This is a genomic window from Desulfatibacillum aliphaticivorans DSM 15576 (assembly GCF_000429905.1).
Lineage (GTDB): Bacteria > Desulfobacterota > Desulfobacteria > Desulfobacterales > Desulfatibacillaceae > Desulfatibacillum > Desulfatibacillum aliphaticivorans.
Map to the genome: position 1 here is coordinate 84,551 of NZ_KE386982.1, position 115,343 is coordinate 199,893.

95 protein-coding genes, 1 pseudogene and 1 CRISPR repeat array (1 of these 97 cut by a window edge) are annotated in these 115,343 nt (G+C 56.9%); of the genes and pseudogenes, 11 read left to right on the top strand and 85 right to left on the bottom strand.

The genetic code is table 11. From position 1 onward, the window contains the following. Positions 1 to 6: 6 nt before the first annotated feature. Positions 7 to 827: direct repeats of the CRISPR family, unit length 28 nt; unit sequence GAAACACCCCCACGGGCGTGGGGAAGAC. Positions 828 to 871: 44 nt separating this feature from the next. The 29 genes from cas2e to G491_RS0126655 form a co-directional block, all read right to left on the bottom strand. Further along, positions 872 to 1,165 carry a type I-E CRISPR-associated endoribonuclease Cas2e gene (gene cas2e / locus G491_RS0126510; RefSeq protein WP_028316679.1) on the bottom strand — a complete coding sequence of 98 codons (294 nt, stop codon included), beginning with the start codon at positions 1,163 to 1,165 and terminating at the stop codon, positions 872 to 874. Between the two features lies 1 nt (position 1,166). Further along, positions 1,167 to 2,027: a type I-E CRISPR-associated endonuclease Cas1e gene (gene cas1e / locus G491_RS0126515; RefSeq protein WP_028316680.1), complete on the bottom strand. Its 861-nt coding sequence runs from the start codon at positions 2,025 to 2,027 to the stop codon at positions 1,167 to 1,169. Between the two features lie 3 nt (positions 2,028 to 2,030). Next, positions 2,031 to 2,753 carry a type I-E CRISPR-associated protein Cas5/CasD gene (gene cas5e / locus G491_RS0126520; RefSeq protein WP_028316681.1) on the bottom strand — a complete coding sequence of 241 codons (723 nt, stop codon included), beginning with the start codon at positions 2,751 to 2,753 and terminating at the stop codon, positions 2,031 to 2,033. Beyond that, positions 2,746 to 3,897, bottom strand: coding sequence for a type I-E CRISPR-associated protein Cas7/Cse4/CasC (cas7e, locus tag G491_RS0126525; RefSeq protein WP_028316682.1), 1,152 nt, complete (start codon positions 3,895 to 3,897; stop codon positions 2,746 to 2,748). Before cas7e ends, cas5e begins: the two co-directional genes overlap by 8 nt. Positions 3,898 to 3,928: 31 nt before the next feature. Continuing rightward, positions 3,929 to 4,528, bottom strand: a complete 600-nt coding sequence (gene cas6e / locus G491_RS0126530) for a type I-E CRISPR-associated protein Cas6/Cse3/CasE (RefSeq protein WP_028316683.1) — start codon at positions 4,526 to 4,528, stop codon at positions 3,929 to 3,931. Continuing rightward, entirely contained in the window at positions 4,503 to 5,024 is a 522-nt protein-coding gene (gene casB, locus G491_RS0126535; RefSeq protein ID WP_028316684.1) for a type I-E CRISPR-associated protein Cse2/CasB, read from the bottom strand. The genes cas6e and casB overlap by 26 nt, the downstream gene beginning before the upstream one ends. A gap of 51 nt (positions 5,025 to 5,075) precedes the next feature. Next, complete coding sequence (gene casA, locus G491_RS0126540; protein WP_028316685.1) at positions 5,076 to 6,560, bottom strand: type I-E CRISPR-associated protein Cse1/CasA; 1,485 nt, start codon at positions 6,558 to 6,560, stop codon at positions 5,076 to 5,078. A 44-nt stretch (positions 6,561 to 6,604) separates the two neighbouring features. Continuing rightward, the gene (gene cas3, locus G491_RS0126545) at positions 6,605 to 9,166 is read right to left on the bottom strand and encodes a CRISPR-associated helicase Cas3' (RefSeq protein ID WP_051327543.1); all 2,562 of its coding nucleotides are present in this window, start codon (positions 9,164 to 9,166) and stop codon (positions 6,605 to 6,607) included. A gap of 26 nt (positions 9,167 to 9,192) precedes the next feature. Next, positions 9,193 to 10,215: a helix-turn-helix transcriptional regulator gene (locus G491_RS0126550; protein ID WP_028316687.1), complete on the bottom strand. Its 1,023-nt coding sequence runs from the start codon at positions 10,213 to 10,215 to the stop codon at positions 9,193 to 9,195. 339 nt (positions 10,216 to 10,554) lie between these two features. Continuing rightward, positions 10,555 to 20,643, bottom strand: coding sequence for a DEAD/DEAH box helicase family protein (locus G491_RS34720; protein ID WP_051327544.1), 10,089 nt, complete (start codon positions 20,641 to 20,643; stop codon positions 10,555 to 10,557). Positions 20,644 to 20,653: 10 nt separating this feature from the next. Then, on the bottom strand, positions 20,654 to 22,318 hold the full coding sequence (locus G491_RS0126560) for a hypothetical protein (protein ID WP_028316688.1): 1,665 nt from the start codon (positions 22,316 to 22,318) through the stop codon (positions 20,654 to 20,656). Between the two features lie 11 nt (positions 22,319 to 22,329). Next, the gene (locus tag G491_RS0126565; protein WP_157468623.1) at positions 22,330 to 23,508 is read right to left on the bottom strand and encodes a hypothetical protein; all 1,179 of its coding nucleotides are present in this window, start codon (positions 23,506 to 23,508) and stop codon (positions 22,330 to 22,332) included. Continuing rightward, the gene (locus tag G491_RS0126570; protein ID WP_157468625.1) at positions 23,502 to 24,158 is read right to left on the bottom strand and encodes a hypothetical protein; all 657 of its coding nucleotides are present in this window, start codon (positions 24,156 to 24,158) and stop codon (positions 23,502 to 23,504) included. Before G491_RS0126570 ends, G491_RS0126565 begins: the two co-directional genes overlap by 7 nt. Beyond that, the gene (locus G491_RS0126575; RefSeq protein ID WP_028316691.1) at positions 24,159 to 24,590 is read right to left on the bottom strand and encodes a hypothetical protein; all 432 of its coding nucleotides are present in this window, start codon (positions 24,588 to 24,590) and stop codon (positions 24,159 to 24,161) included. Next, positions 24,591 to 24,791: a hypothetical protein gene (locus G491_RS0126580; protein ID WP_028316692.1), complete on the bottom strand. Its 201-nt coding sequence runs from the start codon at positions 24,789 to 24,791 to the stop codon at positions 24,591 to 24,593. It lies immediately after the preceding gene. Between the two features lie 9 nt (positions 24,792 to 24,800). Continuing rightward, positions 24,801 to 28,061 (bottom strand): LamG domain-containing protein, encoded by a 3,261-nt coding sequence (locus tag G491_RS0126585; protein ID WP_028316693.1) that lies wholly within the window; start codon positions 28,059 to 28,061, stop codon positions 24,801 to 24,803. Then, entirely contained in the window at positions 28,036 to 28,653 is a 618-nt protein-coding gene (locus G491_RS0126590) for a hypothetical protein (RefSeq protein WP_028316694.1), read from the bottom strand. Before G491_RS0126590 ends, G491_RS0126585 begins: the two co-directional genes overlap by 26 nt. A 12-nt stretch (positions 28,654 to 28,665) precedes the next feature. Next, entirely contained in the window at positions 28,666 to 29,733 is a 1,068-nt protein-coding gene (locus G491_RS0126595; protein WP_028316695.1) for a Kelch repeat-containing protein, read from the bottom strand. Then, positions 29,730 to 30,662 (bottom strand): hypothetical protein, encoded by a 933-nt coding sequence (locus G491_RS0126600; protein WP_028316696.1) that lies wholly within the window; start codon positions 30,660 to 30,662, stop codon positions 29,730 to 29,732. The genes G491_RS0126595 and G491_RS0126600 overlap by 4 nt, the downstream gene beginning before the upstream one ends. Then, positions 30,652 to 30,789 carry a hypothetical protein gene (locus tag G491_RS35745; protein WP_157468627.1) on the bottom strand — a complete coding sequence of 46 codons (138 nt, stop codon included), beginning with the start codon at positions 30,787 to 30,789 and terminating at the stop codon, positions 30,652 to 30,654. Before G491_RS35745 ends, G491_RS0126600 begins: the two co-directional genes overlap by 11 nt. Next, positions 30,789 to 31,358, bottom strand: coding sequence for a hypothetical protein (locus tag G491_RS0126610; protein WP_028316697.1), 570 nt, complete (start codon positions 31,356 to 31,358; stop codon positions 30,789 to 30,791). Before G491_RS0126610 ends, G491_RS35745 begins: the two co-directional genes overlap by 1 nt. 9 nt (positions 31,359 to 31,367) lie before the next feature. Continuing rightward, positions 31,368 to 31,841 (bottom strand): hypothetical protein, encoded by a 474-nt coding sequence (locus G491_RS0126615; RefSeq protein WP_028316698.1) that lies wholly within the window; start codon positions 31,839 to 31,841, stop codon positions 31,368 to 31,370. A 96-nt stretch (positions 31,842 to 31,937) separates the two neighbouring features. Then, positions 31,938 to 32,399: a hypothetical protein gene (locus tag G491_RS0126620; protein ID WP_028316699.1), complete on the bottom strand. Its 462-nt coding sequence runs from the start codon at positions 32,397 to 32,399 to the stop codon at positions 31,938 to 31,940. Positions 32,400 to 32,478: 79 nt separating this feature from the next. After that, positions 32,479 to 33,441 carry a hypothetical protein gene (locus tag G491_RS0126625; protein WP_157468629.1) on the bottom strand — a complete coding sequence of 321 codons (963 nt, stop codon included), beginning with the start codon at positions 33,439 to 33,441 and terminating at the stop codon, positions 32,479 to 32,481. Between the two features lie 48 nt (positions 33,442 to 33,489). Then, the gene (locus tag G491_RS0126630; RefSeq protein ID WP_028316701.1) at positions 33,490 to 34,461 is read right to left on the bottom strand and encodes a hypothetical protein; all 972 of its coding nucleotides are present in this window, start codon (positions 34,459 to 34,461) and stop codon (positions 33,490 to 33,492) included. Between the two features lie 465 nt (positions 34,462 to 34,926). Beyond that, on the bottom strand, positions 34,927 to 35,262 hold the full coding sequence (locus G491_RS0126635; protein ID WP_028316702.1) for a hypothetical protein: 336 nt from the start codon (positions 35,260 to 35,262) through the stop codon (positions 34,927 to 34,929). Then, positions 35,259 to 37,142 (bottom strand): hypothetical protein, encoded by a 1,884-nt coding sequence (locus G491_RS0126640; RefSeq protein ID WP_028316703.1) that lies wholly within the window; start codon positions 37,140 to 37,142, stop codon positions 35,259 to 35,261. The genes G491_RS0126635 and G491_RS0126640 overlap by 4 nt, the downstream gene beginning before the upstream one ends. Before the next feature lie 264 nt (positions 37,143 to 37,406). Further along, positions 37,407 to 38,882 carry a hypothetical protein gene (locus tag G491_RS0126650; RefSeq protein ID WP_028316705.1) on the bottom strand — a complete coding sequence of 492 codons (1,476 nt, stop codon included), beginning with the start codon at positions 38,880 to 38,882 and terminating at the stop codon, positions 37,407 to 37,409. Next, complete coding sequence (locus G491_RS0126655; RefSeq protein WP_028316706.1) at positions 38,869 to 39,525, bottom strand: hypothetical protein; 657 nt, start codon at positions 39,523 to 39,525, stop codon at positions 38,869 to 38,871. The genes G491_RS0126650 and G491_RS0126655 overlap by 14 nt, the downstream gene beginning before the upstream one ends. 2,107 nt (positions 39,526 to 41,632) lie before the next feature. Here G491_RS0126655 and G491_RS0126670 point away from each other — a divergent pair. Then, positions 41,633 to 42,037: a hypothetical protein gene (locus G491_RS0126670; RefSeq protein WP_028316709.1), complete on the top strand. Its 405-nt coding sequence runs from the start codon at positions 41,633 to 41,635 to the stop codon at positions 42,035 to 42,037. Between the two features lie 343 nt (positions 42,038 to 42,380). Beyond that, the gene (locus G491_RS0126680; RefSeq protein ID WP_028316710.1) at positions 42,381 to 42,863 is read left to right on the top strand and encodes a MerR family transcriptional regulator; all 483 of its coding nucleotides are present in this window, start codon (positions 42,381 to 42,383) and stop codon (positions 42,861 to 42,863) included. Between the two features lie 88 nt (positions 42,864 to 42,951). On the opposite strand, the gene G491_RS32740 is transcribed toward G491_RS0126680, so the two are convergent. From G491_RS32740 to G491_RS0126710, 5 genes are all read right to left on the bottom strand, one after another. Beyond that, complete coding sequence (locus G491_RS32740; protein WP_051327545.1) at positions 42,952 to 43,437, bottom strand: DUF5131 family protein; 486 nt, start codon at positions 43,435 to 43,437, stop codon at positions 42,952 to 42,954. An 18-nt stretch (positions 43,438 to 43,455) separates the two neighbouring features. Further along, the gene (locus G491_RS0126690; protein ID WP_028316711.1) at positions 43,456 to 43,836 is read right to left on the bottom strand and encodes a hypothetical protein; all 381 of its coding nucleotides are present in this window, start codon (positions 43,834 to 43,836) and stop codon (positions 43,456 to 43,458) included. Beyond that, positions 43,829 to 44,221, bottom strand: a complete 393-nt coding sequence (locus G491_RS34725) for a hypothetical protein (RefSeq protein ID WP_051327546.1) — start codon at positions 44,219 to 44,221, stop codon at positions 43,829 to 43,831. The genes G491_RS0126690 and G491_RS34725 overlap by 8 nt, the downstream gene beginning before the upstream one ends. A 12-nt stretch (positions 44,222 to 44,233) precedes the next feature. Next, positions 44,234 to 44,671 (bottom strand): ASCH domain-containing protein, encoded by a 438-nt coding sequence (locus tag G491_RS0126700; protein ID WP_028316712.1) that lies wholly within the window; start codon positions 44,669 to 44,671, stop codon positions 44,234 to 44,236. 140 nt (positions 44,672 to 44,811) lie between these two features. Beyond that, positions 44,812 to 45,411, bottom strand: coding sequence for a hypothetical protein (locus G491_RS0126710; protein ID WP_028316713.1), 600 nt, complete (start codon positions 45,409 to 45,411; stop codon positions 44,812 to 44,814). Positions 45,412 to 45,612: 201 nt separating this feature from the next. Between G491_RS0126710 and G491_RS0126715 the strand changes: the two genes are divergently transcribed. Further along, on the top strand, positions 45,613 to 46,101 hold the full coding sequence (locus G491_RS0126715) for a hypothetical protein (RefSeq protein ID WP_157468631.1): 489 nt from the start codon (positions 45,613 to 45,615) through the stop codon (positions 46,099 to 46,101). 124 nt (positions 46,102 to 46,225) lie between these two features. Here G491_RS0126715 and G491_RS0126720 read toward each other — a convergent pair whose 3' ends face one another. The 12 genes from G491_RS0126720 to G491_RS34730 all read right to left on the bottom strand — a co-directional run bounded on the left by G491_RS0126720 (position 46,226) and on the right by G491_RS34730 (position 61,412). After that, positions 46,226 to 47,407: a thiolase family protein gene (locus tag G491_RS0126720; protein ID WP_028316715.1), complete on the bottom strand. Its 1,182-nt coding sequence runs from the start codon at positions 47,405 to 47,407 to the stop codon at positions 46,226 to 46,228. 701 nt (positions 47,408 to 48,108) lie between these two features. Continuing rightward, the gene (locus G491_RS35145; protein WP_084511712.1) at positions 48,109 to 49,959 is read right to left on the bottom strand and encodes a pentapeptide repeat-containing protein; all 1,851 of its coding nucleotides are present in this window, start codon (positions 49,957 to 49,959) and stop codon (positions 48,109 to 48,111) included. 523 nt (positions 49,960 to 50,482) lie between these two features. Continuing rightward, complete coding sequence (locus G491_RS0126735; protein ID WP_051327547.1) at positions 50,483 to 51,592, bottom strand: hypothetical protein; 1,110 nt, start codon at positions 51,590 to 51,592, stop codon at positions 50,483 to 50,485. A 432-nt stretch (positions 51,593 to 52,024) separates the two neighbouring features. Continuing rightward, positions 52,025 to 52,717 (bottom strand): NUDIX hydrolase, encoded by a 693-nt coding sequence (locus G491_RS0126740; RefSeq protein WP_028316717.1) that lies wholly within the window; start codon positions 52,715 to 52,717, stop codon positions 52,025 to 52,027. Between the two features lie 196 nt (positions 52,718 to 52,913). Continuing rightward, complete coding sequence (locus tag G491_RS0126745) at positions 52,914 to 53,735, bottom strand: cysteine hydrolase family protein (protein WP_028316718.1); 822 nt, start codon at positions 53,733 to 53,735, stop codon at positions 52,914 to 52,916. Between the two features lie 196 nt (positions 53,736 to 53,931). Then, a complete protein-coding gene (locus G491_RS36190) occupies positions 53,932 to 54,357 on the bottom strand; it encodes a hypothetical protein (RefSeq protein WP_211239177.1) in 426 nt (141 codons plus the stop codon). Between the two features lie 172 nt (positions 54,358 to 54,529). Further along, positions 54,530 to 54,679: a hypothetical protein gene (locus tag G491_RS36195; protein ID WP_211239179.1), complete on the bottom strand. Its 150-nt coding sequence runs from the start codon at positions 54,677 to 54,679 to the stop codon at positions 54,530 to 54,532. A gap of 35 nt (positions 54,680 to 54,714) precedes the next feature. Further along, a complete protein-coding gene (locus G491_RS0126765; RefSeq protein ID WP_051327548.1) occupies positions 54,715 to 56,139 on the bottom strand; it encodes a beta/alpha barrel domain-containing protein in 1,425 nt (474 codons plus the stop codon). 131 nt (positions 56,140 to 56,270) lie between these two features. Continuing rightward, the gene (locus tag G491_RS0126770) at positions 56,271 to 58,001 is read right to left on the bottom strand and encodes an FAD-binding oxidoreductase (protein WP_028316722.1); all 1,731 of its coding nucleotides are present in this window, start codon (positions 57,999 to 58,001) and stop codon (positions 56,271 to 56,273) included. A gap of 1 nt (position 58,002) precedes the next feature. Continuing rightward, entirely contained in the window at positions 58,003 to 59,457 is a 1,455-nt protein-coding gene (locus tag G491_RS0126775; protein WP_028316723.1) for an FAD-binding oxidoreductase, read from the bottom strand. 2 nt (positions 59,458 to 59,459) lie between these two features. Then, positions 59,460 to 60,758, bottom strand: coding sequence for a (Fe-S)-binding protein (locus tag G491_RS0126780; RefSeq protein WP_028316724.1), 1,299 nt, complete (start codon positions 60,756 to 60,758; stop codon positions 59,460 to 59,462). 69 nt (positions 60,759 to 60,827) lie between these two features. Next, positions 60,828 to 61,412 (bottom strand): TetR/AcrR family transcriptional regulator, encoded by a 585-nt coding sequence (locus G491_RS34730; RefSeq protein ID WP_028316725.1) that lies wholly within the window; start codon positions 61,410 to 61,412, stop codon positions 60,828 to 60,830. 594 nt (positions 61,413 to 62,006) lie between these two features. Here G491_RS34730 and G491_RS0126790 point away from each other — a divergent pair. After that, positions 62,007 to 64,421, top strand: coding sequence for an acetate--CoA ligase family protein (locus G491_RS0126790; protein ID WP_248635538.1), 2,415 nt, complete (start codon positions 62,007 to 62,009; stop codon positions 64,419 to 64,421). Here G491_RS0126790 and G491_RS0126795 read toward each other — a convergent pair. From G491_RS0126795 to yhbY, 3 genes are all read right to left on the bottom strand, one after another. Beyond that, positions 64,418 to 65,806, bottom strand: a complete 1,389-nt coding sequence (locus tag G491_RS0126795; RefSeq protein WP_028316727.1) for a B12-binding domain-containing radical SAM protein — start codon at positions 65,804 to 65,806, stop codon at positions 64,418 to 64,420. The two genes, G491_RS0126790 and G491_RS0126795, sit on opposite strands and share 4 nt — an antisense overlap. 35 nt (positions 65,807 to 65,841) lie before the next feature. Then, positions 65,842 to 67,953, bottom strand: a complete 2,112-nt coding sequence (locus G491_RS0126800) for a glycosyltransferase family protein (protein ID WP_028316728.1) — start codon at positions 67,951 to 67,953, stop codon at positions 65,842 to 65,844. A 196-nt stretch (positions 67,954 to 68,149) separates the two neighbouring features. After that, the gene (gene yhbY / locus G491_RS0126805; protein ID WP_015949668.1) at positions 68,150 to 68,458 is read right to left on the bottom strand and encodes a ribosome assembly RNA-binding protein YhbY; all 309 of its coding nucleotides are present in this window, start codon (positions 68,456 to 68,458) and stop codon (positions 68,150 to 68,152) included. A gap of 539 nt (positions 68,459 to 68,997) precedes the next feature. Here yhbY and G491_RS32775 point away from each other — a divergent pair. Then, on the top strand, positions 68,998 to 70,887 hold the full coding sequence (locus tag G491_RS32775; RefSeq protein WP_169829530.1) for a methyl-accepting chemotaxis protein: 1,890 nt from the start codon (positions 68,998 to 69,000) through the stop codon (positions 70,885 to 70,887). Positions 70,888 to 71,294: 407 nt separating this feature from the next. Here the strand turns inward: G491_RS32775 and G491_RS0126840 are convergent, their stop codons facing one another. The 8 genes and pseudogenes from G491_RS0126840 to G491_RS0126880 form a co-directional block, all read right to left on the bottom strand. Further along, positions 71,295 to 72,644, bottom strand: coding sequence for a Ni/Fe hydrogenase subunit alpha (locus G491_RS0126840; protein WP_015949671.1), 1,350 nt, complete (start codon positions 72,642 to 72,644; stop codon positions 71,295 to 71,297). Between the two features lie 3 nt (positions 72,645 to 72,647). Beyond that, entirely contained in the window at positions 72,648 to 73,586 is a 939-nt protein-coding gene (locus G491_RS0126845) for an NADH-quinone oxidoreductase subunit B family protein (protein ID WP_028316731.1), read from the bottom strand. A gap of 42 nt (positions 73,587 to 73,628) precedes the next feature. Then, positions 73,629 to 74,747, bottom strand: a complete 1,119-nt coding sequence (locus tag G491_RS0126850) for a Coenzyme F420 hydrogenase/dehydrogenase, beta subunit C-terminal domain (RefSeq protein WP_028316732.1) — start codon at positions 74,745 to 74,747, stop codon at positions 73,629 to 73,631. 131 nt (positions 74,748 to 74,878) lie between these two features. Beyond that, complete coding sequence (locus tag G491_RS32780; RefSeq protein ID WP_015949674.1) at positions 74,879 to 75,307, bottom strand: hydrogenase iron-sulfur subunit; 429 nt, start codon at positions 75,305 to 75,307, stop codon at positions 74,879 to 74,881. Positions 75,308 to 75,356: 49 nt separating this feature from the next. Then, positions 75,357 to 78,422 carry an FAD-dependent oxidoreductase gene (locus tag G491_RS0126860; RefSeq protein WP_157468654.1) on the bottom strand — a complete coding sequence of 1,022 codons (3,066 nt, stop codon included), beginning with the start codon at positions 78,420 to 78,422 and terminating at the stop codon, positions 75,357 to 75,359. A gap of 114 nt (positions 78,423 to 78,536) precedes the next feature. After that, positions 78,537 to 78,680 (bottom strand): annotated as a pseudogene (locus tag G491_RS36475) (helix-turn-helix domain-containing protein); the annotation flags it as partial. Next, the gene (locus G491_RS32785; protein WP_015949676.1) at positions 78,677 to 79,201 is read right to left on the bottom strand and encodes a hydrogenase maturation protease; all 525 of its coding nucleotides are present in this window, start codon (positions 79,199 to 79,201) and stop codon (positions 78,677 to 78,679) included. The gene G491_RS32785 and the pseudogene G491_RS36475, both read right to left, overlap by 4 nt. A 652-nt stretch (positions 79,202 to 79,853) precedes the next feature. Continuing rightward, a complete protein-coding gene (locus tag G491_RS0126880; protein ID WP_028316735.1) occupies positions 79,854 to 81,956 on the bottom strand; it encodes a DEAD/DEAH box helicase in 2,103 nt (700 codons plus the stop codon). Between the two features lie 157 nt (positions 81,957 to 82,113). On the opposite strand from G491_RS0126880, the gene G491_RS0126885 reads away from it, so the two are divergent. Then, on the top strand, positions 82,114 to 82,515 hold the full coding sequence (locus tag G491_RS0126885; protein WP_015949678.1) for an iron-sulfur cluster assembly scaffold protein: 402 nt from the start codon (positions 82,114 to 82,116) through the stop codon (positions 82,513 to 82,515). Positions 82,516 to 82,629: 114 nt separating this feature from the next. On the opposite strand, the gene G491_RS36200 is transcribed toward G491_RS0126885, so the two are convergent. The 3 genes from G491_RS36200 to G491_RS0126905 form a co-directional block, all read right to left on the bottom strand. Further along, on the bottom strand, positions 82,630 to 82,827 hold the full coding sequence (locus tag G491_RS36200; RefSeq protein WP_028316737.1) for a hypothetical protein: 198 nt from the start codon (positions 82,825 to 82,827) through the stop codon (positions 82,630 to 82,632). Between the two features lie 272 nt (positions 82,828 to 83,099). Continuing rightward, positions 83,100 to 83,627 carry an O-acetyl-ADP-ribose deacetylase gene (locus G491_RS0126900; protein WP_028316738.1) on the bottom strand — a complete coding sequence of 176 codons (528 nt, stop codon included), beginning with the start codon at positions 83,625 to 83,627 and terminating at the stop codon, positions 83,100 to 83,102. 394 nt (positions 83,628 to 84,021) lie between these two features. Further along, complete coding sequence (locus G491_RS0126905; RefSeq protein WP_028316739.1) at positions 84,022 to 85,518, bottom strand: metallophosphoesterase family protein; 1,497 nt, start codon at positions 85,516 to 85,518, stop codon at positions 84,022 to 84,024. 383 nt (positions 85,519 to 85,901) lie between these two features. On the opposite strand from G491_RS0126905, the gene G491_RS0126910 reads away from it, so the two are divergent. The 4 genes from G491_RS0126910 (at position 85,902) to G491_RS0126925 (ending at position 90,181) form a co-directional block, all read left to right on the top strand. Then, a complete protein-coding gene (locus G491_RS0126910) occupies positions 85,902 to 87,203 on the top strand; it encodes a citrate synthase (RefSeq protein WP_015949683.1) in 1,302 nt (433 codons plus the stop codon). Between the two features lie 96 nt (positions 87,204 to 87,299). Further along, positions 87,300 to 87,749, top strand: coding sequence for a C-GCAxxG-C-C family protein (locus G491_RS0126915; protein WP_028316740.1), 450 nt, complete (start codon positions 87,300 to 87,302; stop codon positions 87,747 to 87,749). 142 nt (positions 87,750 to 87,891) lie between these two features. Further along, positions 87,892 to 88,977: a 4Fe-4S dicluster-binding protein gene (locus G491_RS0126920; protein WP_028316741.1), complete on the top strand. Its 1,086-nt coding sequence runs from the start codon at positions 87,892 to 87,894 to the stop codon at positions 88,975 to 88,977. A 157-nt stretch (positions 88,978 to 89,134) separates the two neighbouring features. After that, entirely contained in the window at positions 89,135 to 90,181 is a 1,047-nt protein-coding gene (locus tag G491_RS0126925) for a ParM/StbA family protein (protein ID WP_028316742.1), read from the top strand. Between the two features lie 606 nt (positions 90,182 to 90,787). Here G491_RS0126925 and G491_RS0126930 read toward each other — a convergent pair. The 25 genes from G491_RS0126930 to G491_RS0127055 all read right to left on the bottom strand — a co-directional run bounded on the left by G491_RS0126930 (position 90,788) and on the right by G491_RS0127055 (position 114,942). Beyond that, a complete protein-coding gene (locus tag G491_RS0126930) occupies positions 90,788 to 91,468 on the bottom strand; it encodes a TetR/AcrR family transcriptional regulator (protein WP_028316743.1) in 681 nt (226 codons plus the stop codon). 376 nt (positions 91,469 to 91,844) lie between these two features. Then, a complete protein-coding gene (locus G491_RS0126935; protein ID WP_015949688.1) occupies positions 91,845 to 92,240 on the bottom strand; it encodes a phage holin family protein in 396 nt (131 codons plus the stop codon). Between the two features lie 166 nt (positions 92,241 to 92,406). Continuing rightward, on the bottom strand, positions 92,407 to 93,039 hold the full coding sequence (locus G491_RS0126940; RefSeq protein WP_015949689.1) for a DUF3226 domain-containing protein: 633 nt from the start codon (positions 93,037 to 93,039) through the stop codon (positions 92,407 to 92,409). A 1-nt stretch (position 93,040) separates the two neighbouring features. After that, positions 93,041 to 94,168 carry an AAA family ATPase gene (locus tag G491_RS0126945; protein WP_028316745.1) on the bottom strand — a complete coding sequence of 376 codons (1,128 nt, stop codon included), beginning with the start codon at positions 94,166 to 94,168 and terminating at the stop codon, positions 93,041 to 93,043. Between the two features lie 235 nt (positions 94,169 to 94,403). Then, positions 94,404 to 95,537, bottom strand: coding sequence for an iron-containing alcohol dehydrogenase (locus G491_RS32790; RefSeq protein WP_035220378.1), 1,134 nt, complete (start codon positions 95,535 to 95,537; stop codon positions 94,404 to 94,406). Between the two features lie 19 nt (positions 95,538 to 95,556). Then, complete coding sequence (locus G491_RS0126960) at positions 95,557 to 96,765, bottom strand: acetate/propionate family kinase (RefSeq protein ID WP_028316746.1); 1,209 nt, start codon at positions 96,763 to 96,765, stop codon at positions 95,557 to 95,559. A gap of 626 nt (positions 96,766 to 97,391) precedes the next feature. Further along, a complete protein-coding gene (locus tag G491_RS0126965; protein WP_028316747.1) occupies positions 97,392 to 99,587 on the bottom strand; it encodes a butyrate kinase in 2,196 nt (731 codons plus the stop codon). A 12-nt stretch (positions 99,588 to 99,599) separates the two neighbouring features. Further along, positions 99,600 to 100,151: a BMC domain-containing protein gene (locus G491_RS0126970; protein ID WP_028316748.1), complete on the bottom strand. Its 552-nt coding sequence runs from the start codon at positions 100,149 to 100,151 to the stop codon at positions 99,600 to 99,602. Further along, positions 100,144 to 101,490, bottom strand: a complete 1,347-nt coding sequence (locus G491_RS0126975; protein WP_028316749.1) for a 4Fe-4S dicluster domain-containing protein — start codon at positions 101,488 to 101,490, stop codon at positions 100,144 to 100,146. Before G491_RS0126975 ends, G491_RS0126970 begins: the two co-directional genes overlap by 8 nt. 23 nt (positions 101,491 to 101,513) lie before the next feature. Beyond that, positions 101,514 to 102,920: an aldehyde dehydrogenase family protein gene (locus tag G491_RS0126980; protein WP_028316750.1), complete on the bottom strand. Its 1,407-nt coding sequence runs from the start codon at positions 102,918 to 102,920 to the stop codon at positions 101,514 to 101,516. A gap of 76 nt (positions 102,921 to 102,996) precedes the next feature. Then, positions 102,997 to 103,554 (bottom strand): GlcG/HbpS family heme-binding protein, encoded by a 558-nt coding sequence (locus G491_RS32795; RefSeq protein ID WP_084511718.1) that lies wholly within the window; start codon positions 103,552 to 103,554, stop codon positions 102,997 to 102,999. Next, complete coding sequence (locus G491_RS32800; RefSeq protein WP_051327550.1) at positions 103,529 to 104,101, bottom strand: cob(I)yrinic acid a,c-diamide adenosyltransferase; 573 nt, start codon at positions 104,099 to 104,101, stop codon at positions 103,529 to 103,531. The genes G491_RS32795 and G491_RS32800 overlap by 26 nt, the downstream gene beginning before the upstream one ends. A gap of 11 nt (positions 104,102 to 104,112) precedes the next feature. Then, positions 104,113 to 104,382, bottom strand: a complete 270-nt coding sequence (locus G491_RS0126995; protein WP_028316751.1) for a EutN/CcmL family microcompartment protein — start codon at positions 104,380 to 104,382, stop codon at positions 104,113 to 104,115. 27 nt (positions 104,383 to 104,409) lie between these two features. Further along, positions 104,410 to 105,270, bottom strand: a complete 861-nt coding sequence (locus tag G491_RS0127000; RefSeq protein ID WP_028316752.1) for a hypothetical protein — start codon at positions 105,268 to 105,270, stop codon at positions 104,410 to 104,412. Continuing rightward, on the bottom strand, positions 105,263 to 106,126 hold the full coding sequence (gene eutJ / locus G491_RS0127005) for an ethanolamine utilization protein EutJ (RefSeq protein WP_028316753.1): 864 nt from the start codon (positions 106,124 to 106,126) through the stop codon (positions 105,263 to 105,265). Before eutJ ends, G491_RS0127000 begins: the two co-directional genes overlap by 8 nt. Continuing rightward, complete coding sequence (locus tag G491_RS0127010) at positions 106,123 to 106,731, bottom strand: hypothetical protein (protein ID WP_028316754.1); 609 nt, start codon at positions 106,729 to 106,731, stop codon at positions 106,123 to 106,125. Before G491_RS0127010 ends, eutJ begins: the two co-directional genes overlap by 4 nt. A gap of 12 nt (positions 106,732 to 106,743) precedes the next feature. Then, complete coding sequence (locus tag G491_RS36810; protein ID WP_084511719.1) at positions 106,744 to 107,400, bottom strand: BMC domain-containing protein; 657 nt, start codon at positions 107,398 to 107,400, stop codon at positions 106,744 to 106,746. Positions 107,401 to 107,447: 47 nt separating this feature from the next. Continuing rightward, a complete protein-coding gene (locus G491_RS32810; RefSeq protein WP_169829531.1) occupies positions 107,448 to 107,882 on the bottom strand; it encodes a glycerol dehydratase reactivase beta/small subunit family protein in 435 nt (144 codons plus the stop codon). Positions 107,883 to 107,884: 2 nt separating this feature from the next. Then, the gene (locus G491_RS0127025) at positions 107,885 to 109,693 is read right to left on the bottom strand and encodes a diol dehydratase reactivase subunit alpha (protein WP_028316755.1); all 1,809 of its coding nucleotides are present in this window, start codon (positions 109,691 to 109,693) and stop codon (positions 107,885 to 107,887) included. A 34-nt stretch (positions 109,694 to 109,727) separates the two neighbouring features. Beyond that, positions 109,728 to 110,288 carry a diol dehydratase small subunit gene (locus tag G491_RS0127030; RefSeq protein ID WP_051327552.1) on the bottom strand — a complete coding sequence of 187 codons (561 nt, stop codon included), beginning with the start codon at positions 110,286 to 110,288 and terminating at the stop codon, positions 109,728 to 109,730. Between the two features lie 30 nt (positions 110,289 to 110,318). Then, positions 110,319 to 110,963 (bottom strand): propanediol/glycerol family dehydratase medium subunit, encoded by a 645-nt coding sequence (locus tag G491_RS0127035; RefSeq protein WP_028316757.1) that lies wholly within the window; start codon positions 110,961 to 110,963, stop codon positions 110,319 to 110,321. Positions 110,964 to 110,973: 10 nt separating this feature from the next. Next, the gene (locus tag G491_RS0127040) at positions 110,974 to 112,641 is read right to left on the bottom strand and encodes a propanediol/glycerol family dehydratase large subunit (protein ID WP_028316758.1); all 1,668 of its coding nucleotides are present in this window, start codon (positions 112,639 to 112,641) and stop codon (positions 110,974 to 110,976) included. An 18-nt stretch (positions 112,642 to 112,659) separates the two neighbouring features. Then, positions 112,660 to 113,463, bottom strand: a complete 804-nt coding sequence (gene pduB, locus G491_RS0127045; protein ID WP_028316759.1) for a propanediol utilization microcompartment protein PduB — start codon at positions 113,461 to 113,463, stop codon at positions 112,660 to 112,662. A gap of 41 nt (positions 113,464 to 113,504) precedes the next feature. Next, positions 113,505 to 113,798 carry an ethanolamine utilization microcompartment protein EutM gene (gene eutM / locus G491_RS0127050; RefSeq protein ID WP_028316760.1) on the bottom strand — a complete coding sequence of 98 codons (294 nt, stop codon included), beginning with the start codon at positions 113,796 to 113,798 and terminating at the stop codon, positions 113,505 to 113,507. A 262-nt stretch (positions 113,799 to 114,060) separates the two neighbouring features. After that, positions 114,061 to 114,942, bottom strand: coding sequence for a DUF7973 family transport facilitator (locus G491_RS0127055; RefSeq protein WP_028316761.1), 882 nt, complete (start codon positions 114,940 to 114,942; stop codon positions 114,061 to 114,063). 322 nt (positions 114,943 to 115,264) lie between these two features. Between G491_RS0127055 and G491_RS0127060 the strand changes: the two genes are divergently transcribed. After that, positions 115,265 to 115,343, top strand: the beginning of a protein-coding gene (locus tag G491_RS0127060; protein WP_028316762.1) for a response regulator. Its footprint extends 581 nt past the window's final position; only the first 79 of its 660 coding nucleotides appear in the window; its start codon is at positions 115,265 to 115,267; its stop codon lies off the right edge, out of view.

Here is a 115,343-nt window from a genome sequence, read left to right on the forward strand (position 1 = left end):
CATATGGAAACACCCCCACGGGCGTGGGGAAGACTACGATATATTGAAACCGACCAGCAAGGACAAAGAAACACCCCCACGGGCGTGGGGAAGACGGCTGATAAGGTCACGGGCAAAACCAACGATAGGAAACACCCCCACGGGCGTGGGGAAGACCGATACCAGAGGGCAAGCCGCTGGAAAACCATGGAAACACCCCCACGGGCGTGGGGAAGACCGACCCGGCAATGCTCGTGCACACGGCCTGGGAGAAACACCCCCACGGGCGTGGGGAAGACGGTATTTAAAAAGGAAGTAAGCGCCGAGTACAAGAAACACCCCCACGGGCGTGGGGAAGACTGACGCCTATCATCGCGTTCATACTTTCAGCCGGAAACACCCCCACGGGCGTGGGGAAGACTATGGGGTTCCGGTCTCGGAGAAATGGACAACGGAAACACCCCCACGGGCGTGGGGAAGACCGTCTGATGTTGTCACGGACGCTGGGAACTCCAGAAACACCCCCACGGGCGTGGGGAAGACAGTACAATGTCCCGGAAGGCGTGGCGGACCACGGAAACACCCCCACGGGCGTGGGGAAGACTGACAGACCAGCACGGAAAATCGCCTGCGCTTGGAAACACCCCCACGGGCGTGGGGAAGACCCTGTACTTGCTGATGCAGGTTCACCAACACAAGAAACACCCCCACGGGCGTGGGGAAGACGACGCAGCCCGCGCTTTAACCCTGGGCGACACAGAAACACCCCCACGGGCGTGGGGAAGACCTTCGTCCAGATCAACTCCATTGCTCAAGCCGAGAAACACCCCCACGGGCGTGGGGAAGACACCAACATCTTGTCGGCGTTTGTTATCCCAATAACAACATCTTGCTATTTTGCCAAGAGGCCATTTTTCTCCTGCACCAATTGCAGGCCGCTGATTTCCACCAGGGCTCTGGTATGATCGCCCAGCCCGCGGATTTTGTAGCCCGGCGGTTTATTGGAACGCTGGAACAGGATGAGCCCGGATTCCGGCGGGCAGTGGTCCAGCAGGTATTCCACGACTCCGTCCGCCACGGAGTCTTTAACGCCGGAGACGAAAACGTTTGGCCTTGGCTCCACGAACCAGAGTTTCATGCGGCCCCGGACGGCCGGAGGCAGGTGGTTTGCGACGGCGACAAGCATTTTAATCTCCATACAGGACGTGTTGGATGTCCTTGGCGATGCGGTCCAGGAGGTCTATGGCGACGACTCTGGAGCGGAAGGCTTCGGACACGGTGTGTTTATTATATCTTCCTCCCATTTCCAGGGTCAACGCAAAAGCCAGGTCAATGCAGAGGTCCTTTTTGTACAGGTCGGCCAGGTCGTAGATAAAGGGCAACGGGCTTCCTGAGTGGATGAAGCCGATGTGGGGGGAATAGCCCAGGCTGTAAACCGACGAGGTGAGGATGCCGTACAGGGCCGCATTGGCGCTGGTGAGCACCTGGTTGGTGACGTCGCTCATCTCCATCTTGCCCGGCTTGTAGGAGCGGCCTTTCCATCCCACTTTGTATTTTTCGGCCAGGTCCTTGTACAGGGCCCGGACCCGATGGCCTTCCATGCCCATCATTTCCTTGAGGCTTTTCCCGGCGAGATCCTCCTGGGGAAAGCGCATGGCGAACATTCTTCGGGCGACCTCCAGGGACTTTTTTTTGTCGGCGGCCAGGAGCATTTGGGATCGGAGGTTTCTGGAGTCCGAGGTGGGGGACTGGCCCGCGGCGTAAAAAAGCAGGCTGTCCTCCCCCACCCAGCACACGTTGCAATTGGCGGCGGCCAGGACCTTGACCGCCTCGTGGGTGATGCTGGTTCCCGGCCCCAGGAGCAGGGTGTTTATGACGGCGGCGGGAATGCGGACCACGTTATTCTCGCAGTCGATCCATTTCACGCTGCTGTCGTCAATTTCCAGGCGTCCCCGCTCCAGGTAAAGGAAAGGATACTTGTCCTTTACCTGGGGCAGGTTTTCCCGGGTAACCTTGATGAAAAGCCGCTTTTTGGCTTCCTTTGCCATGGCTTAGTTCCTGATGACGGTGACCCGCCGGTCCCGGTATTTTTTCATGGGGCCGAACTGCAAGGGCACGTCGTTAAGGGTGATGGGTTCGCCCGGATGCTCCCCGTCCACCACACGGAAGTCTTCCATGAGTTCTTTTTCCTCCATGAGGGCGGCGGCCCGGTCCATGGCGTCCTTTTGGGAGTCAAAGACGCCCTGGAAGACGAATTCCGTGGGCGCGCAGTTTTTCCGGCCCAGGTAGATGTCCCACACTGGATTCTGCAGGGCCTGGGCGAAGTCCTCGGCCAGGTCGGGCGGGAGATCCAGAACCACGGCGAACCGGGCGTCCTGGAGGTAGTAGCGGTAGGTCAGCTTTGCTCCTCCGCCCACGGCGGGCTTCCCTTCGCTGGTCTTGGGAATGTGCAGCCGCTCCCATGGATCCTTGTCATCATAGGCGCTGCCCACCATGTGAAAATCCCTGAGCAGGGGTTGTCGGGGGATTTTTTCCGGCTGTCCGCCGGAGCGTCCGGGCCGGGTGCGGGCGCAGGAGATGACGGTCTGGCCGTATGGCGCCAGACGGGCCAAAAGCTCCTTTTGCTCCCCGGAGGCGCCCAGGGCGCAAAGGAGCAGGCCCAGGACGCCGGACCGGGTGGGAAAGGGAAGGGTGTCCCGCCGTCCAAACTTGGAGTCCGCCCCCCAGGACTGCAGAGGGGCCTCCAGCCACATAAGCAGGTATCGGCTATTCATGGCCCACCTCTTGGATTGCGTTTTGGATGGACAGGACGAGGTCGTCTATGGACGGCCCGTTATCCTCCCCGAAGGTGAATTCGGCGATTTTGCCGAACAGGGACCCCGCCTGTTGCTCCTTTTTTGCCAGATAGGCGCACAAGGCTTCCTTGCTGGGCTCCAGCAGGCCGCCGTTGCGGGGTTTGACAGCCGTATCAAAGGGGGCTTGCAGGCGCTGCCCCTTACGCACGAAAACCTTGGAGAACTCCCACCAGCAGGCCCCGGACTGGGTTGCCTGCCGGGCGCTTGGCAGGGCCAGGTACAGGGCTTTGACAAAGCCTTCCAAAGCCTGGGGAAGGTGCTGGCCCGCCAGGTTCTCCCACAGCTGGCCCATGTCCAGGCATACGTAGCGGTAATAGGTGGCGGAATTAAACTCCAGGGCGCCCATGTGCGCGGACCCGGGTTCGGTCTGCAGGTCGTCCAGGGCGGTGAAGAACTCCACCTCGTTGGTCACCTTGTGGGTGGAAATGGCGTGGGAAAAAGAAGCGGCGCCCTCCACGTTCAGGGCCGCGGCCTGGGCCACCATGCGGCCGAACAGGGCTATGTCCACGCCGTCCCGGGAGAAATCCGGCTTACCCAGAAGGTTTTGGATTTTCTTTTCCAGTTTGATCTTCTGGATTTTGGCCTCCCCGTTCTTGGTGACCTTTTCCTCCTGGAATTCCGTGCTGAAGTTGTTTTCCTGCAGGGCCAGGGCGATTTTTTTGACTTCCTCCCAGCTGAGAAAAATAAGGGCGTCGCTCTTATCCGAGCCGTTGCCTTCGGAATCGTCGCCGTCATCCTTTTTACCCTTTTTTTCTTTGATGAACACCGACGCCACCTGGGCGGCGCAGGCCTGGGCTTGGTCCGTATCGGCGCCCAGTTCCGCGCAGGCGTCCTCTATCATTTGGTGGATGAGCTTGGTGCGGCTTCCAATGGGCACGCCCAGGTCCTTCATGGTCAAACGGATGTTGCGCTTCCAGCACTGGCTGCTGACCCGGGCCCGGGTGGTTCCGCCCACCACGGCGGTTTTTGGAGCGCCCACGTCGTCCCGGTTCAGACAGGTGACGGGGAAGGATTGGAGGATATGAAATTCCACGCGCAGGTTTTGGTACGGATTCTTTTCCATGATTGCAAGCCTCCTTATTTATATAAAGCGGTTATTGAATGTCTGAAGTCAAAGGAACCAGTTGCAGCAGGCCGAAGCCGAATGCTTTGGCCCTGCCGATGCCCTGGGTGAAGCTCGTTTTAAACGCGCCGGGATCGGTGACGCGTAATTTGCCGATAAAAGTTGCTGTATTATGGGTCCTCATGGTCCCGTCCTTGGCGTAGGCTTCCACGCCCATGCGGCTGACTTGCAGGCTGTGGGGCTCCACTTCAAAGCCAAGACCCGGCGCCTTTTTCAGGAACCATTCATGAAGATTCTCCCGGCCCCGGACCGGGATGAGCTTGCGGGATTTGTTATCTCGCCGGACCGGATTGAGCACCACTTCAAAGCCGTAATAATTCCAATCCAGAAACGCCGCCGGCACTTCCCGGCAGTCAATGGTTCCATAGCTCGGCTGCTCTGGCTCCCGGCGGGACAGAATAAGGATCTTCCTTCCGTTCCAGTCCCCGCCCTTGTCGGCAAAGAGAAAATCCCGGCCCTGGCCGTTGTTCTCCGGAAACAGGTCGTAGACGGCCTTATGAACCCCGTAGACGTCCTTCAGCCCCAGGGCCTTGCAGTCCCCCCGGTCAAGGGTGTACATGGTCGCTATCATCTTGTTCCCTCCTTCCGAAAAAGTCTTCCGCCCAGCGAAGTTTGCGCTTTTCGCCAAACCATAGGAGTTCATCCAGCAGCCGGGCGTAGCACAGGGGCTTTCCTTTGGACCGGATGAGGGCCAGCATGGGGCGCAGCACTCGGCAGGCCTCTTCAGCGTCGTCGCAGGCCAGGAGCCTGCGCAGGCGGGCTCTGGCGGGCTGGGACTCCTTTTTCTCATCATAGCAGGAGGCCAGGGCCCGCCCGATGCCCCAAACCCCGTCCTTTTCCGGCTTGGCCCTGGCAAGGGCCGCAGCTATGGAGGCGAAGGATGCGCGTTCCCAGGGCTTTTCAAGGTCGCACCAGCCCACAAGATGCTCCCAGGACTGGGACTCGGTGGCCGGATTGTCTGCACGGCGCAGGCGGGCTCCGTAGCCGGCGTCCTGAGCCATTCTTTTAATGGCGTAGGACACGAACTCCGTCCCCCTGGTCTTTCTGAGTTGTTCGTCTTTTTCCATTTCATTCCCCCAATTGATTGAAGGTTAATGAGCCGCAAGCCGTGAAGGAGCTCACGGACAGTTTGAATTCCCGTTTTTTAAATACTTGGATAAATTGGGACGGTTGGCGGCCCAGGCTTCCATCTGCCGGGCCGTATCCCTGGGGCAAAACGTGTTAAAGGCTGTTCGGGCGCAATCGGCAAACCGGGGGCGCATACCATGGGCGCCGCCATCGATATCAGAGCCGCAAACATCCACCAGGTCCTGGAAATTACGTTCGGAAAGCTGCCAGAACAAGTTGGACGCCTGCGCCGCCTGTTTTTTCCCGTCAGCCTTTTGGTGCTTGAAATAGGCTAGGGAGGATCCGTATACGGATCTGGCCAGGCCTTCCAGGGCATCCATTTCGCCTTTCAGGGAGGCGAGCCAGGTTTCTCCCAGCCATTGGGAGGAGAGCCTGATTTCGGACTCCACAAAATCGTCGGCGCCGGAGACGTACTGCTCCCCCGCATTGCTACTCACCCTGAGCCCCCCTGACCAAATTTTGAAACTCCCGGGTCCCCCTTTCCTGGCTTTGAGAATACCGCTGCGCAGTTGGGGGCAATCAAAAGATCGAGGGCTGTCCGCCTGAATGAATGAGAGAAGAGATGTCAACTCGCGCCATGGCCTTTTTTCGGGATCAACCCACAGAACCCTGGGCTTCTTGGTGTTGTCCACGGCCATGCTGGGATCAAAGGCGCCGTCCTTGTAGCCGGGATGAAAAATCCCTTCGACGTAATGGAAGTTTTCGTCCGCAAACAATGCGAACCGGCACAGGGGCAGCAGTCTTCCCATATACGCGTTCTTAAAGCTCCGGGCCAAGGAGCAGTCCTCCCCTTCAGGCATTTTCTCCCAGGGCGGAACGCCCAGCCCTTCCGGGAATTGCTCCATGCGAGCGATTTCCTCCAGCGTGAACAGGTTCAACCAGATCGTTTCCTGTAAGGATCCGCCGAACAGAAAATTGTGAAGAAACCCCTGGAAGCCCAGACAAGTACCTGGCTTGGCTGTTTTGGATTTTTCGGAATACGACGGGCTTAAAACGATTTTTGCATCGACCTTTTTGCCGCCCAGGGCGAAGCAGGAAAGAAATACCAATACAAGAGCCTTCTCTGGGTCACTCAGATCCCTGTCCTTTTGGCTTTCAAAAACCTGCGTGGTGTTGCCGGTAGCCACAAAGGGCAGGACAGCGCTGACATTCTGGATGTCGGCCGCCATAATCGCCGGCATTTGCAAAAATGGCCTGTCTCCATAGAGCCAGAAGCAATCCTTATGCTCCTCCAGGTATTCCACGGCCCTGGAGGCCATGCCCGAAGCCCCCATGGCAAGCCATTCGTCCGCGTCCGCCGGGGTGTGGGCGGTCTGGGCGATGGCCAGAAAGAGTTTTGTGAGAGCGATTTTTTCCAGGGGATTCCCGCCCAGGGCCTCCAATGCCGGGTCTGAAAAAACGTCCCGCAGGCTGACAAGCCCCCGGCCCGCAACGGGAATCCATTCCTCTTCCACCAGGTTGAAGCGTTTTTCCATGTGCGCCTCCATGATTATTATGAACATTCTTCCTGTGTTGAAGGTTATTGTTGGATCGCCCTGTATCCCAGGGCGGAGTCGTATTTGAGTACATAGCCCGGAAGGGCTTCCTGCCCGTCCAGACCGGCCAGGACGCCGCTTTCCCTGACCATGGCGGCCCTGAAGGGGCTCTCGTCGTCCTCGCCCAGGTACACGAAGCCCTTGAGGAAATTCATGTTCAGGCCATGGAAATCCGGGGCCAGTTTTTCAGGAACCGTCACGGTGTTCAGTTGGATCCGGGCGGCGGCCCTGCGCCAATAGGCTTTGTCCCGCAGGCGGAGGCCCGGGGAAAGAACCAGGGAAGACCCGTCCGGCAGTTCCAGGCGGGTTCCGTTTTGATCGTGAATTTTGGATTTTATAAGCAGGACGTCCGTGGTTTCGATTTCCGAATACCGGGTTTGGGCCCTGGTCTCGGACTGGGTCTTGCCGCTCCTGGAAAGGCCTGTTCTCGCCAGCCTTGAGAGTTTGTCCTTTACCTTTTCCAGTTCCTGCTTGTAGGCGGCCATGGGGCCTTGGTCGTTCCGATGGGAATACGTGGCCGCCATGAGAGCCCGTATTTTGGCGCCTGTGAGCTTGAATCGAGGCTGGCCCTCCCAGACATCCAGGCTGCGGCACAGGACGTAGGGAGCGTAAACCACGGCGCTTTTGCCCATGCTCTGGCGGTCGGCCTGGGCATCCTCCAGGGAAGGAGCCAGGATCCAGGCTTCGCGGCGGGCGCCTATGGGACGGATAGAATCATTTTCCCGATGCCGCCATAAGCGGCCCAGGCGCTGCAGGATCATGTCCGTAGGACACAGGCGGGAAACCAAAAAGTCGCCGTCAATATCCAGGGACTGCTCAAGCACCTGGGTTCCCACCAGTATGCGGCCCTGTTCCCCGCGCTTTTCCCGGCCGGTCTTTCCGAAAACCCCGGACCAATAGGATTCGTTGGCTTCACGGTCCACTTTGAGAAAGCGGGAGTGGACGAGGCCGGACTCTATGCCGAGGCCGGCAGTCCGGGCGCCCAGGCGCTGAAAGACTTCCCGGGCGCCGTCTACGGTGTTCTCTATCCACAGAACCTGCTGGCCCTGCTGAGCCCGGTCAATGGCTTCCTCGAAGGCCTCTTCATCATCAGGATGTATGCGCGTCAGGATTTCTGGCTCTTCCACTGCAGGCGAGGCAATGGCGTGGGGCGGCCCGCTATTCGGGCGTGCAGTGATCAGGGGATAGGCGTCGTCTCCAGAAGCCGGGGTTTCCCCCGGTGAGTAAACCAACTCCGCCCTGCGAGTTGTATCCAGGGTTGCGCTCAGAATGATGACCGTGCAATGGATTTCCCTGAGCGCCTGGACAAGCCGGTCCAGGATAACGCCGGTGTAGGCGTCGTAACTGTGGACCTCGTCCAGGATGACGCATTTGCCCGCCAAGGCAAAGGTGCGCACGAATCCATGCTTGACGTTCATGGCGGCCATGAGCGCCTGGTCCACGGTGCCCACGGCGAAGGGCGCCAATAATCCACGCTTGCGATAGTCAAACCAGGATTTGCCTGGCTGTCCGTCCTCTCCCATTTCAGTGGCCCCAAGCCACGCCGCGCTGTGGAGAAGCAAGGCTTTTTTATGGGGGCAGTTCTGATCCAGGACGACGTCCAGAAACTTGTTCATTCGCTCATGCATTTTGTCGGAGGTCAACTGGGTGGGCAGGGCGAAATAAACGCCGGTCGCCCTGTTCTCCTCAAGAGCCTTATACGCAGCGAACAGGGCCGCCTCGGTCTTCCCCATGCCCATGGGGGCCTCCAGGACATACACCCCGGGTGAAGAGGCCGCTTGGGCCATTTCGTCCTGGAGCGAGTAAGGGCTGAATTCAAAAATATCCTTGAAGGTCAGCCCGTTTTTAATCCTGGGGCGAATAAACCCGGCGTCGTCAAGGGCATCGGCGGTCATCCGGGAAAGATCCTCGTCGGAAGGAAGGCCCTTGGGAGCATACGGGCAAATGTCCAGGGCTGAGCCGATCCAGTCCGCCACGGTCGTGAGGCCGGACAATACGTCCGCATGAATGTCCGAGACGACTTCGGGCCAGGGGGATTGGAAATACTCCCTTAGCCGATCCACGGTCTTCATCCGTTCCGCCTGCCAGGTCGGGCCTCCGTATATTTCGTCGTCCGGGAAGCCGGGGGATGCCGGGGAAACACCGTGGTGGCGGCCGACGATCTCCGGTATGTAACGACCCAGATTCCGGGCTGCGGCTTGGCTGACAGTGAAATGCCAGCCGATGTTCCTGTCCAAATTTGCGGAGGCCAGCCCACGATATTCGCCAAGGCTATTATAAATTTTATCCTGAAAACCCGGGCTGATTTTCCCGATGTCGTGAATCGCTGCAATCAACTCGCTGCCGCAAGGAAAGAGCTTTTGAACCAGCCATTCCGGCTGTCGCTGCATCCATTCTCGGGTGACCATCCCCACGATTTTGCAGTGCGTGAAGACGTCGACGCCCGGACAGGAAGCCCCACCGGGCGCTGAAACGGTCTTTGCGATGAAGGACGGTGGAAACGGAGGCGGGGGCTTGGGAACGTTATGATTCTTAGGCGGCCGCATGTTTTTTTCCCTCTGAGAAAGTTTGATTAGGAATGTCTTTTGGCTTCTTTCGCATTATCTTCATCCGTCAAAGCATAGGAATACCTCTCCAAGCTGTCCTGCATCTCCCTGACAACCATGTCTCTCAACTGCCCGGGAGCTATTACACATGCCTCCTTGCCCAGGCTCAGGATCCATTGCTTGATTTCATCCAGGCCAGCCACTTCAAAAGCCAGTTCCAATCCGCCGTCCGGGAGTTTTTTCATGCGCTGGCTTTCGTGCCAGATTTTCTCCCCCACCCATCGGGACCATTCTGGACTGATGCGGACCTTCACGGTATGGAGTTCGTCCTGCATGACCTTGAAGCTGCCGCTGGTGTATTCTTCCAGGGAAAAATCTTTCGGAAGGTCGAAAGCGGCGCCTGTAACCTTAAGCATTTTTATGCGGTCCACCACAAAGGTCCGGACTTCGCCCCGCAGGTGGCAAAAACCGATGAGGTAGATGGTTCCATCCAGGAATCGCAGGGCGTAGGGATCCACCTTGCGAAGGCTCTCTTTGGGGCTTCGCAGGGATTGGTAAATCATTTCCACCCGCTCCCGTTTGGGCAGAACTTTGCTAAGCTGGTTCAGGATTTCCCGGTATTTTCCGTATTCCTTGAACGGCCGTATGCCGACGGAAAAGGCGCTTTGGACATTGTCCAGATAAGCCAGGGTTTCCCGGGGAATGGTGGCGCGGACTTTTTTAAAGAGTGACTCCAGGGCGTCGTAATACCAGGTGTCTTTGAAGACTTTAATGAAATCCCCGTAGAGGTATAGGGACATGAGCTCAGTGGTGGTGAAAGGCTGGGGAACCTGAAACTTGTAGTCGTCAATAAAGGCCCATTTGGTCTGGCCCTTGATCTTCTCCGTAAACAACGGAAATCCTGCGGCCTGCAAAGCCTCCAGATCGCGGTATACGGTTCGGCGAGAAGTATTCTCCAGGTCCATGATGTCGCGTACGCTTAGCCCGTTATGGCTGGCTTCAATATGCCTGAGAATCCGCCATTGCCTTGCAAGCTGATCGCCTCTCATTGCACACCTATAAAATGTATTATTAATGTTAAATTTTTCAGTATCATATTTTAAAGGACCTTTTAAGCACCAAAATCATTCTGAGTTTAAGAATATTAATTTCCTGCCATGCGATTCTCGAAAATACAAAATATTCCCGCATAAAATCGCATTTATTGCATTAGCACGAAAAAAGCAATCTGCAAAAGAGATGCATCATGAATGTTCATATCATCCGGCAGTGTCAGATACGGACACACTTTGAAGTTTCTTAAAAAATATTGAGTGAATTGGGATGCAAACAATATAAAGCGGGGTATTGAATGATAATGGCTTGATTTTTTTATTTATTTTAACTTTTTATGTGTGGCTTTTTTTCATCTTCCCCCTAACCTTGCTCCTGGCGCTCTTGATGATCTTCTCCACGGCGGCCGCCTTCGCCTCGTCAGACATGCGATTCCACCTTGCCGTGGCCATAAGCTCGGTAATCCTGCTTCGCGCCAGAGAGGACGATCTTTCCAGATAGTCCAAATACTGCTCCCGGCTCATTTTGTAAGGCACCCCTCCCACGGTGATCCGGCCCGAGGGCGGCCCCAGCCGAAGCATTTCCTTGTCCGCCAGATCCTCCAGGGCCTCGTAAACCTGATCTTCCTTGGACTCCGCTCGCGTCACGGGCATTCTTTCCCTGGGCGCCCAGGCCGTATGGATGGAAGCGCCGGCCGAAAGCATCAGGGCCGATAGTCCGTCCTCTTCCCCGGCGAAATACCGGATCATATACCCCACCTGCACCGGCTGCATGTTCGTTACCTGGTTGACCACGGTCGCAGGCAAACGGTTCCAGAACCCCTTCTTTTCGTCAAACGGGGAGTCCTTCCGGGTTTTTCCGGTGGCGATGAATTCTCCCAGGCCCGTGAACGGACGCTCCGCCCAGTCGGTCCCGGTCATGACGGCCTCTCCGGCGCGGCCCAAGGGGCTGGCCTTGCCCTTGATCAGCCTGGGCGGGTCAATCAGCTTCAGCGGGTCGAAAAAATGCCCTCCGATGGAAAAGGTTTTCCGCCCTTCCGTCTCGATGCCAAGCATTTCGTACAGCCTGGTGATGTCCACCTCGGTCCACCGGAATTTCTTGAACCGCTCGGTTCCCGCCTGTTCCTTCCAGAACTCTTCCGTATCGTCCGGGCCGTTCAAAAGCAGTTGGGCCATGATGGTCGCCAGGGCCACCCGCAGGGCGATCCGGCCCCAAAAGCGCCGGTATATGCTATCCATGCCCTTGGGGCCCGGAATGTCGCCGATGATCCGGTTGATCCATTTGTTCAGTCCTGGGATCATGCCCGTCACCGTGCGGAAGTTGGATTCCGTCCAGTCCGGCGCCAGCAAGGCCATGCGCGAAATATTCTGCAAGGTGGGGTTCCTGCCCATGCGCTTCAAATGCAGGCCGCCGAAGTCCGCGTTGATCAGCCGGGCGACCCGTTCGGCCACGGCGTTTTCGTCCACCCCGCCTTTGATCCCCTGCTTCACATGCCGGTCCTGGGTTTTCTGCAACTCGTGGACGAACTCGATCACAAAAGCCTCCGCCTTCAATCCGGCGAAAAACTTCTTGAACAGGGAATCCGCAAAGCGCTCCCGGGCGTAGCCCATGCCGCCCATCACCTTGGAGGCCTTTTCCAGCCCCAGCTTTCTCAACAATTCCTCGGCCAGGCCCCGTTCGTCCCGGAGCTGACCTTCGCCCCAGTCCTGGATCTCGCCCAGGGTCAGGCCGTTCTTAATCCCCAGGGTGATGAGCGGATGCCGTTCCTCAATCTTCCTAAGCCCCATCTTATAGGCGGACACCGGATTCCAGCCGCCGGTTTTTACGTCGTCGCCGTCCACGGTCTCCGTGGTCTTGCGCCAACCATGCTGCACGCCGAACATCCACGACCTTGCCCCGGCCATGTGATGGAAGAAGGAAGAGAGGAGGATCCACGACTTCAAGGCTTGGTTCAGGCGGGACAAGGCTTTCAGACCTGGCGTATCCCAAAACAACCGGTCCCCGGTGGTCATTTTGTTGATCATCCTGGCCAGTTCCGCCGGGGCGTACAGCCGCCGTTGCTCCCAGGACTCCGCAATATCCTTGGGCGGCCGTCGCTCAATCCTGTCGCACTGCTTTCTCGCCGCAAACTCTTGCGCATCATCCTCGGACAAAAACACCCTGTAGGCCCGGGTGGAGTCCTTGGATTTATAAACCGCAAAGGTTTCGGGAACCCGTTCAATGGGCGAAAAAAAGAACTTCCTGCCGTAATCGCTCACAAACAGGCTCACGGCGCCCTGCGGCCCAATGTCGGACCCCACCTGCCCGGCCCATTCCCAGACGTTAAAGCCAGGCGCGTCAAGCTCCGCATACCCCTTGCGCTTTCGGGTGTCGAACAGCCTGCCGCCTTCCAGATCCCGCAGGTAGTACCCGGACCGGATAAAGTCCTTGTTCGCCAGGATGGATTCCAGCTCGGTCATGTACGAGCCGTAAGAATTGGTCAGCCCTTTCACGCCCAGTTCGTAGCCTTCCATCCACCCGTCCAGGATAGTGTCCAGCTTGCGCCCCATCCTGGCGGTGGTGAAGGTTTGGAACCCGCTGGTTCCCGTTCCGGAAGCCGACACGCTATCCTTGAACTTGTCCTTGAACTTCCAGATCCGCCGCACGTAGTTGTCCCGCCACGATTTCACAACCCCGTTGGCTTCGGCCACGGTGTAGGCCTCCTCGAACAAAGCCCCGATTTCGTCCGCCAGGGCCTTCTGTTCGTCCGTCAAGGCCTCCACCCGATTCAGGAGACCCAACTGTTCCCTTATGGCGATCCTGCCTTCCCGGGAGGTCTCAGGCGCTTTCAGGGCTTTTTCCGCCCAGGCCCGAAACTCCGCAATCTTGTCAGGATGCCCCTGGATGTCACGCCACACCATCATGGCCTGGTCGAGCAAATCCGATTCCCGCGACCGCTTGAGCTTCTTGTCGTAGGCGAAGCCCAGGGCGTGCTTGCGCCGGCTTTTTTCGCCGGCCAGCTCCTGGACCTTCTTTTGCAATTCCTGAACCCGCAACTGAACCTGGTGGACGGCCTGATCCCTTTGCTCAAAGATCCGGTTGGCAAAGCTCCGGTTCTGCTCCATCTCCCAGGTCAAAAACGCCGATCCCGGCTGCTTGACCGCCGCGTACCGCACATGGCCGGTTTTTTCACCTGCAGGAGCAGGCTTGCCCAAAAAGCGATCCCCTTCCAGATCCCGCACCACGCCCCTGGACGTCCTCACAAACAGGTTCGCCAGGCCGTCGATAAAATCCGCGATCTTTTGCAGCACGGACCGGACCGGGGAAGAAAATCGATCAAACTCCCGTTGGCGGAGCTGCTCCGTCACCCACACGGCCCGGTCTTCAGGCCCGCCCACGTCGCCGGAGTTTTCCGATTTCCAGTTTCCGGCTTCCACCTGGCTCCGGATCTCCCGGGAGAGGACGCCCCGGTCTTTGGCGCTCACTAGGCCCACGTCTTCAAGAAAATGAAACTTTTCATGGGCCAGGGTCCACTGGTCTGCAATATCCCTTTGGAGAAGGATCTCAAAATCCTGGTATTGTCCGGCGATCATCTCCCCGGATTCCAGGCTTCGCCCCCGGCCCAGGGTGAAGGCGGCTTCGTCGGCGCTGATATGGTCCACGGCTCGAATGGTCAAGCTGTCCATGCCTGGATACTTCACCCACACCCCGCCGTCCGTCGAGATCCCCGCGTCCGCGCCGGGAAAATGCTTTCGCACCTGATCCAAAGTCACCGGTTCGCCGGGCGCCCGTCCTGTCGCGTATTGGGCGCCTCCGGCGGCTTGTCGCGGCTCTTCCTCCCGATCCGGCCTCCGGACGTGCTTCATGCGGATAAAGTAGCCGCCCTGCTTTTTCCAGGTGTATTTGTCAATCTCCCGGGCCTGTTCCTCGCTCAAATCCTTGGCGATGACCCCGCGCAACTCCTTCCCTTTTCGAGTTACATGCACCACTTCCGGCGCGTCCGTCACATAAGTCTCGCCTTCCACCTCGCCCTCGCCCGCGCTTTCAGGCCTGGCGTCCTGTCTCGGACGGACCCGGTCCGGGATGGTTCCGTTTTCAATGCGCTCGAAAAATTCCTTGATGGTCTTGGCGTCGCTGTAGTCCCTGGACGCCTGGGAGGAAGGCTGCTGGTCTTTGGAAGCCTCCTTGTCGATGATCACAATCCGCGCATTGACCCTGGTTCCGGCTCGCTCAAACGTGACGCTGGGCAGGGTAATCTCCCCGACCACAAACAACCCCTTCGCCTCGTCGGACTCATACCACTTGTCAAACTTCTTGTCCGCGGCGGGCCCCTTGGGGATAATTGCCGCAATGCGGCCGCCGGGGTTCAAATGCCTGGCCGCCTTGGCTATATGGTCCACGGCCGTCTTGCCCCCGGAGCCGAACGGCGGATTCATCACAATGGCGTCGTACTTGTTTATAATATTGAGATCTTCAAACCGGTGCTCCAAAATCCTGCCTTCCGTGACCATGCGCAACCGGGATGAAAGCTCCCGGGAAGGCTCCACTACGGTCACGTTGGCGGATTCCGGAAACCACCGCGCAATGGCGCCGTGGCCGGCGGAGGGCTCCAGGACTCTATCCCCAGGCCGGATGTCCGCCCACTCCACCATTTTCAACCCCAGGGGCTCGGGCGTGGCAAAATAATCCTTCCCTTCCGCCGCCTTGGTGCGGGAAGTCTTTTTCTGGTTGGCGTAGTACATGGAAACAGCCCGGTCCCATTCGGTCAGGGCCGCGTTGGCCGCCGCGTCCTGTTCCTTGCCGCCCGTTCCTTCTCCCTCGAACCCGGCCGCGTACACATCCGAATTTTCAAACCCGTTGATGAAGGCATCCCGCAACGCCCTGGCCTGCTCTCCCAAGGCCAGGTTCTCCGCCGTGGACGTCCTTTGCGCAATGGTGGTGGCAAAGGCAAACCGCTCCCAGTTGGTGCCCGTGTTCAAATACCGGAACATGGCGTTGCTGGCCTGGCCCACGCGGTAGATCCGGCCCTCCTGCTGGATGGCCGTGGTGGGCTGGGTGGGAAGCCCCAGGTTGAACAGCACCCTGGGATGCCTGCCCGTGGTGTCGTGGAGCGAAATGCCTTCCTTGCCGGCGGCCGACTGCACTAAGATCACTTGCGCCTTTCCGTTATCGTCCTGGAAATCAGCCACGGCCTGGCGGCGCTTGGCCTTGGGGACGTCGCCGTTAAAAATGGCCAGCTCGTCGCCGAACTCCCAGGTCAGGGTCTGGATGGGCGATTTCATGGAGGCGATGGGCAGGTTCCACAGGTCGGCGCGCTTTTCGGCGAACTCCGCAACCAAATCCCCCAACGGAAGGGAGCCTCCGTCCGGGATTTTCACAATCTCCCGGCTTTTCAAATGCCCGGAAAGATTGAACGGGTTAAACCCGCCGCCCTTCTTGAAGTCATGAAACACCACCACTTTCCGCCCAAGATCCATGTGGGCGCGGATATGGGGGATCACCTCCTGGGCCTTGATGGCCTCCAATAAATACCGGCGCGACAAATGGTCAAACTGCTCCATGACCAGTTGGTGAATGGCGGTGTATCGTTTATTTTCCCAAAGCCACTGCAATCCCTCGTCGATGTCGGTTCCTATACCGCTTTCCGCAAGCACGAACTTCCGGTCATAGTCAAAATCAACTTCCAGCATCCGCCCCGAAAGAACCTTTTCCTTTTTCAAAAAGGCGTTGAATTGCCGCTGCATCAGGCCGCGATCCACTTCAGCCTCCGGCTCGGTCAGCTTGTTGTACCGCATCCGGTAGCCAAAATGCTGCATCATAAAGGCTTCATATGGGCCTGGGGCATTGTAGGAATATCCGTCGGACTCAGGATAGCTGAAGAGATACCCCTCCGCCATGTCCACGCTTTTTTCATAGGCGAACGGCGTCGCCGAAAGCATCAGCAGCTTGGGACGGCCCCCTTGCTGGGCTTTTTCCACCTCCTCCATAACCTGGTCCCGCCAATCGGCTAATTGGTCGCTCAGGGATTCCAGTTCCTCGATCTCACTGTCCTTGATGGCTTGCGGATCCATCTTGGAAAGAATCTCGGCCCGCTCGATTTCCTTGGCGTACATCCGCGAATAGCGCTCATGAGCCCCCCTTGAATGCAGGGTAAGGGCCCGCACAGCGTTCAAGGCGTTGGTTCTTTGTCCGGATTTGTTTTGGGAGAGATAATGGGCTTCGTCCGCGATCACCAGGTCCCAATCGCGTTTCACAAGGCTGGCGTTGACGCCCAGGTTGGCGTAGGTGGTCACCACAATGCCCTTGCCGCCGTTGTCTCTGGTGTCGGAAAGCTGCTTCACGTCCAGATGCAGATTTCTGGCGAATTCAATCCAGCCGTTGGCCACCTGGTCGCTGGGGACGGCTATCAGAATATTGTCCCTGCTCTGGCGTTCATAGCGCTTAGCCACGCCAAGGCCCACGGCCGTCTTGCCCGTGCCGGTCCCGTTGGTGAACAGCACCCCGTGACCGTCAACGTTGGCGAAGCGGCGTTCCGCAAAAACCACATCCTGGCGCTGTCCGGTGGTAAGGAAGGGCAGGGACTGATCGGCGTTTTCCTGGTTGCCGGGCTTCACGGCAACCTTTTGGGCGGCCTTTTGGGCCGCCGCCTTGTCTATTCCTGCAGGGCTTTGCGAAGAAGATTTTCCAACTGCTTCTGCTGAGACGGACTCAAAAAATACTCCTTCGAGGCCAGAATCACCGCTTCGTTCACCGTGTTCACTTCCGGCAGGGCGTTCCCCAGCTCCGGCCTGTTCTCCAGATACCTGCTGATCGCGTCCCTTTCCAGAAGCAGCGGCCTCACGACCTGGAACCCCAGAATCGTCATTGGATCGTTCCCGGCCTTTTCCAGGTCCTTGCCTTCCTTCTCGCAGGCCTCCGTCACCTGGTCCTGATCCATCTTGAACCACTTCCGGGCCCACTTGGTCCTCAGCTTTTGCGTCTCCGCTATTTCGTTCCAGATCACCGCCGCCACGTTCAGCATTTTCTTTACCCCCTGTCGGTTCCTCTTCAATGTCCTTGGCCTCGGTCATGCCCTGGGCGTCGAATCCCGGATAATACCTTACAGCCTCGTACCAGCTTCGTAAATGGGGTTTCGCAGCCTCTCCCAAATCCTGCAGCATGGCCTTGGAGTAAGCCGCAAAACTCCGGGCCCCCGCCTCGATGTGATATCCGGCCAGGGTGATTCCCGCCTGGACAAGCTCCGGGTCCAGCCCCATGCTTACCTGGTTCAGTTTCTTCCGAAGCAGCTTCCGGGCTTCCTCGGCCGCATCCCTGGTGAAAACTGTGTTGGACTCGCCGTAACCCGGTATTTGTTTCGATTCCTCAACAGTCAGGTTTTCCGTGACGGTTGCAGGCTGATTCCTGGTTTGCTTCGGCTTTTTGCTTACGCCGGTTATGACCTCCGCAAGATTCTTGGGCTTTTTAACTTTTTCGGGTGGGGAGGCAGTTTTTTTCTCGGCTTGGGCGGCCGTCTCCGGAGGCTTCTCCGGCTTGGTCTGGGGCTGGCTGAAAAGATCCTGCTGGCCCTGGGAGGGGGCTAATCCTGATTGGTCAGAATCCGGTGAATCCGAAGGCTTTCCAAGGCGTCCTGTATCACCCTTTGGGTCTCTTCCTTGGACAATTTCCGGGACGGCGTCTGAGACGGCTTGGTAGAATCGGTCTTTAACGGCCGATCGTTCTTTGTTTGAGCCTGCATCGTGCAACTCCCTGGCTGCTTGGTTTAAAAGGTCGCTGACAGTCCCCTTACTATGGGCCAAACGGTTAATAATGTCAATAACCTGGGCCGCCTGTTCGGCGATATCCTTGCTGGCTTCCACGTCGATCACGTTGCCCGCTTCCGACAGCCTGTCCGCGCTGGCTTTTTTGCCCACAACCCCGAACAGCCGCTTGTCGTTGGCCAGCCTTTTCAGGGTGTAATCCAGGATCTCCGCCTTTTCCGTGGCCAGGGACTCCCTTATCATCTCCGCGCCGAACAAAGACTGCTGCTCCGTCTCCACGGTTGGGGCGCCCTTGACCACATTGATCAACTGCTCCACAAAGCCCTGGGAGATGTTGCCGCGCTTCTTCCGTTCCTTGGCGAGCAGCCTTACAAGGTCCAGTTGGGCCGCATCATCGCCGGGCAACCCGTTGCCGATGGCCACTCCCCAAGGCCTGGGCAGGTCCCCGGACTTCACCTGCCCGAACAAAAAGTCGCTCAACTGGGCAAGGGCCATGCCTTCCCTGGCGATCTTGCCCTTTAAGGAAATATTAAATTTTTCCTGGAGGGCCTCTTTGTCGATGTTGAGCTTTCTGAATATCGTGGCAGCGTCCTCGGGAGATCCCTGCCCCTCTGCAATGTTTTGCAAAGCGCCTGCAACCATGGCGCCTTCGGCTGTTTCAGCGTCCGAAAACCTGACAGTTATACTTTCTGCCCCGGTCCTTTGTGCCAGTTCCAGCCGATGGTGCCCGTTGATCACATACACCTTGCCGTCTTCCGGGTCTTTCCAAACCGTCACCAGACCGGCCAGGTTGGGGTCGAACTTCTTGATCCCCTTGAGCTTGGAATTCACCCCGCCCTGTCCCATGCCGCGCTTGTATTGAAAACGGTCCGGGTCGGCGATGATCTCCCGGGGATCCATGTCCATCACCCGGCCCGAACCCACAAGTCCGGCGCCTGGCGCTGCGGCCGATTCCGGCTGGGCTTGCCCGCCTTCCTCCGGCGGCTCCGGGCTGGAGGCCATTTTCACCTCCGCTTCCGGGAAGAGCATAAGGGCCAACCCGTTGGCGTATTGATCCACCACATTGGAGGGGTCTGGATACTCCTTGCTCACCTTATCCCGGCTGCCCAATTCCCGGACCCGATCCCCAACCGCCGCAACCTGGCCTGGAGACAATTTCCCTGCCAGTTCCGCCAGGGTTCCGGCCATGGTCTCCCCATCAAGGGCCTGATCCTCCTGACGCAAGGCGTCCATGGTCTCCTGTTTCATGCGCGCCTGCTCTTCAGCCTGAGCCTGGGCTTGCGCATCGGCCTGGGCTTTGGCCTGCTTTTCAGCCTGCCGCCTGGCCTTCACCAGGTCGATCACCTGGCCGTGGACCGCGTCCACCTTGGCTTCTTCAGCTTCGCGGGTAGCCCGTTGGGCTTCAAGGGCTTCGTTCCGGACGCCCGGCGCCTTGCCCGCGGCTCCGGCCTCCACCGGACCGCTCGCCATGCCCTGATCCTGCATGGGCTTCGCCTGGATCTCTTCGTCCAGGGAAATGCTCTCCCCGTTCGTAATGGCCTGGGTGGATGTCTGGCTCCACACTTTAGCTAACACCGGGTCGATATCCTTGATGGCTTCCGAAACATGCTTGGCCGCCTGCATTCTCGCACGCGGGTCCGCCTGGCCGTCCTGAAGAAGACTCCCGATCCTGCCCCGTTGCAGGGCGTTTCCTCCGGCGCCGATCACGCCGAAAATCAAACCCGCCGTGGTCGAAGGCCCGAAAGCCTGCTTGGCCGCGTCCCAAAAACTCATGTCGCCCATGCCAGCGTCGCGGGCGATATTGGCCTGAACCCCGGCCGTCGCCATTTCGCCGCCAGCCTCGACGGCCGCCGTACCAGCCACGCGGGATAGGGTCTGAGCCCAGCTTCGCCTGAGCAACCCCTTGACGCCGGTTTTCAAGACTTGCTTTCCAGGGGCCATGACAGGCTTTGCCAGCCCGGCGGTTACAGCCTCCAACAAATCCGTGGCAAACTCAAAACCGCCTTCAGCCAGGGCGTGCTTCAACGCGGCCTTTTCGCTCACGGACCGGACGATTCCCATTTCATCGGCCTGCTCCAGGAACTCATCCCAGGCGGCCACGCCGTACAGGGTTCCTCCCGAAAGGGCGTAACCAGCAATAGCGCCTACCGGGGCGCCAATGCCGCCAGCCGCCGCGCCTGCTGCGGCTCCCGCAGCCGTTGCAGGCCCTTGGGCCGTCACCGACTGCACCACGCTCTGCAGCCCTTCGTACAGCCACCTTCGGAGGCCTGACTCCGCCTGCTTGGACGGCCTTAAAAAATCATGCTTCCACGTCGCGTCCTGGGCTTGGCGAACCATGGCGCCGCCAAGCCGCCCCATGCCTTCGTCAATGGGATCGTCGCCAACCATCCTGTCCACGCCCCGAAGCACCCGCCCGGTCATTTCATAAGCGCCCACCAGGCCGCTGGCGGATGCAGAGGCCATGTCTCCTATCAGCCCGCGATCCGCCGCCTTGGGTGCGTAAGGCGCCATATTCTGGGCCACAAAGTTGTGACGCACCCTTTGTTGATCATCCAGGCTTAGGCTATAAAACTCATCGTCGGTCAACTGGTCTTCAAAATAGCCTGTAAGCGCATTAATTTTCTTGGATAAGGGAAGGTCTTTGGCCTGGGCGGAACCCAGCCACCTCTGGGCTTCACGATTCAGCATGTCACCTCGATCAATTGCCGGGTCGAAGGGTTATCCCCTGGGGATTCAAACTGTTAAGCACGTCCGCCAAACTCACCTGGTTCTTGGCCGCCGGCTCTTTGCTTCTGCGCGTATTGCTCCCCTTGGCGTTCGATGTGCCCGCTGCTTGAAACCCACCCGATGTGGCGTGAAGCGTTGCAGGCCCCAACTCGCCGGGGACTTCCACCATGGGAACGGAATTTGGATCTTTTTTGTACGCCTCATCCTTTTTTTTACTAACCCCGTCCAGGTAATCGCGCCAACTCGCACCGTCTGGAGGAGGATCCTCTTCACCTGGCCCGCCGCCCTTAAACAAACTGCTCAGGGAGCTTTGCTCCTGCAGCCTGGACACAATCCGCGAAATATACTGAGACTCAAAACTTTCATAATCCCCGTATTCAGCTTGTGCGGCTTCATCCAATTTGCTCCACTGGTACTGGGCCTCTTCCTCCAGCGCGGCCATATCCTTGGGAGTAATCTTCACCCCGCCGCCCAACAGCTTTTCAAAGGCCCCCAGCCTTTTAATCCGGGAGTCGAACTGCCCCTGCAGCTTCATCCGGTCAGGCTCCGCCAGCCCCGGTTCGTTCAAGCGTTTGCCCAACTCTGTGATGGCGTCCAGCTCATGGACCAAAACAGCCTTGGAATACTGATCCGGAGAAGACATGAAGCTGTTCACCTTGTTCGTGGCGTCCAACCGCGAAACCACGGTCTTGGAATCCCGGCCGGCGTAGAACATGGACGCCTGGGAGGGCGACAGGCCGAAGGTGTTGGCCCAATCCTCCAGGCTTTTCACTTCCGTGGGGCTTCCGGCTTCGCCCTTGGCCTTTTTATCCTCAACCCTGGCAAGACCCAGCTCCGCGTCGCGCCTCAAAATCTTCTCCGAAGGCTTCCTGCCTTTCATAAAGGCTTTGGCTTCCTTGCCGCTCAACCCAAAGGCCTTAACCCATTCCTGGGCCGTGCGGGTTTCTCCGGCGGATCCCGCCATGGTCCGGGCGGTCGCCATGTCCTTTTCCAGGCGTTTGATGCCGTCTTCCAAAACGCTGACGTCAATCCCCTGGGCCGCATACCGGGCCTTGGCCCGTTCCAGCTCAAGCACCTGCTTTTTCAGCCACGGCTCCGGGTTTTCCTTAAATGCGGCCAGATTCCTCTGAGCAATCGATAAACGCTCCTGGAGCTTAGGTTCTTCCGGGTTCTGTTCAATCGCCATTTCCAGCCTGGCAATCTGATCCTCCAGGGTTCTGCCCGGCTCGGTCACAGCCAACGTGTTGGCTACAATCGGGCCGGACATGCGTTTGAACTCCGCCCGCGATACCCGCGTTCCGTCCTTTTTCACAAACTCCCCGGTTTTTTCGTCCAGGGCGGCCCCCAGGGCCTTTTCCCAGGCAGGAAGAACATGGGGGATAAAATGGTTGGTCAGGGCCAGGCTGTCCGAAGGCGCCACTTCGGACAGACGCAGCGGACTGTTCATGTGCTTGATCTCCGCCGCACGCTCCCTGAGAATCGGCTCTTCGTAATCCTGGAAAATCTTCCGGTCATAAGCGGCCTGATCCCGCCTCAAGGCCATGTTCTCGCCAACAAGGGCGGCGTTGCCTATTCCCGCCTGGCCTTGCTGGATGGTCCGGGAAAGGTTTCCCAAAGCATCGGATACTTGCGTCATAAGCCTTCTCCTTATCCGAAACCGGTGGATGTGTCCCCCGGATCGTGGCTGTTCGCCCTGGACATGTCGCTGGATTTGTTTGTTCCGTTGCCGGCGGCCGCGTTGCCGCCAAAATTGCCGGCGTTCACATTGGCGTTGGCGCCCGTATTGCCCGAGTTGGCTGTGCTGGTCGCATTTGTCGTACTGGTCGCGTTGGCGGTGCTGCCCATATTCCCGCCGGTCCCGCCATAGTTGTCCCTGCCGGCGCTCTCACTGTTCCCGCCATAGTCGCCGTAATTCCCGGTCGCATTGCCCGCGCCCTGGTAGCCGTCAGCATTTGGCCCATTGGTCTGTTCATTCGGCTCATTGCCGTCTTCATTGGAAATGTTGGCAAAACTGCTTTCGTCAAAGCCCTTACGATTGGGGCCGTCTATGACCTTTTCGTCTTCAAAACCAAAAAGGTTCCCCAGCTTTTCCATGGCGAAATCCCTTAAATTGCCAAATAAAGTAACCTTCTTGCCCTCTTCCAGGGCATATTGCATCTTGGCGAATTCTCGATTGGTGATGTCCGGATGGTTGGGATTCGTTATGGTTTTATCTTCTTTCTGCTGCTGATCTAAAGACTTCCTTGCGGCCCTGTAGGCGTCCCAATTGGCTTCTTCACGGGTCTTGCCTGTCAAACGCTCCACTTCCCTGTCCACGGCCATGGCCTTCACAGGGGCGTTTAAAGCCGCACCCCGGATGATTCCTATCGGTCCTAGACCAATATCTCTAATTGTGGATTTTAAAAAATCCCCTAATCGTTTTCCCCGCTCTTCGCCCGTTCTCAAGGAATCAACAAGTTCACCGGCGGTTTGCACCGTGCGCATGCCCGGAACCTCCTTGGCGATCTCCGGCATGGCGCCCCTGCCAAAAGCCGTTTGGGCGCCAACCTCGTCAGACCCCGGTACGCCGTAATTATCCCCCTTATGCGCATCGCCGCCGGAATTATCGTAGGGATTGATGTCCATATCCAACAGACTCCCCGTGGAAGCGTAAACGCTCTCATTAAGCCCGCCTGCCAACGAGACCGGTGCGGATGAAGCCGCTGCATCCTGGCCTTGCTGGTAGTAGTACCGGCTGGATAAAGACCCAATAGGCCTGGTGACGCTGGCCGAACGCCCCGTCACTCCGCTTCGCTGCCTGGAATAGTCCCGTAAATTCATCACCACCAGTCGCCTCCCGAAATTGCTTCGACGGCTCCGCCGCCAACGGCGGACAGCACCGTGGAATACACGTCCCCGCCGGAAGCCAGGTAGGCGGTTGCACCGGAGACGGCGGCGCTTCCCATGATCTCCCGTTCGCGTTTTCCGCCAAAGGGAATGTAATCCCGGCCAAGGTCCGCCCCCAGGGTGGTTCCTGCAAGAATTCCGGCGGGAATCGCGACATAATGGTCCTTCAAGGCCCCCACCCAGTTGCCCGCGTCGCCCGCGCCTTCCGACGAAAAAAACTTGGCCGTCTCGCCCGCGCCCATCTTGGCCGCTTCCGTGGCCGAATCATCCACGGCCCCCGAATCGGCGTTGATGGCTTGGCTCAGGGCGTCGTTTTGCTCTTTGCCCGTGTAGTAGGAAGCCGCCAGGTTGGCCAGGCTGATCAAATTGGCCTTCTTGGCCTGGTCTTTCTGGACTTCCAGCTTTTCCCGGTCCAGGGCTTCCTGCTTTTTCCGCCAGTCCTGGTTCGCATTAAACGCCTTTTCCTCAAAGGCCCGGTCCTGTTGCGCCTGGTAATAGGCGGGAAGACGGGCCGCCATGGTTTCGTTAATGTCCCGGTCAGCCCTGGGGAGCCTTCTCCCCATGACCGCCTGCATTTGAGAGCGTCCCACTTATTCGCCTCCTCCCATAAGCGCCATGGCCTTCCGAAGGCTCTGGCGCTCTTTGCGGGTTTGATTGGCCAATTCCTGGTTTAATTCCATTTGCTGATGACCCAAGGCGCCGCCCACAACCAAATCAGCCAGGCCAACCCCTTCGGCCAAAGCCCCCTGGCCTTGCTCAAAATCCAGGGCGTCCTCATGCAGGGAAAAGGCCTCCTTGGTCCGGCGCTGGCTTTCCGCAAATTGTTTTTGGGCGAACTTCTGGTCTGCGGCACGCACCATCCCTGCAATCTCCCTTGCCATGCCAGGAGCGGCAAAACCCTTGTCCGCGGCAACCAGGTCCAGTATCGCCCGCTGCCTGTTGTCCATGGCTGCAAGCCTCTGGATGGCCCGTTGATACCTGGGGTTGTTTTCCATCTTGGCGGTGATCGCATTATGGTCCATTTATTTCGCTCCACGAGCGCAGGCCAAAGCCCGCACATGACGATGAGAAATCTTCCTGGCAGCCTGCCGGCTCACTCGTTTGCCCACAGGCTCCGTCTGGGCGCCTCCCTCCCTCTGGATCGCCAAAGGAACGTCCTCACCCGTTTGAAGCAGCCTTAAATACGCGTTGGCCTCATTCAGATCCATAATGGCTTTTTCCACGTTCACCTCCTATTCATCATCCCGCTCCGTGGCATACTTGATCCCCCACTTAAGCAGACGAACTCCCTTGTTGGTGTCGGAAGTATCCGCCTCAAACCGGAACCGGTGCGTCCAGCCGATTTGCTTCTCAGCCCCGGTTTTCCGCCCATGGCGCACCAGGCGGCCGTCCCCGGCGGACATATCCATGGGCCTACCCAAGTCATCGTAAACCGCCCGTGAATCTCTGGCGTGACGGATCAGGAGTTCCACCGCCTCATCCGTCCTCATGCCAACAACCTTCACATGCCGGACCCTGGTCTGGTTCCACATGCTTTTGTCAGGATGAAAATCGCCGGTTTCGATAACCTGGCCGATAGGCTCCCCGTCCCAGGTGGTTCCGTGCTCCAGCCGGCGCATGAACCCGTCCGCAAAACCGCCGTACATGTAGGGCGTACCCAGGGCGTCCGTAACCGAAAAAACGCACAAGGGATATTGGTCCGGAACCTTCTCAAACCATTCCCGGCGCACCATGTCGTAGCAGACCCATTTGTTGGGAACCGCGGATTCCCCAACGCAAAGCAACAGGTTGTATTCCCTGTGCGCGCGGTCGTAGCAGGCGGCGCAAGCCTCCATGGCCGCAAAATTCAAGCACTCGTCTTCAGTACGGTCAAAAAACCTTTCCAGTCCCGGCACGGGAATCAGCACGGCGCCGTCAAAAAACACAGGCCCGCTCGCCGACATCCACATGGCCACGTTTCTAACCACATCGCCCGAAACCTGATAGCCCACCTCCGCCGTGCACAGGGTTTGCCAGGCCGGACACCCCACGTTGTACGATATGGGGTAAATCCGGAACTCTTCCGGCGTGGATCCCGAAAGCAAATAAGTTTCCGAAGCCTTCAAAGCCAGCCAGAACAAAAAGACGTTGGACCCAAACCGGTTAAAAAGCTCCACCGCGCATGTGATCTTGTCAGATCCCCCAAAATACAAAGACTGCTTCCCGCCCATGGAGGACAAATCGCCGTTATGCACGTCCGGGGCGTTGGGCATGGTGAAATCCACCCGGTTGCCCTCTTTAAGCTCGCTGTGCGCCACGCCAAGGGCCATGTTGGCGTATCGGGAGGGAAAGTCGCACGGCTCCACTTTTTGCTGGGCGGGGATGCCGTAAATCAAGTCCACGGTCACAGCGGCGGAAAGGGCCGCGTTAAAACTTATGCGGTAAAAGTACCCGGTCGTTCCGAACATGGTCTGCATGGACTCTTCATCCCGGCTGGGCGGGTTATAGGCAAACATACCGGTCTTGCCCAACGTTCTCCAGCGGTTGGGATTCGCGATGGTCTGGTCGATAACCTGACCAACGCCCACCCAGCCCGAATGGCTGTAATACTCAATGGTGGGAATGGCTTCGGCTGTGTTCACCTTGCCGGCGTACATGGTGATTTGAAAGGCCGCCATGCGCTCTTCAAAACCCAAAATAATGTGCTCGGTCGGCGCCAGGGAGTTCAAAATCATGCCGATTTCCAGGGACGAATCCCCCGGCTCGATCACTTCCAGGGTGTAGTCCTTGTAGGCCTCATTCGCCGCGTCATAAACCTGGGCCTGCAATGGAACCCGGTATACGCCGTCCCAAACGTCCACCGCCGGCTGAAAAGGCGCCCGGGCGGACGCATGAAACAACTCCGCCGCCGGCGCGGTCCCGTTCACTTCAAGCAAATAGGCGTATAAATACATGCCCTCAAAATGCATGGGCGCCGCGTTTTCCACCGTCGAGCTGAATCCAACCAACCCGTCGCGGGCCAGAACCACGTCCCCCAAAGCTGTGCCGTCTTCCAGGTTATCCACCGCATCCAGGCTGAAACCCGTCCAGGTCTTCACGCTCAATGACGTCCCATCCTCAATATTTGGCTCCGAAACGTAAAGGTTCGCCCCGGATAAAGGCCGGGTGGAAAGCCCCAGCAACCGGTTCTGGGCGTTGCGGTAAGCCCGGACGGGCGGCGCAAAATCCGACGTCCACCTGGCGATCCCCTTGGACACCCGGAACTCGTCAATGCAGCCGTCAAAGGAAAAGGCGTCGTCGCCGGGATAGCGCCCGATAAACAAAGCGCCGTTTAAATCCGGCCAATCAACTGTATTGGTTCGAGTGGAAAGACAAACGCCATTGACGTATATTTTCAAAACGTGGCTGGTTCCATCCGTGTCCCTGGCTACCGCAACGTGATACCATTGGTTGATCGCCGGGGTAAAAGCGGGAGATGTAACGAATGAATAGACGCCGCCAACCCAAATGGCAAAACGCAAGACGCGACCCCAATGGAGCGTCAAGCACACATAGTTATTGGCATCCTGATAATGACAAAAAATGAATGAATCCGCTTTGTCAGTCTGATTGGACAAACTCTTGAATCTCACCCAGCAATCAATGGTAAACGGGTCGGTCCCCATGTACCAATCGTCGCTGTCAGGAACCCTGAGATAATCGCCGGCCCCGTCAAACTGGGCCGAAGAGCAGCCGAACTTGAATACGTCGGTAGTGGTATGCGCGTTGCCATAAGCCGCAACAGACTTGGCCGATGGACTGCTGTCTTCAAAAGTGGTCCCGCGCTCCGTACCCTCCATGTGCAATAGCAGCTTGGTAAAATCGTCATTCCCGCCGCAGATCTCAACAATATTGCCGGGCGTGGCCAGGGTGTTGTTGGCCGCATCCGTGAAGTCTATGGCGTCCTTATACCCGCCGTATCCCACCGAAGCCTGAATCGTTACGGTCTCCCCGGCCGCTTCATCCGCAACGCCGTCTTCTACCGTGATAATCCGGTTGTTGGTCGCGCTGGGGCTGGTGATGCTCTTGATGGTGAACGAGCGGTCGTTAGACCCGGATCCGCTTATGGTAATCTTCATGCCGGCGCTGAATCCGGCGCTGATAAAATTGGCGGCTGCAGACGTGATGTAATTGCTCGCCGCATTGAACGTGACGTCGCTGATTATTATGGAGATGGGCGAAAACGTAAAAAAAGCCCCCCAGGGCATTTCATCCCCGGCGTACGCGCACAATTCCTTGCCGTTGGCGTAAAAATCCGTGATGCCAGGGCCGTCGGAAAAACGGCCAGGCCCGGCGCCGTCCGCAGCAACATGAAGATTTCCGGGCTCAAACCCGCCTGTTCCCGGAATATCCGCCCGATGCTCCTTTACAAAACGAGCCCCCGAATCCATGGCGGCCTCCACCAGAACATGGCTCCGGTTCGTCCTGTCGCTAATCAGCTGATGGCCGTTATTGAGTTTTAACCTCTCCGGCATTGGCTTCTCCGGTTTTGCTGTTCATCCAGGGGAGCAGGTTCTTGGAGTCCGTTACCACCTTGCTCACAATCCGGTCCCTTGATTCGTCGGGAAGGCTCAAAACAGCCTCCATGGTTCCACGGCGCACCCGGCCCGTGGTAAGCACGTCCAGCACCGCCGCATGGCCCAGTTTCACCTCCCAAAGCTCCGCCTCAAGCTCATTCCGGCGCTCGTCGGTCAATTCTCCGATCTCCGCCTTCAACGGGGCCGCCAGCCCCTTAAACACGGCCATTTCCCGCTGGGCGCCGGCAATGGACGCATCCAGCTCCTCCAATGCGTTCTGCTTCATTTCCAGGGTGATGGCCGATTTCCTGGCTGCGGCGTTATCCTTGGAGCTTGCATGAGCCTCCAACTCCTCCATGTCGATCAGTAGAATCCGTCGCTCGCAGTCCAATTGCTTCAACGACCGGCTCCGTTTTGCGATCTCACGGCAAACCTGCCTGTACCGCCCGTACGCCGTGCCGCCGTTCTTCACAGCCACAAAATGCTCCAACTGGAACTGGCTGGCGAACTTCTGATGATCCTGCAAATAGGTTTGTATTTCTTCTCCCATGAATTTCCTCCCTCATGAATATTGAACGGATGCCGACCCAAGGTAAACGCGGCCGGGGGATGGCATGTCATCCTGAGAAGCCCAGGCGTCCGCATCAGCGTCATAGGTTTCCACGTCACGCAGCCCAAGTATCGCCCCGCCCGCATAAATCAGACCCTGCCCGGCAACGGTTTGGGCTCCGCCGCTGATCCGGGCAGGTGATGGTATGTCTTCTTTAACAGCGTAGGAGTCGGTTTCAGGATCGTAGGAATGGCAGTCCCGATAATTGGCGCCGAACAAAATGCCCTCGCCGCCGCCGGCAAGATAGGCGGCGTCATCCAGGCCAAAAGCGTATACTCCGCATCTGGCGAGATTCATACTGGCCCCGCTGGACCAGACGTCCGTCAATGGGTTGTAAACGTCGCAATCATCAAGCGGGTCCGACGAATCATATCCGCCGAAAACATAGCCCTTGTATCCAAGCAGACAAGCCGCAATATACCTCCTGGCGGGAGAGGGCATATCCGTCATGGAACTCCACGAATCGGTCAGGGGGTCGTACCGGTTGCAATCCTGCAAATTCCCGGAGGTGTAGTCATACCCGCCTGCAACATAAATCGAGCCGTCGTACGCAAACGCAGCTCCATAACTGCGCAAGGGTTCAGGCATGTCGCATCTCGACTCCCAGACGTCCGTCACCGCGTCTAGGGCCTCCGTTATGAGTCCGGAACCATCCATGCCCCCTATAGTAAAGGCCAGGTTTTCCACACCGGCGCCCATGTTGCCATAACGCCCCGGGGAGGGGACGTCAGTCCGGGCCGCCCACGATTCCAGCACGGGATCGTATTCGTCGCAATCCGATTGCGCGGACGTACCGCAAATAGCCAGCGCGGTCACGTAGTCGTAATCGGGATCAACCAACGGCTTGGGATTGATCGGGGAATACCCGCTCACGCCTTCCAGGCTGCCGTCCTGGGCGTACCTGGTGTTCTGAAGAACGCTGAAATTCCCGGCGCCGACGGATAAAGGGTCCGCCGAAGGCCTCCAGGCCCCATTAAAGGCAATCTCCATGGCGTACTCTTCATTGCGCTTGGGGCTCATCGGGTTGCATACCTCCGGCCTTGCTGCAGACTTTTCTGCGCTGTTTCACGCGACGCCTGGTGGATCTCCCTGGCAAACTCCCCATGAAGCCCCCGGGCGACGTCCCATTCTTTTTGCTGATCCAAAAACAAAGCCGCCGCCTCCTTGCAAATGGCGTGGCAGCTCATGGGCTGGAAGCGCCATAACGAATAATCGCTCCAGACCGGGCCGGGCAGGCAAATGTAATCCAAGGTCAGGGTTCCGCCTGATTCGGCTATAGGGGCTGGCAGATAAATCTGGTTCCTCGCCGTGGGCAGGATTGTGTAATCATTCCCCCCGTTCCAGCCGCCGGGATTCCCGTCCGAGTCGAACAGGGCCGTTACCAGTTCCGTGTCGCTCACAACTGCAAGCACAACCCCGTCCGTTTCCTGATCCTTGTTGTGCACGATATCCCTGGGATACACCGCGCCCAGAAACTCCGCTGCAGGATTAAAATTCCAGCCTTCATCAGTAAGGGTGGATTCCCCGTCAGACCCCGCGCTCGATGTCTCGCTTGCCGCTCCGGTCACAAGATCCGGACGCGCCTGCTTGTCAATGATCGCAAAAGCCCCGGGGATCTCCACCTCGGTATGTTCAAATCTCCGGATCTTCTCAAAACTGGTCTGTACCGGATACGACTTGTTTCCGGCCGGATCCTCGAAAATCCCAAAGAAAAGCCTGCGGGAGTTCCTCGCGGAAAGACGGATGAAGTCAGGTGGAAGGTCGTAAGCCTGTTGACCTTCCACCATGCTCAGAACCACGGACCCGGTCAGGCACAAGGTGCGCCGGGCGAAATCAACCGCCGCCTCATCCAGTTTGGAAAAAGCCTCTTGCCGGTTCAAATACGAGTTCGAGAAGCCCGACTCGTTCAAGGCCCTTAGCATGGCCCGGAGAGCTGTTTTACCGTCCATCCGCGTCCTCCTCGGAATCCGCATAGGCCCCGCAGTTCGGGCAGCGCTCCGGATCTTCCATCAACCGGTCATCCTCCACCCAGCCCTCGCCGCAGGCGGGGCACTTTCTCAAGTCCCCAAAGGCCATTAAAAATCCTCGCCGCTGGAATCGCCGGACTCAGCTTCATCCAGCTCCGCATCCTGGGCGTCCACAGGCTCGTCCGCGGCTTCCTCTTCGGTTTCAAAGAGCCGATACTCCCAGTCCTTAAAAGCGATGGATGCCGCCTGGCCCCACCATTCCGGCCTCTGGGGAAAAAGAGCGCCCCACGGAAAAGGATCCTCCCACTTCTTCTTGGAGCCGGCGGCCCGCCGCTGGTACAATACCGTGTCCAGTTCGCTATTCGGCCCGTCAATAAATTGCTGATCCCCGGCCAGCTCCGCTTCCCGTTTGGCAAGGGCCGCATAGTGGGCTTCGCTCTTCACCTTACCCACAGCCTCCCACCATGCCTGGGCCGCTTTGCGATGGGCGAGGTTGGTGATGATATCAAGTTCGGTTTTCGAACGCAGGGGCGAGCCGTCCTTGTATCCATAACTGCCGTCTGCATGCAGATACACGGCCTGACCGCTGGCGTTCCCAAACGTTCTGATAACATGCACCTTTTTGATGTATTCCGTGCCGTCGTCTTTTCGTAGCTTCACTTCCAAAGTCTGAGCCATAACTCCTCCCTATTCGCCCACCATGAGCAAACTCATGCTCACCGCTGCCGGCGCTGACCCGTCGGGCAGTTCAATCATGGCGCCTAAATCGTAGGTGGTGCTGATTGCCGTCCCGGACAAACGAACGGCTGTTTCGCTTCCATCAGAATCCAGAGCCAAAGCGCCATTGGTGCACGAAGCGGCGGCTGTATCGCCGGTCGTAACCCCCAGGGTGAAGATCTTCAGCTTGTGGTTTTCCTGGTCGTATTTGTACATAAACCCGTTGGATGCAGGCTGCTGGATCGCAACAAACCCAATCTCACGCTTGAATCCGAACTGCCCCATGTCCGGTAAAGGAACCCCTCCGGAGGGGTAAGTCTTGACCCCGTCCCCAAAAGCAATCGAGGCAATGGTCATTACCTTTCGCCCTGCAGGCGGCGGGACTATATCCCGATCCCGGGGCGAAACGGCCACGGCCACGTCGCTGGCTGCTAAATCCGCCATAATTCACACTCCCTTCAAAATAGGGTTATTGGTTTTTTCAAAACCGTCCCAACTGTTCCAAAGAAACAAAGCAAATCGCTCTTTGGAACAGCCTGGTTAGGCGGTCTCCACCATATTGGCCATATTGGCGGGCATTTCGTCGCTCCGGCGAACCTTCACATAAGGCCGCCCATGCCCGGCCGCGCCCGTCCCGTCCGCCATGGTGGTCAGTTGCACAACGATTTCCTCCCCGGCTTCCAAACGGGTTCCCCGCCCGGCATGGTCGTACATCACCTTGCCGGCGGACGTGGTGGAAAGATTCAAAACCCCCAGGTCGCCGTCGCCGCGTCCCGAGTCGCTGCCGGCCGTAGGCCTCTTATCGAATTTCACCACCGGCGTGCTTGTGGCGCCGCCGCAGGTTTCCGTGACCAGCATGCCCACTTCCATCAGGGTGCAGTTTTGATTGATGGCAACCACGGCCACGTCGGCGGGGGATTGGTCCAGATCCACCCCCAGGGCGTCGTCGTAGTCAACGACCAGCTTCACCGGAAGTTCAACAGGCGATTTATCTTGCAGCATATGTAATTCCTCCATTATCAAACCGGCCCGAAGGCCGGGTTAAAACCACTAAAAACAGCCCAAAGGCCCGCTATTTAAATCAGGCGGAGCCCCAACGAATCATCTTGGCTTCCCGGTCGTTGGCCGTCTGCCACGTCGGTCCAAAAGCCACAATCCCATACCAGGCCACGGCTTTGGTTCTTCCAAAGTCGCCCTGATAATTGGGATTGGCGCGTAAATGGGGAAACTCCACCTCGGCGCGGGAAACGGCTTCATCGCCGAAGAACACAGCCTCGCCGGTAACGCCGCCCGAGCCAATGGAGTTGGAAAGCGCGTTTTCGTGGTTCACTTCGGCAAAACGCACCTGGTCAACCTTGCCGGCCTCGCGTTTGTAAAGGACGTCGCCCTTATTCAGGTACATGTGCCACGATTCCAATACCCGGTCATTCTTCAATCCGCGCAACGCCTTGGTTGTGGCCAGACAGACGAACATGTCGTCATCGAAGGGCGGAACATGGATGTCGTTGACCATGTAATCGGAAATCATGCCCACATGATCCTTGGTCATGTTCTGGGTCGCTATGGTGGAAGGCGTGCCGTCCGTGTCAAGCACTCCGCCCGTGAGGCTGGTGGGGATGTAAATAATCTTCCCCTGCTTGAACGCAGCGGCTGCGGCGCCGTCCATACACCGGTTCATTTGATCCAAAAGGCCTTTTTGCACCATGTTCTTGGGATCAAACTCGCTCAGATCCTTTAACAGGCTGGTGTATTCCAGACCGCGGCCCCATTCCTGGATCTGAATCACCACTTGTCCCGTTTCCAACCGGTCGATGGGAATCCGAGTGTGTTCGTCCAGCATTCCGTTATTGGCGGGTGTATCCGGGTTCTTGTAGTGCATGATCGTCACGCTTTCGCCCTTACCCTTGCCAAAATCATCCACCTTGTCGGTGAACTGAACAAACACGAACTTTTGGGCGGACTGTTTCAACAGCTTCCCGCTCAGGGCGCGATTTTTGTAAACGCCTGTCTCAGCGTCGAACTCCCAGGTTAACGTATTTCCCATGTCAATTTCCTCCCGGCCGGGACCGGTCATTCAACTCACATTCCCGGCCTATATGCGCCGCTTTTCCATAGCCGCATCCAACGCGGAACTCAGGCTGACAGGCTCAGAGGAAGACTTCTCGCCTCCGCCTCCGGGAGCGCCCTTACCCTGGCCTCCACGGCCCATGGGTTGCTCCATCGCAGCCTTCAATTCCGCCTTGATCCTGGCCTCGATGCCGGCGAAATAATTGTTTGTGTTGTCAATAGCCCATTGCACCTGCTCTCCCATGCTCAGGGGCTTGCCGTCCGGGGTTTCAACCGGCGCTTTCGCTGCAAAAGTGTAAAAAACCCCCTTTTGGTGGTCGTCAAAACCGGCTTCCTTTATCCGGGTGTCAACCATGGCGTGCACATCCTCGGAAGAAGGACCGGCTTGGTGATCTTCCTGAAAAGACTCAGGAGGCGGCGAAGCCTCTTCCGGCTGGTAGCTCTGGGCGAAATTCGTAACATCCAGGTTGTTTTGCGCCCAAATTGCCGCCACCTTGCGGTCATACTCTTCAGGATCTTCATCATCTACAGCCTGAATGGCTCTCAGGGTTTCCGCATGGCGCTGCTCTGAGTACTCCAAAACTGCGGCGTCCTTCTTTTTCCGGCTCTCAGCCGCCGCCTGTTTGGCTTTCTCTTCAGCTTGCGCCTTTTTTAAATCGGCAAGCTCCTGGGCCGTCCTGGTTGCCTGGGCCTGCAGATTCCGGTATCCTTCCTCCGCTTCTTCATGCGATTTAAAGCGGGTTTTAGGAGCCCCTTCGCCCGGCTCCTGATCTTGTTCTCCTGCGTCCGAAGGCGCTCCTTGCCCGTCGCCTTCCTCCTGGGGAGCCTCTGGACGAGGCTCCGGAAGAGGCTTTTCTTCATCGCCGCCCGCTTCCGGCTCACCCTCTTCAGTTTCGCACTGAGCAAGATTAAATTGCTCCGTGCCGATCACCCTGGTTTCGGTCATCATGGCGTCCAGATCATGCCCTTGCTCTTCCTGTCCCAATGGTTGACTCATATCCGCCTCCGTCACACAGGCTCGGGTAGTCCGCATAAAACGGGCCGCGCCTGCGTTCATGCGCCTTACGGGTAGTCCGGCGCCCCGGGCCGTAAAGCTGGTTTTTTTTGTCTGCCGGGTAGTCCGGCGTCCCGGGCCGGCTTCCTTCGCCTGTAGTTGCAGGGTCTCCCTGCCTGAGAAAAAAAGACGGGCAAATAAAAAAGGGGCAGTGTGTGATTGTGTGGCGCCACACTGCCCCTTCATCATTTCTTTTAGGTTCGCCGTCGCTTGGTTGGCCGACCTCCCGACGGAACCCGTCTTTTTTTTTTAGCGAAGCAGGTTAGCCTCTCCCGTCTGGCGGCTAAACCTTTTCAAGAGCCTGCCCTGCCTGCTTCGCTTCCTGTTTTGGATTCGACCGCCCCAGGTCCTGGGCGGTGCACCCGGCGCTCTATAGCGCTCCCCTGCGGGTCGGCCGGCTCCAAATACTTATTTCCCCTTATCCTCCTGCATCGCCATGGCCGATAGCTGGTTGGCCGCACTTTTTGCCAGGCTCTTCTTGATGCCAAAATCCTTAAGGATTCCCAGATAAGCCTTACATTCAGGATCTCCCTCGATGATCGTCGCCGCCCTTGAGACAAACTTGCGATGCACGATTTCCACCAGCTTCCGGCCCTCGTCGCTTCCTATGCAATCCAGAAACCCCGCCTTGTCCTTCAGTCGAACCTTGGCGGCGGCGGCTTCCTCTTCGCCCTTTGTTCCTTTAACCATCTCAACGGGTAATCCGGTCACAATATCCACGTCAGGGCCGCTAAATCCACTCATGCGTTTTCCCCCTCATCCAAACCCTTTAGCTCCCTCAACAAGCCAATTAACTGACCAACGTCCGCCTTCTGGGCTTCCCTGGACTGAGCCTCTTCCTCTTCCTTGGCTTTGGCGGCCATTTCCTTGTCAATCTCCTCCGCCCTCGCCTGGGTTACGACTACTTCCTCGTCTTCCAGCTTGGTCAGCGCAACTATCGCTCTCAACACCTTGTAAGGATCAATATAGGCCGCATACCTGGGCCTTTCGCTCAAGGGCACGATTGTAGCCATGATCTTGTTCAGCTTCTCTGCCTCAGCCATAAGCGTTCCAATGCCAGCTACATGAAAGGCTCCGCTCATGGGAGGCAGCTTCAGCTCGCCATCCCCGGAATACTCCAGTCCAGCCTCCTGGACCTTTTCACCCCCAAGCATGTTCACATAGTCGTCATAGGTGGCAAAACAGGCTATTACGTCCCTGCCAGCCTCAATGGCCGCCACTGCGCCGTCCTCCAGGTTTTCGCCCATATGGCCGAACACGCCCAAACTTTGGTCTAAGTTCTGCTTGGACTCCCTCCAGGTCATATCCTGGCGGTATCCCGGCAACCCCTGAACCGCGTCCGTCACCCACGATCCCCGCTGAAAAAGTTGGTCGTAGTACTGCATATTAGCAAGCACCGAACCCGTTGGGTCCCGCCTCTGAACCGTCCTGACAGCCTGCTGTCCATGGACCGTATCCTGGGTCAAATACTCCTTGCCAGGCCAGGAGTTGACGTCCGAGGGGTCCACCAGGGCGTCCACGTTGATTTCCGTGGGAGGATTCACTATCCATTTCAAGGCGTCTTCATGCAGACACAACAAGGTGCACATGGACTCCCAAATCGAAACAATTCCTTCGATGAATCCGCGCCCGCCATGGCGAAGCAAGTGCGGCATGGGCGAAAAGCTGATTCCGGGCCACCGGAGCCGGGAGTAAGGAACCTGCTTGGGCATGCCGATCACGCGCCCTCCCGCCACAGTGTACCATCCCCGATCCAAAAGCACTTCCCCCTTGGGGGAAAGCACCGTTCCCCACAACTCCTGGGTCAGCACCATTTTGCGGAACGTGGATCGCTCCCAAATCTGCTCTTTTCTTTTAGCGATCTCCTCTTTATCCAAAAATGGATCGTCCTTGGCTTGGCCGCCGGAGCCAAGATCAACGGAACGCTTTACGTTGAAATAGCTGCCTTTTTCCTCGCCCTCCAAAAGGACGTGGTAATCCAGCCATTCGCTATGCACCCAATACAAGCCCCCTTGAGGGTCGCGGGGCGGAGCGTCCGGATCCCGATGAATCTTCCATGGCTCAATAAGATCAAAAATAAGCCCCTTGCCAGGAACCCACTTGGGAATCATCTCCATGGACTCGCCGATGGCAAGCGCCATTTCCGTAGCGCTCGAAAAACGTGTGGGAAATTTGGCATGTGACTTGTCCAGTTGAATATCCAGAACCGCCTGCCAAAAGTCAGCGCCAATCTTGTTTAAAGGATCGCTTACGGACAAATACCTGGGAGAAAAGGACTTCTTAATTGCGGCTACGCCGTACCCTACGGCCTCATTAGGCTTGGCAACCACGATCCTACTCTGCCAGGCTTCCTTATTTTTGTAACTATCCGGCTCTTTTTCGTGATACACGTCCCAGCATTGGGCCTGCTTCCTCCGGATCTCATCCCGCGCCCTGGCGCTGGTGCTTACGCAATCATTCAAATAGGCCACATAGTGGGCCTCGTTTTCCAGGGCGTAAGCGCCCGCAGCCTCTTCCCGGTCCGCCAGTTCCTGGTCGTCGTACATATGACTGGCCGCCTGGGTCTGGATCTCCCGGATTCTGCTGGCAACCTCAAGGCTGGGATCTGATCTCTGAACCGCCATTACATTCCCGCTCCCGGAGCATCAGGAAAAATTCTGTCAAAGTTCTTCTTATAAGCTGAAGAATGCCCGCCCGGAGCCCAATCCGAATGACACGGACACCCAGGGTGGCAATGATGAACATCCGGCTCCCCGTTAAAACCGTCAGGGTGATGGGTTTCAGCGCCGCAGCCCGTGCACTTGAAAATTTCCGCCGGGTTTTTGTCATACGGTCCGCCCTGCCTCATTTCCCAATAGTTTTTAAAATTTCCTGACATTGAACCCCCTCTATATGCCGTAAGGCGACTTGCTAGTCTTTAGCCCGGAGCTATGCCCGTAACTCATGGCCCTCTTCGCCTGGGCGGCGCGCATAGCGTTCCTGTTCACTTTGGCTTTCTTCACATTTCCCGGACTAAACAACCCGGCAGCAACATATGCGGCCATGTCCCCTGGGTGACTGAACCTGTCCTTGGCCGGCACGCTTCCAATGATATTCCCCGAGTTGTCCGTTTTCCAATGCCAGCCGCCGTTCAACGCCCGGTGCAGCAAATAGGCGGACCGGGAAAGCAAAATAGCAGGCTCGCCGTTTACCAGTCGGGTAAGACCCTCTTGTAAAGGCTCAATCCGGTTTTTTATCCGGGTGGGCCCGGGTTCAAACTTCACCCTGGGGAAGCCAGCCTTCTCCAAAACCGCTTTCAGCGTCTTGGCCGTGGAGCGCTTCACCGAGCTTTGATCCGGAGTCCTCATCGTCGGATCCCCAATATCCCGCCAATCCGAAATTAAAGGCTCGCCGTTGGCGCCTTTGTATTTGGGCGAGTTGAGCATGGGGATCACCATCTGCTCCAGCAGCTCCTCGATGCCGATACCCTCTCCCACAAGCACGTCATGAAAGATCAAACGCCCGGGCGGAACAAACTGCCCAATCCCGCAAACCGGGTTGTGCCAGGCGTCATACCCCCGGATGCCGACGGCGCCGGGAATCACCGGAAGCTCCACATCCCGCATAAAGTGAACCATCTCGTTGTACTGGGGAGTCACCGCCTTACCCAACTGAACGGGCGCGGGCCGGCCCTCCACATACCGGGCGTACATCCCCTTGTCATGCTGGAACGCGGCTCTGTTAGCGACACGCATCAATGGGTTGGCGTACTTGTTGTCTCTATACGGGATCTTATAGACGTGCTTGATAATGCTGAGCCCGGTGTCGGGGTCCGTTTGGTACACCTCCGGAAGCATGGCCACCTCTTCCGTCCAGTGGTCTTCATCCGCCGGGTTTTGGGTAATCTGCACCCTGGGCGTGGTCCCTCGCTGGCGCGAAGCCCTTGCAACCGCAAGGTCAAACACTTCTTTAGGAAGGCCTGCGTTCGCCTTTTCCTTGATGGGCGCTGGCTCTTCCAGCCAAATAACCGCGTACTGAGGCCCCTGAAGTTTGGAAATAGAAGCCTGATCATCGATGCCAAAAAGATCCATCTCCACCTTGGGCGTGGAGTGGATGATCATCTTCTTATAATCGTCCTTGAACGATACGAAATTACCCAGGACCTCCTGGATGTCGGGAACCGTGGAAATCTTGATGTTCTGGTGGGTGTCCCGAACCAGGGCGCCCCGTATGTCACGGCCGCACCGAAGCGCATGGGCGATCAAGCCAGCCACCCCGGCAAAGGTTTTTCCCTCGCCCATCGGCCCCATCAACATGACAATATGCGCGGCGTCATGCACGAACCTGCTCTGGGTCGGGCTCAGATCAAATTCAAGATCCGCCATCTTTCCCTCCCATTACCACGCGCATGGGCTTTCGCCCTTCGCCCGAATCAGGGTCTGGCGGCACATAGTCGGAACTGCGGTCGACAAGAATAATCTTTCCCTTCTGATCGTCGTCAAGCTCCCGTGCCTTACCGATCTTGAGCGCGATAATATCCAACACCATTTTCATGGCCTTGATCCGCTTATCCTGCAGACGGGCGTCCCGGTTTACCAAATGGATGACGCGGCGAATGATATCCTGGATCACATCCGCTCGTTTTTTTGCGCCCAACGACGTCAGCATCTCAATCCAGCGATCCAACTCCCCGTTGATCTCCAGGGCGGCCGAAGCAAGCCGCTCCGCCTGTTCCGACGGAAGCTCCCGAAACCACTCGATGCACTGGGCCTCCATCTCTTCCAGCGTATTCAAGTCCTGGGGAACCACCTGATCCACATGATCCTGGATCTTTTTGGAAGCCGCTTTTTCAAATTGGGGCTTTAACTTGGCGAGGTATTTGCGGACGGAAGAAGGGGATATATCAAAATCCTTTTCTTCCTTGAGCTTCTGGGCGACGGCTGTGCCGGTCACAATCCCCTGGGCGTATAGCTCCACCACATAATCCTGGAGGCCTTCCCGCTCTATGCGTGTTTTATTATTCGCCATTTCACATAACGCCTTTAAAGGGTTAGCCGGACCGCCGGTGACCGGCGGCGGCCCGGCCAGGGGGACGCCCTCAAGCAACTGGAGGGATCGGAGGGGCCGAAGAGCGCCGTCGTTATTTTAAATCCTCTGCAGAAATCCAAAAAACGCATGCTCTGCCATGGATAATTGCAGAAACGCCCCTTAGAGCTTGAATCACTCGCGCACAGGGCTAAATTTATCGCACTTCTTATAACACGGGTTTTATGAAACGCCCCGAAGCCCTCTAACGCAAAACGGCAAAGTCGTAGACTTTGCCGACACTTTGCCAAGACTTTACCCTGATTCGTTTTTCACTTGCAGCCATTTTTTCTATTGACACCCTTTCAGCGCCCCGCCTCCCCAACCAAAACCGGCGGCAATCCCCCGCCCCCAATCAACCCCTATCGACCAGGATGCCGCGAAGTCCTAAAACTCTTAAAAAATCCCACACGCACCAGGTTGATAGGGGGGGAGGGAGTCCCACTCCCGGGGTTTTTGTTCGCGCCTTATTCATCATGCCGCGCCCCATGGCATGACCGTCATGCCGCCCCGTCTCCATGCTGGACCCACCCCACCCCCAGCCGCCGCCAGGTCGCCGACGGACCAAGACGCACTTCTCCGGATTTCCGGTCCTGGACGTCCGGGCGCCAGGCCCGGCATTCACTCTCTGATTTCCTCAAAAAACCGGAAGCGAAAACGAACGTTTTTAGGTTGGACTAAAAGGCATTAAAACCCGTGCTTTTTAGTTCCGCTTTCCCGGAAGGATTTCCGGGTTTGAAAGGGTTTTCTATTCCGCCCTATAAAAAAGGTCTCCTGGCCGGCGCTGGAGGACGCCCTCGACGTGGATCTCCAGGGCCTCGATCCCGGCCTGGTCGCCAGGAGGATCCCCGCGGCGCCAGCGCCAGGCCCCGGCCCTGACGCTCATTTTAAAATGCCCGCAAAACGAGCGCCCGCCAAATTAATCTTGCAATCCCACCTAAACGGATTTATAACATTCTCAGTTATTTATCAGGCCGCCCGCTCCCCCCTCTGCACTTCCAAGCATGTACAGGCCACCCTGGACGGCTCCGCCGGCTCTGGACGCGCGCCAGCCTCCCCAAAATTTTCCAATCTCCCACCCCAGGCATGCTTTTCAGGCGTTTTCAGAAAAACCGACTCCAGCGTCCTGGCTGCCTGTCTTTGGAGCCTCGCCGACCTGGCCTGGATGGATATCGGCGCCCGGGCGCTATTCGTTGGGAAAACCCCCCGTCCAAATTTAATCCATGATCCAACCGCCTGAATTTGCAATGTCATTCTTGCAAAAACACCCCGCCCGTCCAAACTTCGCTTTATTCAAAAAGCAATTACGGACCTAATAACACTTTGATTTTAAACAATAAAAGAATCATCGGTCCAGATGTCCAAAGTTGTTTCATTTCTTTTTTCACGCGCACAGTAGAGACCTATATATATATAAAAAGGTTTCATCAAAACTTTGGACGGCTGGACCGAAGCCACAGAAACCCTTTTATTTCAGCATGCTGCAATGACCAAAATTCCCTTTTGCTTACAAAGAGCTTTGGACTCGCAGCCCAAGAATGGACCGTAGGCCCTCCTTTAGGGGAAGGGAGGGGAGGCGGGGAGCCCTGGGCGGACCTCCCAAAAGCAAGAGAAGGATGCGAGCGCTTCCCTGTGTGCGCTCGCGCCATTTTTTTCTTTTCAAGGCCAGGGTGAATGCGTTGCACCTAAAGGGTGTATTTGTCTTGACACATTACACCTTTTAGGTGTAATGCTAAATAAGCTGCTAACCTTTAATCGTAGGAGGAGAAATGAAGAAATGGGAACGATGGGAAACATTGACTTGTGGAGACTGCAGAAAATTCGAGCTAACCCCTAAACGATCAGAAGTTTCGGACGATGGCTTTGGTAGATGTAGATCCAAACACAGGGATATTCAAATGCACGGCTTCGACATGCGGGACGGCTGCGCCGACGACCCAGCTTGTGAGCATATCGATGAGAAGGTTTGAGCCACTTACAAGGCCTCTTCCCCGGCTGCATCCGAGGAAGAGGCTGCCCATGCACAACCAACACAATGGAGGATAACCACATGAGCCAACAAACAGTAACATCGAAAAAATCTTACCGCAACACTAACGAGGACAAGGACCACAGCTTTTCAGCCGCCGGCAATCTCAGACTTGAAAAAATTGTGGTCGAAAACGCAGAACAATGCCAAGGACTCGTTTCCTTTCTCGTGTCCCAAAGCTGTTTCTTCTCGGTGACGCCTCTCCCGGACGATTACTATGAAATCGCTTTCAAAGCCGGCGAAGGCCACCTTAAGAGAGCCTCGCTCCACCTGAACAAGGTTGTCATTCCCGACATCCTGACCAGGGCCGTCCTGGCGGAAAAGGGTTATGGCGCCGACTTCTCCGAGGATGTTTTCCCGAAGCAAATACAAATAACAACTTATAAAGGCCCCTCCTCTCTCAATAGGGGTCGCAAAAAGGATTAAACGCTTATGCCGCTGAATTCTAAACGAGATATAAAGGCCAGCATACAGGGCTCCCGATACCACACACTGGCTCTAAATACCGTCCTGATAGGAGATGCGGCCTCTCAGGCCGACCAGGATGCAGATCTCTACCACTGGTGGAGCGCCGGCCTCTATCGCACAGGACGCGGGGGGTACTTTTTAGCCGGGGAGGGGGGGGCGTTAACCAAGTACGGCCGGCGTGATACCGAAGGGCGCCTGACCCAGGGGCAAAGAATCATCCCTTTGACCCATGAGGACGCCCAGCAATGGGCGATTCAACATCTTGGCCATGAGACCGTTAGGAAACATTTTAAGGGGAAACATGCGCACACTGACAAAACGTGACATCGCAAGCAAGCTGAACCTCCCCATACGGACAATCCAGCTATGGACGGACCAGGGGATCGTGGATCCCGACATTCGCCCAGCTGCAGGAAAAGGAATAGCCAGGCTGTATTCCGAACGGAACGCCCTTGAATTTGCAATGGTCAAAATCCTGGCCAAGGACTTCAGCTATAGACTTGACTGCTTACGCGACATGTTTACGCTTTTGCGCGATGAGCCAAAGGAATCTATGGACGGGTTTAAGGGTTTCTTTGGCGATCCCGCTTATGGGAACTCCAAAGAAATGCTTTTTATCCAAAGTAGATCCCCTGGTGGCCTAAACCGCCAGCTGCTGCAGATCCAGGAAGGGCAGAATCCTGGTGAAGCAGCGCAGTCCGTTTTTCAAGACCAGGAGGATGTTGACTTTTCGTTTTTATTTTTAGGCCGCATCAAACAAAAAGCCCTGCAAATGCTAAATTGAAAACGATTACGTCCTTAAATCAAAGGCCCCGATGAAACCTTCTTTATCGGGGCCTTTTGTGCGTCTGGGGGAGCTGGGGGGGCGAGAATCACTCTATCATCGGGAACTCATCCCACGTCCGGCCGTCCAGGAGCCGCCCTGCAGCCTTTTTGCCGACCCGCCTAACTGTCGCCCCATCCTCAAAGTAATGGTGTTTTCCAGGGCCTTCCACCTCGCTTACTGACACAAACTCGCCATGGCCCATAAAGAAGAAGGCGACGCCTGCAGCCTGGCAATCGTCCCGGACTTTCCGTGGCCATGCCGGGTGCATGGGGCGGACCCCGGCGCCGCGTCCGTTTTCTACCCCCAGGACCACCAAGTCGAGCTTGGGGCCGGACGCCGGTGTCTCACATATGCACTCAATGCCGGTCAGAGAGTTCAACGCCAGCTCCGGTGCGGTGTTAAGATTTGTTAACCAGACCGCACCAAGCATCGGCTCGATGCTCACAAAGTGAACTGCGGCAAGCACCTGCAGCAAAAGAAAAAGTTTTTCATTGGCCTCTGCCTGGTTACAAACCGTGACCCCCGCCCACACATGGGGCGGCCATTTAGCTTAGGCGTTTCCGCCTAATTCCCTCTCGATCGCTTCATAGTCGGGAGCCCACCCGAGCTGATCCAGGACGTTGTCCGGCAAGCCGGCGCTCCGGAGATCCGCGTTGGTGAGCGCGATGCATTTCTGGACGCAGGGCGGATTCCGCCCGGTTACGATGGGATAGTGCTTTGACGTGATACGGATGGTGTGCAGAATATCCTCGTTGGGCGCCTTCAGGTCCAGGAGGAAGTCCGCGCCCTGGGTCTCTGCTTCAGCGTCCATCCATTGTTGCGCCTCAAAAAAAGAGACGGTTAAAGCGTTCGAAGCCAAAACAGCGCCCATGTGCGTGGACAGGGCGACGTCGGTCCGGCAACACGTGATTTCCATGACGTATCTATCCATTATTCTTGCCCTCCGTTAGCTGGCTCAGTTGTTCAAGCTCCAACAACCTATCAAGCTCCGCTGCAATTAGAGCCCCCGCCTTCACCAGGATGTCAAACCGTTGGCCAGGTTTGAAACCATTATAATCTATTCTTCTCCCCATCCCCACGAGATTCCGTGGCCGCTTATCCCAACCTTCCTGCCAAGATTTTGGCCAAGGGTCATAAAAGCACATCCCGTTGTCACTCGTTGTTTGTATAAAAATTTGACGGGGAGCTGCAAAACAAGAAGCCACCATGGCGAGTTCGCCGTTCCGGTGTTCCTTCACATCGTGGTAAACACTCCAACCTTCCTCTTCTATTTGCCGCAGGCGTTCTGCAGCAATGAGTTCAACTCCTGTTTTCATATATTCCTCCCTCTATAATGGCGGCCAGGCGTCTGTCGGCACGTTGAATATTCCGAGTTGCCCGCGGATCTCCACAGGCTCATAGAACTTCCTTGGGTCTCGAAAAAACCAGCCATAAGGCCCGAAGAACCAAGGAGACTCAGCCATTTTATAATTCACTGCATAGCAATCCAAACGCATGCAATGACACAAAAACACGTTCCCAATCACCGCCCCCCGAACGAATTCATCTACTCCCGGCAGCGGGATCTTCGGAAAGGTCTCCTGGACCCATTCATATCCTTCATGGTCGAATTTTTTACTGGAATGGATATAGAGTTGGCCCCTGTACTTTGTTGACCAGGTGCGATTCTCGCAATCCTTGTAGCCGTTAACAATTAACCAGCTCCAGGGCGGCCGAACCGACAAACATTTATAAAAATCGTGTGAAATTTTGGAGTAACAGATCATAGATCCTCCTTAATACCGGTTACACGGCATCATGCGCCTGGTGACCCCAGGGCGAAACGCCGGGCTTTGTTTGGGGGGGGATGACGGGGGCGGCGACCAATATAAGGGCCTCATCCCGCGAGACAAAAAGAACGATGCTATTATCCAGTGCCTTCATTGCTACCCCCTCTTCCTTTTATCCAAGCATTCGGGTCGTATCCCCGATTATAGAGGTCGCATTCGCACTCGCCGTCGCCATAGACCTGGCGTGCCGCACAATGCGCAGAATGGCCTTCCTTTTCGAGTTGGGCAATTCGTTTCATGGCGGCTTCGCTCTCTTCATGAGCTTCAAGGATGCAGGCGCGGCACCAATAAGCGCCGGCGTCCGCCGTGCCGGAGAAGTACAACTGGACGTTATCCCTTTCGCAGCTTTCGCATTTTTCGCCCGGCTCCGGGCCGAACTCGCACCTATCGAAACCCATTTCCTGGAAGATCTCTTCAGACATTACTTTCCTGACGGCTTCAAGCTGCCTGATAACCACGTCAATGGACTCGATCTTATGGAACTCCATCCTCACAGGAACATTTTCGACCAGCTCGCAATCAAGATTCTGTTTAAGCCCAATAGCGTCAAAATCACTGCTAACAAAAAACAGGACGCCCACAGATTGTGCAGGGTCATCAAGCACGCCGACGCCGACGTCGATGTCTCCTACGCCAAATTTCAAATACATTGTGTTGCTGGATGCCTCGATACCCATTATTCCACCTTTCAGCGCCTATTTGTGGCGTGTATTCGTTTCCGTCCATCTGGACTCATGAAAATTGGCCGCATGGTTGGCCGCTTTACCATCAACGGGAACCCAAACGGCCAAGAACCGGCCAAATAAGTCATTGAAATTATTAAAACAGGAGAAAAATAAGGTGGTTATAAAGGTAGGATAATTTCCTGCTAAGCGAGTGTGCGGGGAAACCTGCACCGAGGGTTCGAATCCCTCTCTCTCCGCCATATTTTCAATCCTCCATCTTCCCCTTGCCTGAAAAAATCATTTGAACAGGATAGCTGTATGCTTACAAAGAAATTTCCGGCAGCTGTAAGTTATGGGGAATTTCAAACCAAGTCCAAAGAGTTCCTTGTCCCTTTTTTTTCGGAAGGAAAATCCGGGTTTCAGGGGCTATCCTCCGGCAAGGCGTTTGATCATGGAGTGATGGCGTTCATCGGCAAGGAAATCGACGCTAACGATATTTTTAAAATGCTGGTGGACAGCGGTCAAAAAATTCCAAACGCGCAAACCACGCTAAAAGTCTTGGAACGCTATCTTTCAGAAATTCAGCAATTTAAAATCGGCAATATTGTTCGGATTGAATACGGCCGCGAATTGAATTTTTCATTAATCAAAGAAGCCGACCGCCCCGGAAGCACCGAAAAGAACAAATCCAAGCTGCCCTGAAAATCCCCCTATCCGAAGGGCGGCCTAACATTCCATCATAACTGAATGTTAGGCCGAATTTCGATAATCGCTTTTTGGGGAAGGATCATATTAGCCGAATACTCCGTGAAATATACCCGAAGATCTACAGGGCTTCCACGATGAAAGCATGCCCAGGACCGCCGCTGGCGCACAGGGATGCACAGCCGAACCGTTCGTTGCGCCGCCGCAATTGGTTGATCATGGTAACGATGAGACGCACGCCTGTGGCGCCCACCGGGTGGCCGAGACTGATTCCGGAGCCGGCCGCATTTATGCGATCCACATCCAATCCAAACTCCCGGTTGCATCCGATCACCTGGGCGGCGAAAGCCTCATTGAATTCAAAATAATCCATGTCGGCCAGGTCCATCTTTGCAAACCTGAGGGCGTTTTTCACCGCCGGAACCACCCCCAGCCCCATGACCTCAGGCTCAACCGACCCCGGGGCCGAGCTTACGACCCTGGCCAAGGGCTTGAGGCCCAGCGAGGCTGCCTTGTCCGCCGCCATCATAACGATGCAGGCCCCGGCGTCGTTCAGCCCGGACGCGTTCCCGGCGGTCACGGTCCCCCCTTTTTTGAACACAGGCTTGAGGCGGGCTAAACTCTCCAGGGTGGTGTCGGCCCGGGGATGCTCATCCGTGTCAAAGGTTACCATCCCTTTTCGGGTCTTGATTTCAACCGGGAGGATTTCATCCTTGAACCACCCGGCTTCCGTGGCTGCGACGGCCCTCTGATGACTCATGAGAGCCCACTCGTCCTGCTCCTCTCGGGAGATATCATAGCGTTCGGCGATGTTTTCGGCAGTCACCCCCATGTGGTATCCCAGAAGGGCGTCCACCAGTCCGCCGATCATAAGGCTGTCCTGAATGCGTTCTCCGTCATTGAGGCGATATCCTTTGCGCGCCCCCATGAGCAGATAAGGGGCATTGGTCATGCTTTCGACGCCCACGGCGACGCCGGCGTCAACCTTGCCCAGCATGATCTCCTGAGCCAAAAGCTCCGCTCCCCGCATGGAGGAGGCGCACTGCTGATGCACCGTAAAGGCGAAAGACTCCGCCGGCAGCCCCGCCCCTATGGCAATGTGCCGGGCGGTGTTTCCGGGAGAGCCGGCCTGATTGCACTGGCCGCAAACCACTTCCTGAATCTCCGCCTTGTCTATTCCCGCCTTCTCAACCGCTCCATTCAGGGCAGTCACCCCAAGCTCCACAGCGGACAACGTGGAGAGCGATCCCATATACCCGCCAATAGCCGTTCTGGCTCCGCTGACAATCACAACATCTCTCATTGATTCACCTCTTTTTATTTGGATTTTAAAACAAAAAAACTCTCCAATAATGATCCCGGAACCATGCCGGGTTTGGTCAGCCGCCCCAGTCTCCGGGCGCCGCCGCTCCCGGGGATAAGTCCCGGGTTGATCTCCCATAGCCCAAACCGAAGCACACCCTGCGTCTCGCCGAATTAGTCGCCGCCGGATTGTTTGCTCCAGGGCGCGGTATGCCGTTAGTCCATTGAAGTTGCGGCGTTTACTTCCAGGGAATAACGCAAAATTACACACTTGTCAAACACTGCGTCTAATGCCTTTCTTCTCTAACATTCTAACGGAAGTTTTGAGGATTTCTTTCCTAAACTCAATGCGCTGGGGATCACCCAGCTTGCCCCGACAATCCTTGATCAACAAACTGCATGAGGGATTGTTTGATCTCCTCGGCGTCACATCCGGGTTGGGCGTTAAGGCCTTAAAAAATACCAATTCAAGGACGCAGGATTCCTGCGTTTGCAGGAATGACAGGAAAGGCGGGCGCAAAGGATTGGCGAATCCGATTTTTTTGGCTGGATTAAGACAGGTCGTTCGTCCGCGTAAAGTTTTTGGATTTTAATGTCAAATGGGCCGCCCCTACTGCGCTAACGCGCCAGGCAAGATACTGCTTTGCCTGGGCCACCCTGAAAAAACTGGGCAAGCCCGCCTCGGGCATGGAGACCATGCCCCTACATCAACCCCATGGCCTTGGCGGCCAAAAGGCAGGAGCCTTGCCAAAGGGCGGATCCCACGGAGGAACAGAGAATGTTGTCCAGCCGGGCCAAAAGGCCGGTCACGCCGTCCGCGCTTTCCCTGCGCATCATGGACAGAATGGTCCGGGTGGATTTTTTGTTGTCCTCGGACATTTCCTCCTTGAACCTGCCGATCTCTTCCTGAAGCGCAGCGATAACCTTGTCCATATTGTCCGGGCTTTCGGCCATAGCCTGGCCGATGGTTTCAAGGTTAATGTTTACGGAAAAACTGGCATGGCTTAAATCAGGTTTGGAATTACCTTCGGCAAGAACCATGCTTCCCTTGTTTTCAATTTGATACTTCGGAGGTAGTTCAATCTCTCCGTTAAGAAGGCTAACAACCAGTTCTTTGAGTTCGTAGCGCCCTCCTTCCAGTGATGCAATTTTCCTTCCGTAATATTCTTTTATCAACTGATAACCGCGCTCTACGTCCTCATGTTTATAGACAGTAAATATTGCGCGAGGAGTTCCACGGGAATGAAAGCTGTCCAGGGCCATACCCATGTCCTGATTTTCTTCGTTGATGGCCTGGGCCGCCATGTCCATGATCAGGGGATCGATGGGGGAGAACCCGTGTTCAAAGATATATTCAATGGTGGGGAGTTGGCTGTACAGCTCCTCAAACTCCCCGGGTTTGAAATCCCGGTCCGGAGGGGTGCGTTTTTCACCCTTAAAGTCAAAGTAAACATAGTCGCACTTGATGTCTTTGATGATCCAGCCGTCGCGTGCGGTTCCGTACAAGATGGCACCCGTGACATCTGCTCTGGAAAGATTCACCTGATTCATTAGGGAGAAAGAAAGATTTGCACCTGTTAGATTCGCTTGCTGTAGATCTGCTCCATTTAAATCAGCATATTCAGCAACTACTTTCTGAAGATTGGCGTTCTGCAAATCGCCATCCCAAAGGTAGGCTTCATAAAGATAGGCTGTGGACAGGTCAGCCCCTTGGAGGTTAGCCCCACTAAGATCTGCTTGCTCAAGGTTAGAGCCGGATAGATTGGCTCCCTGAAGGTTTGCATCCGATAGGATGGCCTCCCGGAGATTGGCCCCTTCCAGGTTAGATTCTTGTAGGTTTGATTCTTGTAGGTTGGAGCCTTGAAGGTCGGATTCTCTGAAGTCAGCTCCATGAAGGTTGGCCTTTTGAAATCCTGCATCCCAGAGGAAGGCTGAGCGGAGGTTGGCACCTTGCAAATTGCTTTCCTGGAAATCCGCCCCTCCTAAATGCCCTCCTTGGAGGTTGGCCTCTTGAAGTTTAGCCTCTGTGAGTATGGCTCCTTGCAAATTGGTATTATGAAGATCAACGCCAGAGAGGTCAGTATTCCGGAGGTTGCACTCTTGCAGTTTAGCGCCTTGAAAAATGGTTCCGACAAGAATGGCCATACGGAGGTCAGCTCTCTGGAAACATGATTCGCTGAGGTCAGCATCATGAAGATCGGCATGCCGCAAATTGCATCCCCGAAGGTTGGCTCCATGAAGATTGGCACCTGCGAGGTTAGCCTCTCGCAGATCGGCCCCGCTAAGGTTCGCTGAGTGAAGATTAGCGTTTTGGAGATCAGCGCTTTCAAGATCAGCGTGCTGGAGGTTTGCGTAACGCAAATCTGCATTCAAGAGGTGGGCACGCTGGAGGCCAGCTCGTTGCAATTCGACATATTGAAGAGTCGTGTAATGGAGGTTAACTTGATGCAAATGGGCCCGATCCCCGACCCTCTCATCGGATTTCAGCCAAAGTTTATGTTGCTTCAGGATATGCTGGAGTTCATTTTTTGAGATTTCACGATATTCGGGCATTGGGATGCCTCCAGGGCAGTAGCGCGGCTGGAACGATTGTATTTTGAGTGCAATTAATTTTTGATGATTGAATGGTTTTAACGGAAATAACCCTAAGCGTCAATGATTAGGAAATGACGAGAAGAAATGAGACGCTGGATTCCCGATAGAAGCATTCGGGAATGACGATGGGGTTGCAGGGACTGCCCGACAGGTTCTGAGACAGGCAAAGACGCTGGATTCCTGCTTTCGCAGGAATGACAGACGCCGTTAGGACAGGCACGGAGGCCTGTCGCTACAAAAAAGGAGTATCGTTTGCGGCTTGCGATGTTGTAATTTTGGTTGGAAGATGCTTTTCATGCCGGGTTTCGCAGGGGTTAAGCGCAACCCGTGTTTTGTTTAAGGCGCAATAGGTTATACACTCTCCATGCAACCGTTCACAGGCCCTGCGCGAAGCGCCATTTAAGAAGTTTTGATCAAACTTTTTCAAAAGTTTGCCGCCGGAGGCTTGCTTTTATTTTCTTTTCCTTGCTTTGTACTTGTCTCAGTCAATTAGTTGCACGGCGGTTTTGATGGCTCCTTTTTCGCTGAGGTCCAGGAAGTCCTGACCGAGCTTTTTACTCATTTTGGCGGCTTCTTTCCAGGCGGGCTGGCGGATATGGTCCTGATCCTGGAATCGGGAGAAATCCTTGCGGTCCGGGATGCGTCGGAAAGGCAGTTTGGCCACGAATTCCGGGGACGGCGCCAGGATGATTGTCCGGTCCATAATTTCGCCGTCGGCCCAGCGGGAGGTTCTTTTTTTATCGAACCATCCTCTGACTGCGTGGGGATAAAAATGAGGGTACAGGATAAATCCCTTGGATTTCGGCTTCATGGGAAATGCGGGATGATAGTCCAGCAGGCCGCCGTCCCGGTACATACCCTGGGGGGCGCCGGGGATGTCCTTGACTCCGTGCATGATCAGGGGGATGGACCCGGTGGCCAGAAGGGCCTGGGAAAAGTTCCCCGTGTTCAGGGGCGTGAAGCTGGGCGGAAACTCCGAAAAATCCAGCACCGAATCCGTGGTGCGCGGATCGTGAAACACGGTGCGTTCGAAGACTTTGCCCTGGAGGCTGCGGCTGACGTAATTCAGGCCGAAGGCCCAGGCCATGCCGGCGATGAGCAACGGGGCCTCTTCCCGGGCCATGAGACCTTTGCACCGGACTGCGGAAAAGGAGAGCCTGCAATAGGGATGGGCGAGGATCTGATTGACGCCGTCCGAGCCCATGATGATTTCCATGATGCGCACGGACTCGTCGGATACGTCGCTGGCCGTGGGCCGGCCTTTGTAGCTCTGGCTGATGTAGGCGTCCTTAAGGCGGTCGAATGCGGCCGCGGAATCGTCCTGAGCCGCTGCGGTGAGCTTCCACGCGCCGATGGAAGTTCCCAGCAGTTCCAGAGGCTCGGTCCTGCCTGCAAACCATTGCGAGAAAACCGCCGAATCCAGGCCGTACAGCACCAGCCATTTGGCGGCGCCGGACGCGCCCAGGACGGCGGAGATATCCGAGGGCTGCAGCCCGTTTTCGCGTATATGATCGTAAGCGGATTTTCCGGCTTGGACCAGCAGGTCGGCGCCGCCGCTTTTCATTGAGTGCGCAGATGATTTTTGAGCCATGGTTTGATTCTCCTTTGGCCCAATGTCTTACAACAAATTTGTGAATAGTAAAACCGGCAGATTTTATTAATCGATTGGACGAATTAGGTCTATGCTCTTTTAGGAATAGCCAGCAATACTTATCCTTTGAAAAATATGTGGTTTTAGATACTTAGATATGCATTCCCACGCAAAGCATGGGAACGAGAAGGCCCATCGTATTTGGATAATTGGATTTTTTTAGCCGAAAAAAAGATCTGTTTTAACTCAGAGTTTGCGGACGATCATCATTTAGGATTTCTTAATTTTTTTCAGGTCGCCCCTTTTGTTGCTTCGCAACCCGGCGCCGATACTGCTGTGCCAGGGCTACCCACGGCCTTTTAATTGAAAATTTTTTGGTTTCAGATACTTAAAACTGCATTCCCACACAAAGCAAGGGAACGAAAGGCGGAGTCAGACTTCAAAATCAATGCCTTGTTTTTGAAGCAGGGCGTAGCGTTTTTTGTCGAACTGGTAAAGCTGGGCCGGGCGATAGTTTTCCTTGCGCACGTTTCCCGTGGGCGCCAGAACTCCGAATTTGAGGACCTTGCGGCGGAAGTTCCGCTTGTCTATGGAGCGGCCCAGGATGATTTCGTAGGCCTGCTGCAGGTCGGACAAAGTGAACTCGTCGGGCAGCAATTCAATGCCCACGGGCTGCCAGCTGATTTTGCTCCGCAGGCGCTGGACGCCGGTTTTGATGATCTGGGCATGATCAAAGGCCAGGCCGGGCAATTCGTTGACATTCCACCAAATTGCCTTGGCGGCGTCGCTGCCTTCGTGAATCACAATGTGGCCCGGCTGCACCAGGCCCAGGAAGGCTGTTGAGATCACCCTGCCCCGAGGGTCGCGGCCGGGCGCGCCAAAGGTGTACAACTGCTCCATGTACGAAAGCCGGACGTTGGTCTCTTCCTGCAATTCCCGGATGACCGCGGCTTCCAGGTCCTCGTCCATTTCCACAAACCCGCCGGGCAAGGCCCAATTGCCTTTAAAAGGCTCCCGCGCCCTTTCAATCAGAAGGATCTTGAGGGCCGCCTCGTCAAAATCAATGCCAAAGACCACCGCGTCCACGGTATGGTCCGCCTTGGGGTATTTGTAGGTGTACGCCATGCCTATTTTGCTCTTCCGCCTGAGTTTTCATGTTGATCGCCTTGCATTGTTTTACTGTACACCTTTTCGTTTCCGGCGCCAAGAGCGCGTCCTTGGTCATAGAAAGAGGACTCGTCCGGTTCATAAAAAAAGGCCCGTTCCGCCTTTGATTCCGCGGCGCAACGGGCCTTTGATTGTTTTCGGGGATGAGAGCCGGTTAGGCGCTCCGCATCATAAAATCCTTTGCCAGGGCGGTTTTCATGCCTTTTTTGACCAGATCCTCGAACACCCGGGCCAGCTTGTCGCTGAACAAGGTGGTTCCCGGCGGATCGGGCACCGGGCTGGACGCGTCGATGATCCACACCATTTTGCGGATGTATTTGGGATCGCTGAAATAATCCGCAATGTCCGCCACGGTGTTCATGACGCAATGGGTGGCCGCCTCTCCCGCCAATAGGATTTCGTCCGCCTCTTCCAGGGTTTTGATCAGATCCTGATTCACCTGGGTCGAGGGATCGTTGGGATCCGGCACCTCGGCCTTGACCGCCGAAAAATGCTCGGTCCAGGGATTATCGCCCTTGGTCACAAAACTGGCGTTAACGCCCTGGGCCTCCCACTCGTGGATGGCCTCCGCCAGCACCGGCGTGATGTTATGGCCGCCGTCGCCGATGAGGCAGTGCTCCGGCCAAATGGTGTGGGGGTATCTGCCCGCCGCTTCCAAGGCTCGCAAATACTCCAGGCTGCGCTCCTGAAAATCCGGATTGGCCGCGGCCCAGCGTCCGGCCTCCACGTCCTCCGAACTGATGAGGGTGAAAGGCTGCGGGTTTTCTCCCTGGGCGTTCTTCCACCAGATGGGGTGGGAGATATCCACCTTTTTATGGCTGTCCAGGGTCACGTGAATATGGTCTATTTCGTCCTTGATGCGGACAATCATGTCCGCCAGGCGTTTCATGTCTTCTTCCGCGCCCGGAACGTAAAGGTTTCCGTTGGGATCGCAAAAATCATTCTGGGGGTCGATGATGAGCAAGTGTCTTTTCATGGTTATTCCTCCCTTTGCCTCGCCTTAAGCCGGATAATTTCAGCCCTGAGTTCAGCCAGTTCCAGGTCAAATCCTCCCGAAAGAATGGGAAACCGGCACCATGTCTTGGGATCGAGGTTTTCGTCGTCTACATGGAATGACGGGGCGTAACGCTCCCTTTTCCATTGGTTTCTGCTCCACAGTGTGAAAAATTTTTCTATCCACTGATAAATCTGCTCTTCCGGCGTATCGGAAAGCGCAGCGCAGGTTTTAAAAAAGGCTTCCGTGGGCCCTTGCTTGTCCCGGATGGCCTGCAGCCACACGCCGGGCGCCGGGTCCGGGCCTGGATGTTCTGCAGCCCGATGTCGTCCTGCTCCCAGGTCAGGGCGCGGCCTACGGCGTGCTCGATCATGCTGCGGTATCCCGCTGCCAGAGGCTCCACGTCCAGGTTGTAAAAAGTCGCGCCCAAACTTGCAGCGACCCGCCTGGCTGCGTTTTGCGAGGCTTTGGACGAGTTTTCCGTGGCCTGGTACACGCATATAAGCAGGCGCTCCACCATATAGTCAATGGGGTCGTTGGGCTTCAGGCCGGGAACGCCTAATTTTTTGACGAATTTCTCCGGCCAAATGCTGTTTGGGGACAAGCCCCAGGATCTTGCCGCCGGCCAGGACCGCGGCGCAGTTGTAAACCGCTTTTCGATGCAGGACCGGCAGTCCAACGATGACAACTATACTGGACGTTTCCCGGGCCGGGGCGACTAAAAAGCGTTGGGCGCGGTCCTGCACAAAGGGAGCGGAAAAGGCGTCTTCGCAGCCCTAGCCGGTGATGCATAACTCGGGCAACAGAAGGAAATTGGCCCTAACCGTTTCAGCCTGGCTAGCGGCCGTGCAAATTCGGGCCATATCGCCTTTCCAATCCAAGGGCGTATGGTTCAGGCTCGCCGCTGCTAGGCGTATGATTTTCATGACAGCCTCCTTGTAAGTGAAGCCAAATCCTTAACCTAAGCGCTCAACCCCGGCATTTGCCGGCGGCGCAAAAACTCCATGCGCTCGGCCGTGGCCCTGCTGAACCCCACGGGCGCCAGATCCGGCTCGGCGGGAAGCTCCGAGCTTTTAAGCGGCCCGTATCCTTCGGGGAAGTCCTCTCCAGCCTGGCCGATAAGCCCGATTTCGCCCCGGCCGCCGTTTCTGCGAAAAATCATGGGCACGCCAGGCACGGTGGTCTTTTCCGGCGCGCTGAACTTCATGACCGGCTCCCCGGCCGTCTGGGAGAGCTTGTAAACCGCGGACACCCGGTCCCGGGTGAGATCGTCCAAGGCGGGCCTGCCCACCAGATACCCGCCGGCCCCGTAAAACCGCCTTTCAGGGGGGACGCCCAGCTTTTCGGCGAATTCTTCCAGGCCCCGGACCTTATCCGCGTCCATGGAATCCATGAACACATAGGCCGGATTCACGCCCGCCTTGACGAATCGCCGCAACTGCTCCTTTTGATCTCCCGAGTCGAACCGGACCGAACAGGGTTGATCCGGATTTTCCCGCATCACCGCAATGGCGGCCGGAATGCCGGTGCGAACTGCGTCATAAGTATCGAACAGGTAGCTGGGCGCCTGGGGCCGCATGTCCCGGATGGCGCGAAAGCCGGCCTGATCGCTTCCCCAGCGCTGCTGATGCTCATGCCCGGCCGTGCCCACGGGAACCATGCCAAGCTCCCTGGCCAGGCAGACGTCGGAGGTTTGGGTCAGCCCGGCCTCTTGGCAGGCTTCCAAGGCAAGCCGGTGCATGGACATGCAGGTTGCGCCCCGCATGCCAACCTCAAAAAGCCGGCGTCCCTGGCCGCTCACCGCCTTGCTTAAAGCCCTTGCGTTGACCAGCACCCGCTCCTTGTACTTCCGGTCCACCTGGATGACGGGATTGAAAACGCCGCAAGCCTCCAGGGTAAGCCCGGCGATGATCGCTTCGTCCTCGCATGTGCATGTGAAATCCCGGCGCTTGGCAAGCAAGGCTTCCGCCGCAATCTGGATGGGGTATTGCAGCCAGATGACCAAAGGCTCCAGCCAGGAAACCAGAAAGGACGGCCCGGTGACCGTCAGGATGGGCTCCCTTTCCCGCACCCAACTTCCCCGGGGAGCTGCGTGGATTTCCGGCTCGGCCTCCAGGGCCTTTTTCATGGCGGGAGTCAGGCCGTACCCGGCTTCGGCCAGATACGCTTCTTCTTTCGCAGCAGGCGCAGGAGGGATCATGGCCCGGACCGCCCGGGCAAGGTCAAAGGGGATGAAGTACCATCCCGGCCTGCGGAAGGAGAGGTAAAAGGTCTCCTTTCTCAAGGGGAAGCCCGCCTGCCCCATGGCGAATTTATATCCGTCGGTCATGAGCAGGTTGGGCTTTTTGTTTTCGAGCATTGTTTGGACTATTTTTTGGGCGTTCATCGGCTTTCTCCTCGCTTTGTGTCTTAGTGTGTATCAAACACTAAGTTGGGCGTCAAGAAAAAAATGAGGCTTTTCGCCAAGCAGGAGGACGGATAGGGCTTAAGAGAGGATAAAATTACCTGATTTTACAATCAATACATGGCGAAACTCTTTTTTTCGTCGGGAAAGGCTTTATCCGAAGGCCCGGAGTAGGCCCAGGAGTCGCAGGCGGAGTTGGGGTCCAGGGCGGCTTTGATCTGCTTGATGAACAGGTGATAGTCGCCGCAGTGGGGGCCGAAAAGCTCGTTCATGGGGCCTCCGAATGCGCCCAGAGGAAGACCCAGGGCGTTATCGACGGCGCCTTGGGCGCCGGCCTCCACGATTTCCTGCACGGCCTGGACCGATTCCTCTTTATGGGAGGAAAACAGGCCGATGCCTTCCAGATAGCCCAGGTGGCCGGATTCAAAGGTTCCGCCGCAGCCGAGATCGGCGCCGTCAGCCACGATTGCCCCCTGGTCAATGGCGGGCTGCTTGATTTTTGCGATGAAGTCGCTTTGTTCAAAGCCCAGGTCCCAGGTGTCAAAGGAGCCTACGGACGTAAACATGCAGGAGGAGGGACGAAAGCAGCCTTGCACGTTGTTAACGTGGCGGAGCAGGAGTTGGAACATGCTGCTTTGCATTTTTTTCCGGGTTTGCTTTGGGATGGGCACGGCGTCCAGCATTTCCTGCAGCAGGGGAATTTTTGAGGCCAGGGCCAGGGGATTGTCAAAGACTTTGGCCAAAGGCTTCAGGAGGGGAAGCAGACTTGCGGGCGGGTCCAAAAGGGGAACCCTGAGCCCGTGGTTTTCCTTGGTTATCTGCTTGAGGGCCTTGACCTTCCATTCAAACTCCCGCTGGGAATGGCCGTGGACACAGACCACCAGGGCGAACTGGACGACTTTTTGAAACAAGCCGGTCTCCCAGATTTTTTTCAGGGTGAGGTTGTCGTCCGTAAAGCCCATGGACATGAAAAAGGCGGGCAGGCGAAAGTCCGCATAATTGCATTCGGCCTCGCCCAGTTGATACCCTGCATCGCATATGTTTTGCTTGGAGGGAAAGGTCAGCACAAAAAATTCGGTCTTGGGCAAGGGAGTTTCCAGGAAGTATCGCGGCGACTTGCCCGAGTGCTCCACCTTTTCAGGGCCGTCCCAGCGGTAGAGCTTGACACCGCATTTGGTGAAGGTTCCCAGGCTGCCGAAGGTGCCGTGAAAGCCTCGAATCAAGCCACGGACGCCCGGGCCGGGGCCGTCCATGCAAAACCAGCCCTTGCCCTCCCCCGCGCTGCCGAATTTTACGATCTCGCCTTTGGGCGTCACCCATTCCAGACCCATGAGGTTCCGGGCCGAATAGCCCATGGACGCGCCGGACAGGCCGTATCCCCAGGCCGCGGCGGCGGAGGCCAGAACCGAGTGGTTGCTTCCGCAGGAAACCACGTGCACGTTCAGGCCCTGCTTCCACAATTCGGTCTGCAGGTCGATGGCGCGCACGTAAGGCTCAATGACGGCGATCTGATTTTTTGCGTCTATATCGATGATTCTATCCATGCGCTTCAGGTCCAAAAGGATGGTCTTGCGTGACCCGGCTGCGCTGGAGGCGATCCAACCCGTGGAAAAGGACTTGATCATGAAGTCGTGGCGATTGCAAAATTGCGTGACCTTGGCGACTTCCCCGGCGGTTTTAGGCATGACCACAGCCGCCGGCCTCGGCGCCCAAACCTCGCGCTCCGGGTTCAGGGAGGAGGAATTGTACCACACCGCATAGGCGTCTCGAATGCACTCGTCCGCGTTGGCCCATTCCGGGCCCACAATGTCCTGCAATTCCTGGAGTTGGTCTTGATTCAGCATGTTATGTTTCCTTATTCCAGAAGCCCAGGAGGCCTTCCGGATCGAAGAGGTCCTGGGCCAGGTCGATGAGCTTGTCCTGGCCGGAATTGACTCCGGTTGCAAAAGCCCGGGCCGCGCCGTAGGGCCTGGAAAAATAAGCGCCTGCATTGAAGAGTCTGCGGCAAAGGTCCTGCTCCAGGGATTTCATGACGGAAACCTCTTTTGCATCCGCCGGGTTAAAAGGAAGCATCAATTCAAAATGACAGGCATGGTTCTGCACCACAGGTTGTATGTATAAGCCCCCCGAATCCCTGTTCACGCCCGCCCGGTCCAGGGCTTCGTGAAAGACTTCCAAGAACTTGGGCGCTTGATCCAGGGTGGATAAAAATATAACGGACAGGCAATGCCCTTTGAGGCCATGCCGCCAATCTTGCGGGCCGCACACGGAGGTTGACGTTTGAAAGAAATCCGTGGCGGAGACATCGCCCAGGCCTTCTTCCAGGGCCAGGCTGTTTTGACGGGCCATGTCCCAAATGTCGGCCTTCTGGTATTCCAATCTCTCTTTAGGAAGGCGTTCGAATCCGGCGATGTTCTGCAAACATACGAACTCGGGCAGGCCTTTTCGGATTTGGTCGAAATCGTCCGACGCATCATGGCTCATGAGCATGGCGGCGGCCGTACGGTTGAGGAGAAAGGCGTGCTCTCCCAGCCAGGGCCGCTGCACGGCGTAGACGTAGGGGATGAGGCTGTCCAAATCGCCGCCCAGGAAATAGGATTCCTGAACCGACGGGGCCAGTTCGGTGCGCAGGCTGATCCAGGTTGCCACGCCAAAGCGCCCCTGGCCGCCCATGACCACCCGCTGAAAGTCGGACTGGCCCGGCCCCAGGGGGGATTTTTGCGCGCCCTTGGATTTGCGCTGGGCTTCCAAGGAGCCGGGGCCTCCGGCTGCGCCCGTGCGAAAAAGGCGTCCGTTTCCGAACACGATCTCCGTGCTGGCCACCGGGTCCTGGTAATCCCATTGCTTGTTGGGCCAAGTGGAGGGCTCGCGATCCAAGACAGCCGCCAGCACGCTTTTTCCGCTCCGGGGCGCCAGGGGCGTGGGCAGGGTCATGCCGTGGGGCTTAAGCGCCTCCTGCAACTGGCCGTAAGTCACGCCCGGCTGGACGATGCACACCCGGTTTCGGCGGTTGATCCAAAGAATTTCATTCCAATGGGAAAGATCCATGGCGACATGGGGCTCCTTGCGTTGGATGCCGCCCCTGATGTGGGGGCCGATGGACGAGACAGGCGCCATTTGGATTTTTTGGGTCTTTAACAAGGCCTGAAGGCTGGAAACGTCCTTGGGGCGAACCACGCCCGCGGAAGGAGCGCATTCCTCCAGGAGAGGGTTATTTACGCTATAGTTTGACAAAACCTGAGGATCGTCCTCGACGCCGCCGGAAAACCCGGGAGCGGCTGCAATGCATTCTTTATCCATGATTAACCCTCCGCCGAGTTGTGTACGCCCAGGGCCTGAGCCAGGATTTCCATGATGTCCGCGACCCGGACGTCCAGGCCGGCCTCCCGCGCGGAAGCCTCCAGATGGGATCGGCAATGGGGGCAGGCGGTGACCAGGCATTGCGCCCCAACGTCCTTTGCTTCCTCAAGGCGGCTGATTGCACTTTGCCGGGCCATGGGCCTGGCGGCTTCGGTCAAACCGCCTCCGGCGCCGCAGCACAAGGCGTATTCCCTGATTCGGTGCATTTCATTGAATTGCAGCCCTTGGATTGAATGAAGCAGGCTGCGGGGCGCGTCGAAAACGCCTTCGGTCCCGTAGCGCAGGTTTTTGGGAGGGTCCGTGTAAGTCATCTGGCCGAAGGCGGTTTTCTCCACACCGTTCCACTCTTCATAGGGTTCGGCCTGACGTCCCAGATAGCAGGGATCGTGGTATGTTACGCGCATGGGTTCGGGCGCCTGGAGGTTGAGGCGTTTTCTTGCCAAGACGCGATCCAGAAACTCGGTCGCGTGAAGAATTTCCGCGTCCACCTTGACGCCGTAGGCCGGATACTTGCTTCGCATGGCGCCCAGGCAGGCGCCGCACAGGCAGACCACGGTTTTAGCGCCGGAACGCTCCAGGGCCGTCCCCGCATCACGGGCGGCCCGGGTGAAAACGTCGGCGAAACCGCTCCAATAGGCGGGCAGACCGCAGCAGGACTCTTCGTCCTGCAGCACGGCGAAATCCACCTTCAAATTTTGCAGAATCCGGGCGAACAGACGCGCGGCGGCCGCCTGCCTGGGATCGTGACGGGCCGAACATCCGGCCCACAAGAGGACTTTCGCCTTGTCGCGAGGGGCCTTTTTGATGTTGAGCCCCTTGTCCCAGGGCTTTGCGGGGGAGTCAAAAGGCGTCCCCCTATCCTGGATGCTCCGGCAGGTGCGGCCAAGCTCCGGAGGCGCCAGGCCGGCCAGGGCCAGGGTTTCCTTGAGCGCCGTGTTCACCTGATGCCTTTCCGCGTCCATGATGTACTTGCAGGCCACGTCGCAATATCCGCAGGACCGGCACGAAAACACAATCTCCGCCAGCTTTTCGTCCGCAGGAATGCGCCCGTGAAGCAGGGACAGGGCCATGAATTGAAGGCCCGACCCGGACCATGCATGAAACTGATGATAATTGTTGATGGGGCAATTGTTGGAGAATTCGACCTTTTGATACACGGCCAAGGGGACCATCTTGCACAAGGAGCAGCGGAAGCATTTTTTCATTTCCGCTTCATAGGGCTTGAGTTTATCCAGGTTCACGGCGCCTCCAATTTCTGTACGTTTTATACCACTATTAGATTTTCAGTATAATTCTACGGCAAAAAAATTTCAGGCGGTAATTCCTTGCAACACATAATCAAAGGCCTTTTTCACCCGGTCCTCAAACTGGGATTTGTCCGCGCCCTGCTGGATGTAATGGGCCACCATGGCCCGGATCATATCCATGACCACTTCGGGGTCCACCTCGGGCCGGATGAATCCGTTGTCCTTGGCCTGCTGGAAAAAATCATGGGCCAGGAGGGTCAGATCCTTGACCAGGGCGTTGATTTTGACTTCCACGCCCGGATACTGGAGATAAATCTGAGGCAGAACCACAGGCTCGAAGCGGCTCATATTGGCGGTGAACCGCTCCAGGGCGGTCCGGACGGCCTGCAAGCTCTTTTGCTTGTCGGCCCAGTCGATTTCGGTCTGGAGAAAAGAGGCTGCGGACTCGGCGTTTTCCCGCACCTGGGCCATGGCCACAGCTTCCACAATTTGCTCCTTGGAGCCGATGATCTTGTACAGGGTATTTTTGGCCAGCCCGGCTTCCCGGGCGAGCATGTCCGTATTCCAGCCTCTAACGCCCCGGGTTAACAGGAGTTTTTTGGCGGAATCGAAGACTTTTTGCTGGACGTGCTGGTTGTCTACTTTCACAACGGCCTCCCTAAACGTTTTATACTAATTTGATTCATTAAGTATAAAAAGTCAAGGGGAATTTTTTAAAAAGAGCGCCGATAACGGAAAAAACTCCGCTTACAATGCCGCGTGACTCACGACGCAAGGCGAAATGACTGCGTCGCTGTAATCACAAGGATTCCAAACATCAGGTGCGCCATCATCTTCTTGGGGCCTCGGACGCGAATATGACGGCCTCCATGGTTGTCCTTGAGCAAGGAAAACACCCTCTCCTCGAAAGTCCTTGACCACAAAAGATTTGAACAGGTACAGGCGGTCCTTGGACTTGCGCCCGTTGCCGCACCACTGAAACCGGGCAAGAACGGGCACGGGATCCGGCAGTTCCATGACGGAAACGAATAGGCGCTGTTTTTCCGTCAACGGGGCCAATTTTTATGCCGCTTTTCCTCCAACGGCCGCTTCCTGGAAGGGGCTTTAAAAATGATAAAATGGCCTTGAATGAAGACATCGCTTGTTTGCCAAGAAGCATTCTTTGACAGACAATCCTCCCGGCGGTATGCTCTCATAAAATCAAGATTAGGTCGGAAATTGTTTTAATCACAGCAACTCGGCATGAAACCCGCAAAGGACGGAACCATGGCCCTCCAAATCCACTTTGACCGCATTACGGATTGTTTTCAAAAAGCCCTGGAAGACGGCAGAAACGCCCTGTACGAGCACGAAACCTACGCTCTTTTGAAAAACTCCGGCGCCGAAACCCCGCCCATGACCCGCCTGATCCCCAAGGGAGACGTCCCATCCCAGGCGGACCTGGACGCAATTCCCGGGGAAAAGATCGTCCTGAAAATCGTTTCGCCGACCATTTTTCATAAAACGGACGTTGGCGGAGTCAAGGTGCTGGAAAAGGACCTGAACAAAACCCGGTCCGCGTGCCGGAGAATGCTGGACGAGGTCCCGGCCAAATACGCCGACTGGATCGGAAAAAATCCCCAGTTCGCCCCCGAGGCTCATCAGGGCCTTATGGGCGAAGATCTGGCCCGGGCCGCATCCGCGGACATTGTGGGCGTCTTGTTATGCCAGTTTATGCCGCCCGACTCCCAGGCCTTCGGCAATGAATTGCTGGTGAGCATCCGGCGCACCCAGGAGTTCGGCATGGTCATCACCGCCGGGCTTGGGGGCACGGACACCGAGATCTACGCCCAGCGATTCCGAAAAGGCCAGGCTGTGGTTTCGGCTTCCACGGAGATGGCCGGCGGCGAGTCCTTTTTCAATTTGTTCAGGCAGACCATCGCGTATAAAAAGCTGGCCGGGGTCTCCCGGGGGCAGGAGAGAATCGTTTCGGACGGCCAGTTGATCGAGTGCTTTTCCTCGTTCATCCTCATGGGGAACCATTACTCTCCCAACAACCCGGACGCGCCCTTTGTCATCGAGGAGTTGGAAGTCAACCCCTTCGCCTTTACCGATTATCTCATGACGCCCTTGGACGGCATCTGCCGGTTTTCCCTGCCGGAAAACAGCCTGCCCGTTCCCCGGCCCGTAGGCAAAATCCACAACCTGCTGCATCCCAAAAATATTGCGATCATCGGCGTTTCCTCCACGGGAGAGAATTTCGGGCGAATCATCCTGAGGAACATCATTGCCGGCGGATTCAACAAAGACGACATCGTGATCGTAAAACCGAACTGCGGCGTCATTGACGGCGTTAAATGCGTCCCCACGCTGGAGGCTATGGAGCAAAAGGCGAATTTATTCATCATGGCCGTGGGGGCCGACCAGGTCCCGGACCTGATCGAACGTATTATCGAGTTTGATTGCGCCCAAAGCGTCATGCTCATCCCCGGCGGCCTGGGGGAAAAGCAGGGCAGCGAACAACGCGCCCAAGAGGTCGGCGAAAAAATCAACACAGCCCACATGCAAGGGGACGGCGGCCCGGTTTTTCTGGGCGGCAATTGCATGGGACTGGTTTCCTATCCCGGAACCTGCGACACCTTTTTCATCCCCCGTGAAAAGCTGGAAAAACCAAAATCCCCGCCCCTGAGAAACGCGGCCCTCATCAGCCAGAGCGGCGCCTTTATCATCACCCGGCTCAGCAAACAGCCTCTGCTGGAGCCCGCCTACATGGTTTCCATCGGCAATCAGAACGACCTCACCGCCGGCGACATGGTCAGGTACATGAAGGACCTGGAGCACGTCCGGGTGATCGCCGTATACATGGAAGGCTTCAATGAACTGGACGGCCTGGCCTTGTGCCGGGCGGTCAGGGAAGCGGTGCAGCAGGGCAAGGACGTGCTTTTTTACAAGGCCGGCAGAACGCCGGAAGGCAAAATCGCCACCTCGGGCCATACCGCGTCCGTGGCCGGCGATTATATGGTTTGCGAGTCCTGCGTGCATCAGGCCGGGGCCATGGTGGCGGACAACTTCTCCCAGTTTGAAAATCTGTACAAGCTGGCCGTGCTCCTGTGCGACAAAAAGGTCTATGGAAACAGGCTGGCCGCGGTGAGCGGCGCGGGCTTCGAGGCCGTGGGCATGGCCGACAGCATCCAGGGAGACGACTACGCCATGAAAATGGCCGCGTTTGAGGATTCCACAATCCAAAGCCTGGAAAAGCTCATCAAGGACAACGGCCTGGACGCCCTGGTGGACGTGAAAAACCCCATGGACATCAACCCGGCCGCAAACGATCGACTGCACGCGGAGACGGCCCGGATTCTTGCGGAAGACAATAACGTGGACGGCGTGGTTGTGGGCCTGGATCCCCTGTCGCCAGCCATGCAAACCCTGCCCGCCGGACTGCGGGAAGGGGAGTCCCTGGCCTCGCCCGAGGGTGTTGCTACGCTATTGTCCGAGGCGGCGAAAAGCCTGGAAAAGCCGGTGCTGGGCGTGATCGACGGGGGCGGCCTGTTCGACCCCATGGCCCAAAAGCTGGAGGAAAACGGCGTACCCGTGTTCCGCTCCGCCGACGCCGCCGTGGCCGCCCTGGCCAAGTACATGAACTATCGCCTGCGAGTGGATAAGCTCAAGAGTTAAAAAGTCACGGAGTCTTCGAACAGCAGCCGGAAGCCGGGCAAAAGATGCATGGCCGTGTGCTGGTTTTTGGGCATGACCCCGAAGGCTGAGGCCAGCCTGCGGGGATTCATGTAAAACTTCTGGTAGGCGAACTTGTTGGCCTTGTGCAACTCCTCGTCCGTGGCGGCCGACAGGTTGACGGGCATGTGGAAGTAATCCTTAAACCGGATGTCCATGGCGTCGGTCCCGGCCATGCGGGCGACCTCGGTGCCGGGGAAGGGGTTCAGGTACATGAACAAGGCGAAGTGCAGCCGCGACCGTGCCGCATAATCGGCGGTCATGAGCATTTCGTCATAGGTTTCCGTGGGAAAGCCCATCATAAAAAAGCCCATGGAAATAATTCCCCGGTCTGCGGCCATGGCAATGGATTGGCGCATTTTGTCCAGGTCCGCATTTTTCCTGACCAGCTTTTGCATCCGGGGGCTGGCGACCTCGGGAGCGAAGGACACCCGAAACACCCCAACCTCCTTAAACAAGTCCCACAATTCCTCGTCCATCACGTCCCCGCGAACGCCGTTTGGCAGAGAGAAATCCAGGTTCAGGCGGTTGTCCAAGATGCTTTCGCAAATGGCGGCGGCCCTGGTTTTGGACAGGTTAAAGCAGTCGTCCAGAATTTCGATTTCCCGCACGCCGTACCGGTCCTTGAGCATGGCGATTTCAGCGGTCACGGCCTCCGGGCTTCTGGCCCGGAATTGCTTGCCGAACACGTTGTGGCAAAAGATGCAGTGATACGGGCAGCCCCGGGATGTGAATACGGACAGGCTTTTACGGTGTTTGATAAACCGGTTTTGGGTGTGCTTGCCCAGGCGGGAAAAATAATTCTCCGGGCCTATCAGGTCCCAGGCCGGGTTCAGCGCGTCCACGTTTTCAATCATGGCTCTGGGGCCGTTATACACGGGGCCGTCCGGAGTTTTAAAGGCAAGCCCGGGAATGGCGTCAAGGGCGCCGCCTCCGTCCAGGGCGTTCATTAAATCAACCAGGGTTTCCTCGCCCTCGCCGATCACCGCGTAATCCAGGTCGGGATCATCCAGCACGGCCTTGCCGCAGGCCGAGGCGTGGGGGCCTCCCAATATCACCGGAACGCCGGGCAGGACCGACTTGACGACTGCCGCGCTACGAGAGGCGTCCGGGCTGTCCAGGGTCAGGGCGGAAATCCCGACGACGTCCGGATTGAATCTCCTGACCTCGGCCGCAAGCCGTTTGTCGGAAAGCCGCCAGCGCCGGGCGTCCAGAATTTTCACCTCATCGCCCCTGGAAGTGCGCAGGGCTTCCGCCAGGTATCCCAGGCCGATGGGCGCCGGCCAGACTTTCATGATGCTGTTGGGGCGTAAAAGCAGTACTTTCAAGGATATCCTCGGGCGCCGTTTCCGGCGTTTCGGTTTTATTGCTCCCGGTACTCAACCCCGGGCGGGGGCGTTAAATAAGGCTCGTTCCACTCTAAAGAAACCATGGAGAAAGGCCCTTTCAGGCCGTCCGCCGCCAGGTCGTCCTCAATTAGGCGGGCGCTTCCTTTGACAACCAAAGGCAAATGATAGCTGTACTTTTTCCGCCGCAGCTTGCCGTTTCGGTCTTTAAAAGTCGCCCACATCGTCTGGGACCGGCAGGTTTTGGGGTTGAGCCAAAAGCACGGCGTGACGGGCTCCTGTTTGAGCATGGCGTCAAAGAGGCTGGGCGTCAGCCCTATCACTTCCAGCCTTCCGTTTTCAATTACGGGCAGAATAATCAGCCTGTTGGCCGTGCAGATGTCCGGGTGCATGGCGTATATGGCGTCGCCGTCGTCAAACTCGGCCAGCAGGTCAAATCCCTGGGGCGTCATGTTTTTCCGGCTAAAACGTTCCTTGTACTTTCCGTAAAGCAGGCTTTCGTGAACCACCAGCAGACGCACGCCCTGGGCGTACAGGTATTCCTGGGCCTCCAAAGAGGGCAGCCGCCTCGTCTCCGGCAGGATAAAATCCTGGGGCAAAAAGCTGGTGTGGCTGTTGGCTGAAGTCTGCCGCACCCATAGATGCCTATATAGGCCCACGTTGCTTTCCACGTACAGCCTGGCCGGAGGGACGCCTTCGTCGTACTGGTACAGCCTTTCCTTGGACGGAATGTGGAGGATGGATTCCTCCGGGCTGGTTAACGGGTTGTTTTCAGCCAGCCAAAAATCGCTTTGACTCGGCCCGAACAAGGCGCCGAAATTGTACATGGGTCTTGGTATGGAAAGGTTTTCCACGGTAATTACGGCAATGACAACCGCTAGTAATATGGCGGCCGCCGCCTTTCCTTTGGCCTTGAGGATGCGCTGTTCAAATCCGGCGAAAGCCCCCGCGCTAAGCAAAGCCAGGGCGAATGTGTAAAACACCACCAGCCGGGTGGGGTTTCGGATGATGCTTGCCAAGGGCAGGATTTCTGAAAGATGCCGCAAGACCAACGCTTCGCTCATCTCCCACCGGAAAAACTGCAGGGGCTTCCAACCCGTGCTCGCCAGGACGGCGAAGGCCAGAACGCCCGTCAGGAACCAGGGCGAAATCCGTTCCCTGGGCATGCGCCCGGCGCCGGTCAGCACTAAATACCAGACCAGAACGCCGGGAAACAAAGCCGCGTGGGGAAAGTCGGGAAATCCAGCGGTTTCGTAATCCTGTGCCAGCCAGGCCCCGTAGAACAGATTCTCTTTGGCCGCGTTAAACCATTCCGACGGAGAATAGGCGAAGGTGTATGAAAACAGGCTTTCGCTGGAGCCCGTCATCTGATCCAGGCGATACTGCACCATGGTTTGCAAATAGGGCAGGGCAAGGGGCAGGATAAGCAAGACGCCCATGAATCCTGCGCCCGCAATGGCCGGGATATGCTCTTTGGTGAAAAAGGCCTTGCGCCGCCAAATCACGATGGCCGCCATCAAATATACGGCGAACAGGCAGTGATAAAAATACATGTAAAACTGGAGCGCCAGCAGGCCCACGGCGATGTACAAATGCCGGGATTTGTCCTCGTGGATGTATTTGAACAAAAACAGGACGATCCACGGGACGATGACCATGTTCATGTCGATGAAGTCCACGGTGCGGCACTGGGTCGCGGCCGTGAACGAAAACACGACCCCGGCGACGACTCCGGCCGGCGTGCTTTGCATCAGATACTGCGCCAGAAAGAACATGGAAAAGGCCGAGCCAATGAGCATGAACAGCATGGCGCCGTTGATTGCAAAGTGCAGGTTTTGGGTGGGCAGAAAAAACAGGCCGAAAATCTGGGACAGGCCGAAGGGGATGCCCAAGAACAAAAAGGGCGATTCCAGCGGCGCCGTGAGGCCGGGATCAAAGGCTTTGTGCAGACTGAACGGATGCTCTTGCAAGAATAAAATCGCCTGCTCAGCCATGAACCCGCCCGTGGGAATGGTGTTGAAAGAGCCCGGGGTGACCTCGCCCATGTGCAGAGCCATGGGCCAGGTGTGCAGCACGGCCAGGGCGGCGTACAACGCCAGAACCAGGCTGTAGGTTGTGAGCTTTTTCAAGGATCCCCTCCCGGGATTCCGAATTTGCGCCAGGGTTGCCTTTACATTTAGGCGGCCCCGGAGGAAGATGGACAAGGCCTTAGCAAGTGGGCTGATTATGCTGGAAAAGCGCGGATATGGCAAGGGGGGAATCTGGGCCGGGCCGCTCCGGCGCTTGGGCCGAAAGCCGGCGCCGGGGGATGGACTTTGGCCCCGCCTACTTTTTGGGAAGCGTGATCTGCCTTTTTTCAGGATCTTCCTGCTGGCGATAGAATATGGCCATATGCCCTATCATCCCCACCATTTCGCACTTGGCGCCCTTTTCAATGGCTTCTGAGATTTCGGTCTTCAAGGCCTTTTCCTTGTAATCCCCAAACTTGACCTTGATCAGTTCGTGGAGGTCCAGAGCCTCGTCCACCGAAGCGATCAAGCCGTCCGTAAGCCCTTTTTGGCCTACAATCACCACCGGCTTCATGCCATGGGCCAGGCCCCGCAAATATTTTCTTTCAAAACCCTTCAGTTCCATTATCGTCTCCCTTTGCTTTTATAAGGCAGCGCATGAATTCACCGGCGGCGGCTTATTCACCCGCCGCATTCATGGTTTGTTTTAACGCATTTTTCAATCTCAGGTCCATCTCAATCGCAGCCAAAAGGCCATCGTCTTCTTCCAAAGTTGGAGACAAGGCCCCCGGAGCGAGCCACATCTCCTTACACGAAAACCCATAAAAGGCAAGAAGCATTGGAAAGGTGGCAGGTCTATTCCGGGATTCGCCCGCCGTTTTTCCCTCTCCGGTTGGTGGCGCCCTTTTTGCTTAAGCAAAAGCAGGCTTTTCCATACAACGCCCCATCAAAGCGGGCCTCATATCCGGCCCAGAAGGAGCTTTTGACTGTCACAAGACATGATCAGGCTTGTACAAGCCGTTTACTTCCGCCTTTAAATAGGGGGTTGCGGCTCTTAAGGATTTGATGTTGTCAGATTTTTGGCGGAACGCCAATGTTATGAACATGCATCTGCGCGTAAAAGCGTCTTGGCAAGAAAAATCACTGGCTGCGGGAGGAGAAGATATGGGTTCGATAATATCACTGGTGAAAGACATGACCATTCGGTCCAAAATGATCATCAGCTTTTTGGTCATGATTGCATTCATGGTCATTATCGGAATGGTCGGTTTTTCAAGCATGAAAGTCATCCGCAGCCATATGCAGGACATTTTTAACGTCCGCATGCCGGGGATCGACTTTCTCATCGAGGCGGACCGGGATCTCCAGCAATTGCTTGTGGCCGAGCGCTCCATGATCTTTGCGGATGTAGGCTCCGAGGAATACAAAGCCTTCATGGGAGACTATGAGGAGAATTTCCAGCAATCCGCCGCCCGGTGGGGCAAATACAAGGCCCTGGCGTTCACACCGGAAGAAAAAGCGATCCTCCCCAAATTTGATGCAGCCCGCAAAAAGTGGGAAGACATCAGCAGAAAAGTTTGGGAGGTGCGCGGCGATGGAAGCCCGGAAGGCAGGAAAGCGGCTATCGCCCTCTCCCAGGGCGAGGCCTCCGCCGCTTTTGAAGGCATGCGGGATTACATCAACGAGCTTACGGAAATCAACCTGGGCCTGGCCAAAGCAGCGGACAAGGCCGCCACGGAATCGTTTTCCGGCGCCGTCACCACGCTCCTGGTGATTACCAGCCTGGGTTTTCTGGCCGGCTTGTTTTTCGCCTTTGTGTCCATACGCAGCGTATCCAAGCCTTTAAGCCAGGTCATAGCCTTTGCCGAGGATCTGCGGCAGGGGGATATTTCCGTATCCCTTCCTGAGGGCAAAGACGAAATCGGCGTTATGAGCCAGGCCTTAAACCGGGTCGTGGATGAACTCAAGCGAAAAACCGACATCGCCACGGCCATTTCCTCCGGAGACTTGCGCCAGGAAGTCAATATCAGTTCTGAAAAGGATGCATTCGGCAAGGCGCTTCAAAATATGGTGTGGCGTTTGAACGACGTGGTCCAAAAGCTGCACAACGCCGCTAATCAGGTGGACGGGGGATCCCAGCAGGTTTCCGAGTCCAGCCAGACCCTTTCCCAGGGCGCCACGGAGCAGGCCTCCTCCCTGGAGGAAATCACCTCCTCCATGACGGAAATCGGCGCCCAGACCAGGACTAATGCGGAAAACGCCGGCCAGGCCAGCAATTTGGCCCATGACGCCAAAAATGCTGCAGAAAAAGGCGTCAACAGGATGATGGAGATGACTCAGTCCATGTCCACCATCAGCGAGTCCAGCCAGGAGATCGCCAAAATTATCAAGGTGATCGACGACATAGCCTTTCAGACCAACCTCCTGGCCTTGAACGCCGCCGTAGAATCCGCACGCGCGGGCGTGCACGGCAAGGGCTTCGCCGTGGTGGCCCAGGAAGTGCGCACCCTGGCGGCCCGCAGCGCAAAGGCCGCCCAAGGCATTACGGAGCTTATTGAGAGCGCGGTCAACAATGTCAAGGAAGGCTCCGAGATCGCCGAAAACACCTCCGCGGCCCTGGATGAAATTCAAGGCAAAATCACCAAGGCCTCCGATCTGGTGGCGGAAATCGCCGCAGCCAGCAACGAGCAGTCCAAGGGCATTTCCCAGATTAACGAAGGGCTTTCCCAGATTGACAGCGTCACCCAGCAAAACGCCGCCAATGCCGAGGAAACCTCCGCTTCTTCCGAAGAACTCTCGGCTCAGGCCGCCTCACTGCGCAAGGCCTTGACCTTCTTCAAGATCAAAGGGGATTCCGGCGTGGGCTTCGCCTCGCCAGGTTACGATGCAGCGCCCCGGAGCGCGCAATTGGGCTATCAGGGCTATTCCAAGCCGGCGCCTAAAAAGAAGCCCGCTCCCGTCGATTCCGGGTGGGGCGCCCCCGGAGACGCCCCCATGGAGGTGGATCCCGGACAGGTCATCGCTCTGGACGACGACGATTTTGGAAAGTATTAACGCCAAATAATAAAATTAGTGTGTGCGCCAATATCAAAAACGCGGTCAACATTTTCCTGGCCCTGCTTTTGGTGTATTGCGCGGTGGATCTTTCCGGGCTGATTTTTTAAAGGAAAGCAGAACGAGTCCTGGATTCGTCCCTTTATGGCAAAAGATGTGCGCGAGGGGGAGCCTGTGGGTTAGGCTCCCCCCTTTGCGTTACCCGGGACCAAGGAGGATTAGGGTAGGTGGAACTTTTTTATTTGAGTGGATAAAATACCCTGCGGCTTGGCTTATACCTTGAAACGCCCCACAGCTTGCCGCAAGGATGTTTATTCAGGCCAATCCTTCAGAACCTTGCCGGTTTTGTCGGATACGGTGATGGTGACAATGTGACCGCCGTCCAGGCGGTGGGTGGCGCAGGACACTCATGGATCGTACGCTCGCACCGCCATTTCTATCCGGTTTAAAATCCCTTCCGTGACAACGCCGTCCTTAATGAGGTCTTTGGCCGCCCGATGGACGGACAGGTTGATGGGCCCCAGGTTGTGGGTGGTGCCCACAATGAGGTTGGCGCTGGTTATCAGACCGTTTTCGTCTGTGGAGTAATCATGGATCAACGTCCCGCGGGGAGCTTCCACGCAGCCCACGCCGCGTCCCGCCCCCGGCTCCACATGGGCGCGTACGTCGGGGTTTGTTATCTCCTTGTCCTCAAGGATTTCCACGGCGCGTTCGCAGGCGTACACTTCTTCAATCAGGCGGGCGTAGTGGTACAGCAGGGTGGCCTGGGCCGGCCGTCCGAATGCGGCCCGGAACTCCTCCAATTCCGCCTGAGCCCTGGGCGTGGCCATTTTGTCCGCCACGTTAATGCGGGCCAGGGTGTTGGCCCGGTATATGCCCTTGGGATTGTCCGGGTCCAGGGAGAATCCTTCGTTCCACCGGCGGGCGTAGGGGAATTTGCCGTAGGAGAACGGGACCACTTTTTCCGCCAGATAGTCCGTGTAGTCGGCCGCGTCGAATTCTTCGAACTCCCCGCTGGGCTGCATAAGACGCAGGCGCCCGTCATAGAGATTGAGCGCGCCTTCCTTGTCCACCGTGCCCAAAAAGCCGGTGGTGATGGTTCCCAGCTCTTTGATGACGTCCAGGTATTGGGGAAAAATTTCGTTTTTGGCCAGGTCCATGGTGAACAGGGCGAAATCCATGATCTCCCTGGTCTGGGCCAGCATGTCCACCCGGTCCTCTTCGGTCAATGGCTTGCAAAAGCCGCCGGGAACCCCGGCAACCGGGTGGATGGTTTTTTTGGAGAACCGGTCCAGGATCATCTTGGCTTTCTGACGCATGCGCACGGCCTGGGTTGCCAGCTCCGGGTTGGATTTTACGATGCCGATGACGTTCCGGACCGAATAATCTGCGTCCGGGCCCATGACAAAATCCGGCGCCGCCAGAAAAAAGAAATGAAGCAGTTTGTCTTCTGCATGGGCCAGGGTCTGCATGAGTTCGCGAAGGCGGGAACCCGTGGGCGTGGGCGTGGCGCCGAAGCACCCTTCCACGGCCTTTGTGGAAGCCAGGTGGTGCATCCAGGGGCATATCCCGCAGATGCGGCTTACTATCCGCGGCAGCTCCTCGGCGGGCTTGCCTTCCACGAATTTTTCAAACCCCCGGAGTGACATGAAGTTCACCCGGGCGTCGCTCACGTTCCCGTTGTCATCCAGTTCTATGCCGATGGATGCATGCCCTTCAATACGGGTGATGGGCTGTACAGTAATGTTCCGGGACATATTTCAAGACTCCTTTGGCCGCGCCGGACGCAGGCGGCCGTGAGCGCCGGAAAATCGCAGCATGGAAGCGCTTTCCGGCAAGGTGGTTACATCGATTCCATTGGATGCCAGGGCGTTGAGCATGTCCAGACGCTGGTTGCCGTCCGGACGAACCGGGCCGTAACATCCCCGGCACGGGACTCGGGCGGAAATGCAGCGGGGCAGTATTCCGTCGCCGCCGCAGCCGGCCCTTGTAACGGGCCCCATGCACAAAAAACCCTGTTCGAGCAGGCAGCGCATCTGATCCAGGGGCTCGTCAGGCGCTCCGTATTCGGGAGCTTCCAGAAATCGCTTGAGCTTTTTGGCCAGATCTCCCTTGCCCTCCCGTTTCGTGGGGCAGGTGTCGCACACGCTTTTTTCCGGCAGGACGGGAGCCTCGCCTTTGACCAGGGCGACCAGGGCCGAAAATATGTGATCCGGATGGGGAGGGCACCCCGGGACCAGGAGGTCCACCTTGATGTGCTGGTCCACGGCGTCGCACGATTCCAGCAGGGCGGGCAAGCCCTGGTTGGGTACGCAATCCGCCGGATCCGTGGTTTCCGTGTGGTAATAACGTTCGAAAATTTGTTCCGGGGTGTATGAATTGGCGAGCGAGGGGATGCCCCCGTGGGTGGCGCAGGTTCCCAGTGCGATAATAAACCCGCAACGCTCGCGCATGACCTTGGCGACCTCCAGGTGCTCCTCGTTTCTAATTCCGCCGCTGATGATGCCTACGTCCGCTTGGGGGATGTCCAGGTGCTTTCCATCCCCGAGCTGGCCGAAATACTTGCTGTCCATCAAGGCCGGAATGTGGACGAAATCAGCGACCGCCAAGATATCCAAAAGCCGTTCTCCCATGTCCAGAACCGATATTTCGCATCCCGAACACGAGTTTAGCCATTCACTGGCGACTTTTACCGGCATGTTAAATCCTTCCCTTTTGTGCGGCGCACGCCGCGGTTCATATTACATGGCGACTTTGACATTGACGCCGCCCAGTTTTTTTCTTTCTTCAATAGCCTTCTTCCGTTTTTTGACGGACTTTTGATGCACGGTCTCCAGCGCATCGCTGGCGTAACCGGGCTTTTCATCCCGGTTAAAGGATGCAATGGCGCCCGCTTCCATGGCGTCGGCCAGGGCGGCGCGCCCGTTGGGCGTGCGGCTTATGACCGTGGTCCAGCCTTCCTCCGCGCCCACACCGCCAAAGGAGATGTCTGCAAATTCGGCGGAATAATCCGGGCAGTATCGGCAGGCGTAGCGGCGAATGGGGTCCAGGGCGTCCACATCCAATTGTCTGACTTCCCCGGAGGTGAGATGGATTTGGAATTTTTCCTTGATGTTGATCCGCTTTACATCGTTCCAGTCAAATCCCCCCAGGTCAGCCAAAAACTTCTGTTCCTTTTCCGTAAACACAAAGTTTCCCGAACAAAACAACCCCAGGCAAAGCCGGATGCTGTTCGAAGGGATCAGCCCCATGGTCTGCATGCGCCTTACGGACTGAATCTGGCACGGAGTGCCCACCAGGGCCACCCGCTCAAATCCCTTTTTTATGAGGGGATCAAAGGCTTGAATGCTGGAATAGGTCTTATAATGATCGGAAAGGCTTTTGGGCCCATGGGAGGTGTCAAAATAAAAACCCGCAGCGTCCAAAATATCTTCTTTGCTCGACGCCAGGAATGGACGCCGTGCAAAGGGGCCCACCTGCCTGGCCACGATGGCCGCGTCAATGCGGCCGCGGTCGAACAGGTGCATGAGCAACGCGGTGATCACGCCGCCGTCCGTTGCTCTTTCTCGAGTTTGTTCGGAACTGGCCCGGGCCACGGTCGTTTCTATGACGCGGCCCATGGGCTCGCTCCATGCGGATCTTCTTTTGGTTTCTTCGTCCAGCTCATCGATTTCCGGGCAAATGGCGTGGCACAGCCCGCATTCGATGCATTTTTCAATATTGCTGTAATAGGGCTTGCCGTCGGAATCCAGGTCCAGCGCCCCGTAGTTCAAGGCGTTGCAAAAAGTCACGCAACCCCCGCAACGGTGGCATAAACCAGGCTTCTGGACTTCCTGGATGAGATCAAAAAAGGTTTTCATAAAAGCGCTCCTGCGTTGGAAGAGTGCATGTTTGGCGATGCTTGTAAAAACAGCGCCCATGCCGCCCGGGCGCGTCCCGGGGCGGCGTTAATCAGTTCTTGCGCAACGGGCGTTTGAGGCGCCCGGGCGGATCATCCCGAGGCCTTGTACCGCCTGAGCGGGTTGGGGCCCAGGTCCTTTATCTTGTCCGTAAACCGGGTCACCACTTCGGCAAATCGGGGCGCTTCCGCGGAGGACACCCATTCCAGGGCGAAGCGTTCCGGCTCTATGTCCATGTCTTCCAGGACGATGCGAATCGCCTGGGCTCTTGACGCTGCGATGTGATTACCTTCCAGGTAATGGCATTCTCCCAGGTGTCACCCCATCACAAGGACGCCGTCCGCCCCTTGCAGCAACGCGTCGGAAACCATGTCCGGGGAAACCATGCCCGAGCACATCACCCGGATGGCGCGCATGTTCGCCGGATATTGCAGGCGGGACACCCCTGCAAGGTCCCCGCCGGCGTAAGCGCACCAGTTGCATAAAAAGCCGATAATAAAGGGTTCAAATTCCTGTTTCATGCATTATCTCCTGTTTCAGAGTAATTTTTTTCAGTTTGGGACGGACGCATCAGGCCCGGCCCTCGGACAGGCTTTCCAGGGCGCTGGCCACCTGGGCTTTGATCTGATCCTTGGTGAACCCATGCACCCGAACTCCGTCTTTGGGGCAGGTGGCGGCGCAAACGCCGCAGCCCTTGCACAGGGCCGGGTCAACCTGGATCATGCGATGCATCCGGCCGTCCTCCCCCGTGCTTTCCTGCAAGCGGATGGCCCGGTAGGGACACACGTCCACGCACAGGGCGCAACCGTCGCAATGCTCGGTGACATAGGATTTGATGGCGTCCAGAAGCATTTCCTTGCGGGAAAGGACAACCGCCGCCCGGGCCGCCGCGGCCTGGGCCTGTGAGATGGCCTCGTCCATGGGCTTGGGATAGTTGCACAACCCGGCTACAAAAAGGCCGTCCACGCTCATATCCACGGGACGCAGTTTGGGGTGGGCCTCGTTGAGGAAACCGTCCGCATTGGCGCCGCATTTGTACAGCTCCACAAGCTCTTCATTGCCATGGGGCTCTACAGCCGCGGCCAGGACCAGGTAATCGGCCTCAAGCTCCAGGGTGAAACGGCTGATGGGGTCCAGGCCGCGAACCATGACGCCCTCCGGCGTGGTCCTTACCTGGGGTTTGTCATCGGGGCTGTACCGGACGAAAAGCACTCCCAATTCCCTGGCCTTTCTGTACAACTCCTCCCTCAACCCGTAAGTGCGGATGTCCCGATAGAAAACCACCACCTGCATGGCCCTGTTCAGGGTCTTGAGCTTGATGGCTGCTTTCATCGTATGGGTGCAGCAGATGCGGCTGCAGTAAGGCCGCCGGGAATCCCGCGATCCCACGCACTGGATAAAGGCGACCGTATCCGCCTTTTGCACGGTGGAAACCTCTTCCTGCATCAGCTTGTCAAAGGAAAGGTGGGTGTGAATGCGGGGATCCGACCCAAAACCGTATTCATCCGGGATCGATTCTTTGGCGCCCGTGGCGATGACGGCGGCGCCGTAGGTGACGGCCCGGGTTTCGCCGTTGGATTCAAACTTGGAGACGAAATTGCCCACCGAACCCACCGCCGTTTTCAAGCGGGCGTTGGTGTGCACCCTAATGTCCGGATGCCCCTCCACCTTTTTGATCATGTCTTTCAGCATGGGGGGGACGGAATCGCCGAAGTCCGTGGCCGATACATGGCGGGCGTTTCCGCCCAGCCGGTCCTCGCGTTCCAGAAGAGCCACGGGAAAACCCTGCTCAGCCAGGGACAACGCGGAGGTCATGCCGGCCACGCCGCCGCCGATCACCAGGGCCTTTTGGTTCACATCCACTTTCAGGCGAGTGAGCGCCTTGTTGCGCACCGCCTTGGCGACAGCCATGCGCACCTGATCCTTGGCTTTTTCCGTGGCTTTTTCCGGCTCTTTCTGGTGCACCCAGGAGTTCTGGTTGCGGATATTGGCCATTTCCACCAGGTAGGCGTTGAGCCCGGCTTCCTTCAGGGTTTCCTGGAAAAGGGGTTCATGGGTGCGGGGGGTGCAGGCGGCCACCACGATGCGGTTGAGGTTCATCTCTTCGGCTTTCTGCCGGATGAGCTCCTGGGTGTCGGCGGAGCAGGTGAACAGGTTGTTCTCCACAAACGCCACATGGTCGAGGCCTTTTGCGTATTCCACTACGGCGTTCACATCGATGACGCCGGCGATGTTGATGCCGCAGGAGCATACAAAGACGCCCACTCGCGGCTCTTCATCGGCCACGTCCCTTTCGTCGGGGTAGGTTTTTTCCACAGCCAGGGCGCCCTTGGCTTCCGACAACATGCGGGCCGCCTCGTTGGCCGCTGCTGAAGCCTCCGTGACGGCATGGGGGATGGCCTTGGGAGCGTGCAAAGCGCCGGCCACGAAAACGCCGTCATTCACCCGAACCGGGTTGGAGGCGGCGGTTTTGGCGAACCCGTAGGAATCCAGGCTGAAATCGAAAATGTCGGCCAGCGCTTTGTTATCCTGCGAAGCCTCCATGCCCACGGAAAGCACGGCCAGATCAAAGTCCTCCTCCAGCTGCCGGCCGTCTTCGGTGGTATACCGCATGCGCACGCCCGATCCGCCGCGCAAAGGGTCGATGGTGTGGGGCCTGGCCCTGATAAAGCGGACGCCCTTGGCTTTGGCGTCCTCGTAATAGCGCTCGAACTCCTTGCCGTGGCTCCGGAGGTCCATGAAGAAAATGGTTTGGGAAAGCTCGTCCCCTTCGGTGTGCTCGGCGGTCACCAGGGCCTGTTTGACCGCATACATGCAGCACACGCTGGAGCAATACCCGTTGCTGCAACGGTTGGTGTTGCGCGAGCCCACGCATTGGAGCCAGGCTATCCGTTTGGGCTCCCGATTGTCAGAAGGCCGCATGAGATGCCCCATGCAAGGGCCGCTGGCGGACAGCAGGCGTTCGTACTCCAGGCTGGTGACCACGTCCGCAATGGAGTCGTAGCCGTAATAGTCCTCTCCCGAAGGGTCGTAAGGCTGATATCCCGGCGCCAGCACAACGGCGCCCACCTTTAATTCCACGATTTCGGCCTTGTCTTCGAAATTGATGGCGCCGGTGGGACAGAATTTTTCGCAGGCCCGGCATTTTCCCCGCGTGAGGTAGATGCAGGCGTTGGGGTCTATGGCGTATTTCAGGGGGACGGATTGGCCGTATTTGATGTATATGGCCTTGCGGTTGTTCACGCCTTCATTGAATTCATCCGCCACGGGGCGCGGGCATTTTTCCGCGCACAGGCCGCAGGCGATGCATTTGTCCATATCCACATAGCGCGGGCTGCGCTGCACCTTGACTGTGTAATTTCCAGCATTTCCGGCGACGGATAGGACCTGGGACAAGGTCATGAGATCTACGTTTAAGTGCCGACCGCACTCAACCAATTTAGGCGAGATAATTCACATGGCGCAGTCGTTGGTGGGAAAGGTTTTGTCCAGCTGGGCCATCCGGCCTCCGATGCCCGCGGATTTTTCCACCAGATGAACCCGATACCCCGAGTCAGCCAGGTCCAGCGTGGCCTGGATCCCGGCGATGCCGCCCCCGACCACGAGGACCGAACCTGTGGGAGTTGTTTTTTCCATACCCCTAGCCTTCCCCTGCCCGGAAGGAGCAGGCAAATTCCTGTTCATGGTCAATACAGCCTGGTTCAAGAAGCTTTCAACCGCCTCTTCCGGAAGGTTTTTCCCGGATAGAAAGGCGCGCATGGCCTCCTCTTCTATGAGATATTTCTTGCCCACGCCCGGTTGAGCCGGCAAAGCCCGGCTCCTGATCCAGTTGGTCACCGTGTTCCGGTGCACTCCCAGGATTCCGGCAAGATCTCCTACACGAAACGTGATCATTCCTCTTCCATCTCCTTTGATTGGGTTTTGGGATCGTGAATTAACTTAAGCAAAAAACGTACCATGCGGCCCACCGCCGCCTCCACGGCCGGACTCATGCCCGGCGCCATGCGATCCGGTATGCCGCAGGTCTGCGCTACGAACACCCGAACCTCCTTTCCGGTTTTGTCGGCGAACTCGGCCAAAAGATTCATGGTGGGAAACTGGTGCATGGAAAAATCGCTGAGTTTCTCGTGGGCCAGGCCTTCCACGCCGATCTCCCGGATGCGGCCCGGTTCGCATCCGGGCTCGTGATGGGCGTCCACCACAATCACCCGGTCCGGAGCCTCTGGGGAGACGCAGATGTCAAAAAGGATTTCCCGGACCGAAGTGCCGGCGTCCAGGACCACGCATCCTTCCGGCAGGGAGGAGGCGTTTTCCAGGGCTTCTATGACGGCAGGTCCGAACCCGTCATCTCCGAACAGGGGGTTGCCGCAACCCAGGACCAGGGTTTTTGCGGAGAGAATGTCTGCGTATTGCATGGTTTGGATTTCCCGGCTTTGTGCCAATTGTGCAAAGTTGTCTTGAGGCTGTGCAAATTGGAAAGCATAAATTATGCCATGTTGGCACAATTTCGCCCGCGCCTACTCCCATGCAGCCGGGCGGCTGCCCGGGCGTTTCGCCCCGGCAAATAAAAAATGGGCGCTTTCGCCCCGGCAAATAAAAAATGGGCGCTTTCGCCCCATCATACTAAAGGTATTTTTTATAACTATTTAAAAAATAAATTAAAAATTGATTTGTGATAGAAAATGTCATTGTGGGGCGTTTCGCCCCGCGCCCAATTCCCCAAAGCCCCCTGAACGAACCCACCGGGCGCATCCTTGGAGACGGGCCGCTCATGATGAAGTAAAAACGCGGCAGCCCCGCCGGTAAGAATTCCATGCATTGGCCGGGGGATTCTTCCGCCGAAATCGCAAAGGGGCCGAACAAGACCATGGGCAGCCCCGGCAGGGCAGTATCCTGCCGGGGTGCGCGAGCACACGTAGATCAACCTATGCGGCGACTGAAATCAAAGGCCTTTAAAAATTGATGTTATTCATGGAAGATTTTAGATTTCAAATGCATACAGAACTATTTGATATCAATAATATTGCAAGCAACAACAACGCAAATAATCGCCCATAAGCACAATGTTTATTCCTCCACAACCGGCGGGCGCTTGATGGCTTCTATGGCCTGGGCGGCGGCCTCTGCGGCCTGGGGAAAGACCTCGCGCAGGTTTTTGACCTGACGCAGGTTTTCCGCCGTGCGTAAAATCAGCATGGCCAGATCCCCATCGCTCATGCCGGCCACGCTTTTGGTGAACTCCCAGGTATTGCCCGCGGCCCAGGCGTGAATCGCGGCCGCAGGCCATAACTGTACTGGCCGGGTTTCAAATCCCGCCTCGATCAATCCCGCAAACAAGGGGCTGACCGTCCTGACAAGCTGGGTGAACTTGTTCAGCAGCTTCTTGGGTAGGGCGCGGTCGTCCAGGTATACGTCCAGGTCCTTGTCCTGGACGAATACCGCGATCATGGCGGCCAGCAGGGCGGGCTCCATGCCCTCGAACAATCCTGAACGAAAGCAATGGGCGATGACCAGGGGCTGGTCCACCCGCAGGCCCGAGGCCCACAATCCGTCCTGGGTGAGTTCATGCTCCTCGCTCACGTAGCCTTCCTTAATCAGAAAGTACATGTGAGCCATAAAATCCTCCCACAATTCCTCGCCCACCTCCACGGCCATTGCGGGATCGCCGAACCGGTCCGCGGCCTGAAAACTGGCGAAGGAGCGATGCAAAAGCCGGCGCACGTCCTCGGGCGTGTGGGAAAGAAGCAGGTTCAAAACCATGGAAAAATCCATGCGGATGCGGCTGTCCACCGGGTCCGTGGGCGCGTTGTTCACCCTGGCCACGTGATCCAGGTCCATGAACTTCCCGGGCGCCGCAATGGAAAACCCGATGGCGTCCATGCCCCGGCGTCCGGCGCGTCCGGTCATCTGATGGTATTGGGTGGGCGTGAGGGGATCGAACTCCTTGCCGTTGAATCGGTCCGAATTGAAAAACACCACGGACCGGGCCGGAAAGTTCACCCCGGCGGCCACAGTGCTGGTGGCGAAGACAGCGTCCAGCAGCCCTTCGGTCATGAGGGACTCTATGAGCAGCTTCCAGGCAGGAAGCTGGCCGCTGTGATGAGACCCCACGGCCGCCTGCTCGATAAACCGGCGCTGCCTGTGGCCGGCCAGATACGGGTGCTCGTGCACCAGTTCCAGCATGCGGCTGCGCACTTCCCGCCGCCGGGCCGGGTTGTCCTTCAACACCTTGTCGCACAAGGTCAGGGCGATGTCGCAATCCTTGCGGGATTTCAAAAAAAAGATAGCGGGCAAAAGATCGTATTTGCTCAGCACCTTCAGGATTTCTCCCATGGGCGGAAGCCCTTTTTCCAGGGGCATTTTGGGGGGCCGCCTGCCGCTCATGGAGTCCCTGACCTTTTTGTCCATGGATTTGCTTTTGGGGGTCGCCAGAAAGGGCATGAGCCTGCCCGAGGGATGCAAAAACAGGGAGAATAGCGGCACGGGGCGTTTGGTTTCGGACACCACCTTGCACTCCCGGTCCCGGATGCTGGTGAGCCAGGCGGCGATCTGGTCCGCGTTGCCGATGGTGGCGGATAAAAGCAGCAAGGGCACGCGCACGGGCAGGTAGATGATAGTCTCCTCCCACACCACGCCCCGCTGCTCGTCGCCCAGATAATGGGCTTCGTCCAAAACCACAAAGTCCGAAGACAGGTCATGGCCCATGTGCATGCAGTCGTAAAGCTGGTTGCGGAGGATTTCCGTGGTGCCCACAATAATGGGGGCGTCCGTGTTTTCCTTGCGGTCTCCCGTGAGAATGCCCACGTTTTCCGGTCCGAATATGTCGCTGAACTCGATGAATTTCGAATTGGAAAGGGCCTTGAGAGGGGAGGCGTACCAGGACCGGCCCCCCTGTTTGAGGACGTGGGATATGGCTTCCACGGCGATCCAGGTCTTGCCCGAGCCCGTGGGAGCGGTCACAAGGCAGTCGAATTCCTTGACGGTTTCCACGGCTTCCACCTGAAAGGGGTCGGGCTTGAACTCGCCTTTTTTGGGTACGCCGATTTTGGAGAAAACCTTATTCAGCCTTCCGTCCGCTTCGGGTTTCAGCGTTTGCCTGACCGGTTCTCGGCCCCGGCCCTTGTACGGCCTGCCGCGCCTTGGATAAACTTGCTTTTTTTTATACGCCATATTTCCTTGTTCGGGCTGCTGCGCCCCATTGAAGTCCTTGATCAGAAGTCCTTGATCATCTTGCGGTTTAGTGCAAAATATAGTAAGGGTCAACCGCTTGTTGGATGATTGGCTTCATCTAACCGCGACTGAATGAATCGGCAGGAGATATATCATTATGACAGAAGAACCCCAATCCATTTTCGACAAATATTCGGACAAGTTCCTGGAACTGGCATCCGACTACAACCACGCAGGCATCCCGGACCGCTACGACGCCAGAGGCGGCCAGACCGGGCAATGCGGGGACACCGTCCATTTTTTCATATCCGTCATGCACAAGCGCATTGTGGAAGTGCGCTTCGCCCTGGAAGGCTGCATGCACACCCTGGCCTGCGCCAACGCCATTGTGGAGATGATCGCGGAAAAGCCCGTTGAGGAAGCCTGGGACGTCACCGACGACGCCGTGGCCGAATACCTGGGCGGCCTCCCGGAGGATCATTACCATTGCGCGGAGCTTGCCGTAGGCGCCCTGTACAAGACCCTGGCGGACCTGAAGACGAAAATCGGCATCGGATAAAGTAGTCCCCGCTTTTCGCCAAAGAAAAAGGCGAAAGAAAACGCAAACCGCTTTCTTTCGCCTTTTATGATATTGCATGGAAAGTCTAAGTTGACTGTCCAGGGAGCCGCAAAATCAGCCGCAGGTTCCGCCGCTGCATCCGCCGCAGTCTCCGCCCTTGGGAAGTTCGTAGGCGGAATTGATTTCAAAACCCAACATGGAGTAGTCGATCTTGATGGGGGAGGCTTGGGCCAAAAAGGCCTTGTCCACCACAAAGGTCAAACCGTCGACTTCATAGCTTTCATCATTTTCTCTTGACTCATCCAGAGCCAATGCCAGGGACGGCCCAGCTCACCCGCCTTGGTTCAAAAACACCCGAACCGGAACCACTTTGGGCTGCGACTCAAAGTACTCTTTGATCTTGTCTGCTGCTGCTTGAGTGCATTCTAACATTTAAAATGTCTCCTTTTTGGGCCAAAGCCCGTTGGTTGGAATTAACCCGGGAAACCAGCCTGACGGACAGTCCGGAAAAATCCGGGTGTTTACACAAAAATGATGCCTGATGGCCGTTCTGTCAAGTTTTTAGGAATGATTCTCAAACATAATCATTCCCTCAGAGCGGCCAGATAGTTTTCATACACCTGCAAATCCCGTTCCCCGAACAGAACGAAAACCGCTTTTTCCGGCAGCAAAGAATCTTTCAGAAATTCGCAGACCGTATCCACGGCGACCTTGCAGGCCTCTTCCAGGGGGTAGCCGTAGACCCCGCAGCTTATGGCCGGAAAGGCGATGGACCGCAAATGGTTGTCCCGGGCCAGGGCCAGGCTGCTTTTATAGCAATTGGCCAGGAGTTCGGCCGGATTGCTTTCCCGGGAATACACCGGACCCACGGTGTGAATCACGTGCTTGGCCGGGAGGTTGTAGCCTTTGGTGATTTTGGCCTCCCCGGTTTCACACCCGTTTAAGGTGCGGCATTCCTCCAGCAATTGGGGGCCGGCCGCCCGGTGAATGGCGCCGTCCACGCCGCCGCCGCCCAAAAGGCTGCGGTTGGCTGCGTTCACGATGGCGTCCACGTTCAGTTTGGTGATGTCTCCGGTTACGGCGCTTATCCTGTCCAAAATCGTTGCTTCCATGACCGCCTCCTGTATAATCGGCGCGTTATCTAAAATCCTAAAGGGCCGGAGCAGGAATAATACGAATCCGGACCGGTCATGTCAACATTTGGGGGGTGGGGATGATTTTCTGTAAGGAGAGAAGAGGGGATAGGGACCGGAAAGTTCTTTGTTGGGTTTCGCGCCTATGTTTTTGACTTCAGCATCACCCCGGCGCAAAGCAAGCGGCCGCCCTGGGAAAGATTTTGCAGGCTCTATCCAACCTACTAGTTTTACTGGAAAAGATGTAGGTCGGATAGAGCTTTTGAAATGCGTCTTGAGCTCCTAAAAAAATGCATCTTGGCAGGCGCATTAAAGGGCGTCCGCCTTAGTGTGAAACCCAACAAAATCAGCCAGATAAAGCAGCCTGCCAAGACTATTTCACCCTGGTAGAGCAAAACCCCTTATCCGTGGAATAGTGAAAGACCTCGGCCGGAGTAATCTGTTTATCATCTTCCAGCCAGCCGCCGCAGTTGTGGGTTATCAGGCGCCTTCCCTGGATGGGCTTGGGAAAGGGCAGGCCATCGCCGTCCTTCCAGCCTGTGGGCTCGTGGGTGTGGCCCCAGATCATTCTTTTGGGCGCTTGGATTCTGCTTTTTTTATCATCATCATAAAATTGATTATTGATGGTCTTGATCTCCTGGAGACAGGAGAGGTAATAGCTTCCCACCCGGACCTGATTGAGCTTGTCGTTGAGGAATTGACTGTTCCCTCGGGAATCCTGGAAATTTTTCACGGCCTTTCTAGCTATGGGGCGAATAGCGGCGACCATTAATTTTAGAGCGGCGCTTACGGCGAATCCCAGGTCGAACCTTTTGGTCAAAGAGGCGGGCAAGCGGGAAATATACTTGTCAAGGCGTGCGGGCTCGTTCCTTTTGACGTCCTTTTGCACGTCACGGACCACCTTAGTCAGAGGGGCCGCCTGGCCTATGCCCGTGCATGAAAGCTGGTTTAAAGGAAAGTTCATGCCCGCGCTGTCAGCCTGGCCCAAAAAAGTTTCATAGACCTTGTCAGAATATACGGGCGGCTTGCTTTCATCGTCTTCCCTCAAATCATCCTTGACCAGATCCAGGCCCACCTGGCCGCCCAAGGCCCAGAATGTTTCAAAATAATGGCCGTGGGTGATGAGCACGCATTCCTCCTCCTTCCCCTCTTTTTTATTTTCGGGGATGACTAAATAAAGGTTGGGATAGCACACCCACACCTTGGGGGCTTCAGGGGGGGAGTCGTTGTCCGAGTCGCAAAACAGCCTGTCCAAAAAAATGCCGTCCCGCATATCTTTAAGCTCGCCTGTTTTCGCCGCATTTTCCATACGCGCTTTTTCATCGTGAAACCATAAGGGCTTCTTTTTAGGCCAGAAAAAGGAATGCAGCTTTATGGGCCGTCCGTCAGAGAATGTTTGCTGTGAATCCTGCACCTCGGCTTCTTTGGCCCGAATCGCTTGCATTTTTTGGGGCGCATCGGGCCTGTCGTCCAGAACCCCCGGCATGGAGCGGTCCAGGGATAAAGGAGGCTCGCACTTGCGGATTTTTTTGATCACGTTCACTTCGTAATCCACCAGATGGGCGAAATCGCCGTCGTGGTTGCCGGGAACGTAAATGATTTGCCGGGCCATGGGCGGCTGCTTTTCTTTCCCCTTTATTTGTCCGTTCACCGCCTGGAAAAACACCTTGGCGTTGTCATAGGCTTCCTCATACGAGGCGATGGCGAAGTCAAAAACGTCCCCCACTAAAACCAGAAAGTCCAGCGGCTCCTCTCCTTTCAGCGCCGCTTCCTTAAAATCGGCGAAGCGCTTCCCGTTTAAAACTCCCTCGCTCACCAGACCGCACGCGGGATCTCCAAAATGAGTGTCCGAAATGATGGCCAGACGCATGGCGTTTCTCCTTTCAAAAAAGGGCGGACGACGGAGCGGGTCGACGGACTTTCCCCGCGTCTGCTGAAATTAATATCTTAAAAAAAACATTTTATGCCGGAAGTGACAGGCATATTATACGGCTGCGAACTTCAAGTCAATGGGCGGGAGCGGATTGCCCTTTATTTCTTATTATTTAAATTTTCAATTTATGAATTTTATATTATCTATATATAAGGATGAATCTTCATCGAATTTGTCTATTTGACTATTCTCCTTGGTTTCTGTATAAGATTCCTCTGTACGAATGTACCGAATAATTCGGGGGGAGAATGTTTACACCTCGGCATGGGCCTTGTCCAGGCTCCATCGTCCGGGGTGTTGTTTCAGAAAAGGAGACAATCATGGAAGAAATGGCAAAAATCACAATAGGAGATGAGACGTTCGAGTTGCCTGTCATCGTGGGGACGGAAGGCGAAAGGGCCATCGATATTCAATCGCTGCGCAAGCGCACCGGCCTGATCACTTACGACCCCGGCTTCAATAATACCGGAAGCTGCAAAAGCGCCATCACCTTTATGGACGGCGAAAATGGCGTGCTACGCTACCGCGGCATTCCCGTAGAGCAACTTGCAGAAAAATCCACCTTTGTGGAAACCGCATACCTGCTGATTAACGGCCGGCTGCCCGAACAAAAGGAACTGACCCGTTTTTCCGTGCTGCTTAACGACCATTCCATGGTCCATGAAGACATGCGGACGTTTTTTGAGAATTTTCCGCGCGGCGCCCATCCCATGGGAATTCTTTCCGCCATGGTGAACGCCCTGCGCTTTTTCTATCCTCAGTTGGAAGGCTTGTCCGAGACCGAGGAACTGGATATTATCGTCACCCGGCTGATTTCCAAGGTCAGGACCATGGCAGCCATGTCCTACAAGATTTCCCTGGGCCACAAGGTGGTCTATCCTAAGCCGGATCTGTGCTATTGCGCAAACTTCCTGAACATGATGTTTGACTCCCCCGTCAAGCCTTATAACCTGGACCCGGATTTTATTCGCGCCCTGAACGTGCTTTGGATTCTCCACGGAGACCATGAGCAAAACTGCAGCACCTCGGCCGTTCGCCTGGTGGGCAGCGCGCGAGTCAACCTGTACGCCTCCATTTCCGCAGGCATCTCCGCCCTGTGGGGACGCCTCCACGGCGGCGCCAACCAGGCCGTTATCCGCATGATGGAGGAAATCCACGCAGCGGGCGGCGACGTAAAGCCCTTTGTGGCGCGGGCCAGGGATAAAAACGACAACTTCCGCCTCATGGGATTCGGCCACAGCGTGTACAAGACCTACGATCCCAGAGCGAAAATCATCAAGAAGATGGCCGACACGGTTCAGGCCAAGCTGGACAAGAGCGACCCCCTGCTGGACATCGCCAGGGAACTGGAGGAGGTGGCCTTGAAGGATCCTTACTTCATCGACCACAACCTGTACCCCAACGTGGATTTTTACTCCGGCATCGTCATGCGGGCCATGGGCATTCCCACGGAGATGTTCACGGTTATGTTCGCCATCGGCAGGCTGCCCGGCTGGATCGCCCAGTGGAAGGAATGCTTTGACAGCCCCCGCTGGAAGCTGTCCAGGCCCCGCCAGATATACATCGGCAACAATGTCAGGGACTACACGCCCATTGAAGCGCGCACCAAAACCATGCTCTAAGGGATGCGTATGGGCGGTCAAACCGACCATGACGGATTTAACTCAGGGGAACGGCCTGCGCCGTTCCCCTTTGTTGTTTGAGGGAAAGGAATCATCATGACCGATTGGGAAAAACAAGCCATGGAGTTTTTCGACAACGGCTTCAACTGCGCCCAGGGCGTGCTCATTATGCAATCCGAAACCCTGGGCCTGGACAAGGAAACCGCGGCGCGCATCGCCTCGGCCTTCGGCGGAGGCGTCAGCCGGACCGGCAACGTGTGCGGCGCCGTCGCCGGGGCGCTCATGGCCCTGGGCATGCAATTCGGCAATCAGGCTCCCAATGATAAAGTCGCCAGGGAAAGAGCTTATGACAAGGCGGACCAGTTTATCGCCCGTTTTACGGAATCCTGCGGCTCCATCATATGCCGGGACCTTTTGGGCCTGGACTTGAGCCAGCCCGGCATGCTGGAAAAAGCCCGGGAGGAAAATATCTTTCATGACAAATGTCCGCGTTACGTGGCCCTGGCTGCGGAAATTGCGGAAGCCATGCTGGCCGAGGGAAAATAGCAAGCGCTTGCTTTTTTCTTGACCGATAGTATGTCGTCACTTATGCTCCCATCAGGGGGAAATCGGCCCCTGAAGGGGCTGTTTGACAAACCTTCCTGATTTATCTTTTATCTACATCATAAAAAAACAGGGGAGATCCCGGATGAGCGACGACGTATACAAAAAACTGGCCAAAGTATTGGACACCCTTCCCAACGGCTTTCCCGCCGCGGAAGACGGCTTGGAAATCAAAATCCTGAAAAAAATCTTCGAGCCGGACGAAGCCGATCTTTTTTGCGACCTGCGCCTGAAATTCGAAAGTCCCGAGCAAATCGCCGAACGCACCGGCCGCCCGGTGGAAGGCCTGGACGAAAAACTGACCGCCATGTGGAAACACGGTCAGGTCATGGGCATCGACTTCGGCGAGGTGCGCGTATTCAAGATGCTGCCCTGGGTCTTCGGCATTTTCGAGTTCCAGATCGACCGCATGGACCGGGAGTTCGTGGAGCTTTGCCATGCCTACGAACCCCACTTCGGCAAGCAGTTTTTCGAAACCGGGCCTCCGCTCATGCACGTGGCGCCCGTGGAAAAGGACATCCACGCCGATCATATTTCCCTGCATTACCAGCAGATTTCCAGCATCATAGAAAAAGGCCAATCCTTCGCCGTTTCCGAATGCATCTGCAAAAAGGAAATGGACATGCTGGACAACCCCTGCAAAAAGCTCACGGAAGTCTGCATGGCCATTGCTCCGGTGCCCGGCGTATTCGATGGATACCATTGGGGCCGCCCCATCACCAAGGACGAAGCCAAGGAGCTTTTGGTCAAGACCGAAGAAAGCGGCCTGGTGCATCTTTCATGGAACATGCAGGACGGGCATTTCTTCATCTGCAATTGCTGCGGCTGCTGCTGCGGCGTCTTAAGAAGCATCAACGACATGGGCATTCCCGCCGGCAAGGTGGTCAACTCCCACTTTGTCGCCGTGATCGACCCGGACGAATGCGTGGCGTGCGGCGTATGCGCGGACGAACGCTGCCAGGTGCGGGCCATTGAAGAGGGCGACGACGCCTATCGGGTCAAGCCCGAAGCCTGCATCGGCTGCGGCCTTTGCGTGTCCACCTGTCCGTCCGAAGCCATTTCCCTGATTCGCAAGCCCGAAGAGGAATGCGAAATTCCTCCGGCCAACGAAGACGCCTGGTTCGAGGCCAGGGCAAAGGCCCGGGGAGTGGATTTTTCCGCCTATAAATAGTGGATTTTTTAGCCGGTCCATAGTAAGACCAGGAAAATATTGCTTATGCCCGGTGCAGGCCCCTTCCTGCACCGGATATTCTTCCGGCGTTAAACTGACATTTCGTTCGGGCTTTAACAAGGTGCAACCGGTTAACTAATTCTCCAGGGAGGGAAAGATGGACGTTCTCGGCATTGATATAGGTTTTGGGTTTACAAAAGCAACCAACGGCAAGGAATTCCTTATGTTTAAATCCCTGCTGGGGGAGGCCGCCGAAATCCCCTTTCGGGCCAATCTTGCCAATTCCTCCTTTACGGAAAACCTGCATGTGACCGTGGACGAACAAACCTTTTTTGTGGGCGATTTCGCGGAACGCCAGTCCGGCGTGCGTCAATCCACCCTGGATCAGGACCTGCTGGTTCAGGAGTTCGCCAAGGTTCTGGCCCTGACCGCGGCCGGCATTTTCTCCGAAAAATACGCGCCCATGAACGTGGTTTCCGGCCTGCCCGTGGGATATTTCACCGAATACAAGGAGGCTTTCGTCAAAGCCATCCTGGGCCATCATACGGTCAATTATCATAAGGCGGACGGCTCCGTGGTGACCCGGCGCATCAACATCAACCGGGTGCGTATGATTCCCCAGCCCATGGGCAGCGTGCTCAACCTCCTCATGGACGAACGCGGCCGGATTACGGACAGGGACCTTGCCGGCAAAAAGGTGGGCGTGGTGGACGTGGGATTCAAAACCACGGACTTCATCATTTTTGACAAACTCCAGTTCATCACCCGGGGAAGCCGGACCATCGACACGGGCATCTCCGACATCTTCCGCACCATCGCCAACAAACTCCGCAAGCAGGTGGACGTCAGCCTGGAGCTTTACCGCCTGTACGATCCCGTTTCCAAGGGAAGCATTCGCATTCGCGGGCAGGAGCTGGAGTTGGCCGAGATTCGGGATCACGTCTACGCTCAGGCGGCCGGCGAGATCGCGGACGAGATCAATCAAATCTGGGCCGACGATTGGGACATGGACACCGTGGTTCTTACGGGCGGCGGCGGCATGGAGCTGGCCAAGCACCTTCAGCCTTTGATCGCCGGCAACGTGGTGGGAATCCCCAACGACGTGGACGCGCGTTTGAACAACGTCCAGGGCTACCTCAAGTTCGCCCGGCATTTATGGGAAAAGGACGAGCCCCCTGTAGTCCGGGAGGAAAGCGCGGAGTAGACCCCGCTCTTCGAAAAAAATTCCTAAGCAAATCCAAAACGCCCGCGGCAATCAGCCCGGGCGTTTTTATTGGAGTTTTTGGGGGCGGCCCAAGCCATGTAGTATCAGGGCTTGCCCTGCCGCTTTTGGGCGTCTGCAAACCACATTCAACCTATGCAGTTCTATCACCCGGCCAGCCGCGGCATGCAATGCCGGGGGCCGTCAGGCCAATAAGGGCGGCCATTGGCGACATTAGGATTTGGGAATGATTTGCGGCCGAAAAGCCATGCCCGAAACCGCCCTTATGTAGTCGCGCGGTCCCCGCGCCGTAGTTGCGAGGTCTCCTCGCTGTAGTTGCGAGGTCTCCTCGCTGTAGTTGCGCGGTCTCCGCGCGTAGGGGCGCTGCTTGCCGCGCCCGTTTATTCCGGCGCGCTACACAACCGTCATTCCCGCATGCTTTTAGCGGGAATCCAGCGTCGTTCTGCAATCTTCCTTTGGACCTTCAATGAAAGGCAATGAAGATCCAGGATTTTCCTCGTTCCCATGCTCCAGCGTGGGAATGCATATGGGACTATTTGAAATCTAAAGGTTTCAAGACGTGTTCTTGCTATGAAAGCTCCAATGTCTTTACTTTTTTGATTTAACGCTTCTTTCCAGGCGGGGCAGAAACAAATACATGAGGCTTTGCTTGATCCAGTTTTTATACTCCGGGCTGCGGGGCGCCACGCCCAGAACCTTGGCGTGATAGGAAGACGCGCCAATATACACGATCATCAAATTGATCATGCTGTAGACCCACCACACGGCCCGGTCGGAATCGTACTCGCCGGGCGCCACCTGGATGATCATGTCCTTGGCTTCCGACACATAGGCGGAAAACCGGTCGAATCCCGGAATTTCGCCGTCCTTGTCTCCTTCGGCCACGTTTTGCATGAGCAGCAGCACGGGATCGGGGTTGTCGAACAGGTAGGCCAGGACCCGGTCCAGAAACAGGGACAGGCCTTTTTCCGCGGGCATGGCGTCCAGGCCTTCCATCCAGGTTTTGGAGGCGGCCAGAAGCTCTTCCATGACCTCTTCCACCACGGACTCGAATAACTCGGCTTTGGTGAAATAATGATTGATGAGGGTGAAGCTGAATCCCCCCTCCTGAGCGATCATCCGAAAGCTGGCCGTATGATAAGGATGGGAGCGGAACACGCGGCGGCCCGCCGCAATGATCATCTTGCGGGTGGCGGCCCCTTTGGATCCCTCGCCGCGCCAGCGGTCTTTGCTGCATTTTTTATTTTTACCGGGGATGGAAATCTTCATGGCGACTTTCTATCCCCGGAGGAAATATTTGTCAATCCAAGGGCGGACAATTACACCGGGTTGCTTTTAATCAGAGCAGACGGCGGCCATAGTAAACTGCCGAGGGAGTTTTTTTTCATGGGTGGCCCTGGCAGAGCAGTATCCTGCCAGGGTGCGGAGCACACTTAGTTTATTGGAAAACCTTTGTCGGCGTCGCTTTGGATCAATGGATTGTTTACGGGATGTTTTAAAATTCCTTGTGGAGCATTTGCGCCCAATAAGACCGTCATCCCCGCAAGGGCGATCCGTTTTTTGGATCGTCCGCAAGCGGGGACCCACCGTCTTTGCGCTTCTGCGCCTATTCAGACCGCACTTTCCGGATGGATCGGAGCGGTCCTTAATCCCAGAATTTCCCTCTCCGATTATCCATGCGGATCACCCGCACGTTTCCCTGGCCGCTGATTAGCGAATTCATGGCCCAGCTTGCAATGCTGATGAGCAAGGCACCGAACACCGAGGTCCAGAATCCCACCACTTCAAACCCGGGGATCACGCCCTGGGCCATTTTGAGCATGGCCGCGTTGATGACCAGGGTAAACAGGCCCAAGCTGAGCACGTTGATGGGCAGGGTGAGTATAAGCAGAATAGGGCGGAAAAATGCGTTCAGGGCCGAAAGAACCGCGGCCGCAAAAAAGGCGGAAAAAAATCCGCTCACGTGAATGCCGTCCAACAAGTAGGACACCATGATGATGGAAATAGTCAGAACAAGCCAGCGAATCGCCAATCCCTGCATGGGTTTTATCTCCTTCCAAAGCGCTTGGGTTGCATTGCCTTCATACCTTCTAAAGATAATGCTTTAAGCCAAAAGGTCAAACCACAATGGCAAGGCGATCCCACGCCAAGGTTTGATTGATCAATTTTTTCAGGAGGGGCCGTTGGTGTTGTTGGAATCAGAATATTCATTCAGGGGTAAAAACTCTATTCAACCAGTCAATCAGTTCGTCGGCTTCCTTAACGCCGGGTTCCAGAAATTTCGCTGTTATTGCTTTTCCATAGGGATACCCTGGCTCCTCCTGCCATGCAAGCCATGTATGGATTCTTGCCTTGGGTTCTCTTATTGCAGAGAACCTTTGTTCCTCGTCAGGAATGCCCTCTATGCTTTTTATTACGTGTTCATATAGCTGCGAGTCCGGCGGAATGAGAAAAGCCAGGAAATCTTCCAGGATTCCGTCGATTTGGTTATTGGGCATAATCCACAGGCCTATTCTTGGAAGCAATTTGTCATCAGGAGGGTCCAAAATAGTTCCTTGAGGATCCGGAAGGGCGGGTAAGTTATCGTACCCCGCCAAATCAAGCCGGTTTCGAATTGCTTGCCATCGAGCGCCTATATCCGTGTCGGCATCAACAATGACTGCTACTATATCTCCCTCGTCGCATGCTTTCAGTTCAACAGGCAATAGTTCTTGTAGTGCGTCTATACCGCAATGTTGCTTGATTCGGTCTAACTTTGGTCCATTTTTTGTTCCGCAGAGGTGCTTGATAACATGTTCATCATCGACGCCTTCAACCCAAAGAGTCTTTTTTGACGGCATTTTATCGCACCTCAATTTGGTTTTGGGTGGCTATAAGCAATTCGTTTTCATTAAAAATGGTTGGTATAATCTCGTCGCCTTTTCGGGACAGTTTAATCAAGACTCCTTCTTCGGGATCTTCATTGGCGACCTTCTGGAATGCTTTTATCGCATCCCAACTATGGGAAGTTGCAATTACCTGCACATCAAGCTGCGTGGATAATTTAAAAATGGCACGCCATACATCCTCTTGCACGCTGTAGTGCATTCCATTCTCAAACTCATCGATCAGCAGCATGCCTCCCCGGGCGTTGACCAATGACAGCACGATTCCAAAAAGGCGGTTCAAACCGTCGCCGAACGAACGCAACGGAACCGGAGATATAAGGCCGTCTACACGAACAATCGCTTTTCTTTGGCTTTGTCTTCCCTCTCCGCCAATCATGGAAACAGCCTTAATCCGTTTGTCCACAATTTGAAGAGCGGAAACAATGTCTTTTTCAAGGTCGGAAAGAGCAATTTTGTCCCAAAGGGGACCAAGCGTCGATGTTTTCTCCCCACCATATGGACTTACATAAATACAAGGAAAAGGCATGTCGTCCAATACCACCGGACGAATTATCGGACGGTATAGGCTTTGTTGTATTCTTTGTAAAGTGAGGAAACGTTTGCCACTAGAGGTGATGATCTCCACGCCAGGTATAACGTCATTACCTTCATCAAACAAATGTCCCTGGACAGGAACCCATTTGTTGATTCCATCCTGTACTTGCTCTTCTGAGAACCAGGCTGCTCTTATTGACAGCATTAGGTTGGCTTGCAAACCATCCGATTTTATCTCAATTGGCAAGATATTGTCTGAGAACGCCGGGAAACCACGGAATAAACTTCCTAATAGAAATTCATCTTGAAAGTTTGAAGAGTTGTCTTGTGGCCCCCTTCCTCTGGCAATAACTTCGCGCAAATCAAGAATGTTTGAAATAACTGATATAGTTGCATCAGAAGAAAGAAGCCGGATAGCCTCAATAAGAGATGATTTTCCTGTATTATTTTTTCCTGTTATTAGATTTACTCTTCCAATACCTTCAATGGAGATATCCTTAAATGCACGAAAATTTTTTACATACAGATTTTCTATCTTAGGCTTCATGCCAGTGCTCCTTTGGAGTGGATGTAGAATTATATGCCTTCAGCCATACCATAGTGAAAAGGAAAATGGCAATCCGTATGTTTTTACCGCACTGATTTTTCAATGAATTTGTATTGGAGATTGTTGGGATTGCTGAACCAAAAGATGGTCCGGCCGAGGCGATGTATGGCGGCATCGCCCCGGCCGGGCTGGGCATGGCGCCCCCAGGGGACGGAGGGGGCTTTGTGCGAATCGCTTAGATGAGCTCCCTAACGATTGCCGCGACATCATCCCGGGTAACGGTAAAAGGATGAGAAGGGGTGCAGTAGTCGTTAAAGGCGTCTTCCACGATTCGGGGCATGGCTTGTTCAACCTGTTCGCGTGCAACGCCCAGGTCCTGGAGGCAGGAAGGGAGACCCAGGCGCACTTTAAAAGCCTCGACGGCCGCAATAAGAGCGGCGGCTGAACGTTGGGGATCGTCAAACCCAAGGCCCAGCATTCCGGCGAGGTCGGCGTAACGGCGGGTTACGCCTTGGTTTTTCAGGTTGAAGGCCATGACCGATGGCAGGACCAGAGCGTTGGCCCTGCCATGGGGAATATGAAAAATGGCGCCCAGGCTGTGGGCGATGCTGTGATTGATCCCCAGGCCTGAGTGATTGAAAGCCAAGCCCGCGAGGGACGCGGCGATCTGCATGTTTTCTTTGGCGCAGCGGCTGTCAGCGGATTCAAAAGCCTGGACCAGGTTTGCAAATATCAGCTCAAATGCCTTGAGGGCGTAGGCGTCGCTGAAAGGGGTCGCGAGTAAGGACGTATAGGCTTCCATGGTATGGGTCAGGGCGTCGAATCCGCTGTCAGCCGTTACATTAGCCGGAGCCGTCAGGGTGAGAGAGACGTCCAGCACAGCCGCGTCCGGCTGCATCAAGTTGGACTGGATAACCCTTTTGGCGCCGGTTTCCGCGTCTGTGATCACCGTGTAATTGGTGACCTCCGACCCCGTGCCGCTGGTGGTCGGGACAGCCGCGAAATAGGGCTTTTTCAGGTGCTCGCCTGAAATGAATTGTTTTTTGATCTCCAGGCAAAAGTACATGATGGCTTTTGCCAGGTCGATGGCCGAGCCTCCGCCGATGGCCACGATCAGGTCCGGCTTTGCGTTGAAAATATGGACCAGACCCTCCTGCACCAGCGAATCGTCCGGGTTGGGCTTGACGTCGGAGAAAATCTTGTAGGGGACGCCTTGCTCCTTAAGATAAGCCTCCACGGGCGCCAACGCTCCCAGCTTGATCATAAAAGGATCGCTGGTCAGGCAGACCCGCTTGGGGCTCAGCTCCCGGAGGAAATCCACGATGCTTGTATCGTAGACGATTTTGGTCTGTTCGTTATGAATTCTCAAATCTCGGACCTTTTTAAATCTATTTCTCCGCCAGCGCTTTGCATGCGTTGGCGATTTCCAGCTCTTCGTTCGTGGGAACCACCCAAACCTGGACCGGGCTGTCAGGCGCGCTGATCCGGCCGGTTTTGCCTTTCAAAGCTGCGTTGGCTTCGCGATCCAGCACAATGCCCATGGGCTCCAGGCCTTCCAGACTTTTTTCGCGGACGGCAAAGTCGTTCTCCCCGATGCCGGCGGTGAAGGCGATGGCGTCCAGCCTGCCCAGCACGGCGTAATACGAGCCGATGTACTTTTTGATGCTGTAGCAGAGCATGTCCAGGGCCAGCCTGGCGTCGTCATCGCCGTTTTCTATGGCCTTATGGATGTCGCGCATGTCGTTCATGCCGCAAATTCCGGAAAGCCCGCTTTCCCGATCCAAAATGGATTGGATTTCCTTCACGGATCTGCCCGTGCAATCCGAAAGATAGCAGGGCAGGGCGGGGTCAATGTCGCCGCACCGGGTGCCCATGATCAGACCGGCCGTGGGGGTCATGCCCATGGAGGTTTCCCGGCAGACGCCGCCCTTGACGGCAGTCATGGAACTCCCGTTGCCCAGATGGCACACGATGTTGTTCATGGCCTCCATGGGCTTGCCGATAAGGTCGGCCAACTGCCGGGTGACGAACCGGTGGGACGTGCCGTGGAAGCCGTAGCGCCTCACCTTGTAATCCGCATAAAAGGATTGGGGCACGGCGTAGCGGTAGGCGTAATCGGGCAGATCCTTGGAAAACTGAGTGTCGAACACGGCCACGGATGGCACGGAGGGGAAGCGCTCCATGGCGGCTTCGATGCCTGCCAGGTTCGCCGGGTTATGCAAAGGCGCCAGGACGATGTTCTCGCGAATGCCGTCGATAACGCTTTGATCCACTACGCAGTTTTCCTTGAAGGTCTCGCCGCCCTGGGCCACCCGATGGCCAATGGCCGCCAGATCCTGCGGAGAGCTGACCAAAGGTTGGTCCCCTTCCATCAAAAGAGCGGCCACTTTGTCGATGGCTTTGGTGTGCGTATCAAAAGGCTCTTTAAACCGGTTTTTTTCTTGCGCGTCGGTCCCGGGATACACGGTATGGGTCAGGCATGCGCCGTCCCCGCCGATGCGTTCGGCCAAGCCTGCGCAGATCACCCGGGAGTCGGTCATGTCAAACAGCTTGTATTTAAGGGATGAACTCCCTGAATTGATGACTAATATTTTCATTTTACTTCTTTCTCATCCCTTTTTTGTTTTTTTCAGCGCGGAGACCTCGCGACTACGGGCCGGGAAACCCGGCAACTACAGCGAGGGGACCTCGCAGCTACATTAGGACTGAGATATTCCCCAGAACCGTGTAGCGGCAGGCCCCTGTGCCTGCCCAATTGCGAGGATACCTCGCAACTACGGGCGGGGAAACCCCGCAACTACGGCAAAACGGTTTCGAACCAGACTTCTCGTCCGCCTGATATCCTCGATTTCAGCGATCCTTTCGGGTCGCCCCTTGTGTTGCTAGCGCAACCCGGGCAGCAAACTACGCTGCCCGGGCCACCCCCAAAAAAAGCAGGGCAAGCCCTGTTTTCGGGCGAGGAGACCTCGCAACTACGTCAGGGCTGCAAAACTCCCCAAAACTGTGTTGCGGCAGGCCCCTGTGCCTGCCCAATGCATCGTTAACCGATGCGCTTGAAACCAAGCCATCGGTCTTGGGTAGCCCCGGCAGAGCCGTATCCTGCCGGGGTCGCAACGCGACATGTAGTAAAACCATTCAGGCGGCAAAAATCCTATTCGTCGGATTGAACAGGAATTTTACTGCGAGGGAACCGCGCAACAACCGGGGGCGGCAAGCAGCGCCCCTACGACTCCCACCGCATGGGGACGTCGATGTCCTTGTAAACCCGCATGGCGGCGTCTTTCAGGGCCTCCGCTTCCACGGATCCGGGGAACACGGTCACGTCAACGCCGGCCAGGGTCAGTTTTTCTATAACCTTTTCCAACAACACCGGAGAAAGGCACATCCTGCCGGTCAATACGATCTGCTCCACAGGCTCCGGGTAAAAATCCGACAAACGCGCCAGAATCTGCGACGCAATGCCGGACGCCATGGCGCTCAGGACGGCCGCCACGTCCGGGTCGTTCGCCCGATCCTGAATTTGCCGCAAATCGTGCGCTCCCAGGTGACTGTACAGTCCGCCCACGGCGCTGAAGATTTTTTTCACCATGGCTTTTTCAAGGCCGGCGTAGCAAAGTTCGATCACGGCTTCCGCCGGGATATCGCCCGCCCTGGACGGTCCCATGGGACCGTCGAAAATGGCGTTTTCCACGTTGATGCATTTGCCTTTGGCATGGCTCCCGATGGATACCCCCGAACCTAAATGGGCCACGATCAGGTTGAGATCCTGCACCCGTTTGTTGGCCAGATCCGCATACATCCGGGCGGCCTGACGCTGGGACAAGGCGTGCCAAATAGGCGTTTTTTCTATGCCTTTGATGCCGGTCAGACGGTTTTCAGGCGTCAACTCGTCGATGGTGGGGCAATCCACGATAAAGGCCGGGGTTTTTCCCTGCCCGGAAAGCTCCCAGGCCATGAAAGCGCCCAGGTTGGAGGGGTGATCCTCCACGGCGCCGTTTTCCAGGGCTGTGAGCATGGCCTGGCTAATCCGATAGGTCCCCGCCTGGGGATTGGGCAGCATGCCGCCCCGGGACATGATCATGGCCGCGCGGCACGGGTCGATTTCGTGCTTTTCCAAGGTGCGCCGCACCGCCGCCAGCCTGGCACTGGCTTCTTCAACCATGGAAGCGCCGGAGTGTGCGCCGGACTTGTCATGCTCGATCACCACGTTCAACACCGGGGCGTCGCCGTCAAATACAGCCACCTGGGTGGATACGGAGCCGGGGTTGATGGTCACGATTCTGGGGCTTGGGAAGAGCGGCGAAGTCCGCACCAACGGCTTTGTTGCTTTGATCCTTGTGAGCAAAAGCAGCTTGGCGCCCCGGATTACCTGCAGCACGCTGGACCCCCTGGAATAATCCAGGACTTGGCCGTCCATGCCGCCCATGATCAGGGAGCTTTGGGCCTCGGGATACTGGGTGTTGAACAGGTGGTACAGCATGTTGCCTTCGTCCAGGCTGGGGACGATGAGCACATTGGCTTTACCCGCGCTTTCGAATTCGTCCAGCCTGTTTTTTAGCTTCACCTGGGCGGCTTCCCGGGACACGGCCACGGAGATTTGCAGTTCGCCCGTGATAGCAATGTCCTTGTAGGCCGGGTCCGATTCTTTGAGGGCCGCCATTTTTTGGGCGGCCAGGGGTTCCGCCTGGCGTATGGCTTCCACGGACGGTCCCTGGCCGCTTCCCTTGGTGGAGTAGGAGATCATGGCGCCGTTCACCCCGGAGAGAACTGTTGCCGGAAAAATGTCCCGGAGGGTTTTACAGGCGCCCACGGCAATGTCGGATAACTGTTCAGGCGACGGTTTTAAATTAAGGGCCACGTCGGCGAACATAACTACATTATTTTCCCACAAGGGATTTTCTTCGTCGGGCAGGCAGAACAGGCCCATTTCAAAGGCCGTGCCCGAAGACTTGATCAAACGCAGGCAGGGGGCCAAAAAGTCCTTGGTGGAATTAGCCACGCCGCCCAAACAGGCGTCGGCGTATCCCAGGCGAACCAGCATGGCGCCAAAGAACACGGGATTGAGAATTTTCTCCCTGGCTTCCATGGAGGTGAATTCCCACTTGCGGCCCTTGGAGGCTTCCTGCAAGGTCATAGCCAGCTCTTCCTTCAAGTCGCTCTGGGCCGGATTCACGATTTGCACCTGGGAGAAAAAGCGGTCCCGGGGGCAATAAAGCTCCGCGCTTTTGTAATCGCACAGGGACCGGATTTCCGCAGCCTCTCCGATCAGCACCACCCGGGCCTGGTTAATCAGGCCGGAAGCCGCCGAGATGATTCTCGGATCGTTGGCTTCGGGAAACACGATGACGGGTTTGACTGCGTCGGGCGCGGAAAGCATCCCGTTAAGCTGTTCGTCCACTAATTTGTCAAGATCAATCATGACTGCCGCCTGCTACATTAAAATCTGTTTTTTGATTTCCTCGCCGGGAGAGGAAAGAATCGCATTGCCCAGCAAAAGCCCGGATTCCGCAAGACACTGGCTTCCGGCTTCCACGGCGGCCTGCACCGATCCGATGCGGCCGGTGAGCGTCACCACGGCCTTGCCTGCCAGGCCGGTGGCCAGGCGGATGTCAATCAGGTCCACGTTGGCGGCCTTGACCGCCTTGTCCGCCGCCATGACCGCGGATGCTGAGGAGTAAGTTTCGATCACGCCGATGGCGCGGATTTCCGGCACGATGACGGATGAACTGATTGCCGGAAATACGTCCGGGTGGATGTGAGTGAGCACGAAATGATCGGCGATGAACTCGTCGGCGATGCGCAGGCCTTTTTCCACGGATCGCTTGACCGCCGCCGTGTCTCCGGCCACCATAATGAGGTAGCGCCCCGGGCAAACGGGACGGGCCAGGACCAGCTCCACGTTGGCCTCTTTGACCATATCGTCGGCGGTCATTATCCCGCGGGCCACGCTGTTCAGCTCCACGATTCCCATTGATTTAAACATTGCCATTCTCCTTTTTCACAAGAATCTTTTCGGAATCCACGGCTATGACTTTGCCGGAGATCGAAGCATGAACGCGGGCGCCCAGCGCTTTTTCAGGAATTTCCGCAACCACCTGGCCGCAGGCCACTGCGTCGCCCACCGAAACCACGGGCGTGGAAGGCGCTCCGATGTGCTGGCGCAGGTACAGGCCGACCACGTCGGGCTGGGCCGGATCGATCACGGGCTCCGGGTGAACGTCGTAAGCCAGCAGATCCAGCTTGCCCAACAGGCGCTTGACCGGCACGCGGCGGTAATCCGTATAAGGATGGCGGCCCAGATCTTCGCCGCCCACGTCCTTGGGCCGGATTTTCAACTGCTGCTTGATGGCCCGGTTAACCTCCCGGGGGGAAATCTGCATGGGGCAGGCCCATTTTTCGCAAATGCCGCATTCGGAGCAAAGAAGCGCCTGCTGCTTGATCGGATGATCCACGGGCAAAGCCAGGGAGCGCATGATCAAATGCGGGTGCAGGTTGTGGCCCAATTGAAACCGGGGGCAAAGATCCGTGCACAGGGAGCACTGGCAGCAGGCCAGGCGGGTCACGCGCATAAGCTGGTTGATGTCCGTTGTCTTGCCTTTAATCACATTGTGTTCCGCAGGCAGGACAATGAGGCCCGAGGTAGTCTTGGTTACAAAGGCTTTTTCCGGATCGTCCAGAACCCGGCCCATCATGGGGCCGCCGTCGATCACCTTGCAGTCCGGCCTGCGCGCGCCCCCGGCCAACTTCAGCACGTGAGAGACGGGAGTTCCCACGGGAACCCGCACAACAATGGGCTTCATGACCTCGCCGGCCACGTTCAGGGTCCGGTGGGTTACGGGCTTGTCTTCCATAGCCTGGGACATATTGAACACGGACTCGGAGTTGGAAACCACCACCCCGACCTCCAGGGGAATTCCCCCCTGGGGCACAATGCGGCCGGTGGCTTCGTTCACAAGCACGTGCTCGTCTCCGCCGGGGTAGAAGTCCTGCATCTTAAAGACGGACATGTTGCGGCCGCCGGTGAGGCCTGCGTCGGCGACCTTCTGCTCCAAAATCGCAACCGCGTTCCGGTGCTTGGCCTTGACGCCGATCATGGCCTTTTCGGCGCTCACGGCATCCATGACCAGCCCCAGGCCTTTGATGATGTCGTCCGAACGGGTTTCCATCAAGTGGATGTCCGAACAGAGCAGGGGCTCGCAGGATGCGCCGTTGATCAGCACGGTGTCGGCCTTGGCGTCTATCTTGACGTGGGTTGGAAACCCGGCCCCGCCGGCGCCGACTACGCCTGCGGCCCTGGTTTTTTCTACAAGCGGATGCGTCATGGTTCTATCCTTTCAAGTCCGGCTTAAACGATTCTAAAGGAGTCGATGAGCACGCACCGCCGTTGACGGCAGAAAGACTTGGCCGAGGTAATGCCTTCCCCTGTGGGGCCGGCGATGGTGAAGGTCGCGTGCCCTTCGCCGTTCAGGCCGATGCCGCTGTACGAGGGGCCGTTCTTCACGAAAATGGTGGTCTGGATGGCCCGGGCCAAAGCGGTCAGGTGCTCCACGTTGGTGGAGTGCATCATGGCGGTGTGCCGGTTGCCCTGCTCCACTTTCACGGCCAGGTCAATGCCTTCCCACACGTCCTTGACGCGAACCAGGGGCAGCACGGGCATCATCTGCTCGATCCAGACCATGGGATGCTTTTTGTCAGCCTCGAACACCAGGCAGCGCAGTCCCTTTTTTCCGGCCAGGCGGGTGATGCCTGCGCCTTCGATAATCACGGACGCGTCCTTGCCCACGTAGTCTTTGACCACGTGATTGTCGTGGATCACGGTTTCGGTGACCTTTTGCGCTTCCTCGGGAGTCAGGATTGCGGCCTTGCCCGTCTCTTCCATGAACTTCAAAAGGTTGTCGGCCACCTCATCCACGGCGATGACTTCCTTTTCGGAAATGCAGAAGATGTTGTTGTTGATGGAATGACCGGCTATGATTTCTTCCGCAGCCTTGCGGATGCACGCGGTTTCGTCCACCAGAACCGGAGGGTTGCCTGCGCCGGCGCCAATGGCTTTTTTGCCGGACGAAAGGACAGCCGTAACCACTCCGGGTCCGCCCGTGGCCACCAGCACGTTGATGCCGGGATGCGCCATGATTTCGCCCGCGGTTTCCATGGTCGGCTTGGCGACCATGCCCACGCAGCCCTCGGGGCCGCCGTTTTCCACGATCACCTTATGAAAGGTGCGGATGACCTCGGTGCTGATTTTGAGCGCGGAGGGATGCACGTTGTAAACCACCGTGTTGCCGCCTGCCAGCATGGAAATGGTATTGTTGATCAGGGTGCCGGTGGCGTTGGTGACGGGAGTCAAGGAGCCGATCACGCCGAAAGGAGCGTACTCGATGAGGGTCAGGCCTGCGTCGCCGGAGAGCGCCTTGGCGTCCAGGTCTTCGGTTCCGGGCGTCTTGGTTGCCGCCAGGATGTTTTCCGCGATTTTGTCTTCCACGCGGCCCAGGCCGGTTTCCGCCACGGTCGCCTTGGCCCATTCCTCATTTTTTTCCAGGGAAATTTTCCGAATGGCCGTGAGGATGGCTTCCCGCTTTTCAAGCGAAAGGGAGACCAGACGCGGCTGGGCTGCTTTCGCCTTGGCCACGGCGTCGTCAATGGTTTCGTAAATCCCGTCGCCCGTGGGCTGGCAGGAATCGTCGTCCTTGTTCATCATTTCCATGATCACGCTGGCGACCATGTCTTCCAGTGCAAATTCTTTCACGCTCATTTTGTCTCCTTGCTCTTTCGGCCGGTTTAAGGCGGCCGCCTCGGCCCTTTGGGGCCGATATCCTGCTTGAAAATTTTTATATCAGGTAAAAGGCCCCTTCCAGGATGTCCGAATCCGCGCCTTCCTTGCGCCCTAAGTCCTGGATCTTATTGGCGAGATCCGTCAGATCCTCCAGGGTTTTGGGAAGAATCGGCAATAAAGCCTGGGCCGTTTTTTCCATTTGCTCCAACGCGTTGGCCGCCGCCTGGGCCACAACCATGTCCTGTGCTACGGATCCTCCGCTCACTCCAACGGATCCGACAACCTCTCCGTCCAGGCTCAAAGGCAGGCCGCCGCCGAAAATGACCATCTTGCCCTGGTTGGTCAGTTCCAGACCGGCAAGCTCCTGGCCTTGCTCCACCAGCCTCCCGGCTTTTTGGGTGGACATGCGGAGCGCCGCGGCGGTAAAGGCCTTGTTCACCGCAATGTCCGAGCTGACGGGCAAAGCCTTGTCCATGCGCTGGAAGTGAACCAGCTCCCCTCGGGCGTCTGCGAATGCGATGACCATGGGGACTTGGATTTCCAGGGCTTTTTTCCGGGCGATGCGGGCCAGCACGCGAGCCAGGTCGTTACAGATGTGCGTCATGATTTCCATGGCTCAACTCCTCAGTCAGCAAAATCCGGATTTCCGCAACCCATGAAAGGGAGAACAAAAGGTCGGACAACCGGTTGATGTACTTCAAAATCAATGCGTAGCTTTCAACGTCTCCCGCGGCGGCCCAAGCCTGGCGCTCTGCGCGGCGGCAGATGGTCCGGGCCACATGCAGGGAAGCGCCGGCCAACGTCCTGCCTGGACTCACAAAGAATCCCGGAAGCCCGAAAGCCTTCTCCAGAATATCGATGGCCTCTTCCAGGGATTGGATGTCGTCTGCGTTAATGGGGGCGGACAGCTTGCTCCAGTATTTGGGGCTGCTGGAAAGCTGCATGCCCACCCGGAACAGGTCCCGCTGAATATTCACAATCATTTCGGCAAAAGGGGCGCATGCAGGAAACTGGTTGAGCTGGGCGCGGCACACTCCCAATTGGGCCGTGAGTTCGTCCAAGGTTCCGTAAGCTTCCACCCGGGGATCGGCCTTGGAAACCCGTTCTCCGGAAAGCAGGCTGGTTTTGCCTTTATCGCCTCCGCCGGTGTAAATGCTCATGGCTTCTCTCCTCAGTTCACGTCGATCTCGTCGATGATCCCGATAATAGCTGCGTCCACGGGAGCCTTCTCCGTCTCGCACGCCTTGGACGCGTTGGAGCCCGTCGTCACAATCACGTGCTCGCCGGTTCCGGCGCCCACTGTATCCACTGCCACCAGCAGTTCGCCTTCTATAGGAGTCCCATCGGGTTGCACGGCCTGCACCACCAGTATTTTGGAGCCCACCAGCAGCTCGTGCTTGCTCGTGGCCACTACGGTTCCTATGACTTGTCCTAAAATCATGATCTGTCCTTTCCATTGCCTGGACCCTTAACCCTGGGGTGCGGCGATGATCTCAATCCCCCAGCCAGAGGCCATTTCCCTGGCAAGAGGGGTAACCACGGCGCCAGGCGTCGTATGAATAGGCGTTCCTGCTTCGCGAGCTTGCTTAACATGCCCGGCGTCCACCAGCCGGATCGGGCCAAAGTCAGGGGGGGCGGGACTTTGGGGGGCCGAAGGCCGGGACGCCGGGATGTTAAGGGGCGACCGACCGGGTTGGTCGCTATCTGCGGGGCGGAAGAAACGCAGGGAAGCGGGGCCGAGATCTCGGCTCCAGGTCAGTCTTGCGCCGAAATTGGAGAACTCAAGCAGGCGGTGGGCCAAAGCCTCCATCAGGGCCGGCGCGCCCTGATCAAGCCCTATGAGTTTACGGTCAGGTGAGTTTGGCGCGGCGCCATCAATGGCCGCCACGACTGGCTTACCCATGAATAGGGCCTGAAGAATTATATTCGCGGCCAAAGTGTCCGGGGTCATGCTGCAAACGCGGGAAAGAGACGCCACGCTCAGCATGGGGATAACCACGCCGGAGCATTTTTGCACCTGGCTGAACCAGGAGTCTTTTTCCATGGCTTCCGCGTTAGGCCAGGGCATGAGCCTTTTTTCCAATACGTCTCCGTAAAGGCGGCATGCCGACTCGCTTGTCAGGACGCGAAGCATGGTCCCGTTAAGCATGAGGTGTTCCAGCCCGGACAGGGCCTGCGTAAATCCAGCAGTAGCGCCCGTGAACAGGGCCAGCACATAACGGTCCGCATCTTCGTCACGGCTGGCCCTGGCCACAGCGTAGAGCACCTGCTGAACGAGTGCCTTGATTTCAACTGTCTTATAATTTAAGGTATTATTATCTTTATTCATTTGCCGCCGCCTTTCTTCCCGAGGCGGCCAGCGCCGCATGCAACGCCGTGCCCAGGGGGGTGACTAATAGGGGATCGTCAGGCAAAAAGACGGGCAGGCCCGTTTCCTGGGCGATAACTTCGTCCGCTCCGGGGAAGCTGGAAGTCCCGCCCACTAAATAGATTTGTTTCGGTTTATGGGATGCTGTGTGCTCCCGGACTATGGCGCCCATTTTCTCAAAGACCGGCATGACCATTCCCGCCAGCATGCGCTGATGGGCCGGGTTGTTCTTCATGGCTTCGGCTTCTTCAATGGAAATGCCCATGCTGCCCGCGATGACCAAGTCCAGATGATGGCCGCCGGTGGGCTCGTCGCCGGTGTATACCACTTCTCCATCTTCCAAAATGGAGATGCCCGTGGTGCCGCCGCCGATATCCACCACGCAACCGGAGTCAATGCCTAAAGCCAGGGCGGCCGCGCTGGGCTCGTCCACCAGGCTGACGGCTTCCAGGTCCGCGCCGTTCAAAATGTGGCCGAAGGCCTGGCGGTTTCTGCCCATGGTGCCGGGAGGGTAGGCGGCTGCGGCGTCTTTGATGTCAAAGCCCCTGGAGCGCAAAACCTGCACATGGGTCTTGAGAATGCTCATAACGCCCATGTAATCGAAGACCAGGCCGTCCCGAACCGTTGACTTGGAGCGGGTGGTCATGCCTGCCACAGGCGTTCCGTCCTGATCCACCACGGCGGTGACGATGTTGGCGGTCCCCAGGTCCACGCCTGCCCAGAGGGGGCTGCCCGGGCGGGGCGCGTTTTCCAGGGAAAGGCTGTCGCGAAACTGCCTTATTCTTTCGTTGATGGCTTCCATGTTTGCGTCTTTCATGGCTGCACCGCCTTTAAAGCCTGAATGGCCGCTTTCTCCGCCTGTTTAATCTCGGAGGGCGTTCCGGATACGGACAACCGCCCCACAGCCCCGACTTCCACGCAATCCACCAGGGTGACGTCCACCTGTTTTTCCACTTCATTGGCGGCCAAAAAGATGTACGCGGCGGGCTCGCATTCCACGGTGAGCAGGTCCTTGCCCGGAATCAGCAAAGATCCGTTCCGGTACACGTTCATCAACTGGGCGTGGTACGGGCTGACCTTGTTAATAATCAGGGAGCTCAAGACTTCCGGCTTGGTTTTGTCCTTTTCGGTGAAACCCAGCCCCTTCAATGCTGCGCTGCCTGCATAAAGCACGTCCTGCTGAGACTTGGCATGGATCTCCATGTACCCGAAATACCGCTCGCAAAGGGATTTCCCCAGTTTGACCGGACTGGCCTTAAGCGCCAGGTCAATGGCTTGGTTGATCAGGATGCCGGGCTGCACTTCCATCACAAGGGAGGACTCCCCGCCTATCGGCAGGAACCCTGGCGAGCTTGCAGCGGCCACCCCGGCCAACTGGGGCTGGAGGCGATCAATAAAGGCGTATGCACGAAGGGAATTCAAAGGGACAGACTCCTATTTCCTGGATTTCGGCTTATTGCCGCCGTCTGTTTTCGCCGGCGCAGTCTTGCCCGAGTCCGCCTGCTTTTCCGGCGTTTTGGGGCTGGACGCATTTTTTGCTTCCGAAGCGGTAGGTTTGGAGGATTTTGTTTTTGCTTCGGGTTTGGACGCCTGCTTGGCGGGCGCCTCTTTCGTGTCTTTTACGTCTTTCGCCTCGGGCGCCGCTTTCTCAGCGGGCGCTTCCTCCTTGTCTGCAGTTGCGGTTGCAGGCTTGGATTCAGAGGCTTTTACTGCGCTTTCCTGGCTTCCTTTGGATTCCTTTTCGGACGACGAACCGGAGGGGGCGCCGTCTTCGGGTTCGCTGTCGGACCCATTGAATGGCGGTACGTTGTCCTTTCCGCATATTTCCGTATCGATCACTTGGTCATCCGGACGAGGGATGACATGCGCCGCGACCAGATTGCCAAGTTTCTGGGCGGTTGCAGCGCCTGAACTGACAGCGGCCTTAACCGCGGCTACGTCCCCGGTCAGCTTGATGACCATGTAGCCGGCCCCGTTAAATTCGTAGCCCAAAAGCGTGACGTTGGCGGCTTTTAAAGCGGCGTCCGCCGCTTCCACCGCGCCCACCATGCCCAGGGTTTCGATAAGGCCGATGCTCTTTACTTTCTTCATTGATATCCCTTTCGCCCGGGATTCGGCCCAGGCCTCACTGCTTGCAACTAATTTAGTTTATCCTTGGTTCCTGAATCCCCGCATGGACCGGCCGTGTCCGCCGGGTCCATGATGAACGGGTTGCCTTTGACCAGCCGGGCCGCGTTTCGGCCCAGCCTGTACAGGGACTCTTGGGACACCTCTTCCCAAGTCAGGTGGAAGAGGGGACGCTTTTCAGGCAGGTCCCTGTGATGGAGCACCACTCCGGTAATGGCGCCGCCGGCAGCCGCTTTAACGGAAAGCCCCACGTTGATCCGGGAGGCCTTCGCCGCCTGACTGGCCGCCAATATCGCGTCGTTTTCCTGGGAATCCCTTTTTTCACAAGGGATTCCTTCTTCCTCCAGGCCGTTTTCCAGGGCCTGGACGAACCAATCGGGCGCTTCTCCCAATACAACCAGGTAAACGGCCGGTTTTTGAGCAACTTGCAGAAGCGGAGATCCCATGATCAGCATCCTTTCCTGGAAAGGCACAGGCCGGTGGCCACGGCGTTTCTGGGGCCTTCGCATCCGCGAATGTTCCCCTTGCCCAACACCGGGCCGTACTCCGCCAGGGCGTCGGCGATCATTTCCGGGATTTCAAAATCCAGGGCCGATCCGCCCACCAGGGCCACAAAGTCGATAAGCCTGATGTTGCCGCCGGGCGCTACCTGCTCCAAAGCCCTCAGGGCGTTTCTTACAAAAACCTTTTCCTTGGCTTTACGGCGCACGTTTACGATCTGGTTCAGGTTGAGATCGTGCATGATGGGAATGGGGCCGTTTTCGCCCAGGATAGCCACCCTGCCGAACAGGGAGGGATCCAGGTGGGCGTCGAAAAACTCCACGGCCCCGGTTTCGTGCCGCATGTGAAAGAGGGTTTCCACCTTGGCCAGGGGATAGCGCTTGATGTCCTCGGCCAGGTCGGGATCGTCCAGGCCAAGCTCCGTGTTGATGAGCATGGTCACCATGTCTCCCGCTCCGGCCATGTGGATGGACTTGACCGTTCCGTCCCGATGAATGATGGAGGCGTCGGTGGAGCCTCCGCCCAGGTCCAGGATGGCCAGGGGCGCTTCTGCGCCGGGGGTGGTCAGGGCGCCGGTGATGGCCATTTCAGCCTCCACGCCGCCGATTTCCACTTCCACGCCGGTTTCCTCTTTTAATTTGGCCGCCAGGCGCTGCATGGGAATATTCTGGGTCATGACCATGGCCGCCAGGCCCACGGCCGTGCCGCGGGTGAATTCCCCGGCCAGGCCGCCCAGCACATGCTGGGGCTGGAGGGTGTTTACGGCCAGCACATCCTGTATCTTGATGAGGCTTACAGGCTGGTCCGTCAGTTCGGCCATAACGGTTCTGACCCGTTCGAACATGCCGTGGGCGTTGGTGCCGGGCTGGGACTGGATTTCCTTCAGCGGCGCCACCCTGGCCAACTTCTCCATGATGGCGTCGGCGCCCAGTTCCACGTCCACGGTCTCCTTGGCGGTTTCGCCCACCAGGGTGATGGTCCCGGCCGGAATCCGGCGCTCCTGGACGTCGCCCTTGGGGGTTTTGATCACCACCCCGGACCGGTTGCCGGTGAGGGCCCTGGCAATGGGGGTAATCTGCCGGGTTTCCTCCGGGGATAATTCAAACAGGGTGGCGATGTCGTATGGATTGGACAATTTTTCGATGGACCTGCCCACGCGGGCCACTTCCAGCGCCGCGGGCATGCCCAAAGGAACTTTGTCGATATGCTGGACTTCATCCACAATGGGGATAGGGGAGGTCAGGCGGTTGTATATCAGAACGCCGTCGTCCTTTTTTACTATCGCGCCGGTTATTTTGACGCCCTTGGCGACTGCGGCGTTGATCATCTCCGCCGCCTGGGTAAAGTCCACGCCGCCGTCAATGACGGCAATGCAGGGAGCGCCGGGGGCGGTCTGGGTCAGGTCGCGGATATCTACGGTCACTCCCTGACCCAGACCCAGCCCGCCTGGTGTATCCGGATTATGTCCGATCATGGCCGATTCCGTGATGACGGTTTCCGTAATGGTCTCCATGGCTACATCTCCGATTACGGGCGTCGCCTTATTCAACAGAATCAGGTCCAGATCGTTCCGGGTCATGGAAACTGCGGCCATGGCTTTGTCCACGGCGTCAATGACGCACATGGCGTTGCGCAGGGTGCCTTTCAGGCCTATGGTTCTCACAAGAGCGCTGGACAAAAATTGGATGTCGCCGCCAATTCTCGCCACAGCCACTTCCGTGGAATTGTTCCCTATGTCTACACCAGCAATGAGCATTTAACTTCTCCACTGTCCTCCGGCGATCGCCTGACTAGCGGTCTCCTTTGAGCCGGTTGTTCTTCTCGTAAACGTCAGCCGCTTCCCGCACCAGTTTGGCGCAGGCGGGGGCCTGGTACTTCTGTTCCAGTTCCTCGGCCATGGAGATCATTTCCTGCTTGGTTGCCCTGTAGGGGCGCAGGAAGTTGTACATCTCCAGCAGTCTGGCGTCGGGGATCCGGGTCATCTCGCCGGCGCGGGCCAGGTTGTTGGCCAGGTTGGGGCGGTTGACGCTCTTGGCGATTTCGTTCTGATACGCCAGGGTTTCCGGGCGGGTCTTGATATCGTCGAACTGAATGTCGCCGGCGATCACCTTTTCAATGGTGATGTCGTCCAGGCCCAGTCCGGTGGCGGACTTGACCAGGTCTTTGCGTTTGATTCCCAGAGGATAGGAGCTGGCGTCCAGCTTGCCGCCCTGGCTTGCAGGGGCGGACAGGCCTTCGGACTGAAGCTTGGTCAAAACGTTTCTTACGGCGCTTTCCAGGGCTTCGGGGGAGGTTCCGTCTCCGACCTTCCGGATGATGTCTGCTATCTGATCTTTCGTAAAACTTACCATTTTTATCTCCTTCGCATCCCAGCGGCCTGGTTAGCCCTGAACCACTTCAAGAATTTTCTTTTGCGGGTCCAAAAACTGCACTTCCTTGTTGTGCAGCAGGGCTGCAAGACCCTGGTACCTGGGCCTGGCCATGGGATCGTTTTTCACGGGAACCGGATTGGGGTTCTCGCCCTTGGCGTATTTGGCGGCGTTTTTGCCGATAGCCCGGAACGTTTCAGCTTCTACCAGGGGGGCCTGGGGGAAAAGCTCCAGGTTCTGCAGGGGCGCAAGATCCTTCTGATGGATGACGGAGGTCCCTCTGGAGAGGATGCCGATTCCAACGCCGGAACCGCTCAACTGGGCGGCGGCGTGAGCCAGGAATGCCACGTCGGCGGTTTGGTAATTCCGCACGAACCTGGCCGTCAGGCCTTCTTCCTCGATGCCTGCAGCCACTTCGGCCAGCACCACGGAATGGGGAATGTCAATAATGGTCTTGGTGGGAGTGACGCCGAATCCCGGAGGCACGGCAACCACCACTTCCTTGGGGTTGTTCCCTGCCTGGGCGGGCCCTTTTTCGATGAAGTTAAGGGGCTTGTCCGTATCCACCGCGGCGGGAGCAGGAGCGGCCGCGCCGCCCGCCATCTGACCCACGACTTCGGTAATGATCTGTCTTAGCATCTCTTCTGTGAGTTTCATTTTCTACTCCCTATATGTCTTCAGGGCTGATGGCCTGGGGAATGTTCTTGAGCAGCTCCCAGCGTTCGCCTTCCAGGCGGTAGCCGGTGCCGGGGCCCATGTAATCGTTGCGGTCGTTTATCGCGCTCTTGACGTTGAAGTTCTCGTCAACGATCGCGGAGGTGTGCAGATAATCGCCCGAAACCTTTTGCTTAAGCATTCCCAATACGGATTCCGCAACGTCCTGGAAGCCGTGCTTGTGCAGAGCCCTGACAATGTCCAGGCCGGTTTTGCCGGACTTGAGGAACTCTTCAATGGCGCGAAGGTCTTCCGGCTGGTTGCGGTCAGGCATGTCCTTGGATCCGTGGGCGTAGGTGGCTGCTTCCACTTCTTCGTCGGTGATTGCGGGGAAGCCTACTTCCTGGAAGACGGCCTGCATGGCGCGGGCGGCCTTGTTCCTAACGGCGATGATCTGCTCTTCGGTCACGGGACGCAGGGCCATGTCGCACTGGAGGTCGCGCTGCAAAACGAGCATGTCGTCGAAGTCGTCGGAGTCGTGGGTGGAGCCTGCGAACATGTTATCGTAGTTGGGCACCCCGGAGTACCCGGAGAACACATAGTCGGTGCCGGGCAGGAACTGCATAAGCATTCTGGCGGTGTTCCTGATGGGGGAGTGGGTGAAGGTCTGGTCGTTGCCGGAAGCCACTTCCAGGTCCAACAGAACCGTGGCCACGTTTTCGGCCAGGACGGCGCGGATGCCCCCCGGGACTGCGCCGGGAACGCCGATGCAGGAGATGGAGCCGTTCTGGAGGCCCTGCACGCCGGCGCCCTTGGTGATCATAATGCACTTGATCTCAAGGTAAAGCATGGATTTTTTGTTGGCGTAGCCCATCTGCACTTCCGATCCTGTGCCGGAGGTGAAGCGCATTTTGATGCCGCGGGAGGCGTAGGCGGAAGCCAGGAAAGCCTTGGACCACGGGGTGTCGTCGCCGTCTACGAAGACCTGGTCCGTGCCGTAAACGGAAACGGTTTCAGCGTAGGCGGTGAGGCCCTTCATGCCCATCTGAAGCTCCATGGCTTCTTCCACGGCGCACTGGGTCAGGGTGCCGCGGCATCCCACCTGACCGCCGATCAAAAGAGCAATGGCGTTCATGGGGGCGTAACGGGCGATGCCGACGGTGGTTTCCAGTTCCTGGAAGCCGCGGTAGGAGCCTTCGGCGGAGTCGGCGGCCAGCAGAGCCGGGGTGTCCTTGACGTTGGTGATGTGAGCCTGGTTGGCGGGCGTCTTGCGGCAGCGCAGTTTCTGCATGGCCATCATGAGCTCAACCACGTTCATTTTCTTCAGGATGTCCAGGATCTTGGCCGGGGTCAGGCCCGGAACCAGACGCTTGATTTCAGCGCCGGACACATTGATGTCCACCAGCTTCTTGGCGAATTCCAGGGAGTCAATGGCCATGGCTTCGGCCGCCACGTTCACGTCGATGCAATGGTTGGCGATAAAGGTGTCGATCATGTCGAATTCCGCGCAGGGAATTCCGTCCATTTCCACAACCTTGCCGTTTTCTATTTTGAGTCCGGGTTTCGGGTCGTAAGGGCTGTCCATGGCAACGAGTCCGACTTCAGCCCATTCCTTGATGAATCCGTCTTTGTTGACGGCCCTTTGTTCCAGGACCTCAAATCGCTTTTGTCTTTTCTGCAATTTGGCACGCTCCTTTTCTTAAATGTAGGGGATGTGAGCGGAGGGGCAGTCCTGTCCCCAGGCAGCCAGAAGAGGCTTGCCAACTTCACGGCCGGCGATGATGGCCTGACGCACTGCGCCGGAGTCGCCGGAAACGGTGATGAACACTTCGTTGGAGAAGCTGGTGCCGTGAGCCGGAGATCCGTAATCCAGAACGTCTACGTCAGCGGATTTAACGGCCGCGTCGATCATGAGCATGCCGATGACTGCGGGAGCGCCCAGGATCAGGCCGAAAGCCTTGCCTTCGGGAGCGCCGAACACGGTGGTGAGGCACTTGGAGGCGCGAGCGGTGTACTGCAGTTCCAGGTGGCCCATATCATTGGCGTATACGTCGCCGAAGAACTTGGGCAGGTTGTCCAGGGTGACTTCCACGGCGCGGCGAGCGTCGGAAACGTCCTCGGCGCCGAACACGATCAGGGAGCCGTGGCCTGCGCCGCCCTGGGTGTCGCGGGGAAGTTCCACCTTGAGGATTTCGGTGTTGGTGGCCTTGATGGCTTCGTCGGCCGCCATGATCTGGGGGCCTGCTCCGGTGCGGGCGCCGATGATGCCCAGGGAGCGGTATTTCTTGTCAAAGCCCATGATTTCATGGATGGACTGGTCCAGGTTGGCGATGACCAGACCCTGGGTGTTTCCAAACTCGCAAACGCCCACAAACTCGGTCAGGCCGCTGGCGGCGCAAGCTGCGACCGCGGGGGCCGCCGGGCAAGCGGCGGGAGCCGCTGCGGGGGTTTCCACCCTCTTCATAACTTCTTTCATAACGGCGTTTATAATGTCGTCCTGCATGGTAATCTCCCTTATCTGCTATAAGATTGTGTTCGTTGGTCTTATTTGACGCTATCAAGGCCCTGGGGCAGAATGCCTTCCACTTCCGTATGGGGCCTGGGGATGACATGGACGGACACCACTTCGCCAACCTTGGCGGCTGCTGCAGCGCCGGCGTCGGTGGCTGCCTTGACGGCGCCCACATCTCCGCGAACCATAGTCGTGACCAATCCGGAACCGATCTTGATGTTGCCGATCAGGGTGACGTTGGCCGCCTTAACCATAGCGTCGGCCGCCTCTATATTGGCGACGAGGCCTCTGGTCTCAACCATTCCCAATGCTTCTTTTCCTACCATTGTGTTGTCTCCTTCGTTGCCGCCGGGAGCCTTTGCCCGGGGCTTTGCGTTGTTTTCGCCGGTCTGCACCGCGCAGGAGCCGGCATCATCCAAAGTTAAAGCCATGTTAGCCCTTGGCCCGGTTCTGCGTAAATACGGCCCACCCCGTGTTTATGGTTAGGGATTTCAGCTAATTTCATCTTCTGTGCACCGTATTTTTTATAGGGTTCACCCTATATGCCATAGGGTCTTGAAACCCCCAAAAATAGGGTCTCCCCCAGGTCTACAGGACCAGGTTGATAAGCAGTACATTCAGGGCGATCGCCGTGGCCGGCGGGTCAATATGCGTGTCGCAGTTGGTGTTGAAGATTTTGATCGCCATGTCTCCGAACAGGGCGCCCAAAGCTGCAAAAGCCCCGCCCACCAGGATGCCGCCCACCGGAGGCAGGCCCGCGTTCATGGCCATGGCCGCAGCCAGAGCGCTGGGGTAGGCGATGTGATGCGTCGCCGGGGTGTCGAATCCCGTCTGGGTGAAAATCAGGGAAATGGCCGAAAAGCCGAAGGCCAGGGCGAAGATGGGAGTGATGTTGGCCGTGGTGTTGGTCTTGACTACAGCCACGAGGCCGGCCCACATAAGGCCCACGCAGAAGCCCAGGATGATGTTGTACCAAAAGGGCTTGCCCAGAGACATGTACGCGCGCTTCTCGCTTTCGTTGTACATGCCGCAAACGCCCTTTTCGCCGAAGATCAAACGCCCCAGAACGCCGCATGCAAACACGGATACGGCGATGTTATCCGTAGGGACGCCGATCTTGGTTAACCCCGTGGTGATTAAAAGGCCGATGACGCCGAAGACGCCGCCAACCAGCATGACGGAAGGTTCGCCGGTGCCGTTCAGGGAAAGCAGGATGTTCCCGCCTTCTTCAATGTAGCCCTTCTTGCCGGCGTAGGCCGTGGCCGCCACGCCGCCCACGAAGAATACGTGGGGTCCCAGAGCAGGCCCGAAGGCCAGGGGGCCCAAAACGTCGACGGGCTGGCCCAGCATGGCGAAGAATCCCCCGATCACGGCGAAGATGCCTGTCAGAATAAATGCCGGTAGAGCGCCGATGCACGCTCCAACCACGCCGCCCCCAAAGCCGACTAACAATAGTACTAAAAAGTCCATTCCCTTTACCTCTCCTGTGTAATGTTAAGCGTTGATGTGTTCACGGTTGGCCCCGGGTTCGGAGCCCTTAGGTCCGTGTTGGAACCTACGTGCACAAGGGGGCTTCCGGCAATTAGGCGGACACACCATTTTGATGGAGGGAAGGACTCCAATTTGGCGCCCCGTACACCTTATTCGGGCATGGGGGGTATAGGGTGTACGGAACCGCAAACTGGGGTGAGGCCTTAAAACGGGAAATGGGGTGTAAAATTAGAATCTTTACACGCAATAGGGACTAGCGTATTCTTTTTATGCAGTAAAATTTTCGCCTTGGATAAAGACTATGACACAGAACATCATTAAAATTTTGATTACCGAAGACCACGCCCTGGTGCGCAAGGGATTGAAGTCCCTCATCTCCT

What these genes read in the sequence shown, in the direction of transcription:
- cas2e (WP_028316679.1), bottom strand. Translation starts at nt 1,165, where the DNA reads ATGCTTGTCGCCGTCGCAAACCACCTGCCTCCGGCCGTCCGGGGCCGC.
- cas1e (WP_028316680.1), bottom strand. Translation starts at nt 2,027, where the DNA reads ATGGCAAAGGAAGCCAAAAAGCGGCTTTTCATCAAGGTTACCCGGGAA.
- cas5e (WP_028316681.1), bottom strand. Translation starts at nt 2,753, where the DNA reads ATGAATAGCCGATACCTGCTTATGTGGCTGGAGGCCCCTCTGCAGTCC.
- cas7e (WP_028316682.1), bottom strand. Translation starts at nt 3,897, where the DNA reads ATGGAAAAGAATCCGTACCAAAACCTGCGCGTGGAATTTCATATCCTC.
- cas6e (WP_028316683.1), bottom strand. Translation starts at nt 4,528, where the DNA reads ATGATAGCGACCATGTACACCCTTGACCGGGGGGACTGCAAGGCCCTG.
- casB (WP_028316684.1), bottom strand. Translation starts at nt 5,024, where the DNA reads ATGGAAAAAGACGAACAACTCAGAAAGACCAGGGGGACGGAGTTCGTG.
- casA (WP_028316685.1), bottom strand. Translation starts at nt 6,560, where the DNA reads ATGGAAAAACGCTTCAACCTGGTGGAAGAGGAATGGATTCCCGTTGCG.
- cas3 (WP_051327543.1), bottom strand. Translation starts at nt 9,166, where the DNA reads ATGCGGCCGCCTAAGAATCATAACGTTCCCAAGCCCCCGCCTCCGTTT.
- G491_RS0126550 (WP_028316687.1), bottom strand. Translation starts at nt 10,215, where the DNA reads ATGAGAGGCGATCAGCTTGCAAGGCAATGGCGGATTCTCAGGCATATT.
- G491_RS34720 (WP_051327544.1), bottom strand. Translation starts at nt 20,643, where the DNA reads ATGCTGAATCGTGAAGCCCAGAGGTGGCTGGGTTCCGCCCAGGCCAAA.
- G491_RS0126560 (WP_028316688.1), bottom strand. Translation starts at nt 22,318, where the DNA reads ATGACGCAAGTATCCGATGCTTTGGGAAACCTTTCCCGGACCATCCAG.
- G491_RS0126575 (WP_028316691.1), bottom strand. Translation starts at nt 24,590, where the DNA reads ATGGACCATAATGCGATCACCGCCAAGATGGAAAACAACCCCAGGTAT.
- G491_RS0126585 (WP_028316693.1), bottom strand. Translation starts at nt 28,061, where the DNA reads ATGCCGGAGAGGTTAAAACTCAATAACGGCCATCAGCTGATTAGCGAC.
- G491_RS0126590 (WP_028316694.1), bottom strand. Translation starts at nt 28,653, where the DNA reads ATGGGAGAAGAAATACAAACCTATTTGCAGGATCATCAGAAGTTCGCC.
- G491_RS0126595 (WP_028316695.1), bottom strand. Translation starts at nt 29,733, where the DNA reads ATGAGCCCCAAGCGCAATGAAGAGTACGCCATGGAGATTGCCTTTAAT.
- G491_RS0126600 (WP_028316696.1), bottom strand. Translation starts at nt 30,662, where the DNA reads ATGGACGGTAAAACAGCTCTCCGGGCCATGCTAAGGGCCTTGAACGAG.
- G491_RS35745 (WP_157468627.1), bottom strand. Translation starts at nt 30,789, where the DNA reads ATGGCCTTTGGGGACTTGAGAAAGTGCCCCGCCTGCGGCGAGGGCTGG.
- G491_RS0126610 (WP_028316697.1), bottom strand. Translation starts at nt 31,358, where the DNA reads ATGGCTCAGACTTTGGAAGTGAAGCTACGAAAAGACGACGGCACGGAA.
- G491_RS0126615 (WP_028316698.1), bottom strand. Translation starts at nt 31,841, where the DNA reads ATGGCGGATTTAGCAGCCAGCGACGTGGCCGTGGCCGTTTCGCCCCGG.
- G491_RS0126620 (WP_028316699.1), bottom strand. Translation starts at nt 32,399, where the DNA reads ATGCTGCAAGATAAATCGCCTGTTGAACTTCCGGTGAAGCTGGTCGTT.
- G491_RS0126625 (WP_157468629.1), bottom strand. Translation starts at nt 33,441, where the DNA reads ATGGGAAATACGTTAACCTGGGAGTTCGACGCTGAGACAGGCGTTTAC.
- G491_RS0126630 (WP_028316701.1), bottom strand. Translation starts at nt 34,461, where the DNA reads ATGAGTCAACCATTGGGACAGGAAGAGCAAGGGCATGATCTGGACGCC.
- G491_RS0126635 (WP_028316702.1), bottom strand. Translation starts at nt 35,262, where the DNA reads ATGAGTGGATTTAGCGGCCCTGACGTGGATATTGTGACCGGATTACCC.
- G491_RS0126640 (WP_028316703.1), bottom strand. Translation starts at nt 37,142, where the DNA reads ATGGCGGTTCAGAGATCAGATCCCAGCCTTGAGGTTGCCAGCAGAATC.
- G491_RS0126650 (WP_028316705.1), bottom strand. Translation starts at nt 38,882, where the DNA reads ATGGCGGATCTTGAATTTGATCTGAGCCCGACCCAGAGCAGGTTCGTG.
- G491_RS0126655 (WP_028316706.1), bottom strand. Translation starts at nt 39,525, where the DNA reads ATGGCGAATAATAAAACACGCATAGAGCGGGAAGGCCTCCAGGATTAT.
- G491_RS0126670 (WP_028316709.1), top strand. Translation starts at nt 41,633, where the DNA reads ATGAGCCAACAAACAGTAACATCGAAAAAATCTTACCGCAACACTAAC.
- G491_RS0126680 (WP_028316710.1), top strand. Translation starts at nt 42,381, where the DNA reads ATGCGCACACTGACAAAACGTGACATCGCAAGCAAGCTGAACCTCCCC.
- G491_RS0126690 (WP_028316711.1), bottom strand. Translation starts at nt 43,836, where the DNA reads ATGGATAGATACGTCATGGAAATCACGTGTTGCCGGACCGACGTCGCC.
- G491_RS34725 (WP_051327546.1), bottom strand. Translation starts at nt 44,221, where the DNA reads ATGAAAACAGGAGTTGAACTCATTGCTGCAGAACGCCTGCGGCAAATA.
- G491_RS0126700 (WP_028316712.1), bottom strand. Translation starts at nt 44,671, where the DNA reads ATGATCTGTTACTCCAAAATTTCACACGATTTTTATAAATGTTTGTCG.
- G491_RS0126710 (WP_028316713.1), bottom strand. Translation starts at nt 45,411, where the DNA reads ATGGGTATCGAGGCATCCAGCAACACAATGTATTTGAAATTTGGCGTA.
- G491_RS0126720 (WP_028316715.1), bottom strand. Translation starts at nt 47,407, where the DNA reads ATGAGAGATGTTGTGATTGTCAGCGGAGCCAGAACGGCTATTGGCGGG.
- G491_RS35145 (WP_084511712.1), bottom strand. Translation starts at nt 49,959, where the DNA reads ATGCCCGAATATCGTGAAATCTCAAAAAATGAACTCCAGCATATCCTG.
- G491_RS0126735 (WP_051327547.1), bottom strand. Translation starts at nt 51,592, where the DNA reads ATGGCTCAAAAATCATCTGCGCACTCAATGAAAAGCGGCGGCGCCGAC.
- G491_RS0126740 (WP_028316717.1), bottom strand. Translation starts at nt 52,717, where the DNA reads ATGGCGTACACCTACAAATACCCCAAGGCGGACCATACCGTGGACGCG.
- G491_RS0126745 (WP_028316718.1), bottom strand. Translation starts at nt 53,735, where the DNA reads ATGAAAAGACACTTGCTCATCATCGACCCCCAGAATGATTTTTGCGAT.
- G491_RS36195 (WP_211239179.1), bottom strand. Translation starts at nt 54,679, where the DNA reads ATGAAAATCATACGCCTAGCAGCGGCGAGCCTGAACCATACGCCCTTG.
- G491_RS0126765 (WP_051327548.1), bottom strand. Translation starts at nt 56,139, where the DNA reads ATGAACGCCCAAAAAATAGTCCAAACAATGCTCGAAAACAAAAAGCCC.
- G491_RS0126770 (WP_028316722.1), bottom strand. Translation starts at nt 58,001, where the DNA reads ATGCTGAATCAAGACCAACTCCAGGAATTGCAGGACATTGTGGGCCCG.
- G491_RS0126775 (WP_028316723.1), bottom strand. Translation starts at nt 59,457, where the DNA reads ATGGATAAAGAATGCATTGCAGCCGCTCCCGGGTTTTCCGGCGGCGTC.
- G491_RS0126790 (WP_248635538.1), top strand. Translation starts at nt 62,007, where the DNA reads ATGAAACCCGCAAAGGACGGAACCATGGCCCTCCAAATCCACTTTGAC.
- yhbY (WP_015949668.1), bottom strand. Translation starts at nt 68,458, where the DNA reads ATGGAACTGAAGGGTTTTGAAAGAAAATATTTGCGGGGCCTGGCCCAT.
- G491_RS32775 (WP_169829530.1), top strand. Translation starts at nt 68,998, where the DNA reads ATGGGTTCGATAATATCACTGGTGAAAGACATGACCATTCGGTCCAAA.
- G491_RS0126840 (WP_015949671.1), bottom strand. Translation starts at nt 72,644, where the DNA reads ATGTCCCGGAACATTACTGTACAGCCCATCACCCGTATTGAAGGGCAT.
- G491_RS0126845 (WP_028316731.1), bottom strand. Translation starts at nt 73,586, where the DNA reads ATGCCGGTAAAAGTCGCCAGTGAATGGCTAAACTCGTGTTCGGGATGC.
- G491_RS0126850 (WP_028316732.1), bottom strand. Translation starts at nt 74,747, where the DNA reads ATGAAAACCTTTTTTGATCTCATCCAGGAAGTCCAGAAGCCTGGTTTA.
- G491_RS32785 (WP_015949676.1), bottom strand. Translation starts at nt 79,201, where the DNA reads ATGCAATACGCAGACATTCTCTCCGCAAAAACCCTGGTCCTGGGTTGC.
- G491_RS0126880 (WP_028316735.1), bottom strand. Translation starts at nt 81,956, where the DNA reads ATGGCGTATAAAAAAAAGCAAGTTTATCCAAGGCGCGGCAGGCCGTAC.
- G491_RS0126885 (WP_015949678.1), top strand. Translation starts at nt 82,114, where the DNA reads ATGACAGAAGAACCCCAATCCATTTTCGACAAATATTCGGACAAGTTC.
- G491_RS0126900 (WP_028316738.1), bottom strand. Translation starts at nt 83,627, where the DNA reads ATGGAAGCAACGATTTTGGACAGGATAAGCGCCGTAACCGGAGACATC.
- G491_RS0126905 (WP_028316739.1), bottom strand. Translation starts at nt 85,518, where the DNA reads ATGCGTCTGGCCATCATTTCGGACACTCATTTTGGAGATCCCGCGTGC.
- G491_RS0126910 (WP_015949683.1), top strand. Translation starts at nt 85,902, where the DNA reads ATGGAAGAAATGGCAAAAATCACAATAGGAGATGAGACGTTCGAGTTG.
- G491_RS0126915 (WP_028316740.1), top strand. Translation starts at nt 87,300, where the DNA reads ATGACCGATTGGGAAAAACAAGCCATGGAGTTTTTCGACAACGGCTTC.
- G491_RS0126920 (WP_028316741.1), top strand. Translation starts at nt 87,892, where the DNA reads ATGAGCGACGACGTATACAAAAAACTGGCCAAAGTATTGGACACCCTT.
- G491_RS0126925 (WP_028316742.1), top strand. Translation starts at nt 89,135, where the DNA reads ATGGACGTTCTCGGCATTGATATAGGTTTTGGGTTTACAAAAGCAACC.
- G491_RS0126930 (WP_028316743.1), bottom strand. Translation starts at nt 91,468, where the DNA reads ATGAAGATTTCCATCCCCGGTAAAAATAAAAAATGCAGCAAAGACCGC.
- G491_RS0126935 (WP_015949688.1), bottom strand. Translation starts at nt 92,240, where the DNA reads ATGCAGGGATTGGCGATTCGCTGGCTTGTTCTGACTATTTCCATCATC.
- G491_RS0126940 (WP_015949689.1), bottom strand. Translation starts at nt 93,039, where the DNA reads ATGCCGTCAAAAAAGACTCTTTGGGTTGAAGGCGTCGATGATGAACAT.
- G491_RS0126945 (WP_028316745.1), bottom strand. Translation starts at nt 94,168, where the DNA reads ATGAAGCCTAAGATAGAAAATCTGTATGTAAAAAATTTTCGTGCATTT.
- G491_RS0126960 (WP_028316746.1), bottom strand. Translation starts at nt 96,765, where the DNA reads ATGAAAATATTAGTCATCAATTCAGGGAGTTCATCCCTTAAATACAAG.
- G491_RS0126965 (WP_028316747.1), bottom strand. Translation starts at nt 99,587, where the DNA reads ATGATTGATCTTGACAAATTAGTGGACGAACAGCTTAACGGGATGCTT.
- G491_RS0126970 (WP_028316748.1), bottom strand. Translation starts at nt 100,151, where the DNA reads ATGTTTAAATCAATGGGAATCGTGGAGCTGAACAGCGTGGCCCGCGGG.
- G491_RS0126975 (WP_028316749.1), bottom strand. Translation starts at nt 101,490, where the DNA reads ATGACGCATCCGCTTGTAGAAAAAACCAGGGCCGCAGGCGTAGTCGGC.
- G491_RS0126980 (WP_028316750.1), bottom strand. Translation starts at nt 102,920, where the DNA reads ATGAGCGTGAAAGAATTTGCACTGGAAGACATGGTCGCCAGCGTGATC.
- G491_RS32795 (WP_084511718.1), bottom strand. Translation starts at nt 103,554, where the DNA reads ATGGAAATCATGACGCACATCTGTAACGACCTGGCTCGCGTGCTGGCC.
- G491_RS32800 (WP_051327550.1), bottom strand. Translation starts at nt 104,101, where the DNA reads ATGAGCATTTACACCGGCGGAGGCGATAAAGGCAAAACCAGCCTGCTT.
- G491_RS0126995 (WP_028316751.1), bottom strand. Translation starts at nt 104,382, where the DNA reads ATGATTTTAGGACAAGTCATAGGAACCGTAGTGGCCACGAGCAAGCAC.
- G491_RS0127000 (WP_028316752.1), bottom strand. Translation starts at nt 105,270, where the DNA reads ATGAATAAAGATAATAATACCTTAAATTATAAGACAGTTGAAATCAAG.
- eutJ (WP_028316753.1), bottom strand. Translation starts at nt 106,126, where the DNA reads ATGAAAGACGCAAACATGGAAGCCATCAACGAAAGAATAAGGCAGTTT.
- G491_RS36810 (WP_084511719.1), bottom strand. Translation starts at nt 107,400, where the DNA reads ATGAAGAAAGTAAAGAGCATCGGCCTTATCGAAACCCTGGGCATGGTG.
- G491_RS32810 (WP_169829531.1), bottom strand. Translation starts at nt 107,882, where the DNA reads ATGGGATCTCCGCTTCTGCAAGTTGCTCAAAAACCGGCCGTTTACCTG.
- G491_RS0127025 (WP_028316755.1), bottom strand. Translation starts at nt 109,693, where the DNA reads ATGCTCATTGCTGGTGTAGACATAGGGAACAATTCCACGGAAGTGGCT.
- G491_RS0127030 (WP_051327552.1), bottom strand. Translation starts at nt 110,288, where the DNA reads ATGGTAAGTTTTACGAAAGATCAGATAGCAGACATCATCCGGAAGGTC.
- G491_RS0127035 (WP_028316757.1), bottom strand. Translation starts at nt 110,963, where the DNA reads ATGAAACTCACAGAAGAGATGCTAAGACAGATCATTACCGAAGTCGTG.
- pduB (WP_028316759.1), bottom strand. Translation starts at nt 113,463, where the DNA reads ATGCAGGACGACATTATAAACGCCGTTATGAAAGAAGTTATGAAGAGG.
- eutM (WP_028316760.1), bottom strand. Translation starts at nt 113,798, where the DNA reads ATGGTAGGAAAAGAAGCATTGGGAATGGTTGAGACCAGAGGCCTCGTC.
- G491_RS0127055 (WP_028316761.1), bottom strand. Translation starts at nt 114,942, where the DNA reads ATGGACTTTTTAGTACTATTGTTAGTCGGCTTTGGGGGCGGCGTGGTT.